We start from the raw sequence: 92,075 nt of genomic DNA, 5'->3' as shown, positions 1-92,075 counted from the left end.
CGGCGCTGCTTTCGCATTGCGCCGATGCCGGCTTGCGCGCCTTCAAGCTGGGTGAACTGGCGGTTGCTGATCTGCGCACCTTCGAAATGAAGGGCGGCAAATGGGCGAACCTGCGCCAGACCGCAAGCCGCGCCCAGCGCGACGGGCTGGAATTCGCCGTTATTGAGCCAGTTGATATCCCTGCCGTCATCGACGATCTGTCGGCCGTTTCCAACGCGTGGCTCGAACACCACAATGCCAAGGAGAAAGGTTTCTCGCTCGGTGCCTTCGATCCTGATTATGTGATGTCTCAACCGGTCGGCGTTCTCAAGAAGGACGGCCGAATCGTTGCCTTTGCCAATATCCTGGTCACCGCGGCGAGAGAGGAGGGCACGATCGACCTGATGCGCTTCTCGCCCGATGCGCCGAAAGGGGCAATGGACTTCCTGTTCGTGCAGATCATGGAGTATCTGCGCGCTCAGGGCTTTACGCATTTTAACCTTGGCATGGCGCCTCTCTCCGGCATGTCGAAACGGGAGGTAGCGCCTGTCTGGGACCGTATCGGCGGTACGGTCTTCGAACACGGCGAGCGCTTCTACAACTTCAAGGGGCTTCGTGCCTTCAAATCCAAGTTTCATCCGCACTGGCAACCGCGCTATCTTGCGGTGTCCGGAGGGGGCAATCCGATGATCGCATTGATGGATGCGACATTGCTGATTGGCGGCGGATTGAAAGGGGTAGTGAGAAAATGATGAAAAAATACCTGTTTGCTGCGGCATGCGTCAGCATGTTCGCGGCCGCACCGTCTTATGCTGCGGACGAGACCACCCAGAGCTTCGAGACGGGGCTTATTCCTTCGCCGCACATCTTCCTGCCGCAGGGCGAGGTAAAGGGCGCGGTCTTTCTGATTTCCGATGCCGCCGGCTGGGGTAACAGTGAAAAGACTGAGGCAGACCGTCTGGTTTCGCAGGGTTCCGTCGTCATCGGCGTCGATTTCCCGTCCTATATGGAAGCGCTGAACCGCTATGACGTCAGCCTTAACGACGGCTGCATCTACACGGTTTCCGATATTGAATCGCTTAGCCAGCAGGTACAACGCGCCGCAGGCAACAGCCCCTATCACCTGCCGATCGTCGCCGGCATTGGCGAGGGCGGTGCGCTGGCGCTCGCCATTGCCGCACAGACGCCCGATGCAACGATCGGCCAGACATTTGTCGTCGACCCGCATGCCGGCATTCCGTTGAGCAAGGAACTCTGCACACCGGCCCAGAAAAAGGTCGTCGGTGATCGCAGCGTCTATGGACTGACCGATGGTAGCCTGCCGGATCCGATCATCGCCACGTTCACGCCTGCTGCCGACAAGGATGGCCGTGCTCATGTGGAGGATCTGAAAAAGGCGCATGATGCGATCGAAATCCGTGACTCCACTGACGATGCACAAACCGTCTTTGCCGATACGCTCGATGATCTGGTGACGGCTTCGGGTGCCTTCGACAATCCGCTCGGCCTGCCACTTGCGGTTCTCGAGGCCAAGCCGAACCTTGATACGATGGCCGTTATCTATTCCGGCGACGGCGGTTGGCGTGACATCGACAAGGAAGTCGGGGGCATGCTGCAGAAGGAGGGGATTCCCGTCGTCGGCATCGACTCGCTGCGCTATTTCTGGACGGAGCGCAAACCGCAGGAAACGGCCGACGATCTCTCGCGCATCATCGAATTCTACCGCAAGCAATGGAAGGTCAAGCACGTCCTGCTGATCGGCTATTCCTTCGGCGCGGATATCGTGCCAGCCACTTATCAGCTTCTGAAACCCGAGGAGAAGAGGGCGGTAGCGCAGATTTCGCTTCTGTCTCTGTCGCACCAGGTCGATTACGTCATTTCCGTCATGGGCTGGCTCGGTCAGAAGACAGAAGGGGCCGGCGGCGATCCCATCAAGGATCTCAAGGGCGCCAATCCGAAACTCGTCCAATGCATCTACGGCAAGGATGACGACGACGACGTGGCCTGCCCGGCTGTCAAGGATGTCGGCGGCGAGGTGATCGAACTGCCTGGCGATCACCATTTTGACGAAAATTACGATCTTCTGACCAAGACGATCATCGATGGCCTGAAGGCGCGCCTCAAGGGCTAACGCATCAGCATCTGTTCACTCCAGCCGAGGGCGGCAACTTCGCCGCCCCGGAACCTCGCGTCGTCGTCGACGATGAATTCGTCGAGCTGCGGCGGAGCGACGCTGCTGCCTGCCAGCATGGCATGTACCTGTCCGCGATGGTGCGTCTGATGTTGAAAGAGGTGGCTCAGCACATCCTCCATGCGTTCTCGCTGAACGCGTCCGTCGCGCTGAAGCTCCACCGTCGAGGCAAGCCTCTCGGGTGTCAACCCTTCGCAGATTGCAACAAGGCGCCGGTCGACCTTCGCCTGCTCTGTGGAGAGCGATGGCAGGTCATCGAAGGGTTCTTCAATGTCGAAGGCGCGAAGGCCGAGGGTTCCCCCTTCCAGCCCATCGACATAGAACCAGTCGACTGTGAGCGTGTGGTTCAGCGTCGATTTGATCGACGGGAAAAAGCTTGTGCGCGTGGCTTCGAATTCGCCGGGTTCAAGGGTCGCGCAGGCGGCAAGAAGCCGGCTGTTTGCCAGGGCATTGTTGTAGGCGAGCTTTCGAAACATGCGGCAGGGGTCGAAACTCGACATCGCATCTCCTCCTTGAAGCGCTTCCGGTTTTCCGAAAACACGAAGTGCTCTAATCCTTGTCATCGAGATCGCCGTCGCGCCACACCAGATGACGAGGCGAGGCGGGCAGGTTTTCGATCTCGCCCGCGATGAAATAGGGCGGAATATCGAGCGCGGTCAGACCTTGGAACGTTGCGGGCACCCATTTGAATTCCAGATGATTGTCGCCATCCTCCACCCGATGAATAATCTCATGCGTACGGAAGGGAAATTCCCGCGGGATTTCCATGAGATAGTAGAATCCGAGCTCATGCCAGTCACGGCCCTCGTAATGGAAGAAATTCTCGACGGTCCAGAGGAGACGACCGACGGTCACTTCGACGCCGAGTTCCTCCATCATCTCCCGCTTCAGCGTTTCCTCAGAGGTTTCTCCGATCTCGGCGCGGCCGCCGGGAAAGGTCCAGAAAGGTTCGTGAACGGCGCGATGGACAAGGACGTGTCCATCGCGAAATCCGAGCCCGGCGATCCGGTAGTTGAAGCGCTGGCTGCCTGCATTGAGGCGAACGACAGTTCTCTTGGCCATGATATTATCCGAGGTCAATGACCACTATCTCCGGCGGAATGCCGAAGCGCACCGGCGCAACGGAGCAGCCGAGCCCGCCGGAAACGATGATGTTTCGACCATCCTCCACAATATGGCCATAGGCATAACGATCGCCGTAACGTGAGGGCACGACCGGTGAATAACCAAGAAGACGGATCTGCCCTCCATGCGTGTGGCCAGACAGAGTGAGCGATACCCGGTCGGGCACACGTGGAAATATGTCGGGCTCGTGGGCCAGCAGGATAACGGGCGCGTTGTCGGAAATCTGTGCGAGCGTTCCGTCGAGATCGTCGAGCCCCTGCATCCGGCTGCGGCCCCATTTCCTGCCAGGCAGGAGCGCCAGTTGATCCTCCAGACCCGCCAGCCAGAAGGCGTGCCCTTCCTTTTCCAGCCTGGCGGCACGATTGCTGTAGACGGGGATGCCTGCGTCGGCCAGTGCTCTATGTCCGAACGTATCGCCTCCGCCATTCTTCTGCGCGGTCCTGTCTTCCCACCAATCGTGGTTGCCCATGATCGCATGCACGCCGAGCGGGGCCTTGAGCGTAGCCAGCGCCTTCGACCACTCACTGGAATGGACGTAGCGCGTCACCATGTTCATGCCAGCCGCGTAGTCACCGAGCAGGAGCGTGATATCGCCGCCAAGCTCGTTAGCATGGGCGCAAATCGACGCGATGCGGGCGGCAGACATCCAGGGTTCGCAGGCATGGAGATCGGCAAGCGCGACGAGCCGCAGCTTTAGGCCCGGCGTCCATCCTGGCGGGGTAAGCGTATAACGGGAAATCGCCGGCCGGGCCAGCGGTTCATAGGCGAATGCATATCCGCCGAGTGCCATGAGGCTGGCGACGCCGCCACCCATCAGTTTGAGAAAGCCGCGCCGGCTGATCAATCAATTGTCCTCCCGGAACAGCCCGAATTGCGCAGCCTCCATGTCCTTTGGCGGCTGCATGCCGAGATGTTTCCACGCGATTGCGGTCAGAACGCGGCCACGCGGCGTGCGCTGTATGAAACCCTGTTGGATCATGTAGGGCTCGATGATGTCCTCGATCGCATCACGCGGCTCGGAGAGACCGGCCGCAATGGTTTCGATGCCGACCGGGCCGCCGCCGAAATTGACGGCGATCATGTTGAGGTAGCGCTTGTCGAGCTGGTCGAGACCCATATTGTCGACCAGCAGGCGGGTCAGTGCCTCATCGGCGATCTCGCGGGTGACAGCTTCGGCCCCTGCGACTTCGGCAAAGTCGCGCACGCGGCGGAGCAGGCGGCCGGCGATGCGCGGTGTCCCGCGCGCACGCCTTGCGATTTCGCGGGCGCCGTCATCGGTCATGCCAAGGCCCATCAGACGGGCGCCGCGGCGGACAATCAGTTCCAGCTCCTCCACCGTATAGAAGGAGAGACGCACAGGTATGCCGAAACGGTCGCGCAGCGGTGTCGTCAGCAGACCAAGGCGAGTGGTGGCGGCAACGAGCGTGAATTTCGACAGGTCGATCTTGACCGAGCGGGCGGCGGGGCCTTCGCCGATGATGAGGTCGAGCTGGAAATCTTCCATCGCGGGATAAAGGATTTCCTCGACCGCGGGGTTGAGGCGATGGATTTCGTCGATGAAGAGCACGTCACGCTCTTCGAGATTGGTCAGCAATGCGGCGAGGTCGCCGGCCTTGGCGATAACCGGGCCGGAGGTCGAGCGGAAATTGACGCCGAGTTCCTTCGCCATGATCTGCGCCAGTGTCGTCTTGCCGAGGCCGGGCGGGCCGACGAAGAGAACATGGTCCAGCGCTTCGCCGCGGTTTTTGGCCGCTTCGATGAAGATCTTGAGATTGGCGCGTGCCTCCGCCTGGCCGGTAAACTCGTCCAGAGACTGCGGACGCAGCGTTGTATCCAGGTCTTCGCCACGCTTTTCCGGCGCTATCAGGCGGGCATCAGTCATTGAGTATTTCCGTTAGAAGCTTGCTCAAGTCCATACACCAAGCGGCCCGCATTGACACCCCGCGAGGCCATCAGCGGGAGAGTTCCCGCAGGCCGAGGCGGATCAGCTTGGCGCTATCGGCATCCTCTCCGGCCGTCTTCATGGCGGCGGCAACCGCATTGGCTGCCTGATCACGGGAATAGCCAAGATTGGTCAGGGCCGAAACGGCATCGGCAACGGGGGCTGCGGCCACGCCTTCGCCGATCTCCTGCTTGAGACCGATATTGATCGCCTCGCCGGCAAAGGCGGGCGCCTTGTTCTTGAGTTCGGTGACGATGCGGATCGCGACCTTGGGTCCGACGCCCTGAGCACGCGAAACGGCGGTCTTGTCCTGCAGGGCTATGGCATTGGCAAGCTCTGGCGGCGTGAGCGTCGAAAGTACGGCGAGCGCCACTTTCGCGCCGACGCCCTGCACGCTCTGGAGCAGGTTGAACCATTCGCGTTCGAGCTGGGTCTGGAAGCCGAAGAGCTTCAACTGATCTTCACGTACATAGGTCTCGATAAAAAGCACGCAGGCCTCTCCGACGGAGCCGAGTTTCGAGAGCGTGCGTGCCGAGCAAAAGGCGACGTAACAGACGCCGTGCACATCGACGAGCACATAGTCATCGCCGATCTCGTCTATGGTGCCCTTCAGCTTGCCGATCATGATCTTGTTCCGTCAGGGATGAGTTGCAGAAGCGCTGGCGACCGCCTGGCGCATGCGGTTTGCACCGCGGTGATGAGCATGGCAGATCGCAATCGCCAATGCGTCGGCGGCGTCATTGCCCTTGAATTCGGCCTTCGGCATCAAGATCTTCAGCATCATGTGGATCTGCTGCTTCTCGCCGTGACCGACGCCGATGACGGTCTTCTTGACGGCGTTCGGCGCATATTCCGACACCGGCAGACCGGCACGGGCCGGCACCAGCATGGCGATGCCACGTGCCTGGCCGAGCTTCAGCGTGGCGACGGCGTCCTTGTTGACGAAGGTCTGTTCGACGGCAGCCTCTTCCGGCTTGTAGGAATGGACAACGTCGGCAAGCCCATCATGCAGCTGGCAGAGCCGCGAAGCCAGGTCCATGTCGCCATCCGAGGTGACGGTTCCCGAGGCAACGAAGCGCAGCGAATTGCCGAGCGTATCGATGATGCCCCATCCGGTGCGGCGAAGACCGGGATCAATACCGATGATGCGAATCGTGTTTTGCATGGCTCACCCTATAGCGACGGCTGAATAAGTGCCATCGATATGTGAACAAAGCGAAAACATGGCGTGTTTTCAGGCGGCATTTACCGCGAATTAAACCGGATGCACGAATTCTGATCCATCAAATGTGAGAGGGGCCGACTTTTGCAAAGCTTAAGGCCTCCGATGGTCTGTTTGCAGTTCAACCGGCGGGTGATATCTCGACGATACACCCGCCGGCGGCGCCGTTCCGGAAGGGTTCTTTTTCATGGCTCAGAGATTTCAGTCCCTGTCCTTCAAGGTGATAGCCACCTTCATCCTGCTGACCACGCTTTCGGTCGCTGTGATCAATATCCTCGCCTATTTCGCCAGCAGCCGCGTTTCCGACGAGCAGGCGCTGAAGGCCAAGGAGAGCGTACTGATTTTCCGCGGCGATATGCTGCAGGATCAGCTTGTGCAGCTCGAGAACCAGGCGACCTCCATTGCGCGCATCGAAGCGCTGCAGATGGCGATCACTAGCCTGAAGAGCGGCTGGAAGACGATCGAGAAAAGCTCGGGCGATGCCCGCGGGGAGCTGAAGAAAGTCTTTATCACCAACAACCCGAACCCGGCCGACCAGCGCGAAAGGCTTACCAAGCCGGAGGGGCCGAGCGGTTTCTATTATTCGAACCATGAAAAGACGCAGAGCGAAGTGGCGCGCGATCTCGCCGACACGGCGTTCAGCGACCTCCTGATCGTCGATCTCGATGGTACTGTGCTCTATTCCTACAAGAAGAATGACGATTTTGCGGAAAACCTGAAGTCGGATGCCTGGAAGTCGACCGGTGCAGGTATCGCCTATGCCAGGGCGATCGAGAATACCGCAAAGGCCACCGATGATTCTGCGCCGACGGCCTTCTCCGGTCTGCGCGTCGACGCAGTAAGCGGCAAGTCGGCGATCTTCTATGCGGTGCCGATCGTCAAGCTCGGCCAGGCGAAGGGATTGATGCTCTTCAAGGTACGCGACGATGTCGTCACTGGCATCCTCGCGAAGGGTATCGTGTCAGGCAGTACGGCGCAGGCGGCGATCATTTCGGCTGACGGTTCGGCCGTTGGTCTCAATGCATCCGGCCGGCTAGCGACGCTCGATACCGCGCCGTTCACCTTCATCAAGGATGCGCTTGCGAGCTCGGTTATGACAGTCGCAGACTTCGATCGCACCGATGGAACAGCACGCGCCTATGTGCGCGGCGTCGACTATCGCGGCGATCGTTTCCTCGTCGTCGAAAGCGTGCTGCTCAGCGAATTGAACGCTGGCTCGATCGAGATCGCCACGCTGCTGACCTGGATCGGCATCGGCGTTCTCGTTGTCATGGCTATTGCCACGGGGCTCATCACCAACTTGCTGTTCTCACCACTTGCCCGTCTTGCCGGCGTGACCAGCGAGGTCGCTGACGGCAAGCTCGAAGTCGAGATTGGCAGCCAGAGCCGCAAGGACGAGATCGGCACGATGGCGAAGGCGCTTGCTCGTTTCAAGCAGTCGCTGATCGAAGGCCGCCAGCTCGAAGCTGCGAGCGAGCAAACGCGCATGCGGGCCGAAAGCGAGCGCCAACAGAATCTGGCCCAGCGCGAGGCGGAGGCCCGCAGTCTGCAGGATGTCGTCACGGCACTCGACGAGGGGCTTCATCATCTGGCAAGCGGCGATCTCGCCTACCAGATCGAAACCCGCTTCCCGAGCGAGCTCGAAAGCCTGCGCGTGAACTTCAACGAGGCGCTGGCGACGCTCAACGAAACGATGACGGCGATCGGCGGCAATTCCATGGCCGTCCGAGCCGGCTCCGAAGAGATGCGCACCGGGGCCGATGAGCTGGCCGGTCGCACGGAGCGCCAGGCAGGCTCGATCACCGAGACGGCAAACGCGATCAGCGCCATCACACAGTCTGTGCGCGTGCAGATCGAGCGCGCCGAGCAGGCGGCGCGCATCGCCCGCGATGCCAAGAAGGAGACGGTCGGCTCCAGCCAGATCATGCGCGAGACGATTGCGGCGATGGAAGCGATCCAGGCGTCTTCACGGCAGATCAACACCATCATTTCCGTCATCGACGATATCGCCTTCCAGACCAATCTGCTGGCACTGAATGCCGGAGTCGAGGCGGCACGCGCCGGCGAAAGCGGCAAGGGTTTTGCGGTCGTCGCCATGGAAGTACGCGAGTTGGCGCAACGCTCTTCGAGCGCTGCCAAGGAAATCTCCAGCCTGTTGCAGAAATCCACGCATGAGGTTGAAAGCGGCGTGGCGCTCGTCGAGAGGGCCGGCGTTGCGCTCGCGGGCATCGGTGGTCATGTCGAATCCATCGACGGCCAGATCAACGAAATCATGGAATCCACCCGTGAAGAGGCCGATACCCTACGGCAGATCAACAGTTCGGTCGCCGAGCTCGATTCCATGACCCAGCAGAATGCGGCGATGGTCGAGGAAACAACGGCTGCAATCCATCGCCTGGCAACCGAGGCCGTGGAGATGGACCGCCAGCTCGGCAACTTTACGCTTGGCGAAGGATATCAGCAGCACGGCACCGACACGCATCTGCAGCGCAAGCGGGCCTGATCGTACCATGCTGATCCGGCTTGAAAAACTCGAGGATGCGGATGCCATTCATGAGCTGACCTGGGTGGCGTTCGAACCGATGCCCTACAGCAATAATACCGAAGCGCAAATCATCCGGGATCTTCGTGCATCGGGTGATCTCACATTATCTCTCGTCGCCGAAGAAGGCGGGCAGATCATCGGCCACGTCGCCGTCTCGCCGATCACAATCGGTGACATCAAGGACGGATGGTATGGGCTCGGGCCGATTTCGGTAAAGCCGGAGCGGCAGCGGCAGGGGATTGGCAGAGAGTTGATCCTGAAAGGGCTCGATCTCCTGAGAGAGCGTCATGCAGCAGGCTGCGCGCTGATCGGCAATCCTGCAGTCTATCGGGGTGTCGGTTTCGAGAGCGATGGAAGGTTGACCTATGGCGATCTTGATACGCGCTACGTCCAGCGGATCGTCTTCAGTGGATCGCCACCATCAGGTGCGCTGAAATTCTCTCCGGCTTTCGGCGAATGACGGATAGTTTTCGCGGCAGCTTTTATTGGCGCTGCGATTTGGAATAGAGCCACGGCGAACCTACATAGACCGCACCCCATCTTTGCGCGGCAGGTTTCCATGGTTCCCTTTTCCATTCTCGATCTTTCCCCCGTGGCAGACGGCACGACCATCGGCCAATCCTTTGCGGCGTCGAAGCGCATGGCACAGAAGGCGGAGGACTTCGGCTATACGCGCTTCTGGATGGCCGAACATCACGGCATGCCCGGCGTCGCGAGTGCTGCAACCTCGGTCATTCTCGGGCAGATCGGTGCTGTGACGAAGACCATTCGCATCGGTTCAGGCGGCGTCATGCTGCCGAACCATGCGCCGCTCGTCATTGCCGAACAGTTCGGTACGCTGGAAGCGTTGTTTCCCGGCCGCGTTGATCTCGGCCTCGGCCGCGCGCCGGGAACGGACATGCGCACGGCGCAGGCGCTGCGGCGCAACCTCGACGCCGGTGCAAACAGTTTTCCCAATGATGTCGTGGAGCTACAGCAGCTTCTCGGTACACCGATCGAAAACCAGGCGATCCTTGCCGTGCCTGGCAACGATTCACACATCCCGATCTGGCTGCTCGGCTCCAGCCTCTACAGCGCCCAGCTCGCGGCCATGCTAGGCCTCCCTTTCGCCTTTGCTTCGCATTTTGCGCCTGACATGCTTCTTGATGCCATCGCGATCTATCGCGACCGGTTCCAGCCCTCGTCGGAACTCGACAAGCCCTATGTGATGGTCGGCGTCATGGGCGCTGTTTCCGAGACGGACGAGGAAGCGCGGTACCACTTCACCTCTGCGCAGCAGCAATTCGTCAATCTCAGGCGCAATGTGCGTGGTCCTTTCCCGCGGCCGGTCAAAGACATGGACGCCTTCTGGTCGCCGATGGAAAAGATGAATGTGGAACACACATTGCGCTACGCCGTCGTCGGCTCGCCAGCCACGGCAGAGGCCCAGCTCAATGAATTCCTCAAGGAAACGCAAGCGGACGAGGTCATCATCTCCATGCCGATCCATGATATTGAGGCGCGTTTGAAATCGGTGGAGCTCTTTGCCGGGCTCGGCAATTTCATGCGGGCCGCAGCCTAGACGCCAGGGCATCCTTGCAAACAAAAACCCGGCGGAATGGCCGGGTTTTCGATTCCATATCCTGGATGGCCTTAAGCTGAGAGCTTGGCCAGAACTTCTTCCGAGACTTCGAAGTTCGAGTAGACATTCTGCACGTCATCGTCATCTTCCAGCGAGTCGATGAGCTTCAGAAGGGACTGGGCCCTTTCTTCATCGACTGGCACATTGTTCTGGGCGCGCCAGATGGCCTTTACAGTCTCGGCTTCACCGAGCGAGGCTTCTAGCGCCTTGGCGACTTCGCCGAGGGCTTCGAAGCCGGTCGTGATGTAATGGCCGTCCTCGTCCGTCTCGACATCGTCGGCGCCGGCTTCGATTGCGGCTTCCATGACCTTGTCGGCATCGCCCGCGGACAGCTTGTAAGTGATCTCGCCGACATGATCGAAGGAGAAGGAAACCGACCCGGTTTCGCCGAGTGCGCCGCCGGCCTTGGTGAAGACCGAGCGAACGTTGGAGGCGGTGCGGTTGCGGTTGTCGGTCAGTGCCTCGACGATGATCGCCGTGCCGCCCGGGCCGTAGCCCTCATAACGGACTTCGTCATAGTTCTCGGTATCGGCGCCGGATGCCTTCTTGATGGCGCGATCGATATTGTCCTTCGGCATCGACTGGGCCTTGGCGTTCTGGATCGCCAGGCGCAGGCGGGCGTTCATTGTCGGGTCGGGCAGGCCGGCCTTGGCGGCAACGGTGATTTCGCGCGCGAGCTTGGAGAACATTTTCGACCGCACGGAATCCTGACGGCCCTTGCGGTGCATGATGTTTTTAAACTGTGAATGGCCAGCCATGGCACCCCTGTTCACGTCTCATTGTTCGGAATGGGCCGCGTTATAAGATCGGAAAGGGCGATATTCAAGGAAAAAGCAGTCTTTCACTCCGGCGAAGCCGGTGCGGCTCGCGCCGGAACAAAGCCGGGGAGATGACGTTTTCAACCGACAACGCCAGCAGGAAAGGAACGGCTATGGCAAGCTTCAGCGAAGCCCGTGAACAACCGGCACGTCAGCTCTGGGATCAGATCAACGACATCCACGCCGGCATGCTCGGCCTTTCAGGCGTCGACATGCACATGCAGCCGATGGCACCCAACGTTGATCCGACCACCAATACGATCTGGTTTTATACCAAGACGGATGCCGAACTGGTGCGGATGATCAAACCGGGCAGCCGCGCGCATTTCTGCGTCATCGGCAAGAACCACGATTATCATGCCTGCCTGTCGGGGGTCATCGACGTGCGTCCCGATCCTGCGAAAATCGAGGAATTCTGGAACTCCGTCGTGGCCGCCTGGTATGAAGGGGGCAAGAAGGATCCGAAGCTGACGATGCTGTCCATGCATGTCGATGATGCCGAGATCTGGGTTTCGACCGGCAGCAAGCTGAAATTCGGCTGGGAAATTGCCAAGGCCAATTTCGACGAGGAGAAGATGCCTGACGTCGGCATCAAGCGGCATCTCCAATTTGCGTGAGATAAGGGGAAGGCCCGAGCACGATCCGGGCCTTTTTACTGCACGTCCTTCATCACGTAGATCAGGGGCTTTTTCGGCAGCGTGCGCAGCGAAACTGTAATGATGTTGTCGGGCGCGTAATTGACGTCGAATCCCGTGCCGAACATCGAGATGAAGGCATTGACCGGCGGGCCGCGACGATGCATCGGCAGGATCAGCGACGAGCGCAGCCGCTTGATGACGCGGCTCATGCTATCGGCTCCCATGGTCAGACCACCATCGACCGGCACCATGACCACGTCGAGCCGGCCGATTTCCGTATAGTGAGTATCGGTCAGTTCGTAATGCAGATGGCCGAGGTGGCCGATACAGAGGCCGGCGATTTCGAAGATGAAGATCGAATTGCCGTCCAGCTGTGATCCGCCCAACCCATAGCTGAAACGGATATCCGTCGTCACATTGCGGATATAGGCGTCACCGACGACGAGGCTGATCCTGGCTTTTTCGCCGGGGATGTCGCTCCACCCGTGCAGCACGTGCTTGATGCCGGGATCCGGCGTCAAGGTGAAATGCGTCGAGTGCGCCTTGTTCATGGTGACGATGTCGGGTGTGACGGCCGGCCTGTACCAACCATTGTAGTCCGTGGCGATGACAATGCCGCCGGGAGTCTCGATTTCGAAGGTTGAATGGCCGAGATAGGTGAACTTGACATCTTCACCCTCGGTAACTGCATGGATTACCGGCGCCACGCCGGAGAAACTCGCGAAAGTGGCCTCGGGAATATTCTGAGCGATTGCCTGGCACTGGCTGACCGGTCCTCGATCTTGCTGGGCTGCGGCAAGGTTAGGCACGGTGAAAATTGCAAGACATGCGATAGCGAGGACAAGACAACGCGGCTTCATGCCACCCCTCCGGCGCTTTCACGACGCCGAGAGGATGCGGCATGCTGTCACACTGGTCCAGACGGGATAAGCTCACAATTGCGTGTTGCGAGGCGCTAGCGCCAGAATTCGGGGATCGTTTCGGCAAGCCGCGGACCAAGGCGCAGCGGAGCGATCTTTTCCGCAAGCCCCGTCGCGTCCGAGATTTCCACGCCGACGCCGCAGATGGTGGCGGGACCAGTGGCGGCTTCCATGCGGCCCTTCGGCATCTTGGAGATGAAGCGGTTCAGCGGCTCTTCCTTGTCCATGCCGAGCGAGGAGTCGTAATCGCCGCACATTCCGGCATCAGACATATAGGCAGTGCCACCGTTCAGGATCTGTGCGTCGGCGGTCGGCACATGGGTATGAGTGCCGACGACGAAGCTGGCACGGCCGTCGACGAAATGGCCGAAGCACTGCTTTTCGCTTGTCGCCTCCGCATGAAAATCGAAGATGATGGCGTCGGCCTGCTCTTTCAGCGGGCAGGCAGCGAGGATCGTTTCTGCCGCCTTGAAGGGATCGTCAAGCTCGGGATGCATGAAGACGCGTCCCATGATGTTGGCGACGAGCACGCGCGCGCCGTTGCGCGCATAAAAAAGGCCGGAACCGCGGCCGGGCGTACCCTGCGGGTAGTTCGCCGGACGCAGGAACTGGTCATGGCGGCCCGCGAATGCAACGGCATCCTTCTGGTCCCAGACGTGATTGCCGGTTGTCACCACATCGGCGCCGGCATTGATCGTTTCCAAAAAGATGTCTTCGGTGATGCCGAAGCCGCCAGCGGCGTTTTCGCCGTTGACGATGACGAAGTCCAGCTTCAGGTCGGACACCAGACCGGGCAGACGATCCCAGACCGCCGTGCGTCCCGTCTTGCCGACCATGTCACCCAGAAATAGCAGTCGCATTCCCTATCCAATCCGTGAGGTAAAATGGCGCAGGCCGCTTTCCGTCAGGATGGCATCCAGGCTTATGTCATGCGGCTCAGCGGGTACCTCTGCCACTTCCTGGCAGTCAAATGCAATGCCGATCAGCTTCGGGGAAAGGTCTTTTTGCCTGAGACGGTCGATTGCACGGTCATAATGGCCGGCACCGTAGCCGATGCGGTGGCCGCGGGAATCGAAGGCCGACAGTGGTACGAGCATGATTTCCGGGTCGAGGGTTGCAGCATCTTCGCCCGGCCCGACTGTGCCGAAGCCGGTGCCGATCAACGCCGCGCCGTGGACAAGCTCGCGAAAGACAATGGTCTGCCTGTCGATGATTGCGGGCACGCAGAGGCGGGCGCCACGACCGCGCCACCGTGCCATCAGCGGCTGCAGATCGGCTTCCGAACGGATCGGCAGAAAACCGGAGATGATGGTGCCGCGGGCAAAAGCAACCGCATCGCCGGCATGGGCTGCCATATCGAGGCTTTTGGCTGCGCGAAGATCCTTCGGAATGGCGTCGCGGGCCGCCAGACGTTCGGTGCGCAATTGAGCCTTCAATTCCCTGGGCGTCATCTCAAATCCGGTCTCGTTATCCAGCGAACATAACTGCTTGCAGCTGGTGGCGACAGGTGAAAAGGGTCTATTCCTCGCCTGATTGCGCCTCGTCCTCGGGATGGGCGTAGGCGAGCTTCAGCATAATCTCCGATGCGTCGATGAGCGTCTTGCGCTCTTGCGAAGTCAGGCGTTCGTCCATCGCTTTTTCCAGCCAGGCGCGGCGAATGCCTATGTCCTCCGATAGTATGTTGCGGCCATGAGGGGTGATCGACAATTCGATCTCGCGGCGGTCAGCTTCGCTCCGCATGCGGCTGATCAGTCCGTCACGCTCAAGAGCGGCAATGATGCGGGTGACCGATTGCGGTTGCAAGCGCTCCTCGAGCGCGAGACGCCAGGCGGGCATAGGTCCCAACCGATGAAGAGTGCCAAGAATTGCGATGGTCGACAGGCTGTGCGGACTTTCGGACCGCGCGGCGCGCAGGCGGCGGCCGAGCAGCAGGACCGAACGCAGGATGAGTGTCGCGGGGGTGTCGTTGCTACTGGACATATAGTACGCACTGCGTATTATATTGCTCGAGCCCAATCCCTGGTTCGAGAGACGGTTGATGGAAAAGACACTCAATCACTTTGCCGGAGCCTTTCGCTGGTCGACTGAAAAGGAAGTGACGGCGATCGAAATCACCGTTTCCGCGCTCGCCATGGCCGTTCCGGCTCTGCTTGCCGCGAGAGGCCATCATACGGGGCTCGGCCTGATCGGTGGCATGGCGATGAGCGGAACGGTAGCGCACGGCAGACTGAGGACGCAAGCTGCGAGCGCAGGGGCTGCATTGCTGGTTTTGATGCTTGCAGCCGGGCTTGCCTGTGCACTCGCGCGGTTGGGCGGGGCGTGGCAGATCGCTCTGTTGCTGATCTCGGGGCTTGCCGGCGTCATCGGCGGGTTCGATCGGGCGATGGTCGCGGCTTCGATGCGCTATGTCTTCTATCTCGTGATGGTTGGCGGCATCGTCTCCACCACGACAGCAGATCCGTTGCTCATCTTTGCCATTGTCATTGGTGGGGCGCTTTTCGCTGTTGTCCTCCACTTGGCTATGGCCCTGGTCGTCGCGCATGTCCGCGGTCATGCGGTAGAGCAGGTTGAAGATGAACGCAAACCAACCGTCAGACAGAGATTCAACAGGTTACGGCGCTCTTTGGGGGAGCCGGCAGGCTGGCAATATCCCGTCCGGCTGGTTTCCTGCCTGGGCGCCGTTTCGCTCATCCACCGGTTCTTTTCCGATCATGACGTTCACTGGGCGGCACTGGCGTTGGTGTTGTTAATTGAGCGGCGGCCGGAACGTTTACCGCTGAAGACGACGCAAAGAGTGATCGGCGTTATCTTCGGTGTCTGCTGCGCGGGGTCGCTGTCGTTTCTAACCTTGCCGAGCTGGGCTGATGTGCTCGTCGTCGCCGTGCTCGGCGGCGCCAGGCCCTTCCTGCGGGTCAGGAATTATCTGGCTTATTCGATCGTGATGACGCCGCTGATGATGATGGCGATGGGAACCGCCGATCATGCCCTGCCGACCTCAGCACTGCTGGACCGGCTATTTGCAACTGTCTTTGCCGCCTGCCTTGTGCTGCTCGTCAACCAGGTAACGATCCATTTTCTGCCTCAGAYGGCGGCGCCCAAGGCTTAGACGACGATGCTTGAAGGAATGGCCGCCGTGGGTACCGCAGCCGACAGGCCGGTCACGGCTGATTGCGCTGCTCCGATCGCACCTTCGGCGGCAGTATCGCGGTTCTTCTCGCGCAGATCGCGCATGGCCTTTTCGAGGATCTGTTTCAGTTCGCGGACGATGGATTTGAATTCTTCCATCGTCTGGCGGTCATCGGCGGAAATTGTCGATGATTTCGGACCGTCATCGACGGTTTCCTGATAGGCTTTGCGGGCATGAGCAGCGCCATCCATTTCCGCAGTGTTCGTGCCGTCTTCGGCTGCTTCAGCGGTCGTCGCGGCATCTTGCGGTGTCTCGGTAGAAGCCGTTGCGTCGCTTGCAACAGCGCCGGCCGTTGCACTCGCGGTGGTGCCCGTCGTGGTGGCGGCGGAAGCTGATGTAGCTGCCGCGCCGGTCGCAGCACTTGGGGCGGACGAGCCGCCGGTTGCAACGGCTGAGGCGAATTCGGAGGCTGCCGCGCCGACCTTGCGCGCGAGTTCAGCGGCAAGACGCGCAATCACTTCAGGCGGGAAGCCGGYCGTTTTCAGCGCCTGAAGCTCCTGCTTGGCTTCCTCAAGCTTGCGCTGGGCGCGGCTTTTCGCATCGTCGGCGGAGCTAGCCAGCGAATTACGCGCCTGCTCCAGCGCCAGCGACTGCCGCTGGATCTTCAATACGCCGGCATCGGGCTCATCGCTCGTGGACGAAACGCCGGATTGTGCCGGTTGGGTGCCACGCAGAAGAATGGACGCCGAAACGGTTGCGAGCTGCATAATATACCCCCGATTACATTTGGGGCGCACTTTGCCAGATCAGACTTGCGTGGAACTGGGCCGCGGAACCGTTTGTTTCTCGGCCAATTGCCGCATTGTCTGCTCGAAAAGGGGCATGCCCCCGGGCTTCCAGCCGAGCGCGCGGATTTTGTCCGTATTCATGACGCAAAGGCCTGCCTTGTCCGCTGCCTCGGGCAGCGGGAATGGACAGTCGGCGTGATGCCGGATCGGTGAAAGAATATCCCTCGTATCAGCGGCGATATCGGAGACGTTGAAAACTTCCCCGGAGATCCGGGCGCTTTCTGTTTCCAGCATCAGCCGCACGGCACGACCGAGATCGCGACCATGCACTTCGGTTCCCGCGCGCGGTAAAACCGGCCGGCCGCTCAGATAGTCATCGATCAATCGATCCCATTTGCCTGGAGAATTATCACCGTAGACGCCGGTTGCCCGCAGGCTTGCTCCTGTAAAGCCTGGGCCGGAGAGATGGGCGAGCGCCCGCTCCGCATCGAGCTTGACCTGTCCGTAAAGAGTTTCAGGCGTGGCGGGCATGGTCTCGAAAAGCTCGGTACCCGGTGCATGTTCGCCATAGGCCGCACGGGTGGAGATGAAGATGCAACGGCGGGTGCCCGCACGCTTTGCCTCTTCGAAGAGCTTTACGGTGCCGTCGAGGTTCAGGCGTCGAAATGTCTTCGGGTCATTGCCTTCGCCGCCGCGATATTTTCCGTCGAGGTGGCTGAAGGCGGCATGCACGAAGAAATAGGCATCATCGAAGGCGCCGATATCATCTTCGTCCGGATCGAGCGTAAGCGGGGCAAAATCAACCGGACGGGAGAAGGCCGGGGGAAGCGGCGCGCGTCGTCCGCCGATAATCACCTGATATCCAGCGGAAAGCAGCTCTTCGACGATATAACGTCCGACAAGGCCCGTTCCGCCTGATACCAGTACTTTCATGCCGCCTCATCCGGATTGGCCAGGGATGCAATCTCCGGCACGTGGCTGTCAGTATGGAAACAATGCCACAAATCGATCAAGGGTTGTAGCCCCGCCGCCTTCGGATGATCTTTTTCCCAAGGTTTTTCATACTGATAGTGCAGGATCGAAATGCTCTTCCAATCCCACAGGGCCGGCATGGTGAACCAGACATATTGCAGCATGTTGAAATAGACCGGCAGGCCGTGCCAATCGGGAAAGAAGGTTTCGAGAAAGGTCTGATCGGTGCGCCGCCAAAAGATCTCGGGCTGATCCAGAAGCTCCAGCATTCTCCTGAATGTCTCTTCTGACGGACGGGCGACGAAGACGCCTGAGTTCATGCGACGGAAGTCGGCGAGGCTTTCATAGACATTGGGCGCCGCGGAGAATTCCGGGTAGGCGAAGAGCTTGTCGACGTTCTTCAGCACGATCGCGTCGGCATCGATGAAGACGCAGCGCTCGTATTCGACAAGCTGCCAGAGGCGCAGCTTGCAAAAATTGTCGAGCGGCGAATGAAAGGCCGGCTTGCGGCCTTTGGTGAAAGGCGCTGCGGCGTGGAGATTGCCGCGTGCATGGCGCTCGTTGAAGGCATCCGACAGCGGCAGATGCTCGACTTCGATCAACCGGCAGCCGAGAGCGTCCAGCGATGAGAGGGCAGCCGCATCGACACCGCCCGTATGCAGGATGACGATTGCGGCTTCCGTGCCAGTGCGGCGCAGCGACTTTGCCAGCGCTGTCGCGCCCATGGCGTAATCGGCGTTGGTGACGAGACTGACATAAGCGAAGTGAGGTGCAGAAGTCATGAATGCAGGGTGCTTTCCTGAACGGCTTCGCTCCTGCGGGGCCGTTGCTTCGCGGAGAAAGCGCCCCTCATGATACGGACTTCAGCCGCTTGCCTTCCGGGTCGTGATTGATCGTCGCGGCGATATCCTTCGTCCAGGCGGAGACGGCCGGGACGCGGGAGCGGTCGACGCGGTAGGCGAATTTCTTGGCGACGTCGACGATCTCGTCCAGCAGGCCGGTCTGCAGGGTGATCGGGTTGAGGCCAAGGCCCAGAAACTTGTCGTTCTTGACGACCAGATCATTCTCCGCAGCTTCCTTGCGCGGATTCGGCAACCAGACGATTTCGGAGCCGCTCATCCTGGCGATCATCTCGGCGAGATCGCGCACACGATGGGTCTCGGTCATCTGGTTGAAGATCTCGACCCGCGAGCCACGGGCAGGCGGGTTCTTCAGCGCCAGCTCGATGCAGCGCACGGAATCCTGAATATGGATGAAGGCGCGCGTCTGGCCTCCGGTGCCGTRGACCGTCAGCGGATAGCCGATGGCGGCCTGAATGAGGAAGCGGTTCAGCACGGTGCCGTAGTCACCATCATAATCGAAGCGGTTGATGAGCTGCGGATGGCGGCGCGTCTGTTCGGTATGCGTGCCCCAGACGATGCCTTGATGCAGATCCGTGATCCTGAGACCATCATTCTTGGCATAGAACTGGAAAAGCAGCTGATCCAGGCACTTCGTCATGTGGTAGATCGAGCCGGGATTGGACGGATAGAGAATTTCCTGGGAAGCCGTTTCGCCATCCATCGTTTCGATGCCGACGGGGAGATAACCTTCTGGAATGGCTGCGCCGACTGTCGAATAGCCATAGACGCCCATGGTGCCCAAGTGGACGAGATGCGCATCGAGCTGCAGCTCGACCAACGCATTCAGGAGATTGTGCGTGGCGTTGACATTGTTGTTAACAGTGTAATTCTTGTGGCGGTCGCTTTTCATCGAGTAGGGGGCGGCGCGCTGTTCGGCGAAATGGATGATCGCGTCCGGTCGGTTTTCCGCGAGCCACTTCTTGAGCAGCTCATAGTCGCGGGCGAGGTCGATCAGATTGAAATGGATGCGGCGGCCGGTTTCTGCATGCCAGATGCGCGTGCGCTCTTGTATCGAGTCCATCGGGGTCAGCGACTGGACACCGAGTTCCGTATCGATCCAACGGCGGGAGAGATTATCGAGGATGTGAACATCATGGCCGGCATCGGAGAGATGCAGTGAGGTTGGCCAACCGATGAAACCGTCTCCGCCCATCACCGCAATCTTCATTCCACTGGCTCCTCATCGGTTGCTTCCTAACGGGGATAGTTAGGAAATATGACAATTGTTCAATGCTTGCCTGTCGAGAGATGTTGCGTCAAAGAGGGCCGGAAAGTTTGGAGAAAATTATGGCGGAATACGGCTTTTCTATTTCCGGCGAACTCGTCGAGGCGGGTCATCGACTCGTCCAGCGGGTCTACTACGAAGATACGGATTTCTCCGGTCTGGTCTATCACGCCCGTTATCTCCATTTTCTCGAACGCGGTCGCACTGACTATCTGCGGTGTCTCGGTGTCGAGCAGCGTGAACTCGTCAATGCCGATGAGGAAGGGCTCGTTTTCGTCGTTCATCGGATGGAGATCGACTTCAAGACACCCGCCCGCATGGATGACATTCTGACCGTGCTGACCCATACCGAGAAAGCCGGCGGTGCCAAGATGGTGCTCAACCAAGAAATCCGTCGTGACGACACGCTGCTGATAGCCGCCAAGGTCATCATTGCCGTGATCAACGCCAAGGGCCGGCCGCGCCGGTTGCCGGAGGCGCTGGCCAGACAGATGCTCATTCCCGAGACCTGAAAAGACCGATGCGTGCCTGCGATTTTGCGGCCTCTAACTGGCCGAATCGAGGGCTTGTAAAAACTTGAATTTTATGTGAAGGAATTTCCGCGCTGCAAGATAGCGCTGTGTTCGGCAACCGGACAATGTACCGGTCAAGTTAATCCAGGAACAAAATCTCCCGCGATATTCCTGCTGTCATAGTCTGGCACTAACGATCTATTAACCATAATGGTGTCTTACTCGTGGAGTCGGAGTTTGTGCGACGCACGCCTTCCTTTGACCAAATTTGACGGCAAGAAGGCGGATGAAGAGCTTGGAAGCTTGACCAGGGCTTTGGGCGGCGGCCGCCAGACATTCTTGCGTGATCACTTCGTGCCGCCCGGTCAAGCGCCGGGCGTTTGGATTCGGGGATTTTGGATCTATGGAACAAGTAGGATTGGCAGCAGCCACGACCGACGTCAGCCTCTGGTCGCTTTTCATGCAGGCCGGCATCGTCGTCAAGCTGGTCATGCTCGGCCTTATCGCCGCTTCGGTGTGGACCTGGGCTATCGTCATCGACAAATACCTGGCTTACGGCCGTGCCCGTCGCCAGTTCGACAAGTTCGAGCAGGTCTTCTGGTCGGGCCAGTCGCTGGAAGAACTCTACCGGACGCTTTCCGAGCGCAACAATACGGGCCTGGCGGCGATCTTCGTCGCGGCGATGCGCGAATGGAAGAAGTCCTTCGAGCGCGGCGCGCGTTCGCCGATCGGTCTGCAAATGCGTATCGACCGCGCCATGGACGTGACGCTCGCCCGTGAATCCGAATATCTCTCGGCGCGCCTCGGCTCGCTTGCGACGATTGGTTCGGCTGGTCCCTTCATCGGCCTGTTTGGTACTGTCGTCGGTATCATGACCTCGTTCCAGGCGATCGCCGGTTCGAAGTCCACCAACCTTGCCGTCGTGGCACCCGGTATCGCGGAAGCGCTCCTCGCAACCGCCATCGGCCTCGTCGCCGCTATCCCGGCGGTTATCGCCTACAACAAGTTCTCCGCCGACGCCGGCAAGCTCTCGGGTCGCATGGAAGGCTTTGCGGACGAATTCTCCGCCATCCTTTCGCGCCAGATCGACGAGAAGCTGCAGCCGCGCCAGGCGGCCCAGTAACGGAGTAGACGACCATGGGTATGGCTGTAGGCGGCAATAGCGGAGGAGGCGGCGGACGCCGCCGCCGCGGTGGCCGCAACAAGGGAGTTATCTCCGAAATCAACGTGACGCCGCTCGTCGACGTCATGCTCGTGCTGCTCATCATCTTCATGGTGGCGGCCCCGATGATGACGGTCGGCGTGCCGATCGATCTGCCGGAAACGCAGGCCAAGGCACTGAATTCCGAGACGCAGCCGATCACGATTTCGGTCAAGAACAGCGGCGAAGTCTATCTGCAGGAAACGCCGATCCCGGCTGAGGAAATCGCTGCGAAGCTCGAGGCGATCGCCACCACCGGTTACAACGAGCGCATCTTCGTGCGCGGCGATGCGACTGCGCCTTATGGCGTGATTGCTGACGTCATGGCCCGCATCCAGGGCGCGGGCTTCAAGAATATCGGCCTCGTGACGCAGCAGAAGAAGGACCAGTAACGCTCAAGATGAAGACCAGCGTCGTCACATCTGCGGTTCTGCACGGGCTGGTGCTTACCTGGGCGCTGGTGTCGCTGGGCGCTCCGGAATCCTTCAAGGTGGAGGATTTCGAGGCAATGCCGGTCGACCTCGTGCCGGTGGAATCCATCACGCAGATGCAGCAGGGCGATAAGAAGGCTCCGAAGAAGGAGACTTCCGCGCCCGTGCCGACGACGCGGCCACCGATCCCACAGCCGGCGGAAAATGCCGGTGACAACAATGTCGATCTGAAGACGCCGCCCCTTCCGAATGCAAAGCCGAGTAACAGCGAGGCTGCTGCTGCAAATTCGAGCGACAAGCCTCAGCCGCAGATCGATCCCAAGCCGAACGATGTCAAGGAAGTCAACAAGGAAGAGACTGACGTCGAGCAACCGAAGGAGGTTGCTTCCATTCCCCAGACCAAGCCGGTGGACGTGACGCCGCCGAAGCCCGTGGAGAAGCCGCCGGAAGAGCAGGCGAAGCCTGAAGAGCCGCCAAAGCCGGATGCGGAAGCATTGCCAGACAAAGTGCCGACGCCTGTCGTCAAGCCGCAGGTGAAGCCGCCGGAGCAGAAGCCGGCCGAAAAGCCGCCGGAGAAGACCCCGGACCAGCCGAAAGCCGCGGAAGCGCCGACGGACAAGAAGAAGGCTGACAAGAAGCAGGAAGTGGCGAAATCGGCTTCCTCGATGAAGAGCGACTTCAATGCCGACGAGATTTCGGCGTTGCTGAACAAGACCGACCCTTCCGCCGGTGGCGCCAAACGCTCGACGCAAGAGGCATCGCTAGGCGCAAAGAAGAGCAACGGCGGCACTTCGCTTAGTCAGAGCGAGATTGATGCTGTGCGCGGTCAAATCTCCGGTAACTGGACGGTTGTTTCCGGATTGGCTGGCGCCAGCGAGGTTCGTCTTCAGGTTCGTGTTCAGCTTGATCAGGCCGGTAACGTTGTTGGCGATCCAGAGGTCATTGCGACGGGCGGGCCAGACTCAACACGTCAAGCGCTCAAGAGCAGCGTCTACCGCGCTGTCATGAAATCATCCCCTCTCAAAAATTTGCCGGCGGACAAATATGAGGGAGAAAACGGCTGGAACGAGATGGTTCTCAACTTCGATGCCAGCGATTTGGGGATTTAAGTGTCGAAGAACCTGTTCCATTTCGCGAAGGTTTTCGGGATATACGCGGTGCTGACAGGGTTGATCCTTGGCCTCGCATTTCCCTTCAATGCAAGTGCCGAGACGGCTAATCGCCGAAACAGCAACGCAAATTCGCTGGTTCTCAGCGTGGCTGAAACTAAGGCGGTGGTAAGCGCGATCCAACGTCAATTCATTGTCGACAGCCGCCTGAAAGACATCGGCAGCGTGCGTTTAATGATCCACATAAAGCTAGCCAGAGACGGGCAGATCGTAGGCAACCCTGATGTGCAGGTCACCGGTGGCAGTGAGCGTGCGCAGAAAAGTCTTACTGATGCCGCCCTTCGCGCGGTTCGTCGCGCAGCTCCTTTTACGATGCTTCCGAAAGATAAATACGATGTCTGGAAGGAAGTTGCTTTCAACTTCGACACCAGCGCTCTTACCCAATAAGATGCTGAAAGGCTTGTTTGATATGGTCAAGTGTTCCCTCATTCGCGCCCTGATGGTCGTTGCCGGCCTAGTTGGAGTCGCCGCCTTCACGACTCCAGCGATTGCGCGTGTCGAGATCAACATCAACAAGGGTAACATCCAGCCGCTGCCGATTGCCGTGACGGATTTCCTTCAGGGCGATATGGGTGCGCAAGTCTCGCAAGTCATCGCTGCCGATCTCCAGCGCTCCGGTTTGTTTGCGCCCATTAACAAATCCGCCTTCATCGAGAAGATTTCCAATCCGGACGCCTCGCCGCGTTTCGAGGACTGGAAGGTCATCAATGCTCAGGCATTGGTCACCGGTCGCGTTACCCAGGAAGCGGATGGCCGTCTTCGCGCCGAGTTCCGTCTGTGGGACACGTTCGCCGGTCAGCAGATGACTGGCCAGCAGTTCTACACGCAGCCGGAGAATTGGCGTCGTGTCGCCCACATCATCGCAGATGCGATCTACAAGCAGATCACCGGCGAGGAGGGGTATTTCGATACGCGTGTCGTTTTCGTTTCGGAATCCGGCACCAAGCAACAGCGCAAGCGCCAGCTTGCCATCATGGACCAGGATGGCTTCAACGTGCGCATGCTGACTGACGGCAGCGACCTCGTTCTGACGCCGCGCTTCTCGCCAAGCCGGCAGGAAGTGACCTACATGTCCTTCGCAAACCAGCAGCCGCGCGTCTATCTGCTGCAGCTTGAAACCGGGCAGCGCGAAGTGGTCGGCAACTTCCCGGGCATGACCTTCTCGCCGCGCTTCTCTCCCGATGGCCAGAAGGTCATCATGAGCCTGCAGCAGGAAGGCAACTCGAACATCTACACGATGGATCTGCGTTCGCGTACGACGACCCGCCTGACATCGACGGCCGCGATCGACACTTCGCCCTCCTATTCGCCCGACGGCAATCGCATCGCCTTCGAAAGTGACCGCGGCGGACAGTCGCAGATCTACGTCATGAATGCCGATGGTTCGGGCCAGACCCGAATCTCCTTCGGTGACGGCAGGTACTCGACGCCGGTCTGGTCGCCACGCGGCGATCTGATCGCTTTCACCAAGCAGTCGGGCGGCAAATTCTCGATCGGCGTCATGAAGCCGGATGGTTCGGGTGAACGTATCCTGACCACGGGTTTCCACAATGAAGGTCCGACCTGGGCGCCGAATGGTCGCGTCATAATGTTCTTCCGTCAGGCAGCAGGTGCGGGTGGCCCGCAGCTCTATTCGATCGACCTGACGGGCTACAATGAGCAGGCGATCAAGACACCGGCCTATGGTTCGGACCCGGCCTGGTCGCCGCTTCTTGAGTAGTGGACGAGCGGAAATTCGCCTTCATGTCGCCGCAAAGTCCTGAAAATGGGCGATGCAGGGACAAATCAACGAATCGTTAACCATAATCTTTGATGGCCGGTTAACCGAGTGCGGTTACTGTCCGGAAACCCTGATTGAAGTCGCAAGGAGACCCGGCCATGAGCCGAATTCACACCCCGGCAATGAGCCGCATGCAGAATTTCGCCCGCAACCCCGTCATGATCGCACTTGTTGCCGGGCTCGCTCTTGCGAGCTGCGCCAACAAGAAGAATGGCGTGCCGAACAGCGCCGGTGAACTCGGCCTCGGTGCCGGCGCAGCAACGCCGGGCTCCGCTCAGGACTTCACGGTCAATGTCGGCGACCGCATCTTTTTCGACACCGACTCCACGTCGATCCGCGCCGATGCTGCCCAGACGCTCGACCGTCAGGCACAGTGGCTCGGTCGTTATCCGAACTACCAGGTTACGGTCGAAGGTCATGCCGACGAACGTGGTACGCGCGAATATAACCTTGCTCTCGGCGCTCGCCGCGCTGCAGCCACCAAGGATTATCTCGCCTCGCGCGGCGTTCCGGCCCAGCGCCTGAAGACGATCTCCTACGGCAAGGAACGTCCGGTTGCTGTCTGCGATGATATTTCCTGCTGGTCGCAGAACCGCCGTGCGGTCACCGTTCTCGGTGGCGCAGGCATGTAATTCACGGCCAAAGCCGGAATTTGACGAGGCGGCCTCTTGCGGGCCGCCTTTTCTTTTTGACCACACTTTGGCCAGACTCCGTTGCTTTTTGAAAGCAATTGGAAAAATCTCCTGTTCGTGCCATCGGGGCGCGAAGAATCACTGGGACAGGACGATACAAATGAAGAAACTAGTCGTCGCAGGCATGCTGTGCCTTGCGGCCGTGACCGGGAGCGAACGAGCGGCGTATTCCGCTTCGTTCTTCGGCTTGCACATCGGCGGCCAATCCGCAGAACAGAGCCAGCCGGCAGCGCCGGTCGTCAACGTGCAGAGCAGCGGAGCGGAAGTCCGCATCCAGCAGATGGAAGACCAGATGCGGCAGCTGAACGGCCGTATCGAGGAAATGAGCTTTCAGCTCCTCCAGATGCAGGAGACGATCCGCAAGCAGCAGGAAGACAATGAATTCCGCTTCCAGCAGCTTGAAAAGACGGGCGGCGGTGCAAGTGGTGGCGGTGCGGCCAAGACGCCGGTGAAGAAGAGCGAAGCAGACGTTGCTCCTCCGGCATCAGGTGGGGGCGACGATATCGCCAAGGTCATTCAAGCCCCACAGGGAGCCGAAACGGCTCCCTCCACCGACGTACCCGCCAATGAAGGCCTCGGCCAGCCGCCGCGTGAGCTCGGCTCCATGGATTTCGACCAGAACGGCAATCCTATGGGCAATACCATGAACAAGAATGCGACTGTCGGTTCCGCGCCGCTGCCGGATGCCGGGGCGCCGCAGCAGACTGCTTCGCTCGGCAGCGAGGGCGATCAGTACAGGGCTGCCTATGGCCATGTGCTTTCCGGCGACTATGGCACGGCTGAGCAGGAATTTACGCAGTATATTTCCCGTTATCCGAACAGCTCGCGGGCTGCGGATGCCAATTTCTGGCTCGGCGAGGCGCTTTATTCGCAGGGCAAGTTCAACGAATCTGCGAAGACCTTCCTGAACGCCCATCAGAAATATGGCACATCCGAGAAGGCGCCTGAGATGTTGCTGAAGCTCGGCATGTCGCTTGCCGCACTCGACAATACCGATACTGCCTGTGCGACGCTCCGCGAAGTCAGCAAGCGGTACCCGAAGGCATCCCGCGCCGTCATAAATAAGGTCGCGAGCGAACAGAAGCGTCTCGCCTGCTAAGGTCTTCCGGCTTGTTTCCGGAGGACCTGATGTCTCCCGAAGCGGCAATTGGCCGTTTCCTCACTTCGCTGAAGACGCCCGCGCGCATTCTTGTCGCGATCTCAGGGGGCAGCGATTCTACCGGCCTGCTTCTTCTGCTCTCCGAGGTGCTGAAGGCCACACCCAACGCTCGAATTTCCCTTTTTGCTGCGACCGTCGATCATGCGTTGCGCAACGGATCTGCAGATGAGGCGCGCGACGTCGCARCCCTCTGTGGGTCACTTGGCATTCCGCACAACACCGTGGTCTGGCAAGGCGAAAAACCGAAGACCGGCATCATGGCCGCCGCACGTGAGGCGCGCTACGGCCTGCTGGCCGAGGCGGCGGAAGCGCTTGGAGCCGATCTCATCGTCACCGGACATACAGCCGACGATCAACGCGAAACGCTGGAGATGCAGGGCAAGCGAGCCGAGCAGCTTTCGACCGGCATTGCGGATGCTGTGCTCTTTGACCGGCGCTTCTGGATCCTGCGGCCGCTTCTCTTCTCCAGCCGGGCCGATATCCGTCGCTTCCTCAGCACGCGCGGCGTGCGCTGGATAGACGATCCCAGCAACGAGGATATGAAATACGAGCGCGTGCAGACGCGCCGGCAACTTTCGCTGAATACGGGCGCAGAAACGGACGTCGGCGCTGCTGCGCAACGGCGGCTGGCATATTCGTCCAGCGGAGCTGAATGGCTGGACAGCTATTTCCGGCTTCATGGCGGCTTGCTCGGACAGGTGATACCCGACGGATTGAGACAAGATCCTGCCGTTTTCGCCTATACACTCGGCCGTCTGACGGCAGTTTTCGGTGGCCAGCCATTCGTGCCGGGGAGGGTGCAGATGGAGCGGCTTCTTGCATTCGCGGCCAATGGCAAGCCCGGGCGAATGACCGTTGGCAGGGTGGTATTCGATCTCAGGCGTGACGGGCTTTATCTGGCGCGAGAGAGCCGGGGGATCCTGCCCCTCAAGCTTCAGCCAGGAGAGACCGGGGTCTGGGACGGCCGGTTTTTTGTGCGCAATGGGTCGACAGCCGTCGTTCATGTCGATGCGGCTCACGCCATCGACATCGACGAAGGCAGTTCCACACGGTTTCCCAAGGGTGCATGGAAGCGAGCAATGGCTTCAGCGCCGGCCTTATCGGCCCACTGCGCGCCTCTATCGGCGGAATTTGGCAGGTTGGTCGAGGTGACGCCGCATTTTGCCCCCTTCGACCGCTTTTTGACACGATTTGACTTCACCTTTGCCGACAGGCTTTCGGCAGTTTTCTCGAGGGCGCCCTATGCGGAGCCGCCTTTAAGAAGTATTGACGGAAAAACGATCTGACAGAGTGGATCGCCTTGGCAATGGCTTGGCGCAACCCTATGTTAGAGACCAAATATGACGGCCGCCATGAGGCGACTGTTCCAGTGCTGGGGAGTTCAATGAACCCTAACTTACGTAATTTCGCCTTGTGGGCGATCATAGCGCTTCTGCTGATCGCCCTCTTCAGTATGTTCCAGACGGCTCCGGCGCAGACGGGTTCGCGTGAAGTCCCTTATTCGCAGTTCCTGCGTGAGGTCGATGCGGGTCGCGTGAAGGATGTCGTGGTCACCGGCAACAGGCTGACCGGAACATATCTGGAAAACAACAATACCTTCCAGACCTATTCGCCTGTCATCGACGATAGTCTGCTGGATCGCCTGCAGTCCAAGAATGTCGCCGTCACTGCGCGCCCGGAAACCGATGGTTCCTCCGGCTTCCTGAGCTATTTGGGAACGTTGCTGCCGATGCTCCTGATCCTCGGCGTCTGGCTGTTCTTCATGCGGCAGATGCAGGGCGGTTCGCGCGGCGCGATGGGCTTCGGCAAGTCTAAGGCCAAGCTTCTGACCGAAGCGCATGGTCGTGTAACCTTTGATGACGTCGCCGGTGTTGACGAAGCCAAGCAGGACCTGGAAGAAATCGTAGAATTTCTGCGCGACCCGCAGAAGTTCCAGCGTCTAGGCGGCAAGATCCCGCGCGGCGTGCTGCTCGTCGGCCCTCCGGGTACTGGTAAGACCTTGCTTGCCCGCTCTGTCGCCGGCGAAGCCAATGTTCCGTTCTTCACCATTTCCGGTTCTGACTTCGTTGAAATGTTTGTCGGTGTCGGTGCAAGCCGCGTCCGCGACATGTTCGAGCAGGCCAAGAAGAATGCGCCCTGCATCATCTTCATCGACGAAATCGATGCCGTCGGTCGCCATCGTGGCGCCGGTCTCGGCGGCGGTAACGATGAACGCGAACAGACGCTGAACCAGCTTCTCGTCGAGATGGACGGCTTCGAAGCCAATGAAGGCATCATCCTGATCGCTGCGACCAACCGTCCCGATGTTCTCGATCCGGCACTCTTGCGTCCGGGCCGTTTCGACCGCCAGGTCGTCGTTCCGAACCCAGACATCGTCGGCCGTGAGCGTATCCTCAAGGTTCATGCCCGCAATGTTCCGCTGGCGCCGAATGTCGATCTCAAGGTTCTGGCTCGCGGTACGCCCGGTTTCTCCGGTGCCGACCTGATGAACCTCGTCAACGAAGCTGCCCTGATGGCTGCGCGCCGCAACAAGCGTGTCGTCACCATGCAGGAATTCGAAGACGCCAAGGACAAGATCATGATGGGCGCCGAGCGCCGCTCTTCGGCCATGACCGAGGCGGAAAAGAAGCTCACCGCCTATCACGAGGCCGGTCACGCGATTACCGCGTTGAACGTCGCCGTCGCCGATCCGCTGCACAAGGCAACGATCATTCCGCGCGGCCGTGCACTCGGCATGGTCATGCAGCTTCCCGAGGGCGACCGCTACTCGATGAGCTACAAGTGGATGATCTCGCGCCTGTGCATCATGATGGGCGGTCGCGTTGCCGAAGAACTGACGTTCGGCAAGGAGAACATCACGTCTGGTGCTTCGTCCGACATCGAGCAGGCGACCAAGCTTGCCCGTGCGATGGTGACCCAGTGGGGCTTCTCGGACGAGCTCGGCCAGGTTGCCTATGGCGAAAACCAGCAGGAGGTCTTCCTAGGGCATTCGGTTTCGCAGTCGAAGAACGTTTCTGAAGCGACCGCGCAGAAGATCGACAACGAAGTGCGCCGTCTGATCGACCAGGCCTATCGGCAGGCCAGGGACATCCTGACCGAAAAGCACGACGAGTTCGTGGCTCTTGCCGAAGGCTTGCTCGAATACGAGACGCTGACCGGCGAGGAGATCAAGGCGCTGATCCGTGGCGAAAAGCCGGCGCGCGATCTTGGCGATGATTCGCCTCCGAGCCGCGGTTCGGCTGTTCCGAAGGCCGGTGTGCGCCCAGCTTCCAAGGGTGATGAACCCGAGGGCGGGCTGGAACCGCAGCCCCACTGAATTTGAACAGGATTTTTCCTAAAAGGCCGGATTTCCACAGGGAATCCGGCCCTTTTAATATTAGTAACAGGATATAATCAGTTTTCTTGGTAATTTACGTGCCGGGTACGCGGTTTTGTGGCATTCCGCTGACTAAAGACGAACTTGGATCAAGGTTTCAGGTCCAACACCAATCTTTGGATCCAGGTTCTTGCTTGAGAATGCATGAGCTTCCACGGCGCGCGGAAAGCGCAGGAGTGCATATGAAAAGACGCTATTTTGGGACGGACGGCATTCGAGGCGAAGCCAACATCTTCCCCATGACACCGGACCTTGCAATGCGGGTCGGCATTGCTGCAGGGACAATTTTTCGCAACGGCGCCCACCGTCATCGTGTGGTGATCGGCAAGGACACGCGCCTCTCGGGATACATGCTGGAGAACGCCCTCGTGGCCGGCTTCACCGCGGCTGGATTGGACGTCTTCCTGCTCGGTCCTATCCCGACGCCAGCGGTTGCCATGCTGACGCGCTCATTGCGCTGCGATATCGGGGTGATGATTTCGGCTTCGCACAATCCGTTCCAGGATAACGGTATCAAGCTTTTCGGTCCTGATGGTTACAAGCTCTCCGATGATATCGAAGCGCAGATCGAGGACTTGCTCGACAAGGATCTATCGGGGCAGCTCGCCAAGGCCGAAGAAATCGGCCGAGCCAAGCGCGTCGATGGCGATATCTATCGCTATCTCGAGCACGTCAAACGCACCTTGCCGCGCGATGTGACCTTGCAGGGTCTGCGCGTTGCCGTCGACTGCGCCAACGGTGCAGCCTACAAGGTCGCGCCTGCCGTTCTCTGGGAGCTCGGCGCCGACGTGGTGACGATCGGCAACGATCCGAACGGTACGAACATCAACCTGAACTGCGGTTCTACCAACCCGGTCGCCCTGCAGAAGAAGGTTGACGAAGTGCGCGCCGATATCGGCATTGCGCTCGACGGCGATGCGGACCGTGTCATCATCGTTGATGAGAACGGCTCGATCGTCGATGGCGATCAGTTGATGGCCGTCATCGCCGAAAGCTGGGCCGAGAGCCAGCAGCTGCGCGGCAGCGGCATTGTTGCGACCGTCATGTCCAATCTCGGTCTCGAGCGCTTCCTCGAGGACAAGGGTCTCGGCCTTGCCCGAACGAAGGTCGGCGACCGCTATGTCGTCGAGCATATGCGTCAGCACAATTACAATGTCGGCGGCGAGCAGTCCGGCCACATCGTGCTTTCCGACTATGGCACGACCGGTGACGGTCTCGTTGCTGCGTTGCAGATCCTTGCCGCGGTCAAGCGCACCGGCAAGACAGTCAGCGAAGTCTGCCGCCGGTTCGAGCCGGTGCCGCAGCTTCTGCGCAATGTCCGCATTTCCGGCGGCAAGCCGCTGGAGGATCTGCAGGTGGTGAAGGCAATTGCCGATGCGGAGGCCGAGCTTTCCAAGAACGGCCGCCTCGTCATCCGCCCCTCCGGCACGGAGCCGCTGATCCGCGTCATGGCAGAAGGCGACGACCGCGCGCAGATCGAGCGTATCGTCAACGATTTGATCGGCACGATTTCGAGCGTGCGCAACGCCGCCTGAAAGCGACGCCGCAGGAAAAGCTAGAAGCCGGCCTCGTTGCCGGCTTTTTTGTTGCCGCCGGTCTATTGCACCGGTTCTATTGCTGTTGAGCCAGCCAGACCGTGTGGTTGCCGCAGGCCGGGTCTTCAGCCTTGTGGGCGACAATCTCAAAGCCGTGTTCCGCAAGCAGGCTCCGATATTCGTCCGGGCTGAGGCTACTATGATAGAGGGGCTCGCCGACGAAGACGCCCATCGCTTCGCCATGCGCGGGACCGCTGGTGAACATCAGCGCCGTTCCCGGTTTCGAATGCGCGCGAAACAGTGCGAACATGCGCCGCTGGCCTTCGAAAGTCAGGTGGAAGAAGCTGTCCCAGGCGATGAGCCCATCGAAATTTCTGCCAAGCGAAAGATGGCGCATGTCCGCGACCTGCCAATCGGCGTTTGGAAAGCGCGCCTTGCACATGTCGATCAGGCTCGGTGACGAATCGATGCCGGTCACGGCATAGCCGTTTTCGATGAAATGCCGCGCGAGGGGTTCGCCGGAACCGCATCCGATATCGACGATCGACCCGCCTTGCGGAATCAGTGCTGTGAAGCGATCAAGCCAGCTCCGTTCAAAAAGAGTTTTGCCACGACTGCTATCCCAGAGCTTGGCGTGTCGTTCATAGAGGTCGGGAATGATGTCGGCGGCTTGCCTGTTGTTCTGCATTTGCTGGCTGATCCTGCGGAAAAATCTTCGATCTGTCTTAGTGGGTTCAATGCCGGAAGAACATGGGTGATGCGTTTGGCCTGGTCTTTGCGCATCTGCCGTTCGTGAATGTGAAGGTCGCGGGGGTTTTAGTTCAGCATCCTTCCGATCCAGGAAGTCGAAACAGGCAGATGGCCGACATTTACTTTTCGAGACGCGTTCTGCGCCGAATATTCACATTACTTCTTATGGTTAAGCAGCTTTTAACGTTTCCGATTCATTATCCATAAAAAGCATATCCGTTTTGGCGGCCTGCGCCGACGCAACCGACTGGAGTGAATCCATGAAACGAACTTTGTCCGGTATCTTCGCCGCGCTGTTGATCGCGTCGAATGCCTATTCTGCCGATCTTGCTCCGGTCGAACCCGTCCCGGAACAGCCGCCGGAAGTCGCGGTGACCGAATCGACCGGCTGGTATCTGCGCGGTGATATCGGTTATGCCTTTACCGATCTTCGTGGTGCGACTTTCTTCCAGGGAAGCAATGCTCTGGAAGCGGATTTCGATGACGCCGACCTCGACGATGCCTGGATGATCGGTGGTGGTGTCGGTTATCAGATCAACAACTATCTGCGCACTGATTTGACCTTTGACTACCTCACAAAGTCGGACTTCCGCGGTTCGACGGTTGGTGGCGGCGCTGCCTTCGGTGCCTGCGTGGTTGCATGTACTTCTACAGATGTATCGTCGATGACGGCCTATACACTGCTCGCCAACGCTTACGTCGATCTCGGCACCTACGCCTACTTCACGCCCTATGTCGGCGCCGGTATCGGTGGTTCCTACGTTAAGTGGAAGGATCTTCATAATGTCGCCTGCGCCGATGACGGCAGCGGTTGCGATGACGAAGTCGATCATGGCGGTCGTGGTGGCTGGCGCTTCAGCTACGCCCTCATGGCCGGTGCGTCGATCGACGTGACCTGCAACGTCAAGGCCGATGTCGGTTACCGCTATCTGCATATCAATGGCGGCAACATGTTCGGTTATAACGAAAACGGCGGCCCGGGCCGCGACCGTGGCGTCAACGTCCACGAAGCTCGCGTCGGTGCTCGTTACCTCTTCGGCGGCTGCGCCCAGCCGGTCGCCTATGAGCCGCCGGCAATTCCGCTGCAGCAGCCAGTCTACAAGTAAGGCCAATTTCAAGAATTATCGAAAGCCGTCCGCAAGGGCGGCTTTTTCGTTTCAGCTGACGTTTCTGGCCACCATTGCCAGAATGGTTTCGAAAAGTTCGCTTTCAGCCTGTCTGGCAGTGATCTCGCCGGTTGCCGCAGCATAGGAGAGAGTTTCGGCAGCGCCCAGCATTGCCCAAAGGCTGGCTGCGGCGATCGTCCCTGCGCCGACGAAAGGAGCAAGTACGGATCTGCATTGGTTCATGAAAACCACCTGGCACTCGTGCTTGACCTTTTCCAGCTCCGGTGAACTTGCCAGAGCGGCAATGACGTCGGGAATTTCACGCCCCTGCGTGAGAACGCAATCAATATACGAAGCCGCCATGACCTTGGCCTTGTCGCTCAGCGCCGGCCCGCTTTCGCGCAACGCAGTATCCATCAGCGCCGTCTGCCGATCATCGAATTCACGGTAAAGTTCCGCAAGCAGTCGCGGCCGGGTGCCGAAATGATCATAGACGACAGGCTTGGCGACGCCGGCTTGCTCGGCCAGTCGCCCCAGTGTCAGCGCCTCGGTGCCTTCTTCCCTGATCAATCGCCACGAGACATCCAGGAGTTGGCGATGACGGTCTTCTCTCGAAAGCCGGCGACGCGGGCGGAGAAGGGCGTGGTCGGGGTCGTTGTCGGCGCTTGACATTGTAACCTACGAAAAGTAACTTACCAAAGGTAGCTTACGAAAAGTATATAAGCGATCCGCTTTGACCGCAATCGCAATCAGGAGCTTTCGAGATGCATGCACTGATCGTTCTCGCCCATCCCGATTCCCACTCTCTCAGTCATGCCATTGCCGCAGGGATAGCCGAAGGCATAACGATGTTCGATGCCGGTAACTCCTTCGAAATTGCGGACCTGACGGAAGAGGCTTTCGATCCGAGATTCAACGAAGCCGATATCGCGGCTCATCGCCGGAAAGTCGAGGCACCTGCCGATGTCGCCGTCGAGCAGGCAAGGATCGATCGCGCCGATGCGCTTGTGTTGGTCTACCCTGTCTATTGGTGGTCCATGCCTGCCTTGATGAAGGGCTGGATCGATCGTGTTTTTGCCAATGGCTGGGCCTACGACGACATATCCGGCAAGGTTGTGAAAAAGCTTGGACATCTCTCCGTCCATCTCGTTGGTATTGGCGGTGCGGATGCGCGCACCTATGAGCGGCACGGCTATTTCAGCGCCATCAGGACGCAGATCGATCATGGAATTTTCGACTATTGCGGAGCTCTGTGATGACTTCGGAACTGCTTCTCGACTCGGATGCAGGCACTGGTGCCGTGCATATTGAGATGGCGTGCCGCATTGGCAGCAATGTCTTCAACGCAGCCGGTCGCGCGGCGAGCGGCGCAGCATAACCGGAAATGTGATCGCTGCTGCGGCAAAATAGCCTCCAGAAACGACATCACTCGCTTGACTATGACGGGCTTCGCCCATAAACACGGCGGCGGGACACTCCTCCCCAACGAGGAGCCATCTATCTGGAAGGGTAGCAATATGGCAAATACCGCAAAGCCGGACGTGCGTCCGCAAAATACTCATTTTTCTTCTGGCCCCTGCGCGAAACGTCCTGGTTGGACGCTCGAAGCTCTTTCCGACGCGGCCCTTGGCCGTTCGCATCGTGCGAAAGTCGGCAAGGTCAAGCTGAAGCAGGCCATCGATCTCACCCGTGAAATTCTGGAAGTGCCCGCGGATTACCGCATCGGCATCGTTCCTGCTTCCGACACCGGCGCCGTCGAGATGGCGCTCTGGTCGCTGCTCGGCGAGCGCGGCGTCGACATGGTCGCCTGGGAGAGCTTCGGTGCCGGCTGGGTCACCGATGTCGTCAAGCAGCTCAAGCTGAAGGACGTTCGCAAGATCGAAGCCGGTTACGGCGAACTTCCCGACCTTTCCACCGTCGATTTCGACCGTGACGTGGTCTTCACCTGGAACGGAACGACCTCTGGCGTGCGCGTTCCGAACGCCGATTTCATTTCCGCCAGCCGTAAGGGTCTGACGATCTGCGATGCGACCTCGGCTGCCTTCGCGCAGAACCTCGATTTTGCAAAGCTCGATGTCGTCACCTTCTCCTGGCAGAAGGTTCTGGGCGGTGAGGGTGCGCACGGCATTCTCATCCTGTCGCCGCGTGCCGTCGAACGGCTGGTCTCCTACCAGCCGGCATGGCCGCTGCCGAAGATCTTCCGCCTGACGTCTGGTGGTAAGCTCATCGAAGGCATCTTCCAGGGCGAAACGATCAACACGCCCTCGATGCTTTGCGTCGAGGATTATATCGATGCGCTTCTCTGGGCCAAGCAGCTCGGTGGCCTCAAGGCGTTGATCGGCCGCGCCGATGCGAATGCGAAGACGATCGCAGATTTCGTCGCTGCCAACGACTGGATCGCCAACCTGGCCGTCAAGCCGGAAATCGAATCCAACACCTCGATCTGCCTGAAGATCGTCGACAAGGACGTTGCCGCTCTGGATGCCGATGGCCAGGCGAACTTTGCCAAGGGCCTCGTCGCTCTCCTCGAGAAGGAAGGCGTCGCTTATGACATCGGCGCTTACCGCGATGCTCCGTCCGGCCTGCGCATCTGGGCTGGTGCCACGATCGAGACTGCCGACATGCAGAAGCTGATGCCCTGGCTTTCCTGGGCTTTTGCGACGCAGAAGGCTTCGCTTTCCCAGGCTGTTGCCTGATGTGATCGCATCCGGCTCCGCCTGATGGCGGAGCCCCGCATTCCCAATTCAAGTTTATCGCTGAACTCTTTGAAGGAGGCCCAAATGGCACCTCGCGTTCTCGTATCCGACGAACTGTCGGAAACCGCCGTCCAGATCTTTCGTGATCGCGGCGTCGAAGTCGATTTCCAGCCGCAGCTCGGCAAGGACAAAGACAAGCTGTTCGAAGTCATCGGCAATTATGATGGCCTGGCCATCCGTTCCGCCACCAAGGTGACCGAGAAGATCATCGAAGCCGCCAAGAACCTCAAGGTCGTTGGCCGCGCCGGTATCGGTGTCGACAACGTCGATATCCCGGCTGCATCGCGCCGCGGTATCATCGTCATGAACACCCCGTTCGGCAACTCGATCACGACTGCCGAACATGCAATCGCCCTGATGTTTGCGGTTGCGCGCCAACTTCCGGCTGCCGACACCTCGACGCAGGCCGGCAAATGGGAAAAGTCGAAGTTCATGGGTGTCGAGATCACCGGGAAGACGCTTGGCGTCATCGGTGCCGGCAATATCGGCTCCATCGTCTGCGCTCGTGCCATCGGCTTGAAGATGCACGTCATCGCCTATGACCCGTTCCTCTCCAAGGAGCGCGCCGAGGAAATGGGCGTCACCAAGGTCGAGCTCGACGAGTTGCTCGCCCAGGCTGATTTCATCACGCTGCACGTGCCGATGACGGACAAGACGCGCGGCATCCTGAACAAGGAAGCGCTCGCCAAGACCAAGCCCGGTGTTCGGATCATCAACTGCGCGCGCGGCGGTCTCGTCGATGAGGCGGCTCTTGCCGATGCGATCAAGTCCGGCCATGTTGCCGGTGCTGCTTTCGACGTGTTCGAAGTCGAGCCCGCCAAGGAAAGCCCGCTCTTCGGCCTGCCGAACGTCGTCTGCACGCCGCATCTCGGCGCATCGACCACGGAAGCGCAGGAGAACGTCGCTCTGCAGGTGGCCGAGCAGATGGCCGATTACCTCGTCAGGGGTGCGGTTTCGAACGCCATCAACATGCCGTCGATCACCGCCGAAGAGGCGCCGATCCTGAAGCCGTTCATCAGGCTCGCTGATGTTCTCGGCGCCTTCGTCGGCCAGGTCACGGAAGAGCCGATCAAGGAAATCGAGATCCTTTACGACGGCGTCACGGCCAATATGAACACCCGCGCGCTGACCTCCGCGGTCCTCGCCGGCCTGATCCGCTCGCAAGTGGCCGACGTCAACATGGTTTCGGCGCCAGTCATGATCAAGGAAAAGGGCATCATCCTCTCCGAGGTCAAGCGCGACAAGTCGGGTGTCTTCGACGGCTATATCAAGTTGACGGTGACGACGGAATCCATGACGCGTTCGATCGCCGGCACGGTCTTCTCCGACGGCAAGCCACGCTTCATCCAGATCAAGGGCATCAACCTCGACGCCGATGTCGGCAGCCACATGATCTACATCACCAATACCGACGTTCCCGGCATGATCGGCTTCATCGGCACGACGCTTGGTGCTGCCGGCGTCAACATCGCCAACTTCCAGCTCGGCCGCGACAAGCAGGGCGGCGACGCTATTGCTCTGCTCTATGTCGACGGCGCGGTTGACGACCTCGTGCTGGGCCAGTTGACCGCCAATTCGGCGATCCGCCAGGCAAAGCTGTTGGCCTTCAACGTCGACTGAGTTTTCCTCCCAAGGAAAGACATGAAAAACCGGCTCGGTCTCCGTGCCGGTTTTTTATTTGGTCCAGCGCGTGTCGTTGGTGACCTGTGGTCAGTGGCGGGTGATCTTTACGTCGTGATGCAGGAAGGTATCTCTGCTCGCGTCGAAAACCCTGAAGAACTCGTCCCAGGAAATATTCTCGACAGTGCTTTCCGGCCTGCCGAAATCAACACCGACCAAGCCACTTTTCATCCGGGCGGGATGGCCGCCGCGGGCTTCGATCCATTCCCGGATTTTATCGTGATCTGTCATTGCGGATGTGCCCATCATCGCCTCCATCCAGATGGGTTGTATTTTCAACCAGAAATAACGCCCTGAAAATGATTTGGTTCCACCGGGCAGTTACGCATGCGTTCGGGCTTTTGGCGCAGCTAACTGTTAGGACTTTCAACCGCGCCGCGAAACGGTGGCTTTTGGAAACTTTCACTGCTTATTTTGCATGCGTGCGCTTAAAGTTTAGGCCTCTTATGATTGTGATTTTATTTAGTTTTCTCGGCTACACCACTTCCGATATTGGTTCTAATTTCGCGTGAATTTCTCGATGGCCTCGTTTCAGACGAATTCCGGGCAGCCCGAAGCTCTTGTTGATGATTTCCGTTCGCTGTTTGCCACGCATCCCTCTCCTATGTGGGTCTACGATCCGGATACGCTGCGCTTCCTGATCGTCAATGACGCGGCGCTCGTGCTCTATGGCTACAGCGTCGAGGACTATGAAGGCATGACCGTGCTCGATATCCGCCCGGCTGCCGAACGGGAGCGGATGCTTAGCGCCATCCATGAGCGTACCGACATGGAGAGGGCCGAGCGCTGGACACATCTGAAGGCCAATGGCGAAGCTATCGAGGTTCTGACATACGGCCGGGAAGTACGTTTCGAAGGAAAGGCTGCAATCCTGGCGATCGTGCAAGATCGTACCGAGGTCAATGCCGCACAGCGCCAGATAACCAGTGCACGCTCGCTGCTGGACAGCATCGTCGACAACCTGCCGGTCGGCGTCTTCGTGAAGGATATGGAAGAGGATGGCCGCTACATCCTGCTGAACGAGGCGTGCGGCGATATCATGGGCTTTCGTGCCGGAGACGTGGTTGGACGGGTGGATCGGGATTTCTTCCCCTTTGAGCAGACTGTCGTCTTCCGCGAGCAGGATCACGAGGCGTTCGCCGCCGGTACGACGATCAGCTTCGAGGAGACGATGGAGCGGGCCGATGGCGGCAAGCGAATCCTTCGCACCGTGAAGCGCGTGCTGCCGGCGCCAGAGGGCAAGGAGCCGCGCTATCTGCTCGGCATTTCTCACGATGTGACCGAAGAGCGTGCGGTGGAGGCTAAGCTTGCACATCTTGCCACGCATGACTCGCTGACGCGCCTGCCGAACCGCGCCGCCTTCTCCAAGCATATCCGCAAGCAAACCACTACCGCTTCCACCGAAAAGCCGGTGGCGCTGCTCTACATCGATGTCGACCATTTCAAGACGATCAATGACAGCAAGGGCCATGCCGCTGGCGATGCTCTGCTGTGCCAGGTGGCGGAGCGTCTGCTGGCGCTGGCCGATGAAGGCGACCTCGTTGCGCGTCTCGGCGGTGACGAATTCGCAGTCGTGCTGCAGCTTGTCGAAGCCGGCCGGGCAGAGCGTTTTGCCGATCTGCTGCTCAAGTCGCTTGCGAAAGCCTTCGATCTCGACGGCGCACGGGAGCATGTCACCTGCAGCATCGGCATTGCGTTGGCACCAGTCGATGCCGGCGAAGCCGATGTGCTGATGCGCCATGCCGACCTCGCGCTTTATGCCGCCAAGGAAAGCGGGCGCTCAACCTACCGCTTCTATGAGCCTGCCATGCGGCTCGAGGCAGAGCGCCGGCATCATCTGACTGGCGAATTGCGCGACGCGCTGGAATACGGACAGTTCGAGCTTTACTACCAGCCCATCGTCCAGCTCGAGGATGACGGCATCGGCGGCTTCGAGGCGCTGATCCGCTGGAGGCATCCGGTGCGTGGCATTGTGGCGCCGATGGAATTCATTCCGCTTGCCGAAGAGACGGGGCTTATCGTTCCGATCGGAGACTGGGTCCTGCGCGAGGCGTGCCGCGTAGCTGTCACATGGCCGGACCATCTGAAGATTGCGGTCAATCTCTCCGTTAGCCAGTTTCGCCACGCAAGTCTGTTCTCGAGCATTGTCGGCGCGCTCGATGAGACCGGACTTCGCCCCGAGCGGCTGGAAATCGAGATCACCGAATCCGTCTTCCTGGCTGATGTGGCACAGAGCCTGCCGCTGCTTCGGGCGCTGAAGGAACTCGGCGTTCGCATCGCGATCGACGATTTCGGCACGGGCTATTCTTCACTCAGCTACTTGCGGGCCTTCCCCTTCGACAAGATCAAGCTCGATCGCAGCTTTGTTTCCGGGATAGAGACCGACCCCGGCAATCTTGCCATCGTGCGGGCCGTCGCCGGTATCGGCTCCGRCTTCAACGCGGTTACACTTGCCGAGGGTATCGAAACCGAGGAACAGCTGAAAAAGCTCAGGGCCGAAGGTTTCGGTGAAGTGCAGGGATATCTTCTCGGCAGACCCATGCCCCAGCGTGAAGTCGAGGCGCTGATTTACGGCCGTCAGTTGAAGAAAGCATCAGCCTGAGATCATCGCGTCAAAAGCATCTGCCGCCTTGCTGCGATAGCGCTCCTCGTGCCGCAGCAGGAAGAAGGGGCGGGGCAAAGGCGGGATGTTCACCTCGGTGAGCAACCCGTTTTCCAGCTTCATCGCAACGACGCTGCGCGACATCAGCGTCGCGCCGATGCCGGCTTCGACAATACCGACAAGTGGTTCGTTCTCCGGAAGGACCATTGCCACATCAAGCGCATCGATATCGAGACCGGCCTTCTGCAAAAGGCTTTCGAAGGCAAGGCGGGTGCCCGAGCCCCGTTCGCGCAAGACCCACTGCGCTTGTGGAAAATCGATCGGGCTGCGTGGTCTGCCGTCCGCCCAAGGGTGATCTGGAGCAACGACGACGATCATCTCATCCAGTGCAACTTGCCTTGCGGATATGCCCCGCCGTTCGTTTGGCCACTCGATGAGGCCGAGTTCCACCTCGCCATGTGCAACGGCATCCGACACTTCGGCAGTATTGCCGATGCRTATTGTCAGCTCGATACCCGGATAGTTTCGCCGGAATGCAGCAAGCCGTGGTGAGAGCCAATAACCGCCGATCGTCTGGCTCGCCATAAGTGACAGCTCGCCATGCATCAGCCCTGAGAGGTCCATAAGTGCTGCTTCCGCTGCTCTGGCGCTGGCGAGGACGGCCTGCGCTTCCTTCAGAAACAATTGGCCGGTCCTGTTCAAAACGATCGAGCGGCCGACGCGGTCAAAAAGTGTCACTCCATGTCTTGTCTCCAAGGCTGTGATCGCCGCGCTGACGGCCGACTGGGTCATATTCAGATGGGCAGCTGCTTTCGTGATGTGCTGTCGCGCTGCCACTTCGGTGAATATTCTCAGCTGTTCCAATGTCATGTTGCCTCCATCGATTATTCGATTTTATCGAATGGAATGACAAAGATAAATCGTTGGAATCGATTATTTTGCGGCGATATGAAAGCGGTCAACGAAAGGAATTCGCCATGACCGTCCTTCAGTTTTCTCAGTCCGTGCCGACCGTTCATACCCGGGGGCGGATTCTGCGCCACTTCACGCCCAACTGGTTTGCAACGACAATGGGGACCGGCATTCTTGCTGTTTGTCTCGCCCAGTTTCCCGGCGTGCCGGCGCTGCACACGGCAGGCGAGGCGCTTTGGCTTGCAAATATCGCCTTGTTTGCAGTGCTGACCTCTGTTTACGGCGGCAAGTGGCTACTGCATCCCGGTGCTGCGCTCAGGGCCTTCGATCATCCTGTCGTCTCGATGTTCTTTGGCTGCATTCCCATGGGGCTTGCGACCATCGTCAACGGCTTCCTGATCTTCGGGCCATCCCTGTTCGGCGATACTGCTATTACCATCGCTGCGCATCTGTGGTGGGCCGATGCGGCGCTCGCGGTTCTGGCGGGCCTTGCCATTCCGTTGGTCATGTTCACGCGGCAGCAGCATGCAATCGAGCATATGAGCGCCATCTGGCTGTTGCCGATCGTTGCCTCCGAGGTCGCCGCTGCAAGCGGCGGATTATTGGTGCCGCATCTTGCCGAGGGCGCGCAGCTTCCGGTGCTTTTTGTAAGCTTCATGCTCTGGTCGTGTTCGGTGCCTTTGGCGCTCGGCATTCTCGTCATCCTCTTTCTGCGGATGGCTCTGCACAAACTGCCGCCGGCCAGCATGGCAGCGACGAGCTTTCTGGCCCTAGGCCCCGTTGGCACGGGAGCGCTTGGTCTTGCACTGTTTTCTGCCAATGGCGGGCAGGCTCTTGTCGCCAGCGGCCTTGGTCAGCTAGCTCCGGCGATTTCGGGTGCGGCTTTGCTTGGTGCTCTCCTGCTTTGGGGCTATGGCCTGTGGTGGCTCGGCCTGGCGGTCGCCATCACCATCAACCACCTGCGGCGGGGCTTGCCCTTCAACCTCGGCTGGTGGGGTTATACTTTCCCGATCGGCGTCTATGCCGTCGCGACGCTGCGGCTTTCCAGTATCTTCCCATTGCTGGCGCTGACCGTGTTCGGGGAGGTTCTGGTCGTAGCCCTCGCTGCTGTCTGGGTTGTCGTTGTCGTCCGCACAAGCCGCGGCGCCTATAATGGCTCTCTCTTCGTCGATCCGAGCTTGGAGAGCTGATAGCCGGCGCGCTGATGGAACTGCCTCAATCATTCGTTATTTTGAGAATTCTGGTCAGCATTGCATACTCTCCCACGGGCTGGAGAAGGAGGATGCAGATGAAACGCTACACGTTCTCGATGATCGGTCTGGCGATCGTGACTGCCATCATCGCCAATCCGGGCATCGCACTTGCCTGCAACAAATTGATCGGCACATGAGCCGATAGCACCCACCTCTTACCTGAAGGCGCAGCTTCGGCTGCGTCTTTTTTGATGGCTTTCCCTTTCCCATGCTGCATCGCACCCTAACTGCGAGCGCATGACGGAATTCCTGGACGATATTCGCGCAGAAGGCATCTGGCTGCCGGACTGGCTTGCAAGCGCCATCATCTTTGCAGTGGTCATATCGGTCACGCTCTTTGCGCATCGCCTCCTCTTCCGGCTGCTGACACGGCTGGTCGAGGGCCGGGATCTATTATGGCGCTCGCTCGTCTCGCGCCTGAAACGGGTCGTGCGGCTTGCCATGCTGGTGGCAGCACTTTCCTTCGGCGCGACAATTGCGCCGCTGACGGATCTGCAGTCGGCGACCGTGCGCCATACCCTCTTGATCTTCTTCATCGTGCTCGTCGCCTGGATGGCGAAGATCGTCAAGCATATCTGGATGACGGTTTATCTCCGCCGCTTCAAGCTCGATGCCGAGGACAATCTTCTGGCGCGCAAGCATGTGACGCAGACGCGCATCATGGAGCGTATTGCCGATCTCCTCATCGTCGTGGTGGCAATATCGGCCTGCATGATGACCTTCGATGCCGTCCGGCAATATGGCGTCAGCCTGCTCGCGTCTGCCGGCGTGGCCGGTATCGTCATCGGCCTTGCGCTGCAGCCCGTGCTGAAAAACCTGTTTGCGGGCATCCAGCTTGCCATCACTCAGCCAATCCGTATCGACGACGCACTTTTGGTCGAAGGAGAATGGGGCAAGGTGGAAGAGATCACCTCCACTTACGTCGTCGTGCAATTGTGGGACTGGCGACGATTGATCCTGCCGCTCAGCTATTTCATCGAGAACCCGTTCCAGAACTGGACGCGCGAAAGCTCGGCGCTGATCGGCACCGTCATGATCTATCTGGATTACAGCGTGCCGCTGGAAGTGATCCGCAGGAAGGTCGAGGAGATCGCGAAGGACTCGCCGCTATGGGATCGCCGCGTCGTCAACATTGCTGTGACGGATTTCCGCGAGGCGGTGATGGAAATCCGCATTCTCGTCTCGGCATCGAATTCCGGCCGCACCTTCGATCTGCGCTGCGAAGTGCGCGAGAAGCTGATCGATTTCATCCAGCGCGAATATCCGGCGGCCTTGCCGCACATGCGCGCTGTCATGAACGAGCCGACGGCGCGAGACCGGCGAGAAGCGGCAGAATAGATCTACCGCTTCGGCGCTCCCGCATCGCCTTCTACCGGTGTCGTGGCGATCGGCGACTGTGCATCGCCCGAAGCGACGGCGGCTGGCAGGGGCACACGGCGCTTGCGTTCGCGGATCAGTGTCAGCAGACCGGAGCAGATGATAAGCACGATGCCGAAAGCCATCGGCAGATCGACGCTGTCATTGAAGAAAAGATAGCCGAAGGCAATCGCCCAGATCATCTGGCTATATTGCGGCGTCGCCACCAGGGTTGCCGGAGCAAGCCTTGCTGCTGTCATCAGCATGACGTTGCCGGCGGCCCCCAGCACGCCGTAGCTTGCGAGAAACAGCCATTGCTGCGGGCTTGGTGCCACCACCTCAGAAAGCATGAGCAAGCCGCTGACGACAAGGGTGCCCAGCAGCGACGCGCCAAACAGCGAGAGGCGTTTTTCAGCCGGACCGAGCTTGCGCAGGATAACGATGGCGATGGCAGCGCTGATCGCGCCGATCGTCGCCGCCAGATGACCAATCGACAATTCGCGGAAACCGGGCCTCAGAACCACGAGCACACCCAGAAAACCGACGATGACGGCCGCCCAACGCTGCCAGCGCACATCCTCTTTCAGGAAGATGACCGAGAGAATGGTGACGAAGGAGGGGAGCAGGAAAAGCAGGCAGAAGGCCTCGGCCATCGGCAGCTTGGTAAAGGTGATGATAGAGGCGATCGCGCCGATCGCGCCCGCGGCAAAGCGCACCATCCAGAGCGGCCGGTTCGTCGTCCTGAAAATGTCGAGCCATGAATCGCTCGGTCCCTTGATGAAAGGCAGCGCGGTAATGCTAAGGATCGCGCCTGTGAAGGCGACCTGGAAGGAAGGAACCGTGCCGTGCAGGGCCTTGATGGATGCATCGCTGAAGGCAAAGACGGCATAGGCCGCGAATGCGACTAGGACGCCACGAAGCGTGGTGGAGGCGGCTGTCATTTATCCGAATCTTAAAGAGGTGGGTCATTTCATCTACGGGATGAAATGCGGTCTATCAAAGGTTGATTGCGAATAGCTGCAATGCATGACCCGCGCATGACGCCATCGGAAGCGCCGGAAAAGCCGGGTCTTGCGTCGGAGCCCAATAGTTTCTATATCCGTCGCCCATGCAGGCAGCGGCCGATCCCGCCGGAAATACAGGAAATCCGCCACATTCCGACGTGAGAAAGGCGGATCGAAACAGCACAGAATTTGGCAGCACCCGTGAACACACTGGATTTTGACAAGAAGCCGGAAGACACCCGTGTCGTCGTCGCCATGTCTGGCGGCGTTGACAGTTCCGTCGTGGCCGGGCTTCTCAAACGCCAGGGATATGATGTTCTGGGTATTACGCTGCAGCTTTACGACCATGGCGCTGCGGTCCACCGCGCCGGCTCCTGCTGCGCGGGCCAGGATATCGACGATGCCCGCCGTGTCTGCGAAACGCTCGGTATTCCGCATTACGTGCTCGACTATGAGAAGCGGTTCCGCGAAACCGTCATCAATCCCTTTGCGGAAAGCTATGTTGCAGGCGAGACGCCGATCCCCTGCGTTGCCTGTAACCAGACCGTCAAGTTCGCCGACCTCCTGGCGACTGCCAAGGAGCTTGGCGCCGACGCGCTGGCGACCGGCCATTATATCCGCTCGCGTCTAAATCCGTCGTCCTGCAATCCCGGCCGCCGCGCACTCTACCGACCGGCCGATGCCGATCGCGACCAGAGCTATTTCCTCTTCGCGACGACACAGGAACAGATCGACTATCTGCGTTTTCCCCTTGGTGGGCTGCCGAAGGCAGAGACCCGCCGGCTGGCCGAAGATATGGGGCTCGTCGTCGCCAAGAAGGCCGACAGCCAGGACATCTGTTTCGTGCCGCAGGGCAAATATTCCGACATCATCACCAAGCTGAAGCCGAATTCGGCTTTGGCCGGCGATATCGTCCATCTCGACGGCCGCATCCTCGGCCAGCACGAGGGCATCCTGCATTACACGATCGGCCAGCGGCGCGGCATCGGCATTGCTACCGGCGAGCCGCTCTATGTCGTCTATCTCGACGCCCGCTCGCGCCGCGTCATTGTCGGCCCGAAGGAGGCGCTCGAGACGCACCGCGTCTATCTGCGCGATGTCAACTGGCTGGGCGACGAGACGCTTCAGGTTGCAACGTCAGGCGAAGGCTTTGCCTGCTATGCCAAGGTTCGCTCGACCCGCGCCCCGGCGCCGGCTGTGCTGCACATGGATGCGAGCGGCACCTATGTCGACCTGACGGTCGGCGAAGCGGGTATTGCGCCGGGCCAGGCCTGTGCGCTCTATTCGGCTGCCGGCGACGACGCCCGCGTCTTCGGCGGCGGCTTCATCGAACGTTCCGAGCGCGAGCCCGATGCAGAGGCCTCGCTGAAGGCGCTTTTGAGCCAGCCGGCGGCCGCGTAAAATTCCCGGGGAAAGGCGATGCGGCGGCACGGCCTTTTTCTCCATCATATGCTTGACACAAAGCTGCTACGCTCTTAATAAGCCGCTCATCCGACGGGCTGAGCGCTTCGCGAAAGGCTCGTTTGAATAATGGCTGGGTAGCTCAGTTGGTGAGAGCGCAGGATTCATAACCCTGAGGTCGGCGGTTCAATTCCGCCCCCCGCTACCATCTTTATCAACGACAGAAAACAGTCGATGCGCGCGGGTTGCGTAACCGGTATAATGGTGCCTCACGGCATATCGTTGCCCGGGGATCCACCATGAAATACGCTATTGTCGCAATGCTTCTCCTCGCCGCCGGCTGTAGTACGACGACGGAGGATCAGCCTATTCCCGGTAGTCTGACCTACGGTGGCAAGGTTATTCACTCGCCTTACAAGCCCGGCACCGTGATCAAACATACTTTCCTCGGCGACTTCGGCCTTCGGCAATTCGAGCGTTATGTCGTTCAGCCAGACGGCACGCTCAAGCTTGCTTCCCGTATTGAAAGCGAGGACTTCCTCTGGAATTGAGTGAGGTGCTTTAGAAATCCGCCGTCTCAGTCCGGCGTTGACCTGCGTCAAGGCGCGGGATTACGATTGTGGTTGAATTCCTGCCTTATTTGAATTCAGCCATCAGAACGGATCTCCCATGTACAATCGCATATTGCTGCCCACCGACGGCTCGGAACTTTCCGCCCGGGGTGTCGATCATGGTCTTGCGCTTGCCAAGGCGCTCAACCTTCCCGTGACGGTCATCAGCGTCATCGTGCCGCTGACCGGTTTTGCGCTGCAGGGGATCGTGCAAGCGGAAGCGATGGACAGCTATAACGAGGGCCGCCGGAAAGAAATCGAGGACCTGGAAAAGATCATCGGCGAAAAGGCCAGGAATGCCGGCGTCATCGCCGACTTTATCAGCAAGGTGCACCTGTCGCCAGCCGCCGCAATCCTGGAAACGGCGGCAGAGCAGGGCTGCGGCCTGATCGTCATTTCTTCGCATGGCCGTCGGGGGATCTCGCGGCTCATGCTCGGCAGCCAGACATCCGAGGTGCTGTCCGAGGCCGGTATTCCGGTTCTGGTCGTAAAGTAGCGGCTCAGTTTTCCGTCAGCGCGGGAAGGGGTGCTGAGCGCTCGGCAATGTAATCGGCCTTCTTTGCGGATGATCCGCTGTTTTCGCGGCGCTCGTCGGCTTCTTCGCGGCTGCCAGCCTCCGGGGCCATATAGAAGGCAAGCATTTCCTCCAGGCGGGAGGCAGTGAGGTTGGCGGCGAAACCCTTCATGGCTTTCCTCGGCGGTGTTTCCGGTCGGGGAATTTCATAGCGTAGGTCGCGGGAGGTGCGGAATATGGGGCAGAAGGTTGTCACCAACTTTCGAGGTTGCGCATCTAACGGCTGATAACTTCGAGGCAGAATTCGATAAAAGCGTTGACCTTGGCCGGCACGTGATGCCGGGATGGATGGACGGCATAAAGCGGGAAAGTCTCGCCCGGCCAGTCCGGATAGAGTTCGACAAGACGTCCCTCTGCAAGCAGATCCTTGACGCTGAGGGCGAGAACCTGGGCGATGCCGGCGCCCGCGAGGCAGGCATCAAGCATGGTGCCGGCATCACTCATCAGAAGCGGACCACGGGCGTCGAGCGGCACGATCTTCTTGCCCCTGTGCAGTTCCCAGCCGAAGGTTCGGCCCGTCAGCGGATCGCGAAACTGAATGCAGAGGTGGCCGGCGATTTCGGCAGGTGTCTTTGGTGTGCCGTGTTCAGCGAGATAGGCAGGGGTTGCGACCGTCAATACACGGGTTTCCATCAGCTTGCGGGCGATGCGCGAGGAACTCGGCTGCTGGCCGAAGCGAATGGCGAGATCGATACCGTCGGCGACAAGATCGCTCATCAGGTCGCGGGTTGTCAATTCGAGTTCCAGCGCCGGATAGCGGGTCATAAACTGCTTCAGGTGTGGCGCCAGCACCATGCGGGAAAAGATTGGATCGACATCGACACGCAGGCGCCCGCGGACGGTCGACAAGGCGCCGGAGGCACGTGTGGCGGCTTCTTCGATGCCATCCAGATGCGGAGCGACCTGTTCGTAGAAACGTGCGCCTTCATCCGTCAGTCTCACCGAGCGGGTGGTGCGGTCGAGCAGGCGCACACCGACACGTGCCTCCAGCCTCGATATCGCACGGCTGACGCCGGAGGCCGAAAGGCCGAGCGCGTCCGCCGCCTTGACGAAGCTGCCGCTTTCGACCACCGCGGCAAGCGTGCTGACACCGGAAAGAAGGCGGCCGTCGAATGCCATGGATCACTCCTGATTTGACGTCATGGATGATGTTGGGCAAGTGCCGGCCAGTCAAGAAAACAAATGTCTATCGCGGGCCGCTCGGATCGAGAAAACCGGCTCGATGGAACAACTTCCCGCCGATTTGGTTTCTACGTTACAGATTGGAGGATCAAGAGATGACCCAATATGGAGACGAAAAGAACCGAATTGTGGATGAGAACACCGGCATGCCACTCGGGCAGGCCTCCTATGAAGAGGAAAAAACGCTTGCCGATGAGCGGCGTAGCGTCTCGCTCTGGGGCGTGCTCGCCGCCGGCATTCTGGTCATTCTGATTGCTGCGGCAAGTTTTGCCATCTGGCCAGGTTCGACCAATGAACCGGCTTCGACCGCATCGACGACCCAGGACCCGATCAACGCACAGCCCTCGGGCCAGGGCACGTTCGACAATAATCCGGCAACCGGCTCCATCAAGCCGCCGGAAGCCACAGACCGCGATCCGACACCTGACGGCAGCGGCGGCGGTCCGACGGGCGTGACGACGCCGAGCGGTACGCAGAACGGACAGTAAATTGTGATCTTGCTCAACGGCTGGGGAAGGGCTGCGCGTTTTCTGCGCGGCCCTCTTCATATCCGCTGACCTCGTCTCAGGCTGCGGGCCATTTCCAGTTGCGCACGTCGGGCATGTCCTCACCATATTCCCGGACATAGGCATGGTGCTCGACGAGCTTGGCTCGCAGGCTCTCCAGCGCTTCTGGCACTTTCTCCTTCAGGCCCGGCACACGTTCGATCACCTCGATGGCAAGGTGGAAGCGGTCAAGTTCGTTGAGCACCGTCATGTCGAACGGCGTGGTGGTCGTGCCTTCCTCGATGAAACCGCGCACATGGATATTGCGATGGTTGGTGCGCTTATAGGTCAGCCGATGGATGAGATAGGGATAACCGTGATAGGCGAAGATCACCGGCCTGTCCGACGTAAAGATCGCGTCGAAGGCTTCGTCCGTAAGGCCGTGTGGATGCTGATCCTTTGATTGCAGAGCGAGCAGGTCTACGACGTTGACGGTGCGGATCTTAAGCTCCGGAATATGCTGGTGCAGCAGATCGACGGCGGCGAGCGTCTCCATGGTCGGGACGTCGCCGGCGCAGGCCATGATGACGTCGGGCGCCACCGTATCGTCTTCATGACTTGCCCAATCCCAGATGCCGATGCCGGTCTCGCAGTGTTTTACCGCCTCGTCCATCGTCAGCCATTGTGGCTCCGGCTGCTTGCCAGCGACGATGACGTTGATGCGGTCATAGGTTTTCAGGCAATGGTCGCCGACCCAGAGCAGGGTGTTGGCATCCGGCGGCAGGTAGATACGGACGATGTCGGCCTTCTTGTTGGCGACGAGGTCGACGAAGCCGGGGTCCTGATGCGAAAAGCCGTTGTGATCCTGCCTCCAGACATGGGAGGTCAGCAGATAGTTCAGCGAGGAAATCGGCTTTCTCCACTCCAGTTCGCGGGTGACCTTCAGCCATTTGGCGTGCTGGTTGAACATGGAATCTATGATGTGGATGAAGGCCTCGTAGCAGGAGAACAGGCCGTGCCGGCCGGTCAGCAGGTAGCCCTCCAGCCATCCCTGGCAAAGATGCTCGCTCAGCACTTCCATGACACGGCCGTCCCTGGAGAGGCTGACGTCATAAGGTTCGATTTCTTCCATCCATACACGATCGGTGACTTCGAAGACGCTGCCGAGGCGGTTCGATTCCGTTTCGTCAGGGCCGAAGATGCGGAAATTCGCATTGGCTTCGTTGAGTTTCAGCGTGTCACGCAGGTAGTGTCCGAGGATTTCGGTGGATTGCACCATGCTATCACCGCGCTTTTCCACGTTTACTTCATAGGCGCGGATATCGGGAGCATTCAGCTCCTTGCGCAGAATACCGCCATTGGCGTGCGGGTTGGCGCCCATGCGACGCTGGCCTGACGGGGCGAGTGCCCGCAATTCCGGCTTCAGTCTACCGGAAGTATCGAAGAGGTCTTCCGGATGATAGCTGCGCATCCAGTCTTCGAGGATTTTCCGGTGCCCGTCGTCGTCGCGGCAATTGGAGACCGGCACCTGATGGGCGCGCCAGAAACCTTCGACTTTCTTACCGTCCACCTCTTTCGGTCCGGTCCAGCCCTTGGGGCTGCGCAGTACGATCATTGGCCAGCGCGGGCAGGCCTRTGGCGCCTTACCGTCACGGGCTTGTTTCTGAATGGCGCGGATACGATCGAAGACTTTCTCGAAGGTTGCCGCCATCTGCTGATGCATCTTTGCAGGCTCATGGCCTTCGACGAAGAAGGGCTCATAGCCATAGCCCTCGAACAAATGTGCCAGGTCATCGTCACTCGCACGGCCGAGGATGGTCGGGTTGGCAATCTTGTAGCCGTTCAGGTGCAGGATCGGCAGAACAGCGCCGTCGCGGGCAGGATTCAGGAATTTGTTGGAGTGCCAGCTTGCTGCAAGCGGGCCGGTTTCGGCCTCACCGTCACCGATAACGCAGGCGACGACCAGATCGGGATTATCGAAGGCGGCGCCATACGCGTGAACGAGTGCATAACCGAGTTCGCCGCCCTCATGAATGGAGCCCGGCGTTTCCGGTGCTGCGTGGCTCGGGATGCCGCCGGGGAAGGAAAACTGGCGGAAGAGCTTGCGCATGCCGTCCTCGGTCTCGGCGATATGGGGATAGATCTCGCTGTAGATGCCTTCGAGATAGGTATTGGCGACCATGCCCGGTCCGCCGTGACCGGGGCCGCACATATAGATGATGTCGAGATCGCGGGCGCGGATAACGCGGTTCAGATGTGCATAGATGAAATTGAGACCTGGCGTCGTACCCCAGTGGCCGAGCAGGCGGGGCTTGATATGTTCTGGTTCCAGGGGCTGGCGTAGGAGAGGATTGGAGAGGAGATAGATCTGCCCGACCGAGAGATAATTGGCTGCGCGCCAGTAGCGGTCGATGAGAGTGAGTTCGGCGTCGGACAGAACTGCTGGAGTCGAGACATGCTTTTCCATGGATTCTCCCATTTAAACTTGTTCAACGTCAATTCTAGCTGCTAGCGCCCGCGTGCCTTTGATCTGGATCAGCCGGAGCGAACTATTGCGAGCGCCTCCTGTGCGATGATCTGTTCCTCGTCCGTGGCAATGACATGCGCCGTTATGCGGCTTGCGGGTGTCGTGATTGTGAAGCCGTTGGCGCTGTTTGCCTTGTCATCAACCGTAACGCCGAGCCAGGCGAGACGCTGGAGGACGGCGGCGCGAATCTGGGGCTGGTGCTCGCCGATGCCAGCGGTAAAGACGATGGCGTCGAGCCCGCCGAGCGTCACAGACATGCGGCCGATTTCGCCGGCGATGCGCAACGTGAAAAGGTCGAGCGCCTCTCGGGCCTCTGGACGGCCGTCCTCGAGAAGATCGCGCGTATCGGCATTGATGCCGGAGACGCCGAGCAGACCGGCGCGATGATAGAGCATATCTTCCACCTGATCGGCAGACAGCTTCTTCTGCTGTAGGAGATGCAGGATCACGCCGGGGTCGAGCCAGCCGGGCCGTGTCGCCATCGGAATGCCGTCGAGCGTCGAAAAGCCCATGCTGCAATCGCGGCTGACACCTTTTTCCAATGCGCAGAGGCTTGCACCGCTGCCGAGATGGGCGGCGGCGATCCTCGGCTTGGTCGACAACCTGCGGTTCACTTCACCGGCAATGAACTTGTAGGAGAGACCGTGAAAACCGTAGCGCTTGATGCCTTCCTCATGAAGTGCACGAGGGATGGCGAAGCGGCGGACGAGATCGGCCTGAGTGGCGTGAAAAGCGGTATCGAAGGAGGCCGTCTGGGCAAGATGCGGCCTCAAGTGCCTGAGCGCGCGAATGAAGCGTAGCGCCTGCGGCTGGTGAAGGGGAGCGAGCGGGATCAGTGCGTCGATCGCGTCGATTGCGGCATCGTCGAGCGATATCGCTTCGGTAAAGCGGTCGCCGCCATGGACGACGCGGTGGCCTGCCGCACGGACAGCGGCGATATCGAAGTGGTCCGCCAACAGCTCGAACGTCTCGTCGATGACGGAATGCAGATCGTCGGTCAGCGCGGCTTTCAGGGGCATGTCGAAAGTCTTCGGGCCTTCGGTCAGGCTGAAGGCCAGCGGCGCGGCGCGAAAATCGATTACGCCCTTGCCGATCCGCCGCACCCTCGCATCCTCGATGGCGAAAATGCCGATCTTCACCGTCGAGGAGCCGGCATTGAATGTCAGGAGAAGATCGGTTGACGGCATGTTGCTTGATGCTCCCCGGCAAGCGTGACGTTGAGCGAACTTAGCGTCATTGCGCCGAGTGGGAAGCCTTTTGCCTTCCGGGCAGGCGATTTTCGGTTGTCGATTTCGGGCCAGACCAGGACCAAGCGCGGATCGCCGCGTCATGAGAGTTTCACGCTACGGATTTATTAACAAATGGCAAATTTGCAAATGGAACAAGGAACTATGCCATGGCCGATATTGCCCCCAGCCATAGCGACGCTTCCCATCCGCTGCATCACTCGAACTCCTCCGGCAAATGGTTTCTGCCGGTGTTCGGGCTCGTTGTTGTTTGCGGTCTCGGATATGTCGCCTATGCCCTCGCCCGTGATCTGACTGCCGCAGTTGCCGTTCCCTGGTTACTTCTCGGTCTTGCGCTGTTGATCGCGCTTGGCTTCGAGTTCGTCAACGGTTTTCACGATACTGCGAATGCGGTGGCAACCGTCATCTACACGCGCTCCATGCCGGCGGAGTTTGCCGTCATCTGGTCGGGTTTCTTCAATTTCCTCGGCGTTCTGACGTCCACCGGCGCCGTCGCTTTCGGCATTCTGGCGCTGCTGCCGGTCGAGCTTATCCTGCAGGTCGGTTCCGGGTCCGGTCTTGCGATGGTCTTTGCACTGTTGATCGCGGCGATCCTCTGGAACCTCGGCACCTGGTATCTCGGCCTGCCGTCATCAAGTTCGCACACACTGGTCGGCTCGATCATCGGCGTCGGCCTCGCCAACCAGTTCCTGGCGCCGGCAGGGTCCGCTACCAGTGGTGTGGACTGGTCGCAGGCGACGAATATCGGTCTGTCGCTGCTGATCTCGCCGCTCATCGGCTTCGGTCTCTCCGCCATTCTGCTGCTGGTCCTGAAATTCCTCGTTCGCAAGCCCGAACTCTATCAGGAGCCGAAGGGCAACCAGCCGCCGCCGTTGTGGATTCGCGCTATCCTGATCTTCACCTGCACGGGCGTCAGCTTCGCCCACGGCTCGAATGACGGCCAGAAGGGCATGGGCCTCATCATGCTCATCCTCATCGGTCTCGTGCCGACCGCCTTCGCGCTGAACCGCACGCCTGACGTCAACTATCTCGAAGCCTACAAGTCGGCTTCGGCCCAGGTGGAAACGGCACTCGGCAAGTATGTGAAGCCGGGTGTGACTGTTGGCGATTACAAGGCCGAGATCAGCAATGCCGTCAAGAACAAGGTCTGGACGGATGCGACCACGCCGGCGCTGCAGGAATATATCCATCACACAAGCGCTGAAGTGGCTGCCTTCCCGACGCTGGAAGCCGTTCCGACAAATCTTGTCGGCAACATCCGCAACGATATCTATCTGATCGGCGAGGCGCTGAAGCTCATCGACAAGCAGAAGCTGCTGCCGATGGACGCGACCGATCTGAAGGCGGTCACCGCCTATCATGCCTCGGTCGACAATGCGACGAAGTTCATTCCGCTGTGGGTGAAGGTCGCGGTGGCGCTGGCTCTCGGCCTTGGCACGATGGTCGGCTGGAAGCGCATCGTCGTCACCGTTGGCGAAAAGATCGGCAAGACGCATCTAACCTACGGACAGGGTGCTGCTGCGGAAGTCGTCGCCATGGTGACGATCGCCTCGGCGGACCATCTCGGCCTGCCGGTTTCGACCACGCATGTGCTGTCGTCGGGCGTTGCCGGCACGATGGCTGCGAATGGGTCGGGCCTGCAATGGTCGACCGTGCGCAATATGATCATGGCCTGGGTGCTGACGCTGCCGGCCTCGATCGCGATCGCCTTCCTGCTGTTCGTGATCCTGCGCCAGGTCTTCTAGGTCTGAGCCTGGTCAAGCCGTAGAGGCCAGACCAGCATTTTGACTTTCGATAAAGATGCTCGCCTCTGCGGCGGGCATCGCCTTGCCGAAGAGATAGCCCTGGCCGATATCGCAGCCGAGCTGCAGCAGATACGCGAGCTGGACGTGCTCCTCGATGCCTTCCGCCGTTGTCTTGATGTTGAGGCTCCTGCCGAGTGCGAGCATGGCACGGACGATCTTGTCCTGCTTTTCGTCCTCGCGGCAGGTTGCGATGAAGCTCTTGTCGATCTTGATTTTGTCGAAGCGGTAGCGGGCGAGCTGCGCGAGGCTCGAATAGCCCGTGCCGAAGTCGTCGAGTGCGATCTGCACACCTGCCTCGTGCAGTTCATCGAGAATATGGGCAGCGATCGCCGGATCCTGGATCAGCGCGTTTTCGGTAATTTCCACCTCGAGCCGTTTCGCCGGCAGACGACTTGCTGTCAGCACCTTGAGAATGCGCGAGGTAAGCAGCTTGTCTTCCATCTGCACCGGCGAAACATTGAAGGACAGCCTGACATGGTCGGGCCAGTCCAGCGCATCGTGGCATGCCTGGGTCAGGAGGTTTTCGAACAGTTCGGTGATCATGCCGGTTTCTTCGGCAATACTGATGAAGACAGGCGGCGGGATGTTCATGCCGTCTTCATCGGTCCACCGCGCAAGCGCCTCGAAGCCGCAGAGCCTGCCGCTCCTAAGGTCGATCAGCGGCTGGTAGTGGATCTTGATGGCCTTGCTTTGAATGGCTCCGCGCAGTTTTGTTTCCAGCGATGCGCGCTCCGTCACCCTGTCCTGCATGGATGGTTCAAAGATCAGATTGTGATTGGGGCCGCGCGATTTCGCCTCGTACATGGCAAGATCGGCGCGATGGGCAGCATCCTCCAAAGGTTCGGCGCCCTCGTTCCAGCGATCGTAGCCGACGCTGGCACCGACCTCGACAGCAAAGCCATCGATCAGGATCGGGCGGGTAACCGCCTGGATGAGCACTTTGGCGAACCATTCCTCGCGGGCTGCTGTAAGGCCGAGGGCAATGATGATGAATTCATCGCCGCCGAAACGATAGACGCAATCGGCATTGCCAAGTGCACAAATGCGCTTGGACACTTCCACCAGCAAGACGTCGCCGCCCTTATGGCCGACAAGATCGTTGACCTTCTTGAAGCCGTCGAGGTCGACGGAGAAGATGGTGACATTGCTGCTGGATTCTTCGGGAATATTGCCCTGTGTATCGGAGAGCTTCGGCAAAATCTTGCGCTCGAAGGCGTAACGGTTCGGAAGCTTCGTCAGATGATCATGGGTGGCCGTCCAGTCAGCGCGCGCCTGGGCGGCATCGCGAAGCTGCATCTCCTTGCGAAGGTCGGCGATGCGCAACACGGAATAGATGAAGCTCATTCCGCCGGCGATGCCGAGAGCGAGCACAAACTTGTCTGCACCGTAATTTTCGAAACGGCTCATGAAGGTGACGAGCCAGCTATCGACATCAAGCAGGGCACCCGAAATCCACAACGCCGCACCAAGCGCCATGATCGTCAGGCATTGCCTTCCCGCCCTGCTCCTGAAGAACTCCAGCATCCGTTTCTCCATCTCCACCCGGCGCCGGAAATATCATCAAATTCTGAAATGTTTATTGAAACCTGAAGGCGAATTGTCGGGGCTCTGCCAGCAGCCGACGGCGAATCCGCGGACAATGAGGCTACATTTCGTGCCGGGAAACGGCTTTCGAGATACGAAGCCGGATGCCAAATTTACTGCTTGTTGAAACCTTTGACCGCTTGCCGCTTTATGCTTTCGCAACGGATGCAAGCGGATGTCTCTCTTCTATTTCAAGACTATAGACAATGACGGCACGGTTCCCGGAGACCTGCCATTCGAATTTGCCGACCTATTCGCCGCCGTGGAGGAGGCAAAGCATGTGCTGGCGGAAATGGCGCTCGACGGCTTGCCGCAATGGCCGGGCGGATCGCTGGGCATMGAAGTGCAGAACGGSGACCGCTCTCCGATCGTGCGGCTGCGGCTGGAGCTGAAAGTCGACTACATCCGGTCGCCCTGAACGGAACCAATGTTGCTTCCAAGCCGTTGACCGGGACCATCCACGAGAGAGGACAATCTCATGCAACTTGTCGGCACTCAAGTCATACCCGCCTATGGCGGCAAGGGCGGTTTCACGGTCGAGTTCGTGGGCGACGGCGGCGAGGTCGTCTCCGTGCAGATCAAGAACGACCGCGGGCAGCAATTGAACCGGTTGAACGCAGTTCAAAAGGCGAGGGAAGTGATGAGCCGTTTTGCTACGGCGGAGATCCGCGACGAGGACACTCGCCCCAGCGTGCTCCGGACTGCCCGTGCGGCGGGTGATCAGGGAACGATGGAAGAGCAGCTTGACGAAGGGCTGGAAGGCACTTTCCCCGCCAGYGATCCGGTCTCGGTCACCAACTCCGCAATCCCGAAGGGCAGCAAGCACTGATCTGTCCATTCATGGCCGCACCGGCAGAAGGCGCCCTGTGATCATCAGCTTGATCGCAGGGCGTTTTTCGGTCACAGGTACTTTAGAACCAGAAGCTCAAAGATCGCTCTTCATGCCCTCCTCAAATGCCCCTTTCGTGCGCTCCGCGCTGATCATGCTTGCGCTCGGTGTGTTGATCCTGACGTTGATTGTCGGGACCTCGCTCTGGCTTGTTCGTGAAAACAGCGTCTATTCCGATGAGGTGGCGCAGATACGTCAGGTGCGCAGCGCGGCCGCCGATCTGCTATCGACGCTGCAGGACGCCGAGACCGGCCAGCGCGGCTTTCTGCTGACGCTGGATCGGAAATACCTCGATCCCTACAATGCAGCGATTGAAAGTCTCTCGGAGCGGCGCCAGCGGTTGCGGGACGCCACCAATGATGCCTTGCGATACAGCGGAAGCATGGCTTCTCTTGATCATGCGATCGACGCCAAGCTCAAGGAGCTTTCATCGACCATTACGCTCGCCTCGCAAGGGCAGATGGCGGATGCACTTGCCATCGTCCGCGGCGATGCCGGCAATGCAGCAATGGCGGTGGCACGCTCGACGCTCACCGGTCTCATCGCTTCGACAGACGATCGCCTGCGGGTTGTCGTTACGGAACAATTGAATGGGGCCGCCAATCTGCAATGGGTCACGGTTGGCGGCGCAATTGCAATTGTCATCGTCGTCGGTGGCGCCATCCTCATTATCGTCCAGCACGTGCGAGAACTTTCGCGGGCGCAGAGGGAGCTCGAAGTGCTCAATGTCGGGTTGGAAGAGCGCGTGAGCGAGCGCACCGAAGATCTTATGCGGGCGAACCAGGAAATCCAGCGTTTCGCTTATATCGTCACGCACGATCTCCGCGCGCCGCTCGTCAACATCATGGGCTTTCTGAGCGAACTGGAAACCAGCCTGAAGGCGGTAACCGCTTATGTTGTTGCAGATGACAGAGCGCCGAGCGAAGAGGAAATCAGGGAGGCGCGGCTTGCGGTGCAAGAAGACCTACCGGAGGCAATGAATTTCATTCGCTCCTCCACGCGCAAGATGGACTCGCTGATCAATGCCATCCTGAAGATTTCGCGAGACGGCCGGCGCAAGCTTGCTCCGGAGCGCATCGATCTCAAAGCGTCGCTCGAAACGGCGGCCGCGAGCGTCCAGCATCAGATCGCTGCTTCCGATGGAACGGTGGACGTCGACGTGCGCGTGCCTTCGCTTGTGACGGACCGCTTCTCCCTCGACCAGATTTTCGGCAATATCTTCGACAACGCAGTAAAATATCGTTCGCCGGCCCGGCCGCTCGATTTGCGGGTGAGGGTAGTGCCGGCAGGCAAAGGGCGTGTCCAGATCGACGTCAAAGACAATGGCCGCGGTATTGGAAAGGCGGATCTGGAGCGGGTATTCGAGCTTTTCCGACGCGCCGGCGAGCAGGACCAGGCGGGCGAGGGCATCGGACTTGCCTATGTGCGCTCGTTAATACGAAATTTGGGAGGCGATGTTACGGTCGATTCGGCCGAAGGCGTCGGAAGTACATTTACACTCGTACTGCCGGCAGACCTCAGCGCGATTATAAAGGCAGAAACATGAAAGCTACCGGCAAAGAAGTCACCATCGTCATGATCGAGGACGATGAGGGGCATGCCCGTCTCATCGAGAAGAACGTGCGCCGCGCAGGCGTCAACAACGAGATCGTGCCGTTTACCAACGGCACCAGCGCTCTCGATTTTATTCTCGGAACGGATCGCAGCGGCGAAGTGAGCCGCGACCGCTATCTTCTCGTTCTGCTTGACCTGAATCTGCCGGATATGTCGGGCATCGATATTCTCGAGAAGATCAAGGGCAACGAGCATACCAAGCGTCTGCCGGTGGTGATCCTGACGACGACCGACGATGAGCGTGAAATCCAGCGCTGCTACGATCTCGGCGCCAATGTCTACATTACCAAGCCGGTCGATTACGACAATTTCGCTCACGCGATCCGTCAACTCGGCCTGTTCTTCGCGGTTATCCAGATCCCGCAATAAACTGGCAAAGAGAAAGGCGAGCAGCCTTAGCACGCTCGCCTTTGACGTACTCTGACAGTTCAGGCGACATTGATCAGCAATGGTACGCTGATCATGATGCCGACGAGAACGGCGACGACAGTTGCGACACGCACGATGCGAATACGCCGCGTGCGCTCCCCACTCCAGTCATAGGTCATTTTTCGTCTCCTCGGGGAAGGACGTAGAGCCCGGAACTCCGGGTTCAACATGTATGACTGTGTTTGCTTGTGTAAGGCTGGACTAATTTACGAGGATTGTTCAGAAACGCAGTGACCAGCGGCGACCGTCATGCGTCATGCGCACCATGCCGAGCGGCTGGACATCGATGGTCCAGAAAGATGCGAACGGCGCTTTCACCACATCCAGGATCGCAGCGCGGATGACGGCTGCGTGGGTGACCGCAACGACATGGCCGCCGAGCGGCATTTCCTCGTTCATCCAGCCGGCGACGCGCTTGCAAAGCTGTTCCAGGCTCTCACCCTGATGAGGAGAAGCTTCGGGATCGGACATCCAGAGAGCAAGGTTTTCCGGTTCTTCGGAGTGAAGGCTCATGAGCGGCTTGCCGGTCCAGCGTCCGTAGTCGCAATCCCTGAGCGAAGGGGCACGGGTCGCGTCGAAGCCAAGCATCTGCGCCGTCTGCAGGGCGCGCAGCGCCGGGCTCGCGAAAACCCTGTCCGCTCGCCCAGGCACCGGCAACATGGCCTCGCTCAGCGCCTGTTCCTCCAGCGGTTCGTCCGTGGGAAACGAAGCGGTGCGATTTGCCGCCGTGGCACCGTGGCAGATCCATGTGAGGCGGGTGGTCACGTTGCTCGGCGCCCTCCTGATATAGGGCGGGATGGCCGCCGCCCGCATATGAAGTTTCGTTGACAGTATCTTTGACGAACAGATATAACCGTGACGTTGCGGGTTTGGAAGCCGGTGAAAGTCCGGCGCGGTCGCGCCACTGTGACCAGCGTGTCGAAATTCTTCGCGTTGGAAGTCAGACCTTACCGCACGCAAGATCTTCGACTGAACGCGTCATTCCAGGAGGAATACATGTCTGACACCACTTTTGCGCCCGTCGCAGCCCCCGCACCGATTCCGCTTGGCCAGATCATGCCCTGGGCGATCTTCGGCGGCCTGCTGATGCTGATTGCCATCTATTTCGTCGGCACCGAAGAGGGTGCGATGGCGATCTTCAACGGCATGTATGTGCATGAATTCGTTCATGATGCTCGCCACCTTCTCGGCTTCCCCTGCCACTAAAGCGCGTCGCGATCTTCCGGATCCGCCCGATACGTTATAGATTTTTGTTTTCTTGCATGCCGTCATCGCAAAGCCGATGAGCGCTTTTGCACGACATGCTTTAGGGGAGTGTCTCACATGGTTGGAAATCTTCTGCTTCGCGGCATGATCGCGGGCGCGATTGCCGGCATCCTCATTTTCGCCTTTGCGCGCCTCTTCGGCGAACCGCTCGTCGATGCGGCGATTGCTTTCGAAGAAGCGACAGCGCAGGCTGCCGGTACCGCCGCCGAGCCTGAAATCGTCAGCCGCGCCATCCAGGCAGGGCCTGGGCTTCTTGTCGGCGTCATGGCCTATGGCGTTGCCATCGGCGGGCTGTTTGCGCTTGTCTTCGCCTTCGTGCATGGCCGCTTCAGCAGCCTCTCGGCACGCGGCACGTCAGCCGTTATCGCCGCAGCTGCTTTCGTCGCCATCGTTATCGTTCCGGCCATCAAATATCCGGCCAATCCGCCGGCTGTCGGAAACTCGGATACGATCGGCGTGCGCACCGAGCTGTTCTTCCTGATGATCGTCGTTTCGATTGCTTCGCTGGTCGCGGCCGTCGCAATTGCCCGCAGTCTGGCGGCACGTTACGGCTCATGGAATGGGGCGATCGTTGCGGGTGTTCTCTTCGTCGTGTTCATCGGTCTGGTGGAATATCTGCTGCCGCCAATCAATGAAGTGCCGGAGAATTTCTCGGCGACAGTTCTATGGCGCTTCCGCGTGACCACGCTCGGCATGCATATGATCCTCTGGTTGGTGCTCGGCCTTGCTTTCGGCGCGCTGGCTGAGAAGCGTCTTGGAGCGAAGAGCGGGTTGCGCCCCGCCTATCGATAAGGTGCGGTAGAGGGAGCTTGCTGCTCCCTCTTTCCTCGCGAGCCAGCGGCTTGTGTCGGAGTTGGACCCTTTATGAAGAACGTGTTGCGCGCCTTTTGTTTCGGCCTTGCCTTGCTCACTGCGGGCGGTGCATTCGCGCACAGCCCCAGTGGCGAGGGCAGTCGTTCCGGCCTGCCAGTGCCCGAGATCTCGCATGGCGAGATGGCGGTTATCTCCGGCTATCGCAGCCGTATCATGGATCTCGCCTCACGGGCGGTGGATACAAGCGAGCCATTTCGGCGTGTGCTGAACTATGCGGAAATCCAGTATTCCTACTGTCTCTGGGGCCGGATGCCGGGCAGCGTTACGGATGAGGAAAGCCCGTTCAACGAATGTGCCCACGCCTACCTGGCAGCGACCAAGGCGGTGCTGCTTGCCATGCGCGGCATGCCCCAGGAAGCCATGGCGGCTGGTGAAATCGCGTCGGCCGTCGATATCGATATGATCAGGCGCGGGCTCTCGCTGGTGACCTGCCGCTTCAGCGGTGAGGGTTTCAACACGGCTGATGTCGTGCGCCCGCGCTGGAGCGAAATTCCACTTCATCCGGCGAGCATGGCCTCGCTCACCGGATTTGCGTTGATCCTCGTCGCGGGGGTCTTTCTTCTCAGACGGCTTCTTCGGGCTCAGTCCTCGGAATAGCGCTGCTCGCGCCATGGATCACCATACATATGGTAGCCGTTCTTTTCCCAGAATCCGGCCTTGTCTGCTGGCAGCAGATCGATGCGGCGCAGCCATTTGGCGCTTTTCCAGAAATAGAGATGCGGCACGACGAGACGCATCGGTCCGCCGTGGTCACGAGTAAGCGGCTGACCCTCCCATGATGTGGCGAGAATGGCATCCTCGGCGGCGAAATCGGAAAGCGGCAGGTTGGTCGTATAGCCGTCGTAGCTTGTCAGCATGACGTAACCGGCTTCCGCCTTCGGCATTGCGAGATCGAGCAGGTCCCGGGTCGAAACACCCTTCCACTTGTTGTCGTAGCGCGACCATGTCGTCACACAATGGATGTCGGAGACCATCGTGCTTTGTTCCAGTGCCTGGAAGGCGGCCCAGGAAAGGTCGAGCGGCGTCTCGACGAGTCCGCGAACTTCCAGCTTCCAGCTATCGACGGAAACGATCGGCTGCTGGCCGAGGTCGAGCACCGGCCAGTTCTTGACCAGATGCTGGCCCGGCGGCAGGCGCTCCGTTTCCGGGCGGCTGATACGGCCGGTCAGGAATTTTCCCTCCGCAGCCCGGCGGCGTTTGGAGGTGGTGAGCTTGCTGTCTTCGGGAATCTGGTCGTCGCTCATGGCAGTCTCCTTGCGGCGCGGCAATCAGACATGCGCACCTGACATGTGTCAAGTTTCGGCACCTCTTGGAAATCTCCACCGCGCTCATTACAGTTGAAGCCGCCGGGTTATGCCTCCACGGGGAGCGGAGGCGGAAAGGGAGGAGCGAGACCCTGTCTTCGCGCTATCGTATCATTGCGGCGCTTTGCGCCGCACCCCTACTGATTTTCGCTTTCTTCTATTATGGGAGCGCCGTCGCCACGCGCGCCTATATGGGTGAAGCCTCGGCACAGGCGGGTACGGCGCTCCGGCTCGCTGTCTCGGCACTGAGTGGACATCTCAGCCGTTACGAAGCCTTGCCGGCACTGATTGCCGACCACGACGATATCAAGGAGCTGGTGAGCCGGCCGGACGACCGTCCTCTGCGGGACAACGCCAATCTCTACCTCAAGGAAATCAACGGGCTGCTGAAATCCTCCGATATTTACGTGGTGCGGCCGGATGGGGAGACGATCGCCGCCAGCAATTATGATGGCCCGGGCAGTTTCGTCGGCGAGAATTTCAGCTACCGTCCCTATTTCCAGGAGGCGATCGGCGGGCATCAGGCGCGTTTCTATGCCCTTGGTACAACCTCGCTGAAGCGCGGCTATTATTTCTCCTCGCCAATCCGGGTGGATGGCGAAATCCGCGGCGTCATTGTGTTCAAGGTTGATATCGACGTCATCGAATCCTCCTGGAGCGGCGGCGAATATCGCATCTTCGTCTCCGACCCCGAGGGCATCATCTTCATGTCCGGTAGTCCGGACTGGCTCTATGGGGCGATCCTGCCGCTGAGTTCGGATCGGGTAGCACGCACCGAGGCCTCGCGGCGCTATGCCAATGCGCGGCTCATCGAACTGCCGGTTATCCGCCATCGATTCGAAGAGCATGATCTGATGACGTTGGCGAGCGATCGCGGTCAAAGCGAATATCTCGTTCTTTCGCACTACATGCCGGCTGAAGACTGGACTGTAAACGTGCTCATGGACACGAGTTCCATCCGTGCGCAGGCCCGAACCGCACTCGTTGTCATCTTCCTCATTCTCTGCATTGCTGCTCTGACATTTGCCATCCTTCGGCAGCGCCGGATGCGTCTTGCAGAGCGGCTACAGCTGCAGGCCGAGGCGCGAAACCAGCTGGAACGGCGTGTCGAGGAACGCACGGCGGATCTTGCCCGCGTCAACAGCCGCATCGAGGAAGAGATTGCCGAGCGACGCCTGACCGAGCAGCAGCTGCGCCAGACACAGGCTGACCTCATCCAGGCTGGAAAGCTTGCCGGCCTCGGTCAGATGTCGGCGGCGCTTTCGCATGAGTTCAACCAGCCGCTCGCCGCCGCCAAGACCTATACCGATAGTGCCGCCGTGCTGCTGGAGCGCGGGCGCACGGAGGAGGCACAGGACAATATCCAGCGTATCGGCGGGCTGATCGACCGTATGGCTTCGATCAGCCGGCACCTGCGCAATTTTGCACGCAAACCCAATGAGAAGCTCGGCCCCGTGCCGCTCGACGAGGCGATCCGCGACACCCTGGAGATCATCGCCTGGCGGCTCAAGGCCGCGGATGCCGATCTGCGGCTGCATCTTGGAGCCCGGCCGCCAGTGGTCAAGGCCGGCTCGGTGCGTCTGCAGCAGGTGTTGGTCAACGTGATTTCGAATGCTGCCGATGCCGTCGAGGGGCTGGAAAACCGGTGCATAGAGGTTTCGGCTATCGAAGAGGCGGGCAGGGTGGTGTTGACCGTTCGCGATCATGGACCTGGTGTGCCGGCAGCGATTGCCGAGCGCATCTTCGATCCGTTCTTCACGACCAAGGGCGTCGGCAAGGGGCTCGGCCTCGGGCTCTCCATCTCCTACAACATCATCAAGGATTTCGGTGGCAGCCTGACCGTCTCCAACCATCCGGAGGGCGGGGCCGTGTTTCGCATCGAGCTTTCGGCTGCGGCGGGCTCGATGCCGGAGGCGGCTGAATGAACGAACAGAAGATATTGCTCGTCGATGACGAGGAGGAGTTACGCCGCTCGACGGCACAGGCACTGGAACTTTCGGGCTTCAACGTCGAAACCTTCTCCAATGCGGATCATGTGCTGGAACTGATCGGCTACAGTTTTCCCGGTGTCGTCGTGACCGATATCCGCATGCCGGGCATGGACGGCATGACGTTGATGCAGAAGATCCGTGAACTCGATACCGAGGTGCCCGTCATTCTCGTCACCGGCCACGGCGATGTGCAGCTTGCCGTGAAGGCGATGCGCGAGGGCGCCTATGACTTCATCGAGAAGCCGTTCACGCCGCAGATGCTCGCCGGCGTCATCCGCCGTGCCATGGAACGGCGTAGCCTCGTGCTGGAGAACCGGTTGCTTAAGGCCGTTGCCGGCAAGCGCGACGATATTGAGGCAAGGCTGCCGGGGCGAACGCAGATCATGGTCGATCTGCGCTACCGTATCCGTGCAATCGGGGCGAGTGACGCCGATACGCTTGTGGTCGGCGACACCGGCGTCGGCAAGGAAGTAGTGGCACGCGCGCTGCACGATATCAGCGCACGGGCCAGTCGACCCTTTATCGCCATCAACTGTGCGGCACTTCCGGCAAACCTGATCGAAAGCGAGCTCTTCGGGCACGAGGCCGGTGCCTTTCCGGGGGCTGTGCGTCCACGTTACGGCAAGTTCGAGCATGGGCGGGGCGGCACCATACTGCTTGACGAGATCGGCTCCATGCCGTTCGATCTGCAGGCGAAGTTCCTCCGCGTGCTGCAGGAGAGAATGATTTCCCGCCTCGGATCGAATGAAACCGTACCGCTCGACGTGCGGTTCATCGCCACAAGCAAGGTCGATCTGGAAGCGGAAGTCGCTTGCGGCCGATTCCGCGCCGACCTCCTCTACCGCCTGAACGTTGCGACCATTCATGTGCCGTCGCTTTCGCAACGCCGGGCCGATGTTCCGCTGCTCTTCATGCAACTCGTCAGGGAGGCGGCCGCGCGTTATGGCAAAGACGACATGGCTGTGCCGCCGGATGTGATTTCGGATGTCGCCCAGCGTGACTGGCCAGGCAATGTCCGTGAATTGCGCAACGCCGCTGACCGCTTTGTGCTCGGACTTGATGGCGGCGGCAGGCAGGCCGAAGCTGCGGGACTTGCCGAGCGTGTGGCGGAATTCGAGCGCGGCGTCATCGCCAGCGCGCTTGTCGCGCATAACGGCAGCCTGAGGCCGGTCTATGAATCGCTCGGCATTTCGYGCAAGACGCTTTACGAGAAGATGCAGAAATACGGCCTCGACAAGAAGCTTCTGGCCAATGAGATGGCCGGCGAGATGCGCCGCGAGCTTTGATCCCTTACAGATTTGATGCTGATTGCGCCTGGGTAGGTGTCTCTCTCGACTCAGATCTTGACAGGCAACCATTTGGTTGCCTATAAGATTACAATAGGCAACCAAATGGTTCCATGTCTAGATGGATGAAGATGCGGTTTTTCGAGCTCTGGCGGATGGCAGCAGGCGACGGCTACTCGATCGCCTGCATGCGCGCAACGGTCAGACGCTCGGCGAATTGTGCGAAGGGCTGGAGATGACGCGTCAGGCAGTGGCGAAGCATCTCGGCATTCTCGAAGAAGCAAACCTCGTCTCCACGCGCCGGCAGGGGCGCGAGAAGCTGCATTACATCAATCCGGTTCCGATCAACGAGATCGCGGACCGCTGGATCAGCAAATTCGAGCGCCGTGCATTAGAGGCGCTCTCCGATCTCAAGAAGAGCCTCGAAGGCAGCAAGGACGAATGAGACGTCCAGCCTGCCGGCGAGGGTGTGACCAAGCCTTGGCCAAAAGGGAGTATCATCATGGCAGGCAGCGCATTCAACTACGTCACCTATATCCGCACCACACCGGATCAACTCTGGTCGGCCCTTACGACGACGGAATTCATGAAGAAATTCTGGCTCGGGGTGCAGTTCGAAACCGATTGGAAGGCCGGTTCTGCCTGGCAGATGCGCTATTCCGACGGAACTGTCACCGATACAGGCGAAATCCTTGAATTCGATCCGCCCAAGCGGCTCGTCCTGAAGTGGCATAACGAGTTCAGGCCGGAGCTCAAGGCAGAAGGATTTTCCGAATGTGTGATCGAACTCGAGCCGGTCGGTGAGGCGGTAAGGCTGACGCTGACGCATTCGATGCCGGTCGAGGGCTCCAAGTTCATCGGCGCGGTCTCTGGCGGGTGGCCACAAATTCTCTCCAACCTCAAATCGCTGCTCGAAACGGGCGAGGTCGTTCTGCCGCCGAACCGGTGAGCGGCAAGCGATGGGTGGATTTCCACCCATCGCTTTAATCATTTGTTTCCAAATCGACCCATGTTGCGGCGCACTGGCGCAAAATCCTCATTCCTTCCTGCGTGCGGCAATTGAAGGCGCAGCGTCACGGCCTGCAAATGGGTCATCCGAGCCGGTGCGGAGGATGCGCCGGCGGGACGAATCCATTTTCATCAGGGAGGAAAACGATGAAAATCCTGAAGGCCATGCTCGGCGCCACTGCCGCCGCTGCCGTTTCGCTTCTTTCGTATGCCGCTTCGGCCCAGACCTATCCTGAGCGCACAATCACCATGGTTGTCCCTTTCGCCGCTGGCGGCCCGACAGATACTGTTGCGCGCCTCGTTGCTGAATCCATGTCGAAGGATCTCGGCCAGCAGATCGTCGTCGAAAATGTCGGCGGCGCCGGTGGCACGCTCGGCGCCGGCCGTGTTGCCGATGCCGATCCCGATGGCTATACGATCCTACTGCATCATATCGGCATGGCGACAAGCGCCACACTTTACCGCAAGCTAGCCTACGATACGCTTGGAGCGTTCGACTATGTCGGTCTCGTCACCGATGTTCCGATGACGATCGTTGCCCGCAAGGATTTCGAACCGGCCGATCTCAAGAGCCTGATCGATTATGTGAAGGCGAACAAGGACAAGGTCACCGTCGCCAACGCCGGTATCGGCGCCGCATCCCACCTTTGCGGCATGATGTTCATGAGTGCCATCCAGACGCCACTGACGACCGTTCCCTACAAGGGAACCGGCCCGGCGATGACCGATCTTCTCGGCGGCCAGGTCGATATCATGTGCGACCAGACGACCAATACGACGAAGCAGATCAAGGGCGGCACGATCAAGGCCTATGCCGTGACCTCGCCGGCTCGCCTCGATGTGCTCAAGGACATCCCGACCGCTGTCGAAGCCGGCCTGCAGGGCTTCGAAGTCGGTATCTGGCACGGCATCTATACGCCGAGGGGTACGCCGGCTGAAATCAACGAGCGCCTGTCGAAGTCGTTGCAGGTCGCGCTGAAGGATCCGAACGTCGCTGCTCGCTTCGCCGAACTCGGCACGGCTCCCTCTTCGGACGCCGAAGCAACGCCGGCTGCACTGAAGGCGAAGCTCGAGAGCGAAATCGCCCGCTGGAAGCCTGTCATCGAAGCAGCCGGCGAATACGCGGACTGAGCCTGACTGCGACATTCGCACCCTCCTCCCGGCCGGGAGGCGGGTGTTTGCGCAGCCTGATATCTGCAGCGACGCTCCATCTCCAACACCAGGAGACACTATGAAATCCCTCAGTTTCGACACCACCAATGTCATCTGCGGCGCATTGCTCGCCGCAACCGGTGCCTTCTTTGCCTATCAGTCGCTGGACCTCGATCTCGGTACGGCGTTGCGCATGGGCCCGGGTTATTTCCCACTCGTTCTCTCAGGCATTCTCGTCCTGCTCGGCCTTGTCATTCTCGTTCAGGCCGTGCGGGTTCAGGGCGAGCCGATCGAACCATTCGCCTGGCGCGGTATGCTCTTCATCCTGCCGGCCCCGGTCTTCTTCGGATTGACAGTGCGTGGGCTCGGTTTTGCTCCGGCAATTTTCCTGACGGCCTTCATCGCTTGCTTTGCGTCCAGTCGCATGAATGTGCTGTTAGCGCTGGTTCTTTCGCTGCTGCTGACGATCTTTTCGGTTGCGGTCTTCAGCTATGCGCTCGGGCTGCCTTTCGAACGTTTCGGCCCTTGGGTTCGGATCTAGGAGGCGGGTATGGAACTTTTCAGCAATCTCGCTCTCGGCTTCTACACGGCGGCAAGCCCGGAAAATCTGCTTTTCTGCCTGATCGGTGTGCTGCTCGGCACGCTGATCGGCGTGCTCCCGGGCATTGGTGCGACGGCAACGATCGCCATGCTGCTGCCCATCACCTTCCAGCTTGAGCCGGTCTCCTCGCTCATCATGCTGGCCGGTATCTATTACGGTGCCCAATACGGCGGCTCGACGACGGCGATCCTCATCAACATGCCGGGCGAATCCTCTTCTGCCGTGACTGCCATCGATGGCTATCAGATGGCGCGGAAGGGCAGGGCGGGTGCGGCGCTCGCAATTGCTGCGCTCGGCTCCTTCTTCGCCGGCTCGGTCTCGACTTTTCTCGTGGCGGTTTTCGCGCCACCGCTGACCGCGATCGCGCTGCAATTCGGCTCGGCGGAATATTTCTCGCTGATGATCGTCGGCCTCGTTTCTTCCATCGCACTTGCGCATGGCTCGGTCGTCAAGGCGCTGGCGATGGTGGCGCTCGGGCTGCTGCTCGGTCTCGTTGGCACGGATATCTATACCGGTACGCCGCGCTTCACGCTCGGCATTCGCGAATATGCCGACGGACTGAACTTCGTGGCGCTTGCTGTCGGTGTCTTCGGCATTGCGGAAATCCTGCGCAATCTGGAAGGGGAGAAGACCCGCACCGTGCTGATGGCAAAAGTCTCGGGGCTGTTGCCATCCAAGGAAGAGTTCAAGGAGATGATCGCGCCGATCATTCGCGGCACGGTGATCGGCTCGGCGCTTGGCATCCTGCCGGGTGGCGGGGCAATCCTCGCTTCTTTCGCTTCCTATACAGTTGAAAAGCGCGTTTCCAAGAAGCCGGAGGAATTTGGTCACGGAGCGGTCGCGGGCGTCGCTGGGCCGGAATCGGCCAACAATGCGGGCGCGCAGACCTCGTTTATTCCGCTCTTGACGCTCGGCATTCCGGCAAACCCTGTCATGGCGCTGATGGTCGGTGCGATGATCATTCAGGGCATCGTGCCGGGACCGAACGTGGCGACGGAGCAACCGGCGCTCTTCTGGGGCATCATCGCTTCCATGTGGATCGGCAATCTGATGCTCGTCATCCTCAACCTGCCGCTGATCGGGCTGTGGGTGAAGCTGCTGACGGTGCCTTACTACGTGCTCTTCCCCATCATCATGGCCTTCTGCTCGATCGGGGTCTACAGCGTCAATTCCAACGTCTACGACCTCTATGCCGTCGCCTTCTTCGGCCTCATCGGTTATGTGCTCGCAAAACTCCGCTGCGAGCCGGCGCCGTTGCTGCTCGGCTTCGTGCTCGGGCCGCTGCTGGAGGAAAACCTGCGGCGTGCCATGATCCTGTCGCGCGGCGACGCGACGACCTTCGTCACACGGCCGATCAGCGCCATCCTGCTGACGATTGCAGTAGCTGTGCTGATCATCGTCTTCCTGCCGAGCGTCAAGCGCAAGCGCGAAGAGGTCTTCGTCGAAGAGGCATGAGGGCTTGCGCTGACGGTCCGTTTGTTGAAAAAAGAACGATCTGATGCGGGCGCCGTCGGGCGCCCGTTTCGCTTGACAGGATATCCAGGCTCATGAGCATCCCCGCCCGGATCAGCAACGATCTGCCTTTTCTCACCACCCTTCGCCGCGATCTGCATGCCCATCCCGAGCTGGGATTCGAGGAGGAGCGCACCAGCGATATCGTTGCCAAGCTCCTCAAAGAGGCGGGTATCCAAGTGCACCGCGGCCTGGGTGGAACCGGTGTCGTCGGAACGCTGCAGATCGGCAATGGCACGCGCACGATCGGGCTGAGAGCAGACATGGATGCGCTCGCCATGCCGGAGACGTCGGATCGTCCTTACAAGTCGACCGTGCCGGGCAAGATGCATGCCTGCGGTCATGACGGGCATACGGTGATGCTGCTTGGCGCGGCACGGCATCTGGCTGAAGCGCGCGGTTTTTCCGGAACTGTCCATTTCATCTTCCAACCGGCCGAAGAGGGCCGTGGCGGTGCGAAGCGGATGGTAGAGGAGGGATTGTTCAAGCAGTTTCCCTGCGATGCCATCTATGGGCTGCACAATATGCCAGGGCTTGCCGTTGACGAAATTGCCGTTGTCGAGGGGCCGCAGCTTGCGTCTTCGGACAGCTGGCGCGTCCGCTTCCGTGGGACCGGCACCCATGGCGCAAAGCCGCATCTCGGCCGTGATCCAATTACCGCTGCCGGCACCTTCCTGTCGTCGCTGCAGACCATCGTCGGGCGCGTCGTCGATCCGCTTCAGCCAGCCGTCGTCAGCGCCTGCTCGGTCCAGGCCGGCAACCCGAAGGCCTTGAACGTCATCCCCGACATTGTCGAGATCGGCGGGACGGCGCGGGCTTATGCGCCCGAAGTACGCGATCAGCTTGAGGCCGAAATCGGCCGTCTGGCGCGCGGCACAGCCGCCATGTTCGGCATTTTGGCAGATTATGAATTCGAGCGCCGCATTCCGCCGGTCGTCAATGATGCAGATGCGGCGGCGCGGGCGCTTGGTGCTGCACAGGCAGTTTTCGGTGAAAAGGTGCGTACCAGCTTTCCGCCGTCGACTGCCGGGGATGATTTCGCTTTCTTCGGACAAAATGCGCCCGGCTGTTATGTCTGGCTCGGCAACGGCCCGGCCGTCGATGGAGCGCTGCATCACAATACGGCCTACGACTTCAACGACGAGGCGCTGGGATATGGTGTGGCTTACTGGGTGTCACTGGTGGAGCGAGAGCTCAAGGCTGAGGCGTAGCTCGCCTCAGAAGGTTTCCAGAATTGGGTTTTCCAGTACCTTGCCAGTGGTGACATCGGCAATGCCGCGGTCGGTCTGGTGCGGGCCGATATTGCAGGCCAGCGTGGCCCCGAAGCACGCCTTGAAGACCAGGTAGGGCGGCTGCCAGTCGACGATTTTCTCCATGGCCTTGCGGATGCCGGCGAAGCCTTCGGCGGTTACCTGCAGGCGGGCATCAGTTACAAGGCCGGAGAGCGGCAGGGGCAGCAGGGCCTCTATGCGGCCGTCCTTTGCGACGGCCATGCCGCCGCCGGCTTCGATGACAGCGTTTGCTGCAATCGCCATATCTTGCGCATTTCCGCCGAAAACGGTGAGGTTATGGCTGTCGTGCGAGACGGTGGTACAGAAGGCGCCGCGCCACTCACCCCAGCCGGTCAGAAAGCCGACACGCGGCTTGCCGTCAGCCAACCCGTGACGATGTGCAACTGCTATCATCGCGCTGCCGGCCGGCGGCACAACGAAGCCGTCGCAGACATCGGCAACTGCTTCGCCCCATTGCGTAAAACGCGGACGGCCGATCGTCGCAAGGCGGACTTTGGTGCCGTTGGCGGGAATGCGGAAGTCGTCTTCGGCAAGCGCTGCGAGCTTGACCGAATGCATGAGCGGCGTGGCATCGAGCGGTTGGATCGGATCCTTGACCGCGCCGTTCTCGGCGACCAGCCGACCGCCGGCGATGACGGCGCGGGCGGTAAAATCGGTCATGTCCTCGAATAGTACGAGATCGGCGCGGCGACCGGGTGCGATGAGCCCGAGGTCGGTACGCTTCGTGCGCTGTGCGGCGTTGAAGGTGGCGGCGCGCAGTGCCCATTCCGGGCGCATGCCGTAGCGGACGAGGCGGCGCAGGACATCATCGAGGCCACCATTCTGATGGAGCTCGTCGGGAAAGACATCATCGGTACAGAGCGTGACCGTCGGCGGAAGGTGGCCGATGTCGTTCAACGCCTCGACGAATTCCTCCAGCAGATGGTCGTGAGAGCCGCGCAGCTCGATCGTCATGCCGGCGGCCAGCTTCTGTAGCAGATCGGCGCCCGATGTCAGCTCGTGATCGGAGGTGATGCCGGCGGCCATGAAAGCGTTGAGGTCGGCACCGCCAAGCCCGCGGGCATGGCCGCAGACGAGCTTGCCGGAGGCAAGACCTCCATTGACGATATCGGTCATGCGCGGATCGCCATCGATGACGCCCCGCATGTTCATGACCTCTGCCACGCCGCCGATTGCCGGTGAGCGCAGCAGCTCGGCGATAACAGCGGCGTCGAAGTCTGCTCCTGCCAGCTCAAGTCCGGGTGCTGACGGCACGCAAGAAGGGGCAAGCAGGATCATGCGCAGCGGCAGATTGCGTGAGGCTTCGATCGCCCAGCGCACGCCGTCCAGGCCGTGGACATTGCCGAATTCGTGCGGATCCCAGACGATCGTCGTCACGCCGCGCGGCAACACAGCTTCGGCATATTCAGCCGGCGTAACCATCGAGCTTTCGATATGCATATGCGTATCGATGAGCCCCGGAGAGACGATGCTGCCCGTCGCATCGAGCACTTTCGCGGCATCGGTGCGGCTTGTCGGTGCATGAACACTTGCGATCATCGCACCGACGAGGCCGATATCGGCCTCGCGGACCAGGCCGGTGACGGCATCGAGGATGCGGCCGCCGGTGACAAGCATATCGAAGGGGCTGTCGCCGCGCGCAGCCGCCACGGCGCGGGCGCGTAATGCCGGTTCGTTGAGATCGGCGGGTTCCTGGCGCGGGTTTGCAGTCATTTGCGGGCCTCATTGACCAGGGCGGCGAGAATCATCACACGCGCCATATCGGCATCGATGTCAGCGGCGAACTCAGCGTTGAACGCTGCGTGGGTGGCGCGGGTTTCAACGACGGTGCGACCGCGCGTATATTGCCCCTGCAGTTCCGCATCGATGCGGGCAGGGCGAAAGCTCACCGCCTGCGGAGCGACGAAGGCGACGGCGGCAGAGGGATCGTAGATCGCCATGGCAGGACGGCCGCGGCTGGTGCCGATCCTGATGTAGCCGGCAAACATATCGGCGATCAGCTCGGCATTGACACCACCGGCGGTACGGACCGGATCGGCATCCTCAGGTTTTGCCAGAACCTTGCGGCAAAGGTCGAGATCGACCATGCGCAGCGGCAGATTGTGGGCGATGACGATTGCCAGTGCTTCGGGGTCGGCGAGCGCATTGAATTCCGCCGAGGCCGTGTGGTTGCCGATGGTGACGCCGCCGCCCATCCAGACGAGTTCGGTGATGCGGGCGGCGAGATCGGGGCGGGCGAGCGCCAGTGCGGCGATATTCGTCAGCGGTCCGAGCGCCAGGATACGATGAGGGCCTTCCAGTTCCAGCCAACGGCAAAGGGCAATAAAGGCGTCGCTGTCCGGCAGGCCCGGGGCCGGCGGCAGGTGCCTGCCCGTTGTCGGGATACCGCTCTCGCCGAGCACCGCCTGCGCGGTCTCGAGCTTGCCGAGAACGGGCATATCGCGGCCGATGTGGATTGGGAACGTCCAGCCGAAAGCCTTGGCGGCTCCCGCCGCGTTGGTGCGCACCTGCGACAGCGGCGTATTGCCGAAAACCAGCGAGACGCCGTCGATGTCGAGTTCGGCATTTGTCACCACCATGATGGCAGCGATATCGTCGAACCCCATATCCGTGTCGATCCAGACGCCCATGATCTCACCCGAAACGCTTGAGGCTTGCGGAAGCCGCGACCGGCAGGTCGAAGGCGATGGAGCTGCCGAGTTCGTGTTGCGGCAGGGCTGCGTCCACCTCGGCCTTGATCGGGCCGAGCGAGCTGTCCAGCAGATATTCACGGCTGTTGCCGGCAAAAGACGTGCCGCGCACGGTGCCCTGGAAAGGACCAGAACCAAGGATCACCGCACGCGGCCGCCAGGCCAGGCCCGCCGCACCGTCGGGTGCCGCGGTCGAAAGGGCGACTGCGCCACCGGGCGTCGCGAGCTTTCCGTCCTTCAGCCCAAAGACATTCTCGAAGCCGACGAAATCGGCAACGAAGGAAGAAACAGGTTTGTTGTAGATATCTTCGGGCGTGCCGATCTGCTCGATGCCGCCGTTCAGCATGACGATGATACGGTCGGCAAGGGCAAGCGCTTCGGCCTGATCGTGGGTGACGAAGATCATCGTCACGCCCGTCTCCTTCTGGACACGCTGCAACTCGGCACGCATTTCGAGGCGCAGGCGGGCGTCGAGGTTGGAAAGCGGCTCGTCGAGCAGCAGCACCTTTGGCTCCATGACCATGGAGCGCGCGAGCGCCACACGTTGCTGCTGGCCGCCGGAGAGCTCGCCCGGTTTGCGGCTTGCGAATTTTGCAAGGCCGACAGATTTGATGCCGGCATTGACCTTGCCGTCCAGATCATCACCACGAAGGCCCTTCAGCCGCAGTCCGAAGGCGACGTTTTCATAGACGGTCAGATGCGGGAAAAGCGCGTAGGACTGGAAGACGAGGCCGACAGCGCGTTTGTTGGCGGAAACGCGGGTGATATCGGCGCCATCGAGATTGATGCGGCCGGAGGCCGGATTCAGCAGGCCGGCGATGGCGCGCATCGTCGTCGTCTTGCCGCATCCGGAAGGGCCGAGAAGCGCCACCAACTCGCCCCTGGCGATCGACAGGTCGAGGTCCTTCACCGCGACCGTATCGCCATAGGCCAGCGTCAGCTTGTCGAGTTGAAGGTAGGCATCAGACATAGCGAGAGAATCCCAGGAAGCGTTCGGCGAGGAAGACGATGCCGATCGAAAGGAAGGCGAGCAGCGCCGAGAGCGCCGCAATGGAGGGGTCGTAGGTGGTTTCCATGTAGCCCAGCATGTCGATCGGCAGCGTGCGCACGCCGGGGCCGGAGAGGAACAGGGAGACCGGAACCTGATTGAAGCTGGTGACGAAGCCGAGGATGAAGGCAGCCAGAATGCCGCCGCGGATATTCGGCATCACGACGCGGAAGAAGGCGCCGAGCCGTGAGGAACCGAGCAGGACGGCCGCTTCCTCGATATCGGAGCGCAGGTTACCAAGGCTTGCGGACACGACACGCACTGCATAGGGCAGCACCAGGGCGGTATGGGCGAAGAAGAGCGCCAGTGTGATATTGAAGCCGAAGGGCACGACGAGATAGCGCAGCAGCGCCAGGCCGACGATGATGCCTGGCACGATGATCGGCAGCGAGACGATGGTTCTGATCGTTTCCGAACCCGGCAGCCGATAGCGCGCTAGCGCATAGGCGGCCGGAATGCCGAGGATGAGGGCTGCCAGCGTCCCGAAGACCGCCAGGAACATCGACATGGCAAAGCTGTCGCGGAAGCTATCGATGGTGAAGACCTTGGCAACCCAGCGCAGCGACAGGCCCTGCGGCGGGAAAGCCAGCGTGTCGCCGGCGGAAAGCGAAGCCGCGATGATGATCAGAAAGGGGCCGATCAGGAAGACCAGCAGCAGGAACAGCACGACAGGCGAAAGGAGGCGGATGCTCATCGGCGGTTCCTCGCGGTCGCAAGGCGTTTCAGCAGGATATTGGCGGCAAAGCTCATGACGATCAGGATGAAGGCGATGACACTCGCCGAGACGAAATTATTGGCGACGGAAACCTGCTGGTACATCAGCGTCTCCAGCATCAGCACCTTGGAGCCGCCGAGGATGGCGGGCGTGATATAGGCCGTCAGCGAACCGGTGAAGACCAGCGTGCCGCCGACGACGAGGCCTTCCTTGGTGAGCGGCAGAATGACCTTCCAGAAGACCTGGAACCAGTTGGCGCCGAGCACGCGGGCGGCGGGAATGGCATCCTTCGGCATGTTCTCGAGTGCGCTGATGAGCGACAGGATCATCAGCGGCAGGAAAAGCTGCAGGAGGCCGATAAAGACGGCAGTTTCAGTGAAGAGCAGGCGTAGCGGCTCCGCGCTCAGGCCCAGGCCGGTGATCGCTTCATTGACGATGCCGGTGCGGCCGAGAATGACAATCCAGGCATAGGTGCGCGCAACCGGCGAGATCATCAGCGGCAGAGTGACGAGCCCGATCATGCGGCCCTTGCCCTTCGGAGGAAGATTGACGATCGCAAAGGCGGCGGCATAACCGATGATGGCCGACACCGCCGTCACTTCCAGGCCGAGCCGGAAGGTGCGGAAGAAAACGGTCCGGTTCAGCGTTTGCGAGAAGAAATCCGTATAGGCGGCAAGCGTCCACGCGCCGTCGCTGCGGAAGCCTTCGGAGAGCAGGATCGCGACGGGCAGCAGAAAGACTACGGCAGCGAAGATCGCGGCCGGCAGGGCAAGCGCCAGGGCTTCTGCTCGGTTCTGGAACATGAGACGCCTTTCGAGCGGGGAAGGGCGGTCCCGGTGGGTGCCGGGACCGATGTCAGCAGAGGCTTACTGGCCGACCTTTTCGTTCCATTCCTTCAGCCAGCCATTGCGGTTGTCGAGTGCGGCTGCGGACGGGATCAGCTTCAGGTTCTTGGCGGTGTCTTCGCCATAGGTGATGTTGTTTGCGACCTTGTCGGAGACCTTGACCTCCTTGTTCGCCGGGCTGTCGATGAGCTTTTCGGCGAGCTTGGTCTGGACGTCGGTCGAGAGCCAGAAGTCCATGAACTGCAGGGCGAGATCCTGGTTCTTCGAACCCTTGGTCATGACCAACACGTTCATGCCGCCGGTCTGGCCTTCCTTCGGCGTTGCCCAGGCAACGGGAAGGTCGAGTTTGGTGAAGCCTGCCCAGGAGAAACGGCCGATCGGAGCGGCCCAGATTTCCTCCTGCTGCATCAGCTGCACGAGCTGGGAAGACTTTTCATAGAAGGTAACGATTTCGTCCTTCTTTTCGCCGAGCGCTTCGATCGGCGCCTTGAGATCAGGCGTGTCCTTGCCGAGTGCGAGACCAAGCATGTAGAGCGCCGGCGGGCCCTGGTTGGTCGTAACGTTCGGGAAGGCGACGTGGCCGACATATTCCGGCTTCAGGAGATCGGCCCAGGACTCGATCTTCATCTTGTCCGAGCGGTAGGCAATCGAGGTGGCATAGAAAGTGTAGCCGACGCTCATGCCATCACCGTTCGGATCCTTGGCGACATCGTAGAGCCTGGAGAAATTTTCAAGCTTGGAGGTATCGATCTTGTCGATCAGGCCGGCGCGGGAAGCCGCAAGGCCATCGGCCATGGAGACGGCAGCAAGATCGACGACCGGATTGGCCTTGTTGGCTTCCATCTTGGCGAGGCGCTCGACGCTGTTGCCGGTTTCGACAACGAGCTTGCAGCCGCACTTGGCTTCGAAGGGGTCATAGACGATCGTCTTGTAATCGTCCTGCGCAAAGGCATAGACGGAAATGGTCAGCGTGCGTTCCTGTGCCGCTGCACCGAGAGGGAAAAGCGCGACTAGCGCCACTGATGCAACAAGAGCTTTTTTCATTCTACAGGTTCTCCATCTCTGAGGTTTTTGGTGCCGGGTTCACGAGCCCGGATGACTGGCGGATGATCAGCTGCATGGGCACGCGTTCGGTGTCCGCCGCAACCAGCACGCCCTCCCGTGTGCCACTATCGTTTATTCTGTCGACCAGTGCCGAAACGGCAATTTCGGCGATAGTGTCCATGTCCATCCTCACGGTCGTCAGCGATGGGGTGACGACCGGCGACCATATGAGATCGTCGAAGCCCGTGACGCTGACATCGGCGGGCACGCTGATGCCGTCCTGCTGCAGTTCAGTCAGCGCGCGCAGAGCCTGCAGGTCGGAAAGGGCCGCAAATGCCGTGAAGCCCTGACGCGCCTTTTCCGCAAGCCCCAGCCTGCAACCGGCGCCCGTCTCGTTTTCCAGCCGCTCGATCCAGAGTGTTTCGGAGCGCATGCCGTGCTGCAATCCAGCCCTGATGCCGCCGGCTCTGTCGTTCTGGACATTGGACTCGTGATTATTGCCGATGATGAGGATCTGCTTGTGGCCGAGGCCCGCAAGGTGGGCRGCAATTTCCTTTCCGCCCTGCCAGTGATCGGCGGCGACAGTATTGCCCGGTGTGGAGGCGGTATCGATGACCGCGACCGGGCAGCTCGCGGCGGAAATGCGGGTGGCGCGGCGAGGCACGACCACCATGCCGTCGACGCCACGTTCCACCAGCCGGTTGATCGCTTCCGTCTGGGCCGTGATATCGCCGCGGGAGTCGGCAATCAGCACACCGTAGCCTGCTACGGATGCGGCATATTCGATGGCCTGGGCGATCTTCGGAAAGAGGGGATTGGCAATATCGGGCAAGACAAGGCCGAGCACGCCGCTCCGGCCAGTACGCAGAGCTCTGCCGGCCTGGCTCGGCACATAGCCGAGTTCGGCGGCATGCGTGCGGATTCTTTCGATCAGTGCGTCGGAAACCCGGCCTTTGCCGGAGAGCGCATTGGAGACCGTGGCAACGGAGACGCCGAGCGACGTTGCTATCCTGCTGAGATTGGGTCCCGGGCGTTGTGAGGCCATTGTTTTGAAGCGCCGCGCTTAATCGTTTAATCAACTGCATAGCGTAGCGATTACGGCTTGTCGAATCCAAATCCTTCCTGTGCGCATATTATCTGTTCCGGCTCTGGCAAAGAAAAAGCCCCGCGGAGACCACGGGGCTTCGGAATGACGCTATGCGAAGACCTTAGCTGCCCTTGGCAGCCTTGACCGGTGCCGGACCGGTGGTCTTGCCAGTCGGTGCGAAGCCGCCGCCGGTTGCGATGTTGAGCGCAGCGTAATCCTTTGCCATCTGCTGAACGGCAGCCGCGAGGCTTGCCTGAGCGAGAGAGACCTGACGCTGGGCGTCGAGAACGTCGAGCAGCGAGGAAGCGCCGTCTTTGTAGGATGCCGTCGAGAGCTCGAGGGTTTCCTGGGTCGTCCTGACCTGGGCGCGCAAGGCGTCAACCGTCTGGGCGTCACGGCGAACGGCCGAAAGGGCATCCTCGACCTGCTGGATTGCCGTCAGAACGGTCTGCTTCCAAGCGAGGTAGGATGCGACGGCGTTGGACTTGGAGACGTCGACATTGGCGCGCAGACTGCCGCCGTCGAGGATCGGCAGGTTCAAGGTCGGGCCGAAGGACCATGCCGACAGGCCGCCGTGGATGCCGCGCTGGTTGATGTAGCTCGGCGAGATCGAACCGGACAGCGAGATCGACGGGTAGAGTTGAGCTTCGGAGACACCGATCTGGGCGGTGGCAGCGGCGAGGTTACGCTCGGCCTGGCGAATATCCGGGCGGTTGCGGATCAGGTCGGCCGGAACGCCGGAATTGATGCCGCCGCGGAAGGTCGGCTGGCCGGAGCCACGCAACAGTTCATCGACCATCGAACCGGCCGGCTGGCCGAGGAGGGTGGCGATTTGATGGGCCGAAACGCGGATGTTGGTTTCGAGACCGGGGATTTCTGCGAGCGTCGACTGGACAAGACCTTCAGCCTGGACGACGTCGAGGCGGGAGGCCGCACCTGCGTCGAGCTGGAACTTGGTCAGGTCGTAGGTTTCCTGACGGGACTTCAGGTTGGCTTTCGAAAGCGCCAGGCGCTGCTGGAAGAAGCGCAGGTCAATATAGGTTGAAACAAGGTTCTGGATGTAGGACAGCTTGGCGATGTCGGCACCCGCATAGGCGGAATCAAGAGAGGCGAGGGCGCTTTCCTTGCTGCGTCTGAAAAGACCGAACATGTCGAGCAGCCAGGACAGGGAAAGCTGTCCGGCGCTGGTGTTGCGGGTGTTGAACTGGGTACGCAACTCGCCGGTCTCGCCGCTGACGGTGTGAGAAGCGCCAACATCGAGAGCAGGCAATGAACCGGCGCCAGCGATGGTCACGTTGGCGGATGCGGAATTGATGCGCTCGAGCGCCTGTTGAATCGTCAGGTTCTGGCTAAGGCCGGTCTGGACAAGGCTGTCGAGTTTGCGGTCATTATAGGCGGTCCACCAGGCCGTGGTAGCGACGTCGCCGATGCTCTTTTTGCCACCTTCACTGAATTTTCCAGGAAGCGCCATTTCCGGAGGTACGTGATCAGGGCCTACTACACAGCCCGACAGCAATAACAATAGCGCCGGTGTGGCATAACGAAGAGATACCATGCATTTCATCCTGTAACTCGAGCAAGTCAATTCTTGTCCGAAGCGTCATGCTTCACTATCGGCCCGACGCGCCTCGATCCTTACGCTAAACACATGCCGAAGCAGTCCGCGCGCAATGTAGCAATCCGGAAAGCTTTCTCACAGTGCATTTATATCACACTCCCGCCTCATTTTTTTGCCGTGTGGCAAAGATGCGGCGGATCACGACGAAGAAGGAGGGCACGAAGAAAATGCCGAGTACCGTCGCCGAAAGCATCCCTCCGAGCACGCCGATACCGATCGCGTTCTGGGCAGCGGAACCCGCGCCCGTGGCGATGGCCAAAGGCACGACGCCGAGAATGAAAGCCAGAGATGTCATGATGATCGGGCGCAGGCGCAGCCTTGCTGCTTCCAGCGTCGCCTCGAAGAGCCCCATGCCCGTCTCCGTCCGGTCCTTCGCGAATTCCACGATCAGGATCGCGTTCTTGGCGGCAAGGCCGATGGTCGTGAGCAGGCCCACCTTGAAATAGACGTCATTCGCCTGCCCGAATAGCGTTGCTGCGGCAAGTGCGCCGAGCACGCCGACCGGCACGGCCATGATGACCGAGAACGGGATCGACCAGCTCTCGTAGAGGGCAGCCAGGCAGAGGAAGACGACGAGAACCGAAATCGCGTAAAGCATCGGGGCCTGCGAGCCCGAGAGCCGCTCCTGATAGGAGATGCCCTGCCAGGCGACCGTGTAGCCGCCGCCGAGCTGTTCGGTCAGTGCTTCCATCTCGTTCATGGCTTCACCCGATGAGACGCCAGGGGCTGCCGCACCGTCGAGCGGGATGGCGCTGACAGCATTGAACCGGGCGAGCGAGGGCGCGCCATCGACCCATTGGGTCGTCGTGAAGGCGGAGAAAGGCACCATCTCGCCAGCGTTGTTGCGGGCATACCAGTGGTTCAGATCGGTCGGCTGCATGCGGAAGGGAGCGTCGCCCTGCACGTAGACCGGCTTGATTTCGCCATTCAGCGTGAAGTCGTTGACATCGCGGCCAGTGAAGATGATCGACAGCATGGAATTGACCGAGGCGAGGTCGACACCCATGGCGCCGATCTTCTCCTGATCGATCAGGATTTTCATCTGCGGCTCGACTTCCTTGTTGTTCGAGCGCAGCGCGACGACCTTGCCGGTGGCGCCGGCCATCTGGATGAGCCGCTTGGATGCGGCCGTCAGGGCTTGATTGCCATGGCCGCCGGTGTCCACCAGATACATGGAGAAGCCGCTCGAGACGCCAAGACCCTGGATCGCCGGCGGCAGCAGCGCGAAGACCTGCGCCTCGCGGATCGTGAAGAAGTTCTTGAGAGCCCGGTTGACCACCGACTGAGCACTGAGATTGTGATCGGTGCGCAGTGAGAAATCCTTGAGCTTGGTGAAGACGATGGCGCTGTTCTGGCCGGAACCGTTAAAGCCGAAGCCGAGCGCACCGAATACGGAATCCACCGCATCCTTCTCGTTTTCGCGGAAGTATTTTTCGACTTTTTCAACGACAGCCTGCGTCTGCTGCGTGGTCGAGCCAGGGGGCGTGGTGACGATGGTCAAAAGCACGCCCTGGTCTTCTTGCGGCAGGAATGAACTCGGCAGACGCGCGAAGAGATAGGCGCAGCCGGCGCCGACCAGCAGGAATACCAGCATGACGCGGATCGGGCGCTTCAAGAGGTAGCCGATCGTGCGCACATAGCCGTTGGTCGAGCGGGTGAAGTTGCGGTTGAACCAGTCGCCGATGCGATGCTTCTTGTGCTCGTTGACCGGCTTCAGCATCGTGGCGCAGAGCGCCGGCGTCAGCACGATGGCGACGAGGGCCGAAAGCAGCATGGCCGAAACGATGGTGATGGAGAACTGGCGATAGATGATGCCGGTCGAGCCACCGAAGAATGCCATGGGAATGAAAACGGCGGTCAGCACGAGAGCGATGCCGACGATGGCGCCGGTAATTTCACCCATCGACTTCTCGGTCGCTTCAAGTGGCGAGAGCTTTTCCTCCGACATGATGCGTTCGACGTTTTCCACGACGACGATGGCGTCGTCGACGAGAAGGCCGATTGCCAGCACCATGGCGAACATCGTCAGCGTATTGATCGAATAGCCTGTTGCCGCAAGGACGCCGAACGTGCCGAGAAGCACGACGGGTACGGCAATGGTCGGGATCAACGTCGCGCGCAGGTTCTGCAGGAAGATGAGCAGCACCACGAAGACGAGCACGATCGCCTCGATCAGTGTGTGCACGACCTTCTCGATCGACAGCTCGACGAAGGGGGTCGTGTCGTAGGGATAGGTGATCTCGACGCCTTCCGGCAGGCCACGACCGATCGTTTCGAGCGCGGTGCGGACACGGGCGGCGGTATCGATGGCGTTCGCGCCAATTGCAAGGTTGACGGCGAAACCAGACGACGGCAGACCATTATAGCGCGAGCTGCCGCCATAGCTCTCCTGCCCGATTTCGACGCGGGCGACATCGCTCAGGCGGACTGTCGAACCATCCTTTTCGACCTTCAGGATGATGTGCTCGAAATCCGCGACCGTGGTAAGCTGGCTCTGTGCCGTGATGGTGACGTTGATCTGCTGGCCCGGGACGGCAGGCTGGGCGCCAAGCGAGCCGACGGAGACCTGCGTATTCTGGGCCTGGATAGCCGAGGTCACGTCGCTTGGTGTGAGCTGAAACTTCTGCAGTTTGAACGGGTCGATCCAGACACGCATGGCGTAGCCGGAGCCAAATACGTTGATGCTGCCTACGCCTTCCAGGCGTTGGATCTGGTCCTCGATCGAGGTCGACATGATGTTGCCGAGGTCAACGGAGGTGCGTTTGCCGTCCGTCGAGACCAGCGAGCCGACGAGAAGAATGCTCGACGTGGAGCGCGTGACGCTGATCCCCGCATCGATGACGTCGCCAGGCAACTGCGACTGGACAAGCTGCAGCTTGTTTTGAACCTGTACCTGCGCGATGTCAGGATTGATGCTGGTCCCGAAGGTCAGCGAAATGCTGGCCGAGCCTGTCGACGAGGTCGAGGTCATGTAGGTCAGGTCGTCGAGACCAGTCATGCCGTCTTCGATGATGGTGGTCACCGATTTTTCGACCGTTTCGGCGCTCGCGCCGCGATAGCTGGTGTTGATGCGGACCGTTGTCGGCGCAATATCAGGATATTGCGAGATCGACAGCGTGAAGATCGCGAGCAGACCTGCGAGCATGATGGTGATCGCAATGACCCAGGCAAATATCGGTCGTCGGATGAAAAACTTGGCCATCGGTTATTCCTGTACGGCTGGGACGGTGACGATACGGGAGTGCCTGCGCATTACTTTGCTGCGGGCTTCTGTTCGCCTCCGGCCACGGGCTGATCGGCAGGGACAACCACGCCGTTGTCATTGATTTTCATTGGAACCGGTTTTACCGACATGCCTGATACAATCGACTGCAGACCGCTGACGATGAGCTGGTCGCCATCCTTTACGCCCTGGGTCACGAGCCAGGAATTGTTGGAAGGCGAGGCATTCTCGAACACGCGGGTCTCAACTTTGYCCTCGGCGGAAATGAACTGCGCGGTCAAACGGCCGTTGGCGTCACGGGTGGTGGCAAGCTGCGGCAGGGAATACCCGGCTTCGTTACCGAGTTCGACTGTGGCGCGTACGTACATGCCGGGCAGGACGACGCGGTCGGGGTTCGGGAAAACAACACGGATGATGAAGGTACCGGTCGTTTCGCTGACAACCTGCTTCGACATGTCGAGCTTGCCCTTCTGATTATACTCGCGGCCGTCTTCGAGGATCAGGCGGAACGCGACATTGTTGTCCTCGCCCTTGACGTCGCCGGCAGCGATCGCATCGCGCAATTTCAGCAGGTTGGTGCTCGATTCCGTCAGCGAAATATAGATCGGATCGAGCTGGCGGATGGTGGTCAGTGCGGTCGTCTGGTTGGCCGCAACGACGTTGCCGATGTTGTAGGCGGTCTGGTCGATGACGCCGTCGAAGGGGGCTGTGATCTTCGTATGATCGAGATCGATCTGCGCTGCGGTCAACGCCGCCTTTGCGGCTTCGACTTCTGCATTCGCTTGTGCAAGGGCTGTTCGGGCGGTTTCGAATTCGATCTGCGTTGCGCCGCTGCCGACCAGCCGCTGGTAGCGGTCGAAATTGCTCTGGGCGCTTGGCACGCCGGCCTCGGCTTTGGAAATCGCGGCCTGGGCCTGCTCAACGGTTGCGCGGTAGGCGGCGTCGTCGATCTGGTAGAGCAGATCGCCCTTCTTGACTTCTCCGCCTTCCTTGAACGCGATTTCACGGATGATGCCGCTTACCTGCGGGCGAATATCAGCCACCTGGAAGGCCTCGGCGCGGCCGGGCAGGATCGTCGTAATCGGATAGGTATCCTTTTTCAGCGTGACCACACCAACCGGGGCAGCCTGCTGGGCAGCACCGCCCGCGCCTGGATTGCCAGCGGGCTTGCTGCCGCCCTCGTTGCAGGCGGCGAGACCGATAACAAGCAAGAGGGTCGAGGTTACGATGAGGGCGCGCCTAGTCATGCTGAATTTCCTGTGCGGTTGGCAGTAGCGGTTCAATCGCCGGCCCTTGGAGGCGCCGCTCAATATAAACGTGGTGATTGATCCGGTAACAGGTGCCGTTATCCGATATTAAGAAAAGCTTTATGAAGTGACGTAATTCAGCAATCGTCACTTAGCAAGGTTTATTTTGCAGTGCGGCATCCACGAAACACACGATTTTTTCCGCACGGTGCACAAGCGTGTTCTTGTCGTCCTTGGCAATGAGAATGGGATGCAGAACACAGGCCAGAACATCTGCAACGGTGCGCGCTGCCATGTCTGTATTGTCGCAATGGTAGTTGCCTTCGGCGACGCCTTCACGAATGATCTCGCCGAGCTTCTGTTCTATCCGTTCGCGATAGCGCTGGCCGGCATCGAGCTTGGCATCGATCGTCGAGATCACCATCTCGAAAATGTAGGGGTTCTGCTGGATATCCCGCAGATGGCTGTCGAGCAGTCGCAGGACGAAGCTTAGCAACTGCTCCTTCGGCGGCAGGCTGGTGTCAACGGCGGCGAAGCGCTCCGTCGCATTGCCGAGATGACGCTCGGCGATCGCATCGACGAGCACCGCCTTCGAATGAAAATGCTTGAAGACATTGGCTGGCGACATGTGCAGCGACGAGGCGATATCGGCGATGGAAACCGCGACGAAGCCGCGCTGCCGAAACAGCGTATCCGCCATCGAGAGGATATCCTCCCTGGTCTCTTCGGCCTTGCGTCTGGGCCTGCGTGCCATCTGTCCCCCGCCGGGCTTGGCCCGGCACCCCTTTTTTCCGATGCTAGCGCGATTGGTTGAAAGCCTGCAAGCAGGCTCGCAACTCCGGCTTCAAAGGCTCAGGGGAAATAGGGCGCGAGATTTGCCCGGACACGTGCCGCGGGCGTTTCGCCACGGTCGTCGGGTACGAAGCGTTCCCCGGTGATCCATTCATGGGCTTTGATATAGACGGCCGACGTCTGCTCGATCAGCTCGAGAGGAATTTCCGGAATCGCATCCTTGTAGGGGTCGCAGCGTTCGGCGACCCAGGCGCGGACGAAGTCCTTGTCGAAGCTTTCCGGCCGCTTGCCCGCTTCGAAAGCGATAGGATAGGTTTCCGCCACCCAATAGCGGCTGCTGTCGGGCGTGTGGATCTCGTCGGCGAGAATGATGTTGCCGTCCTTATCGGTGCCGAATTCATATTTGGTGTCGACGAGGATGAGGCCACGCTTTGCCGCCATCTCCTGGCCACGGGCAAAAAGCGCCAGCGCATATTTCGACAGCGTTTCCCACTGTTCCTTCGTCAGCAATCCCCGGCTGACAATCTCTGCCGGGGTGAGCGGCTCGTCATGGCCGCCGTCGAATTCCTTGCTGGTCGGCGTGATGACCGGCTCGGGAAGGATCTGATTGTCGCGCATGCCGTCGGGCAGGCGCATCCCATACATCTCGCGCTCGCCCTTCTTATAAAGTGTCAGGATCGAAGTGCCTGTCGTGCCGGCGAGATAGCCACGTACGACGATCTCGACCGGAAGGATATCGAGCCGTTTGCCGATGACGACATTCGGGTCGGGATAGTCGAGGACGTGATTGGGGCAGATGTCCTTCGTTGCCTCGAACCAGTATCGGGCTGTCTCGGTCAGAACCTGTCCCTTGTAGGGAATGCAGGTCAGGATGCGATCGAAAGCGCTCAGCCGATCGGTGCTGATGATGATGCGTCGGCCATCCGGAAGATCGTAATTCTCACGCACCTTGCCGCGGTAGTAGTTCGGCAGTTCCGGGAAATGGGCTTCGGAGAGAATACGCACGACGCCTGGTTATCCTTCTATCGGCTGAGACTAAAGCGTGCCGCGATCATTAGGGTCCGCTTCGCACGCTTCAGGTCTTTGTTTTACGCATGTCGTTATCGCAAACTCCACACTTTTGCGCCGCATGCTCTGACCCTGCTCTAGTTTCATTGCCGGGGAAGTCAAGCAAAGGCTCGTTCAAAGCCAGAAGACGGTGACGAGAATGAGCGTGAGTATATAGCCAGCGAGGGTCAGCGGCCAGCCGGCGCGTAGGAAATCGCGGAAGCGGTAGCTGCCGATGCTCATCGACAGAGTATTGTTGTGATGGCCGAAGGGGGTGAGGAAATCCTGCGATGCTCCGGCTGCCACCGCGATCAGGTAGGCCTGCGGTGGTTGCTCACCGGCGCGCGCAAACTCCAGCGCAATTGGTGCAAGCACGATCGCGACCGTCGCGTTGTTGACGAAGGGCGTCAGCGCCATGGCTAGAAACAGAACGAGTGCGATGCCCCACAACGGATTTACGATGGGGAATACAAGGCTCAGCCAGGTTGCAATGGTCTCGGCCATGCCTGTCGTGGCAACTGCCTGACCGATCGGAATCATTGCCGCCAACATGATGATGATCGGCCAGTTGAGATCCGCCATCGCATGGCGAATATTCAAATAGCCGGGGAGAGCAAGTGCCAGGAGCACGAACGCAAGAGCGATGTCGGGGCGTAGACCGAAAGCGGAGGCAGCAACGCCGCAGGCAAAAATAGCAAAAGGTCGCCACGAGGCTGTTGAGGCAGGAGGAGGCGCTGTTGAGGCAAGCGGAAGGCATTCGCACTCCTCAAGCGCTTCCGCGACCGCCGCTTTCGGGCCATCCAGTACCAATATGTCGCCGATCGAAAGCTGCAGATCCGCAAAACGCCCCTCGATGCGAGGAGACCGCATCGACAATGCTGAAACAGTGACCCCGCGATTGCGGAAGACTTCCAGCGATGCGATGCGCGAGCCGACGACAGTGCTTTCCGGCATGACGACGGCTTCGATGCTTGTGAAATCCGGCTGCAGTCCGTGTGGATGGGCGTCTGGCACAAGCGCCTGCGAGGCGGCCAGATCCGCGAAGGCCGAATCCGCGCCCTGCGCCAGCAGGATATCGCCTGGCTGGATGACAGATTGTTCGAGCGGTCCAAAGACGAAAGTCCCGCCGCGGATCAGGGCGTGCGGCTGGATGCCGAAGCGCTCGGGACATTGGGCCAGTGTCGCGCCGATAAGCGAGGAATGTTCGGGGATGCTGCGTTCGACGACAATGCGGCGGATCGGTGGAGTTGGCGTTTCCGCGGTCTCGTCCGGCTCTGCAAACAACCGCTGCACGATCAGCGCGATCAGCATGATGCCTGCTATGGCGACCGGCAGCCCGACATAGGCGAAGTCGAAGAAGCGGAAACCCTTGCCGGTGGCTTTTTCAAGCGCGTCGCTGACGAGAAGATTGGCGGGAGTGCCGATCAAAGAGACAAGACCGCCGAGAAGGGCGGCGAAGGAGATCGGCATCACGAGCTGCCGGCGCGGAATGCTCATGAGCGTGCTGAGCCGGAGCGCCAATGGCAAGGTGATCGCAAAGGCGCCGATGTTGTTCATGAAGACAGAGATGATGCCGGTCAGCGCGGACATGGCTGTGATGACCCCGAAATGCGAGAAACCCGATGCCAGGAAGCGCTCGGCGAGGCTGTCAAAGAGTTTGGTGCGCGCCAGTACCTGGACGATCAGCAGGATTTCGACCACGGTGATGACGACAGGGCTTGAGAAGCCGGCAAAGATGCCTTCGGCGGGATAAAGGCCGAGCACGTAGCCAGCAAGCAATCCGCCGATGGAGATAAGTTCCATGCGCAAGCGGTCGAGGGAGAACAGGAAGAGCATTGCCACCAGCAGGATCAGGAGGGCTGCTTGCTCAAGCGTCATCGGCGGTTCCTGTCTTCGATCACACGCCGAATGTAGCTCTTCGTCTCGTGCTGTATAGCCCGTTCAGACGAAAGAATGATCGGTCTTCACATGTGAGCTCGATGCCGCTCAGGCAAGTCTGCGCCATTTTCCTTCGGCTGTCCGCTCCAGGATGGGCGTGGCGAAAACGCCTTTCGTGCGCGCCTGCCATTGGGGGGCTGCGGCGTCGAGCTTGGCGCGCCAGCGGTCCGATTGCAGCATGGCCGCACCAATGACGATGGGTTCGACGTTGCAGCTCCCGAGCAGATCAAGGCCTGCGACGATCGAAGTTCCGCTCGATATGACGTCATCGATCAGCGCGACACGGCGTCCTTCCAGGAGGGGCAGCATGCGCGGATCTATATAGAGCCGTTTCTGTTGTTCCGGCGTGGTGATCGATGAGAGTGAGACTGACAATTCGTCGCGATACCAGAATTTGCGGGAGGTGCCGAGCGGCACATAGCGGCTGTGGCCGAGCTTCTGCGCGACAGCAGCTGCGAGTGTCAGGCCGAGTGTCGGCAGACCGGCAACCACATCGATGCCTGATGGTTCTATCTTTGCTGCAAGGCTTTCGGCGAGCGCGTCCAGTACTGCAAAGCTTGCCTGGTTGATAATCAGCGAGGCCAGCGCGTGATCGCCATCCGAGAGTACCCGGATCGGCAGCCGCAACTGTCTGCCATCCCCCAGTTCCGCTATAAAGAAGGAGGTGAAATCGCCGCCTGTTTCAAAGCTGCCCGGCGGATGGATCTCCTGCCAGAAATCATGAGGCTTCATCTCGTTCATTCTCAATCCCGTATTGCCTTGCCGTTACCGAGCTTCCGGCGAAGGTCCTTCAGCTCGGATTCAGTCAAGGCCCTGACCGATCCCTTCGGCAGGTCGCCAAGTCCCAGCCCACCGATCGCGACACGCACGAGCCGCAGGCAGGCGATATCGAGCGCTTCCAGCATCCGGCGGATCTGCCGGTTGCGACCCTCCTGCAATTCCACTTCGATCCAGGAGTTGCGGTCGCCCTCGCGCAGCCTGCGGGCAGCGGTAGCGCGCAGCAGTTCGCCGTCATGCCGAAGACCTGTCATCATTGCCGCCAGCATGTTGTCATCGGCGATCCGGTCGATCTGCACATGATAGGATTTCGAGACGTGGGTGATTGGATCGAGCAGCGCCTGGGCGAACTCCGTGTCGTTCGTAAAAAGCAGCAAGCCCTCGCTCGCCTTGTCGAGCCGACCGACGGGAGAGAGGTGCGGAACATCGAAATCGGCCAGGCAGTCATAGACGGTCGGGCGGCCTTCCGGATCATGACGAGTGGTCACAAGGCCGCGTGGTTTGTTGAGCATCAGGTAGATCCGGGTCTCGGCGACGATCTCTTTGTTATCGACCTTTATAAGAGCGGTCGAAAGATCGACCCACGCCGATGGATCCGTGACGATGCGATCACCGACCGTGACGCGGCCCTCCGCGATCAGTCGTTCTGCCTGGGTGCGGGAACAATAGCCAAGTTTAGAGAGCGCACGTGGAAGCGTGACCCGCTTGCCGGCCGGTTCGGCCTGGGGTCTGCTGCGTTCGGGTGTCTTCTGCGGTGATCGCCGGCCTTTCACTTCGCTATCCCTGATGCGATTGCGAAAGCCGTTCTTTGCATGAACGACGCATGGATGCCAGCAATGGTGCTCGAAATTCTGGGGAGTAGGGGGGCGGATGCCAAAACAAACCATCGACGCTTTGGGAAAGCGTAGTGGCAGGAGAGTTTTTCTAACGCCTCAAGCGCAGGCCATGAAACCGGCGAGTTCCTGCCGGTTCATCATAATGCCTGCTGCAGCCTTGGCAGGGTCCGGATGAGTATAGGAGAGGCTCGGCATTTCGGGCAGATCGAGCGCCTGGCGCATGTTCATGATGCCGACTGCGCGACGTCCATCGCTGGCGTCGACGCTGACTTCAACGATCAGCTTCTCTCTCTTGTTGTCCATAATGTCCTCCCTTCATTTTTATGCTCCTATCGATCACACTAAAAATTGGTTTTTCTAAGACATAAGTGTTTACGCATCCTGCAAAAATTGGATCTGCAAGATGCGTAAAATACAGGAGCGGAAGCTAGTGGTTCAACGCCACCAGTGACGCGGCTCGGGCTGCGAGGCGCCTGACAACATATAACCTGCCAGGAAACCGATCGCACCGGCAACCAGAAGCGCTGTCGTCGTTGCCGCTGGGTGTTCGCGAGCCGTGCCAGCGACCGCGGCTCCTTCTGCCCTGATCTGCGCAACGGCGCTCTTGGCACGCGGGAGCGCATCTTCGTAAGCCTTGCCGGCTCGGTCTCGCACTTCATAATAGGCTTCGGCGCCCTGTGCTGAAATCATCTTCTGCAGGCGGGAAACCTCCTGCTGGAGTGCGGCGATGTCCTTGCTGACGGAAGTTCTGAGATCGTCGGTATTGGCGGCCATATCTGTCTCCTTTCCTTCAATGGGGAAGAAAACACCAAAGAGCGCGTTAGGTTCCGTGCTTCTCCCGATAATTGGATGTGACGGTAGTTTGACAGCGGGCGCAGAGGCTTCATTCATCCTGCGTTAACCATTAAATTGACCAAGAGACTGTTTTTCCGTGGTCTTTCCGCCTTTTTAGACGCTGCTCCATTCGATTTTTTATCGCCCGGTAAAAGATTTTCCGGGGATCTCGCCTCGGAAAGGCACCTGTGGATAATGACGGCGTATAAAATTGGCTGTCGAATCAACCTGTTACAAAAATGTCAAAAAAGTTGGATTGGTGGTGTTGACTGTTTCGGTGTGTGAGGATTATAAGCCCACTCACTGACGAGGGCGGCGGCGCTGCTGGCGACGAAGTCTCTCGTTCTAAAGAAATCAAGCGGATTGGCTGATGCTGGTTTGTTGCTCTTGGCGGAAGTTAGGGGCGTTGATT

Annotated in this window: 88 protein-coding genes, 1 tRNA gene and 1 pseudogene; 46 read left to right on the top strand and 44 right to left on the bottom strand. The window is 59.9% G+C overall.

Going from position 1 to position 92,075, the window contains the following annotated elements; translation table 11 throughout:
• Both AC1DF8_RS32315 and AC1DF8_RS32310 read left to right on the top strand, forming a co-directional pair.
• A partial coding sequence (locus AC1DF8_RS32315; RefSeq protein ID WP_478156705.1) for a phosphatidylglycerol lysyltransferase domain-containing protein occupies nucleotides 1–731 on the top strand: 731 nt, incomplete at its 5' end.
• The gene (locus tag AC1DF8_RS32310) at nucleotides 728–2,110 is read left to right on the top strand and encodes a virulence factor family protein (protein ID WP_478156703.1); all 1,383 of its coding nucleotides are present in this window, start codon (nucleotides 728–730) and stop codon (nucleotides 2,108–2,110) included. The genes AC1DF8_RS32315 and AC1DF8_RS32310, both read left to right, overlap by 4 nt.
• On the opposite strand, the gene AC1DF8_RS32305 is transcribed toward AC1DF8_RS32310, so the two are convergent.
• From AC1DF8_RS32305 to ruvC, 6 genes are all read right to left on the bottom strand, one after another.
• Nucleotides 2,107–2,670 (bottom strand): DinB family protein, encoded by a 564-nt coding sequence (locus AC1DF8_RS32305; RefSeq protein ID WP_113204176.1) that lies wholly within the window; start codon nucleotides 2,668–2,670, stop codon nucleotides 2,107–2,109. The two genes, AC1DF8_RS32310 and AC1DF8_RS32305, sit on opposite strands and share 4 nt — an antisense overlap.
• 49 nt (nucleotides 2,671–2,719) lie before the next feature.
• Nucleotides 2,720–3,232: an NUDIX hydrolase gene (locus AC1DF8_RS32300; protein WP_112546088.1), complete on the bottom strand. Its 513-nt coding sequence runs from the start codon at nucleotides 3,230–3,232 to the stop codon at nucleotides 2,720–2,722.
• Nucleotides 3,233–3,236: 4 nt separating this feature from the next.
• The gene (locus AC1DF8_RS32295) at nucleotides 3,237–4,139 is read right to left on the bottom strand and encodes a metallophosphoesterase (protein ID WP_113212023.1); all 903 of its coding nucleotides are present in this window, start codon (nucleotides 4,137–4,139) and stop codon (nucleotides 3,237–3,239) included.
• Nucleotides 4,140–5,177 (bottom strand): Holliday junction branch migration DNA helicase RuvB, encoded by a 1,038-nt coding sequence (gene ruvB, locus AC1DF8_RS32290; protein ID WP_478156700.1) that lies wholly within the window; start codon nucleotides 5,175–5,177, stop codon nucleotides 4,140–4,142.
• A 70-nt stretch (nucleotides 5,178–5,247) separates the two neighbouring features.
• Entirely contained in the window at nucleotides 5,248–5,862 is a 615-nt protein-coding gene (gene ruvA / locus AC1DF8_RS32285; protein ID WP_037103812.1) for a Holliday junction branch migration protein RuvA, read from the bottom strand.
• A gap of 12 nt (nucleotides 5,863–5,874) precedes the next feature.
• Nucleotides 5,875–6,402 carry a crossover junction endodeoxyribonuclease RuvC gene (ruvC, locus tag AC1DF8_RS32280; protein WP_112546085.1) on the bottom strand — a complete coding sequence of 176 codons (528 nt, stop codon included), beginning with the start codon at nucleotides 6,400–6,402 and terminating at the stop codon, nucleotides 5,875–5,877.
• Nucleotides 6,403–6,646: 244 nt separating this feature from the next.
• Between ruvC and AC1DF8_RS32275 the strand changes: the two genes are divergently transcribed.
• The 3 genes from AC1DF8_RS32275 (at nucleotide 6,647) to AC1DF8_RS32265 (ending at nucleotide 10,565) form a co-directional block, all read left to right on the top strand.
• On the top strand, nucleotides 6,647–8,962 hold the full coding sequence (locus AC1DF8_RS32275) for a methyl-accepting chemotaxis protein (RefSeq protein ID WP_478156697.1): 2,316 nt from the start codon (nucleotides 6,647–6,649) through the stop codon (nucleotides 8,960–8,962).
• A gap of 7 nt (nucleotides 8,963–8,969) precedes the next feature.
• Entirely contained in the window at nucleotides 8,970–9,464 is a 495-nt protein-coding gene (locus tag AC1DF8_RS32270) for a GNAT family N-acetyltransferase (RefSeq protein ID WP_478156695.1), read from the top strand.
• Between the two features lie 99 nt (nucleotides 9,465–9,563).
• Nucleotides 9,564–10,565 carry an LLM class flavin-dependent oxidoreductase gene (locus AC1DF8_RS32265; RefSeq protein WP_113209395.1) on the top strand — a complete coding sequence of 334 codons (1,002 nt, stop codon included), beginning with the start codon at nucleotides 9,564–9,566 and terminating at the stop codon, nucleotides 10,563–10,565.
• A 71-nt stretch (nucleotides 10,566–10,636) separates the two neighbouring features.
• Here AC1DF8_RS32265 and AC1DF8_RS32260 read toward each other — a convergent pair whose 3' ends face one another.
• A complete protein-coding gene (locus AC1DF8_RS32260; protein ID WP_112546081.1) occupies nucleotides 10,637–11,383 on the bottom strand; it encodes a YebC/PmpR family DNA-binding transcriptional regulator in 747 nt (248 codons plus the stop codon).
• Nucleotides 11,384–11,556: 173 nt separating this feature from the next.
• Here AC1DF8_RS32260 and AC1DF8_RS32255 point away from each other — a divergent pair, with 173 nt between their 5' ends.
• The gene (locus tag AC1DF8_RS32255) at nucleotides 11,557–12,060 is read left to right on the top strand and encodes a pyridoxamine 5'-phosphate oxidase family protein (RefSeq protein ID WP_112972058.1); all 504 of its coding nucleotides are present in this window, start codon (nucleotides 11,557–11,559) and stop codon (nucleotides 12,058–12,060) included.
• A 35-nt stretch (nucleotides 12,061–12,095) separates the two neighbouring features.
• Here AC1DF8_RS32255 and AC1DF8_RS32250 read toward each other — a convergent pair whose 3' ends face one another.
• From AC1DF8_RS32250 to AC1DF8_RS32235, 4 genes are all read right to left on the bottom strand, one after another.
• Nucleotides 12,096–12,941: an MBL fold metallo-hydrolase gene (locus AC1DF8_RS32250; protein WP_478156692.1), complete on the bottom strand. Its 846-nt coding sequence runs from the start codon at nucleotides 12,939–12,941 to the stop codon at nucleotides 12,096–12,098.
• Between the two features lie 95 nt (nucleotides 12,942–13,036).
• Nucleotides 13,037–13,861, bottom strand: coding sequence for a TIGR00282 family metallophosphoesterase (locus AC1DF8_RS32245; RefSeq protein ID WP_007827096.1), 825 nt, complete (start codon nucleotides 13,859–13,861; stop codon nucleotides 13,037–13,039).
• A 3-nt stretch (nucleotides 13,862–13,864) separates the two neighbouring features.
• The gene (locus AC1DF8_RS32240) at nucleotides 13,865–14,452 is read right to left on the bottom strand and encodes a 5-formyltetrahydrofolate cyclo-ligase (protein WP_113017203.1); all 588 of its coding nucleotides are present in this window, start codon (nucleotides 14,450–14,452) and stop codon (nucleotides 13,865–13,867) included.
• 67 nt (nucleotides 14,453–14,519) lie between these two features.
• Nucleotides 14,520–14,981, bottom strand: coding sequence for a MarR family transcriptional regulator (locus AC1DF8_RS32235; protein ID WP_113148273.1), 462 nt, complete (start codon nucleotides 14,979–14,981; stop codon nucleotides 14,520–14,522).
• 58 nt (nucleotides 14,982–15,039) lie between these two features.
• Here AC1DF8_RS32235 and AC1DF8_RS32230 point away from each other — a divergent pair, with 58 nt between their 5' ends.
• Entirely contained in the window at nucleotides 15,040–16,107 is a 1,068-nt protein-coding gene (locus AC1DF8_RS32230; protein ID WP_478156690.1) for an FUSC family protein, read from the top strand.
• Here AC1DF8_RS32230 and AC1DF8_RS32225 read toward each other — a convergent pair.
• The 4 genes from AC1DF8_RS32225 to AC1DF8_RS32210 all read right to left on the bottom strand — a co-directional run bounded on the left by AC1DF8_RS32225 (nucleotide 16,104) and on the right by AC1DF8_RS32210 (nucleotide 19,958).
• Nucleotides 16,104–16,895, bottom strand: coding sequence for a hypothetical protein (locus tag AC1DF8_RS32225; RefSeq protein WP_478156688.1), 792 nt, complete (start codon nucleotides 16,893–16,895; stop codon nucleotides 16,104–16,106). The genes AC1DF8_RS32230 and AC1DF8_RS32225 overlap by 4 nt on opposite strands.
• A gap of 39 nt (nucleotides 16,896–16,934) precedes the next feature.
• Complete coding sequence (locus AC1DF8_RS32220; protein WP_478156686.1) at nucleotides 16,935–17,849, bottom strand: NAD-dependent epimerase/dehydratase family protein; 915 nt, start codon at nucleotides 17,847–17,849, stop codon at nucleotides 16,935–16,937.
• Complete coding sequence (locus AC1DF8_RS32215) at nucleotides 17,846–18,670, bottom strand: glycosyltransferase (RefSeq protein ID WP_113212013.1); 825 nt, start codon at nucleotides 18,668–18,670, stop codon at nucleotides 17,846–17,848. Before AC1DF8_RS32215 ends, AC1DF8_RS32220 begins: the two co-directional genes overlap by 4 nt.
• A 67-nt stretch (nucleotides 18,671–18,737) precedes the next feature.
• Entirely contained in the window at nucleotides 18,738–19,958 is a 1,221-nt protein-coding gene (locus AC1DF8_RS32210; RefSeq protein WP_478156684.1) for an NAD-dependent epimerase/dehydratase family protein, read from the bottom strand.
• A 119-nt stretch (nucleotides 19,959–20,077) separates the two neighbouring features.
• On the opposite strand from AC1DF8_RS32210, the gene ybgC reads away from it, so the two are divergent.
• The 11 genes from ybgC to glmM all read left to right on the top strand — a co-directional run bounded on the left by ybgC (nucleotide 20,078) and on the right by glmM (nucleotide 31,870).
• Complete coding sequence (gene ybgC, locus AC1DF8_RS32205; protein ID WP_478156682.1) at nucleotides 20,078–20,527, top strand: tol-pal system-associated acyl-CoA thioesterase; 450 nt, start codon at nucleotides 20,078–20,080, stop codon at nucleotides 20,525–20,527.
• A 403-nt stretch (nucleotides 20,528–20,930) separates the two neighbouring features.
• The gene (gene tolQ, locus AC1DF8_RS32200) at nucleotides 20,931–21,650 is read left to right on the top strand and encodes a protein TolQ (protein WP_029868707.1); all 720 of its coding nucleotides are present in this window, start codon (nucleotides 20,931–20,933) and stop codon (nucleotides 21,648–21,650) included.
• A 14-nt stretch (nucleotides 21,651–21,664) separates the two neighbouring features.
• Entirely contained in the window at nucleotides 21,665–22,120 is a 456-nt protein-coding gene (gene tolR / locus AC1DF8_RS32195) for a protein TolR (protein ID WP_007827059.1), read from the top strand.
• Nucleotides 22,121–22,128: 8 nt separating this feature from the next.
• Nucleotides 22,129–23,268 carry a hypothetical protein gene (locus AC1DF8_RS32190; protein WP_112972065.1) on the top strand — a complete coding sequence of 380 codons (1,140 nt, stop codon included), beginning with the start codon at nucleotides 22,129–22,131 and terminating at the stop codon, nucleotides 23,266–23,268.
• Nucleotides 23,269–23,715, top strand: coding sequence for an energy transducer TonB (locus AC1DF8_RS32185; protein WP_112972066.1), 447 nt, complete (start codon nucleotides 23,269–23,271; stop codon nucleotides 23,713–23,715). It abuts the gene before it with no gap.
• Between the two features lie 22 nt (nucleotides 23,716–23,737).
• A complete protein-coding gene (tolB, locus tag AC1DF8_RS32180; protein WP_112972067.1) occupies nucleotides 23,738–25,048 on the top strand; it encodes a Tol-Pal system beta propeller repeat protein TolB in 1,311 nt (436 codons plus the stop codon).
• A gap of 158 nt (nucleotides 25,049–25,206) precedes the next feature.
• Nucleotides 25,207–25,740 (top strand): peptidoglycan-associated lipoprotein Pal, encoded by a 534-nt coding sequence (gene pal, locus AC1DF8_RS32175; protein WP_113117433.1) that lies wholly within the window; start codon nucleotides 25,207–25,209, stop codon nucleotides 25,738–25,740.
• 160 nt (nucleotides 25,741–25,900) lie between these two features.
• On the top strand, nucleotides 25,901–26,899 hold the full coding sequence (gene ybgF / locus AC1DF8_RS32170; protein ID WP_112546070.1) for a tol-pal system protein YbgF: 999 nt from the start codon (nucleotides 25,901–25,903) through the stop codon (nucleotides 26,897–26,899).
• 29 nt (nucleotides 26,900–26,928) lie between these two features.
• The gene (tilS, locus tag AC1DF8_RS32165; RefSeq protein WP_478156678.1) at nucleotides 26,929–28,245 is read left to right on the top strand and encodes a tRNA lysidine(34) synthetase TilS; all 1,317 of its coding nucleotides are present in this window, start codon (nucleotides 26,929–26,931) and stop codon (nucleotides 28,243–28,245) included.
• A 98-nt stretch (nucleotides 28,246–28,343) separates the two neighbouring features.
• Nucleotides 28,344–30,275, top strand: coding sequence for an ATP-dependent zinc metalloprotease FtsH (ftsH, locus tag AC1DF8_RS32160; RefSeq protein ID WP_029869039.1), 1,932 nt, complete (start codon nucleotides 28,344–28,346; stop codon nucleotides 30,273–30,275).
• A gap of 242 nt (nucleotides 30,276–30,517) precedes the next feature.
• Nucleotides 30,518–31,870: a phosphoglucosamine mutase gene (gene glmM, locus AC1DF8_RS32155; RefSeq protein WP_029869038.1), complete on the top strand. Its 1,353-nt coding sequence runs from the start codon at nucleotides 30,518–30,520 to the stop codon at nucleotides 31,868–31,870.
• Between the two features lie 76 nt (nucleotides 31,871–31,946).
• On the opposite strand, the gene AC1DF8_RS32150 is transcribed toward glmM, so the two are convergent.
• Nucleotides 31,947–32,558 (bottom strand): class I SAM-dependent DNA methyltransferase, encoded by a 612-nt coding sequence (locus tag AC1DF8_RS32150; protein WP_478156675.1) that lies wholly within the window; start codon nucleotides 32,556–32,558, stop codon nucleotides 31,947–31,949.
• 322 nt (nucleotides 32,559–32,880) lie between these two features.
• On the opposite strand from AC1DF8_RS32150, the gene AC1DF8_RS32145 reads away from it, so the two are divergent.
• Nucleotides 32,881–33,726, top strand: a complete 846-nt coding sequence (locus tag AC1DF8_RS32145; protein ID WP_029869203.1) for an outer membrane protein — start codon at nucleotides 32,881–32,883, stop codon at nucleotides 33,724–33,726.
• 51 nt (nucleotides 33,727–33,777) lie between these two features.
• Here AC1DF8_RS32145 and AC1DF8_RS32140 read toward each other — a convergent pair whose 3' ends face one another.
• Nucleotides 33,778–34,398 carry a TetR/AcrR family transcriptional regulator gene (locus AC1DF8_RS32140; RefSeq protein ID WP_478156673.1) on the bottom strand — a complete coding sequence of 207 codons (621 nt, stop codon included), beginning with the start codon at nucleotides 34,396–34,398 and terminating at the stop codon, nucleotides 33,778–33,780.
• 92 nt (nucleotides 34,399–34,490) lie between these two features.
• On the opposite strand from AC1DF8_RS32140, the pseudogene AC1DF8_RS32135 reads away from it, so the two are divergent.
• The 3 genes and pseudogenes from AC1DF8_RS32135 to serA all read left to right on the top strand — a co-directional run bounded on the left by AC1DF8_RS32135 (nucleotide 34,491) and on the right by serA (nucleotide 38,102).
• Nucleotides 34,491–35,104: pseudogene (locus AC1DF8_RS32135) on the top strand (NAD(P)H-dependent oxidoreductase).
• Nucleotides 35,105–35,243: 139 nt separating this feature from the next.
• Nucleotides 35,244–36,422, top strand: coding sequence for a phosphoserine transaminase (locus AC1DF8_RS32130; RefSeq protein WP_478156671.1), 1,179 nt, complete (start codon nucleotides 35,244–35,246; stop codon nucleotides 36,420–36,422).
• Nucleotides 36,423–36,506: 84 nt separating this feature from the next.
• Nucleotides 36,507–38,102 carry a phosphoglycerate dehydrogenase gene (serA, locus tag AC1DF8_RS32125; RefSeq protein WP_029869124.1) on the top strand — a complete coding sequence of 532 codons (1,596 nt, stop codon included), beginning with the start codon at nucleotides 36,507–36,509 and terminating at the stop codon, nucleotides 38,100–38,102.
• A 90-nt stretch (nucleotides 38,103–38,192) separates the two neighbouring features.
• On the opposite strand, the gene AC1DF8_RS32120 is transcribed toward serA, so the two are convergent.
• Nucleotides 38,193–38,411, bottom strand: a complete 219-nt coding sequence (locus tag AC1DF8_RS32120) for a hypothetical protein (protein WP_478156669.1) — start codon at nucleotides 38,409–38,411, stop codon at nucleotides 38,193–38,195.
• A 271-nt stretch (nucleotides 38,412–38,682) separates the two neighbouring features.
• Here AC1DF8_RS32120 and AC1DF8_RS32115 point away from each other — a divergent pair, with 271 nt between their 5' ends.
• A complete protein-coding gene (locus AC1DF8_RS32115; RefSeq protein ID WP_478156667.1) occupies nucleotides 38,683–40,764 on the top strand; it encodes a putative bifunctional diguanylate cyclase/phosphodiesterase in 2,082 nt (693 codons plus the stop codon).
• Here the strand turns inward: AC1DF8_RS32115 and AC1DF8_RS32110 are convergent.
• Complete coding sequence (locus AC1DF8_RS32110) at nucleotides 40,756–41,634, bottom strand: LysR substrate-binding domain-containing protein (RefSeq protein WP_478156665.1); 879 nt, start codon at nucleotides 41,632–41,634, stop codon at nucleotides 40,756–40,758. The two genes, AC1DF8_RS32115 and AC1DF8_RS32110, sit on opposite strands and share 9 nt — an antisense overlap.
• A gap of 107 nt (nucleotides 41,635–41,741) precedes the next feature.
• On the opposite strand from AC1DF8_RS32110, the gene AC1DF8_RS32105 reads away from it, so the two are divergent.
• Both AC1DF8_RS32105 and AC1DF8_RS32100 read left to right on the top strand, forming a co-directional pair.
• A complete protein-coding gene (locus AC1DF8_RS32105; protein WP_478156663.1) occupies nucleotides 41,742–42,866 on the top strand; it encodes a TDT family transporter in 1,125 nt (374 codons plus the stop codon).
• A gap of 300 nt (nucleotides 42,867–43,166) precedes the next feature.
• Nucleotides 43,167–44,267 carry a mechanosensitive ion channel family protein gene (locus AC1DF8_RS32100; protein ID WP_478156661.1) on the top strand — a complete coding sequence of 367 codons (1,101 nt, stop codon included), beginning with the start codon at nucleotides 43,167–43,169 and terminating at the stop codon, nucleotides 44,265–44,267.
• A gap of 2 nt (nucleotides 44,268–44,269) precedes the next feature.
• Here the strand turns inward: AC1DF8_RS32100 and AC1DF8_RS32095 are convergent, their stop codons facing one another.
• Nucleotides 44,270–45,226: a DMT family transporter gene (locus AC1DF8_RS32095; RefSeq protein WP_478156659.1), complete on the bottom strand. Its 957-nt coding sequence runs from the start codon at nucleotides 45,224–45,226 to the stop codon at nucleotides 44,270–44,272.
• A gap of 264 nt (nucleotides 45,227–45,490) precedes the next feature.
• Here AC1DF8_RS32095 and mnmA point away from each other — a divergent pair, with 264 nt between their 5' ends.
• The 4 genes from mnmA to AC1DF8_RS32075 all read left to right on the top strand — a co-directional run bounded on the left by mnmA (nucleotide 45,491) and on the right by AC1DF8_RS32075 (nucleotide 47,797).
• Nucleotides 45,491–46,690 carry a tRNA 2-thiouridine(34) synthase MnmA gene (gene mnmA / locus AC1DF8_RS32090; RefSeq protein WP_478156657.1) on the top strand — a complete coding sequence of 400 codons (1,200 nt, stop codon included), beginning with the start codon at nucleotides 45,491–45,493 and terminating at the stop codon, nucleotides 46,688–46,690.
• Nucleotides 46,691–46,821: 131 nt separating this feature from the next.
• Nucleotides 46,822–46,898, top strand: a tRNA-Met gene (locus tag AC1DF8_RS32085).
• A gap of 91 nt (nucleotides 46,899–46,989) precedes the next feature.
• Nucleotides 46,990–47,241: a hypothetical protein gene (locus AC1DF8_RS32080; protein ID WP_112972078.1), complete on the top strand. Its 252-nt coding sequence runs from the start codon at nucleotides 46,990–46,992 to the stop codon at nucleotides 47,239–47,241.
• A gap of 118 nt (nucleotides 47,242–47,359) precedes the next feature.
• Nucleotides 47,360–47,797, top strand: a complete 438-nt coding sequence (locus AC1DF8_RS32075) for a universal stress protein (protein WP_478156655.1) — start codon at nucleotides 47,360–47,362, stop codon at nucleotides 47,795–47,797.
• 4 nt (nucleotides 47,798–47,801) lie between these two features.
• Here the strand turns inward: AC1DF8_RS32075 and AC1DF8_RS32070 are convergent, their stop codons facing one another.
• Both AC1DF8_RS32070 and AC1DF8_RS32065 read right to left on the bottom strand, forming a co-directional pair.
• Nucleotides 47,802–47,987 (bottom strand): hypothetical protein, encoded by a 186-nt coding sequence (locus tag AC1DF8_RS32070; RefSeq protein WP_113017221.1) that lies wholly within the window; start codon nucleotides 47,985–47,987, stop codon nucleotides 47,802–47,804.
• 104 nt (nucleotides 47,988–48,091) lie between these two features.
• Nucleotides 48,092–48,994 carry a LysR family transcriptional regulator gene (locus tag AC1DF8_RS32065; RefSeq protein WP_478156653.1) on the bottom strand — a complete coding sequence of 301 codons (903 nt, stop codon included), beginning with the start codon at nucleotides 48,992–48,994 and terminating at the stop codon, nucleotides 48,092–48,094.
• A 158-nt stretch (nucleotides 48,995–49,152) separates the two neighbouring features.
• Here AC1DF8_RS32065 and AC1DF8_RS32060 point away from each other — a divergent pair, with 158 nt between their 5' ends.
• The gene (locus AC1DF8_RS32060) at nucleotides 49,153–49,545 is read left to right on the top strand and encodes a hypothetical protein (RefSeq protein ID WP_246715791.1); all 393 of its coding nucleotides are present in this window, start codon (nucleotides 49,153–49,155) and stop codon (nucleotides 49,543–49,545) included.
• 76 nt (nucleotides 49,546–49,621) lie between these two features.
• Here AC1DF8_RS32060 and AC1DF8_RS32055 read toward each other — a convergent pair whose 3' ends face one another.
• Entirely contained in the window at nucleotides 49,622–52,009 is a 2,388-nt protein-coding gene (locus AC1DF8_RS32055; RefSeq protein WP_478156651.1) for a phosphoketolase family protein, read from the bottom strand.
• 68 nt (nucleotides 52,010–52,077) lie between these two features.
• Entirely contained in the window at nucleotides 52,078–53,256 is a 1,179-nt protein-coding gene (locus tag AC1DF8_RS32050; protein ID WP_478156649.1) for an acetate/propionate family kinase, read from the bottom strand.
• A gap of 209 nt (nucleotides 53,257–53,465) precedes the next feature.
• On the opposite strand from AC1DF8_RS32050, the gene AC1DF8_RS32045 reads away from it, so the two are divergent.
• Nucleotides 53,466–55,061, top strand: a complete 1,596-nt coding sequence (locus tag AC1DF8_RS32045; RefSeq protein WP_478156647.1) for an inorganic phosphate transporter — start codon at nucleotides 53,466–53,468, stop codon at nucleotides 55,059–55,061.
• A 12-nt stretch (nucleotides 55,062–55,073) separates the two neighbouring features.
• Here AC1DF8_RS32045 and AC1DF8_RS32040 read toward each other — a convergent pair whose 3' ends face one another.
• Nucleotides 55,074–56,645 (bottom strand): putative bifunctional diguanylate cyclase/phosphodiesterase, encoded by a 1,572-nt coding sequence (locus AC1DF8_RS32040; RefSeq protein ID WP_478156645.1) that lies wholly within the window; start codon nucleotides 56,643–56,645, stop codon nucleotides 55,074–55,076.
• Between the two features lie 235 nt (nucleotides 56,646–56,880).
• Here AC1DF8_RS32040 and AC1DF8_RS32035 point away from each other — a divergent pair, with 235 nt between their 5' ends.
• The 4 genes from AC1DF8_RS32035 to AC1DF8_RS32020 all read left to right on the top strand — a co-directional run bounded on the left by AC1DF8_RS32035 (nucleotide 56,881) and on the right by AC1DF8_RS32020 (nucleotide 59,577).
• Nucleotides 56,881–57,123, top strand: coding sequence for a DUF6894 family protein (locus tag AC1DF8_RS32035; RefSeq protein WP_113204204.1), 243 nt, complete (start codon nucleotides 56,881–56,883; stop codon nucleotides 57,121–57,123).
• A 60-nt stretch (nucleotides 57,124–57,183) separates the two neighbouring features.
• Nucleotides 57,184–57,534, top strand: a complete 351-nt coding sequence (locus AC1DF8_RS32030; protein WP_478156643.1) for a hypothetical protein — start codon at nucleotides 57,184–57,186, stop codon at nucleotides 57,532–57,534.
• A 112-nt stretch (nucleotides 57,535–57,646) separates the two neighbouring features.
• Complete coding sequence (locus tag AC1DF8_RS32025) at nucleotides 57,647–59,140, top strand: sensor histidine kinase (RefSeq protein ID WP_478156641.1); 1,494 nt, start codon at nucleotides 57,647–57,649, stop codon at nucleotides 59,138–59,140.
• Nucleotides 59,137–59,577, top strand: coding sequence for a response regulator (locus tag AC1DF8_RS32020; RefSeq protein ID WP_113204206.1), 441 nt, complete (start codon nucleotides 59,137–59,139; stop codon nucleotides 59,575–59,577). Before AC1DF8_RS32025 ends, AC1DF8_RS32020 begins: the two co-directional genes overlap by 4 nt.
• A 279-nt stretch (nucleotides 59,578–59,856) precedes the next feature.
• On the opposite strand, the gene AC1DF8_RS32015 is transcribed toward AC1DF8_RS32020, so the two are convergent.
• Entirely contained in the window at nucleotides 59,857–60,402 is a 546-nt protein-coding gene (locus AC1DF8_RS32015) for a histidine phosphatase family protein (protein WP_112972111.1), read from the bottom strand.
• Nucleotides 60,403–60,633: 231 nt separating this feature from the next.
• On the opposite strand from AC1DF8_RS32015, the gene AC1DF8_RS32010 reads away from it, so the two are divergent.
• From AC1DF8_RS32010 to AC1DF8_RS32000, 3 genes are all read left to right on the top strand, one after another.
• On the top strand, nucleotides 60,634–60,843 hold the full coding sequence (locus AC1DF8_RS32010; RefSeq protein ID WP_112972087.1) for a CbtB domain-containing protein: 210 nt from the start codon (nucleotides 60,634–60,636) through the stop codon (nucleotides 60,841–60,843).
• A gap of 117 nt (nucleotides 60,844–60,960) precedes the next feature.
• Entirely contained in the window at nucleotides 60,961–61,695 is a 735-nt protein-coding gene (locus AC1DF8_RS32005; protein ID WP_112972088.1) for a CbtA family protein, read from the top strand.
• 72 nt (nucleotides 61,696–61,767) lie between these two features.
• Complete coding sequence (locus AC1DF8_RS32000) at nucleotides 61,768–62,373, top strand: hypothetical protein (RefSeq protein ID WP_113017230.1); 606 nt, start codon at nucleotides 61,768–61,770, stop codon at nucleotides 62,371–62,373.
• Here AC1DF8_RS32000 and AC1DF8_RS31995 read toward each other — a convergent pair.
• A complete protein-coding gene (locus tag AC1DF8_RS31995) occupies nucleotides 62,358–63,020 on the bottom strand; it encodes a sulfite oxidase-like oxidoreductase (RefSeq protein WP_478156637.1) in 663 nt (220 codons plus the stop codon). The two genes, AC1DF8_RS32000 and AC1DF8_RS31995, sit on opposite strands and share 16 nt — an antisense overlap.
• A 251-nt stretch (nucleotides 63,021–63,271) precedes the next feature.
• On the opposite strand from AC1DF8_RS31995, the gene AC1DF8_RS31990 reads away from it, so the two are divergent.
• The 8 genes from AC1DF8_RS31990 (at nucleotide 63,272) to AC1DF8_RS31955 (ending at nucleotide 71,841) form a co-directional block, all read left to right on the top strand.
• A complete protein-coding gene (locus AC1DF8_RS31990) occupies nucleotides 63,272–65,005 on the top strand; it encodes a sensor histidine kinase (protein WP_478156635.1) in 1,734 nt (577 codons plus the stop codon).
• Nucleotides 65,002–66,357 (top strand): sigma-54-dependent transcriptional regulator, encoded by a 1,356-nt coding sequence (locus AC1DF8_RS31985; protein WP_478156633.1) that lies wholly within the window; start codon nucleotides 65,002–65,004, stop codon nucleotides 66,355–66,357. Before AC1DF8_RS31990 ends, AC1DF8_RS31985 begins: the two co-directional genes overlap by 4 nt.
• Nucleotides 66,358–66,478: 121 nt before the next feature.
• The gene (locus AC1DF8_RS31980; protein ID WP_183882554.1) at nucleotides 66,479–66,802 is read left to right on the top strand and encodes an ArsR/SmtB family transcription factor; all 324 of its coding nucleotides are present in this window, start codon (nucleotides 66,479–66,481) and stop codon (nucleotides 66,800–66,802) included.
• Nucleotides 66,803–66,859: 57 nt separating this feature from the next.
• The gene (locus AC1DF8_RS31975; RefSeq protein ID WP_113117457.1) at nucleotides 66,860–67,306 is read left to right on the top strand and encodes an SRPBCC family protein; all 447 of its coding nucleotides are present in this window, start codon (nucleotides 66,860–66,862) and stop codon (nucleotides 67,304–67,306) included.
• 206 nt (nucleotides 67,307–67,512) lie between these two features.
• Entirely contained in the window at nucleotides 67,513–68,496 is a 984-nt protein-coding gene (locus AC1DF8_RS31970; protein WP_478156630.1) for a tripartite tricarboxylate transporter substrate-binding protein, read from the top strand.
• Between the two features lie 100 nt (nucleotides 68,497–68,596).
• A complete protein-coding gene (locus tag AC1DF8_RS31965; RefSeq protein WP_478156628.1) occupies nucleotides 68,597–69,058 on the top strand; it encodes a tripartite tricarboxylate transporter TctB family protein in 462 nt (153 codons plus the stop codon).
• A gap of 9 nt (nucleotides 69,059–69,067) precedes the next feature.
• Nucleotides 69,068–70,573: a tripartite tricarboxylate transporter permease gene (locus tag AC1DF8_RS31960; protein ID WP_112972094.1), complete on the top strand. Its 1,506-nt coding sequence runs from the start codon at nucleotides 69,068–69,070 to the stop codon at nucleotides 70,571–70,573.
• A gap of 92 nt (nucleotides 70,574–70,665) precedes the next feature.
• The gene (locus AC1DF8_RS31955) at nucleotides 70,666–71,841 is read left to right on the top strand and encodes a M20 aminoacylase family protein (RefSeq protein ID WP_478156626.1); all 1,176 of its coding nucleotides are present in this window, start codon (nucleotides 70,666–70,668) and stop codon (nucleotides 71,839–71,841) included.
• Between the two features lie 6 nt (nucleotides 71,842–71,847).
• Here AC1DF8_RS31955 and AC1DF8_RS31950 read toward each other — a convergent pair whose 3' ends face one another.
• The 17 genes from AC1DF8_RS31950 to AC1DF8_RS31870 all read right to left on the bottom strand — a co-directional run bounded on the left by AC1DF8_RS31950 (nucleotide 71,848) and on the right by AC1DF8_RS31870 (nucleotide 91,603).
• The gene (locus tag AC1DF8_RS31950) at nucleotides 71,848–73,635 is read right to left on the bottom strand and encodes an adenine deaminase (protein ID WP_478156624.1); all 1,788 of its coding nucleotides are present in this window, start codon (nucleotides 73,633–73,635) and stop codon (nucleotides 71,848–71,850) included.
• Nucleotides 73,632–74,552, bottom strand: coding sequence for a nucleoside hydrolase (locus AC1DF8_RS31945; RefSeq protein ID WP_478156622.1), 921 nt, complete (start codon nucleotides 74,550–74,552; stop codon nucleotides 73,632–73,634). The genes AC1DF8_RS31950 and AC1DF8_RS31945 overlap by 4 nt, the downstream gene beginning before the upstream one ends.
• Before the next feature lie 4 nt (nucleotides 74,553–74,556).
• Nucleotides 74,557–75,582 carry an ABC transporter ATP-binding protein gene (locus AC1DF8_RS31940; RefSeq protein ID WP_478156620.1) on the bottom strand — a complete coding sequence of 342 codons (1,026 nt, stop codon included), beginning with the start codon at nucleotides 75,580–75,582 and terminating at the stop codon, nucleotides 74,557–74,559.
• Nucleotides 75,575–76,354: an ABC transporter permease gene (locus AC1DF8_RS31935; RefSeq protein WP_113017238.1), complete on the bottom strand. Its 780-nt coding sequence runs from the start codon at nucleotides 76,352–76,354 to the stop codon at nucleotides 75,575–75,577. Before AC1DF8_RS31935 ends, AC1DF8_RS31940 begins: the two co-directional genes overlap by 8 nt.
• On the bottom strand, nucleotides 76,351–77,178 hold the full coding sequence (locus tag AC1DF8_RS31930) for an ABC transporter permease (protein WP_478156617.1): 828 nt from the start codon (nucleotides 77,176–77,178) through the stop codon (nucleotides 76,351–76,353). The genes AC1DF8_RS31935 and AC1DF8_RS31930 overlap by 4 nt, the downstream gene beginning before the upstream one ends.
• Nucleotides 77,179–77,241: 63 nt before the next feature.
• Nucleotides 77,242–78,264: an ABC transporter substrate-binding protein gene (locus tag AC1DF8_RS31925; RefSeq protein ID WP_112546033.1), complete on the bottom strand. Its 1,023-nt coding sequence runs from the start codon at nucleotides 78,262–78,264 to the stop codon at nucleotides 77,242–77,244.
• A gap of 1 nt (nucleotide 78,265) precedes the next feature.
• On the bottom strand, nucleotides 78,266–79,309 hold the full coding sequence (locus tag AC1DF8_RS31920; protein ID WP_018115166.1) for a LacI family DNA-binding transcriptional regulator: 1,044 nt from the start codon (nucleotides 79,307–79,309) through the stop codon (nucleotides 78,266–78,268).
• Between the two features lie 163 nt (nucleotides 79,310–79,472).
• Entirely contained in the window at nucleotides 79,473–80,906 is a 1,434-nt protein-coding gene (locus AC1DF8_RS31915) for an efflux transporter outer membrane subunit (protein ID WP_112972102.1), read from the bottom strand.
• A gap of 154 nt (nucleotides 80,907–81,060) precedes the next feature.
• The gene (locus tag AC1DF8_RS31910; protein ID WP_113211989.1) at nucleotides 81,061–84,171 is read right to left on the bottom strand and encodes an efflux RND transporter permease subunit; all 3,111 of its coding nucleotides are present in this window, start codon (nucleotides 84,169–84,171) and stop codon (nucleotides 81,061–81,063) included.
• Between the two features lie 50 nt (nucleotides 84,172–84,221).
• Nucleotides 84,222–85,439 (bottom strand): efflux RND transporter periplasmic adaptor subunit, encoded by a 1,218-nt coding sequence (locus AC1DF8_RS31905; RefSeq protein WP_478156614.1) that lies wholly within the window; start codon nucleotides 85,437–85,439, stop codon nucleotides 84,222–84,224.
• A 151-nt stretch (nucleotides 85,440–85,590) separates the two neighbouring features.
• Complete coding sequence (locus tag AC1DF8_RS31900) at nucleotides 85,591–86,193, bottom strand: TetR family transcriptional regulator (protein ID WP_018115162.1); 603 nt, start codon at nucleotides 86,191–86,193, stop codon at nucleotides 85,591–85,593.
• Nucleotides 86,194–86,291: 98 nt separating this feature from the next.
• Nucleotides 86,292–87,236, bottom strand: a complete 945-nt coding sequence (locus tag AC1DF8_RS31895) for a phosphoribosylaminoimidazolesuccinocarboxamide synthase (protein WP_113117465.1) — start codon at nucleotides 87,234–87,236, stop codon at nucleotides 86,292–86,294.
• A 177-nt stretch (nucleotides 87,237–87,413) separates the two neighbouring features.
• Nucleotides 87,414–89,156, bottom strand: coding sequence for an SLC13 family permease (locus AC1DF8_RS31890; protein ID WP_478156611.1), 1,743 nt, complete (start codon nucleotides 89,154–89,156; stop codon nucleotides 87,414–87,416).
• 108 nt (nucleotides 89,157–89,264) lie between these two features.
• Entirely contained in the window at nucleotides 89,265–89,948 is a 684-nt protein-coding gene (locus tag AC1DF8_RS31885) for a phosphoribosyltransferase (protein ID WP_478156707.1), read from the bottom strand.
• Between the two features lie 11 nt (nucleotides 89,949–89,959).
• Nucleotides 89,960–90,766 carry a pseudouridine synthase gene (locus AC1DF8_RS31880; RefSeq protein ID WP_478156609.1) on the bottom strand — a complete coding sequence of 269 codons (807 nt, stop codon included), beginning with the start codon at nucleotides 90,764–90,766 and terminating at the stop codon, nucleotides 89,960–89,962.
• A 159-nt stretch (nucleotides 90,767–90,925) separates the two neighbouring features.
• A complete protein-coding gene (locus tag AC1DF8_RS31875) occupies nucleotides 90,926–91,132 on the bottom strand; it encodes a hypothetical protein (RefSeq protein WP_112546027.1) in 207 nt (68 codons plus the stop codon).
• A 132-nt stretch (nucleotides 91,133–91,264) separates the two neighbouring features.
• Nucleotides 91,265–91,603 (bottom strand): hypothetical protein, encoded by a 339-nt coding sequence (locus AC1DF8_RS31870; RefSeq protein ID WP_007815384.1) that lies wholly within the window; start codon nucleotides 91,601–91,603, stop codon nucleotides 91,265–91,267.
• Between the last annotated feature and the right edge of the window lie 472 nt (nucleotides 91,604–92,075).

This window comes from Rhizobium sp. 05N49 (genome assembly GCF_056396805.1).
Note: the sequence above shows the minus strand (reverse complement) of the source record. Positions and strands in the feature narration are given on the sequence as shown.

Bases quoted from the DNA above. Each gene is read 5' to 3' on its own strand.
- AC1DF8_RS32310 (WP_478156703.1), top strand. From the start codon at position 728: ATGATGAAAAAATACCTGTTTGCTGCGGCATGCGTCAGCATGTTCGCG.
- AC1DF8_RS32305 (WP_113204176.1), bottom strand. From the start codon at position 2,670: ATGTCGAGTTTCGACCCCTGCCGCATGTTTCGAAAGCTCGCCTACAAC.
- AC1DF8_RS32300 (WP_112546088.1), bottom strand. From the start codon at position 3,232: ATGGCCAAGAGAACTGTCGTTCGCCTCAATGCAGGCAGCCAGCGCTTC.
- ruvB (WP_478156700.1), bottom strand. From the start codon at position 5,177: ATGACTGATGCCCGCCTGATAGCGCCGGAAAAGCGTGGCGAAGACCTG.
- ruvA (WP_037103812.1), bottom strand. From the start codon at position 5,862: ATGATCGGCAAGCTGAAGGGCACCATAGACGAGATCGGCGATGACTAT.
- ruvC (WP_112546085.1), bottom strand. From the start codon at position 6,402: ATGCAAAACACGATTCGCATCATCGGTATTGATCCCGGTCTTCGCCGC.
- AC1DF8_RS32275 (WP_478156697.1), top strand. From the start codon at position 6,647: ATGGCTCAGAGATTTCAGTCCCTGTCCTTCAAGGTGATAGCCACCTTC.
- AC1DF8_RS32270 (WP_478156695.1), top strand. From the start codon at position 8,970: ATGCTGATCCGGCTTGAAAAACTCGAGGATGCGGATGCCATTCATGAG.
- AC1DF8_RS32265 (WP_113209395.1), top strand. From the start codon at position 9,564: ATGGTTCCCTTTTCCATTCTCGATCTTTCCCCCGTGGCAGACGGCACG.
- AC1DF8_RS32260 (WP_112546081.1), bottom strand. From the start codon at position 11,383: ATGGCTGGCCATTCACAGTTTAAAAACATCATGCACCGCAAGGGCCGT.
- AC1DF8_RS32255 (WP_112972058.1), top strand. From the start codon at position 11,557: ATGGCAAGCTTCAGCGAAGCCCGTGAACAACCGGCACGTCAGCTCTGG.
- AC1DF8_RS32250 (WP_478156692.1), bottom strand. From the start codon at position 12,941: ATGAAGCCGCGTTGTCTTGTCCTCGCTATCGCATGTCTTGCAATTTTC.
- AC1DF8_RS32245 (WP_007827096.1), bottom strand. From the start codon at position 13,861: ATGCGACTGCTATTTCTGGGTGACATGGTCGGCAAGACGGGACGCACG.
- AC1DF8_RS32240 (WP_113017203.1), bottom strand. From the start codon at position 14,452: ATGACGCCCAGGGAATTGAAGGCTCAATTGCGCACCGAACGTCTGGCG.
- AC1DF8_RS32235 (WP_113148273.1), bottom strand. From the start codon at position 14,981: ATGTCCAGTAGCAACGACACCCCCGCGACACTCATCCTGCGTTCGGTC.
- AC1DF8_RS32220 (WP_478156686.1), bottom strand. From the start codon at position 17,849: ATGAAAGTACTGGTATCAGGCGGAACGGGCCTTGTCGGACGTTATATC.
- AC1DF8_RS32215 (WP_113212013.1), bottom strand. From the start codon at position 18,670: ATGACTTCTGCACCTCACTTCGCTTATGTCAGTCTCGTCACCAACGCC.
- ybgC (WP_478156682.1), top strand. From the start codon at position 20,078: ATGGCGGAATACGGCTTTTCTATTTCCGGCGAACTCGTCGAGGCGGGT.
- tolQ (WP_029868707.1), top strand. From the start codon at position 20,931: ATGGAACAAGTAGGATTGGCAGCAGCCACGACCGACGTCAGCCTCTGG.
- tolR (WP_007827059.1), top strand. From the start codon at position 21,665: ATGGGTATGGCTGTAGGCGGCAATAGCGGAGGAGGCGGCGGACGCCGC.
- AC1DF8_RS32190 (WP_112972065.1), top strand. From the start codon at position 22,129: ATGAAGACCAGCGTCGTCACATCTGCGGTTCTGCACGGGCTGGTGCTT.
- tolB (WP_112972067.1), top strand. From the start codon at position 23,738: ATGGTCAAGTGTTCCCTCATTCGCGCCCTGATGGTCGTTGCCGGCCTA.
- pal (WP_113117433.1), top strand. From the start codon at position 25,207: ATGAGCCGAATTCACACCCCGGCAATGAGCCGCATGCAGAATTTCGCC.
- ybgF (WP_112546070.1), top strand. From the start codon at position 25,901: ATGAAGAAACTAGTCGTCGCAGGCATGCTGTGCCTTGCGGCCGTGACC.
- ftsH (WP_029869039.1), top strand. From the start codon at position 28,344: ATGAACCCTAACTTACGTAATTTCGCCTTGTGGGCGATCATAGCGCTT.
- glmM (WP_029869038.1), top strand. From the start codon at position 30,518: ATGAAAAGACGCTATTTTGGGACGGACGGCATTCGAGGCGAAGCCAAC.
- AC1DF8_RS32150 (WP_478156675.1), bottom strand. From the start codon at position 32,558: ATGCAGAACAACAGGCAAGCCGCCGACATCATTCCCGACCTCTATGAA.
- AC1DF8_RS32145 (WP_029869203.1), top strand. From the start codon at position 32,881: ATGAAACGAACTTTGTCCGGTATCTTCGCCGCGCTGTTGATCGCGTCG.
- AC1DF8_RS32140 (WP_478156673.1), bottom strand. From the start codon at position 34,398: ATGTCAAGCGCCGACAACGACCCCGACCACGCCCTTCTCCGCCCGCGT.
- AC1DF8_RS32130 (WP_478156671.1), top strand. From the start codon at position 35,244: ATGGCAAATACCGCAAAGCCGGACGTGCGTCCGCAAAATACTCATTTT.
- serA (WP_029869124.1), top strand. From the start codon at position 36,507: ATGGCACCTCGCGTTCTCGTATCCGACGAACTGTCGGAAACCGCCGTC.
- AC1DF8_RS32120 (WP_478156669.1), bottom strand. From the start codon at position 38,411: ATGATGGGCACATCCGCAATGACAGATCACGATAAAATCCGGGAATGG.
- AC1DF8_RS32105 (WP_478156663.1), top strand. From the start codon at position 41,742: ATGACCGTCCTTCAGTTTTCTCAGTCCGTGCCGACCGTTCATACCCGG.
- AC1DF8_RS32100 (WP_478156661.1), top strand. From the start codon at position 43,167: ATGACGGAATTCCTGGACGATATTCGCGCAGAAGGCATCTGGCTGCCG.
- AC1DF8_RS32095 (WP_478156659.1), bottom strand. From the start codon at position 45,226: ATGACAGCCGCCTCCACCACGCTTCGTGGCGTCCTAGTCGCATTCGCG.
- AC1DF8_RS32080 (WP_112972078.1), top strand. From the start codon at position 46,990: ATGAAATACGCTATTGTCGCAATGCTTCTCCTCGCCGCCGGCTGTAGT.
- AC1DF8_RS32075 (WP_478156655.1), top strand. From the start codon at position 47,360: ATGTACAATCGCATATTGCTGCCCACCGACGGCTCGGAACTTTCCGCC.
- AC1DF8_RS32070 (WP_113017221.1), bottom strand. From the start codon at position 47,987: ATGAAGGGTTTCGCCGCCAACCTCACTGCCTCCCGCCTGGAGGAAATG.
- AC1DF8_RS32065 (WP_478156653.1), bottom strand. From the start codon at position 48,994: ATGGCATTCGACGGCCGCCTTCTTTCCGGTGTCAGCACGCTTGCCGCG.
- AC1DF8_RS32060 (WP_246715791.1), top strand. From the start codon at position 49,153: ATGACCCAATATGGAGACGAAAAGAACCGAATTGTGGATGAGAACACC.
- AC1DF8_RS32050 (WP_478156649.1), bottom strand. From the start codon at position 53,256: ATGCCGTCAACCGATCTTCTCCTGACATTCAATGCCGGCTCCTCGACG.
- AC1DF8_RS32045 (WP_478156647.1), top strand. From the start codon at position 53,466: ATGGCCGATATTGCCCCCAGCCATAGCGACGCTTCCCATCCGCTGCAT.
- AC1DF8_RS32040 (WP_478156645.1), bottom strand. From the start codon at position 56,645: ATGCTGGAGTTCTTCAGGAGCAGGGCGGGAAGGCAATGCCTGACGATC.
- AC1DF8_RS32025 (WP_478156641.1), top strand. From the start codon at position 57,647: ATGCCCTCCTCAAATGCCCCTTTCGTGCGCTCCGCGCTGATCATGCTT.
- AC1DF8_RS32020 (WP_113204206.1), top strand. From the start codon at position 59,137: ATGAAAGCTACCGGCAAAGAAGTCACCATCGTCATGATCGAGGACGAT.
- AC1DF8_RS32010 (WP_112972087.1), top strand. From the start codon at position 60,634: ATGTCTGACACCACTTTTGCGCCCGTCGCAGCCCCCGCACCGATTCCG.
- AC1DF8_RS32005 (WP_112972088.1), top strand. From the start codon at position 60,961: ATGGTTGGAAATCTTCTGCTTCGCGGCATGATCGCGGGCGCGATTGCC.
- AC1DF8_RS32000 (WP_113017230.1), top strand. From the start codon at position 61,768: ATGAAGAACGTGTTGCGCGCCTTTTGTTTCGGCCTTGCCTTGCTCACT.
- AC1DF8_RS31995 (WP_478156637.1), bottom strand. From the start codon at position 63,020: ATGAGCGACGACCAGATTCCCGAAGACAGCAAGCTCACCACCTCCAAA.
- AC1DF8_RS31990 (WP_478156635.1), top strand. From the start codon at position 63,272: ATGGGTGAAGCCTCGGCACAGGCGGGTACGGCGCTCCGGCTCGCTGTC.
- AC1DF8_RS31980 (WP_183882554.1), top strand. From the start codon at position 66,479: ATGGATGAAGATGCGGTTTTTCGAGCTCTGGCGGATGGCAGCAGGCGA.
- AC1DF8_RS31975 (WP_113117457.1), top strand. From the start codon at position 66,860: ATGGCAGGCAGCGCATTCAACTACGTCACCTATATCCGCACCACACCG.
- AC1DF8_RS31970 (WP_478156630.1), top strand. From the start codon at position 67,513: ATGAAAATCCTGAAGGCCATGCTCGGCGCCACTGCCGCCGCTGCCGTT.
- AC1DF8_RS31965 (WP_478156628.1), top strand. From the start codon at position 68,597: ATGAAATCCCTCAGTTTCGACACCACCAATGTCATCTGCGGCGCATTG.
- AC1DF8_RS31960 (WP_112972094.1), top strand. From the start codon at position 69,068: ATGGAACTTTTCAGCAATCTCGCTCTCGGCTTCTACACGGCGGCAAGC.
- AC1DF8_RS31955 (WP_478156626.1), top strand. From the start codon at position 70,666: ATGAGCATCCCCGCCCGGATCAGCAACGATCTGCCTTTTCTCACCACC.
- AC1DF8_RS31950 (WP_478156624.1), bottom strand. From the start codon at position 73,635: ATGACTGCAAACCCGCGCCAGGAACCCGCCGATCTCAACGAACCGGCA.
- AC1DF8_RS31945 (WP_478156622.1), bottom strand. From the start codon at position 74,552: ATGGGCGTCTGGATCGACACGGATATGGGGTTCGACGATATCGCTGCC.
- AC1DF8_RS31940 (WP_478156620.1), bottom strand. From the start codon at position 75,582: ATGTCTGATGCCTACCTTCAACTCGACAAGCTGACGCTGGCCTATGGC.
- AC1DF8_RS31935 (WP_113017238.1), bottom strand. From the start codon at position 76,354: ATGAGCATCCGCCTCCTTTCGCCTGTCGTGCTGTTCCTGCTGCTGGTC.
- AC1DF8_RS31930 (WP_478156617.1), bottom strand. From the start codon at position 77,178: ATGTTCCAGAACCGAGCAGAAGCCCTGGCGCTTGCCCTGCCGGCCGCG.
- AC1DF8_RS31925 (WP_112546033.1), bottom strand. From the start codon at position 78,264: ATGAAAAAAGCTCTTGTTGCATCAGTGGCGCTAGTCGCGCTTTTCCCT.
- AC1DF8_RS31915 (WP_112972102.1), bottom strand. From the start codon at position 80,906: ATGGTATCTCTTCGTTATGCCACACCGGCGCTATTGTTATTGCTGTCG.
- AC1DF8_RS31910 (WP_113211989.1), bottom strand. From the start codon at position 84,171: ATGGCCAAGTTTTTCATCCGACGACCGATATTTGCCTGGGTCATTGCG.
- AC1DF8_RS31900 (WP_018115162.1), bottom strand. From the start codon at position 86,193: ATGGCACGCAGGCCCAGACGCAAGGCCGAAGAGACCAGGGAGGATATC.
- AC1DF8_RS31890 (WP_478156611.1), bottom strand. From the start codon at position 89,156: ATGACGCTTGAGCAAGCAGCCCTCCTGATCCTGCTGGTGGCAATGCTC.
- AC1DF8_RS31885 (WP_478156707.1), bottom strand. From the start codon at position 89,948: ATGAAGCCTCATGATTTCTGGCAGGAGATCCATCCGCCGGGCAGCTTT.
- AC1DF8_RS31875 (WP_112546027.1), bottom strand. From the start codon at position 91,132: ATGGACAACAAGAGAGAGAAGCTGATCGTTGAAGTCAGCGTCGACGCC.
- AC1DF8_RS31870 (WP_007815384.1), bottom strand. From the start codon at position 91,603: ATGGCCGCCAATACCGACGATCTCAGAACTTCCGTCAGCAAGGACATC.